109 protein-coding genes, 1 tRNA gene and 2 pseudogenes (1 of these 112 cut by a window edge) are annotated in these 111836 nt (G+C 71.2%); 52 read left to right on the top strand and 60 right to left on the bottom strand.

The window, feature by feature from the left end:
* Positions 1-1504 carry the 3' portion of an erythromycin esterase family protein gene (locus tag FB453_RS11105; RefSeq protein ID WP_145789610.1) on the top strand. The gene continues 92 nt to the left of window position 1, outside the view, so only the last 1504 of its 1596 coding nucleotides appear in the window; the start codon falls outside the window, past its left edge; its stop codon occupies positions 1502-1504.
* Positions 1505-1516: 12 nt separating this feature from the next.
* Here the strand turns inward: FB453_RS11105 and FB453_RS11100 are convergent, their stop codons facing one another.
* A complete protein-coding gene (locus FB453_RS11100; protein ID WP_030488239.1) occupies positions 1517-2053 on the bottom strand; it encodes an HNH endonuclease in 537 nt (178 codons plus the stop codon).
* Positions 2054-2456: 403 nt separating this feature from the next.
* Here FB453_RS11100 and FB453_RS11095 point away from each other — a divergent pair, with 403 nt between their 5' ends.
* The 3 genes from FB453_RS11095 to FB453_RS11085 all read left to right on the top strand — a co-directional run bounded on the left by FB453_RS11095 (position 2457) and on the right by FB453_RS11085 (position 5620).
* Positions 2457-3449, top strand: a complete 993-nt coding sequence (locus tag FB453_RS11095; RefSeq protein WP_482805329.1) for a mechanosensitive ion channel family protein — start codon at positions 2457-2459, stop codon at positions 3447-3449.
* Between the two features lie 233 nt (positions 3450-3682).
* Positions 3683-5068, top strand: coding sequence for an MFS transporter (locus FB453_RS11090; RefSeq protein ID WP_145789608.1), 1386 nt, complete (start codon positions 3683-3685; stop codon positions 5066-5068).
* Positions 5069-5191: 123 nt separating this feature from the next.
* Positions 5192-5620, top strand: coding sequence for a globin (locus FB453_RS11085; RefSeq protein WP_112584129.1), 429 nt, complete (start codon positions 5192-5194; stop codon positions 5618-5620).
* Between the two features lie 21 nt (positions 5621-5641).
* Here FB453_RS11085 and FB453_RS11080 read toward each other — a convergent pair whose 3' ends face one another.
* The 4 genes from FB453_RS11080 to ettA all read right to left on the bottom strand — a co-directional run bounded on the left by FB453_RS11080 (position 5642) and on the right by ettA (position 9227).
* Positions 5642-6226, bottom strand: a complete 585-nt coding sequence (locus FB453_RS11080) for a type III secretion system chaperone family protein (RefSeq protein WP_030333460.1) — start codon at positions 6224-6226, stop codon at positions 5642-5644.
* A gap of 131 nt (positions 6227-6357) precedes the next feature.
* Positions 6358-7095: a DUF8185 domain-containing protein gene (locus tag FB453_RS11075; protein ID WP_145789606.1), complete on the bottom strand. Its 738-nt coding sequence runs from the start codon at positions 7093-7095 to the stop codon at positions 6358-6360.
* Positions 7092-7538, bottom strand: a complete 447-nt coding sequence (locus tag FB453_RS11070; protein WP_112584127.1) for an acyl-CoA thioesterase — start codon at positions 7536-7538, stop codon at positions 7092-7094. Before FB453_RS11070 ends, FB453_RS11075 begins: the two co-directional genes overlap by 4 nt.
* Positions 7539-7550: 12 nt before the next feature.
* Positions 7551-9227, bottom strand: a complete 1677-nt coding sequence (gene ettA / locus FB453_RS11065) for an energy-dependent translational throttle protein EttA (RefSeq protein WP_112584177.1) — start codon at positions 9225-9227, stop codon at positions 7551-7553.
* A 209-nt stretch (positions 9228-9436) separates the two neighbouring features.
* On the opposite strand from ettA, the gene FB453_RS11060 reads away from it, so the two are divergent.
* The 3 genes from FB453_RS11060 to otsB all read left to right on the top strand — a co-directional run bounded on the left by FB453_RS11060 (position 9437) and on the right by otsB (position 14248).
* Complete coding sequence (locus FB453_RS11060) at positions 9437-10099, top strand: hypothetical protein (protein ID WP_145789604.1); 663 nt, start codon at positions 9437-9439, stop codon at positions 10097-10099.
* A 142-nt stretch (positions 10100-10241) separates the two neighbouring features.
* Positions 10242-11642 (top strand): alpha,alpha-trehalose-phosphate synthase (UDP-forming), encoded by a 1401-nt coding sequence (locus FB453_RS11055; RefSeq protein WP_030333449.1) that lies wholly within the window; start codon positions 10242-10244, stop codon positions 11640-11642.
* A 41-nt stretch (positions 11643-11683) separates the two neighbouring features.
* Complete coding sequence (gene otsB / locus FB453_RS11050; protein WP_112584176.1) at positions 11684-14248, top strand: trehalose-phosphatase; 2565 nt, start codon at positions 11684-11686, stop codon at positions 14246-14248.
* Between the two features lie 48 nt (positions 14249-14296).
* Here the strand turns inward: otsB and FB453_RS11045 are convergent, their stop codons facing one another.
* From FB453_RS11045 to cobC, 4 genes are all read right to left on the bottom strand, one after another.
* On the bottom strand, positions 14297-15583 hold the full coding sequence (locus FB453_RS11045) for a cupin domain-containing protein (protein WP_145789602.1): 1287 nt from the start codon (positions 15581-15583) through the stop codon (positions 14297-14299).
* Positions 15584-15742: 159 nt separating this feature from the next.
* Positions 15743-16984, bottom strand: a complete 1242-nt coding sequence (cobA, locus tag FB453_RS11040; protein ID WP_145789600.1) for a uroporphyrinogen-III C-methyltransferase — start codon at positions 16982-16984, stop codon at positions 15743-15745.
* Between the two features lie 40 nt (positions 16985-17024).
* Positions 17025-18128, bottom strand: a complete 1104-nt coding sequence (gene cobT / locus FB453_RS11035) for a nicotinate-nucleotide--dimethylbenzimidazole phosphoribosyltransferase (protein ID WP_145789598.1) — start codon at positions 18126-18128, stop codon at positions 17025-17027.
* Positions 18128-19213: an Rv2231c family histidinol phosphate aminotransferase CobC gene (gene cobC, locus FB453_RS11030; RefSeq protein WP_145789596.1), complete on the bottom strand. Its 1086-nt coding sequence runs from the start codon at positions 19211-19213 to the stop codon at positions 18128-18130. The genes cobT and cobC overlap by 1 nt, the downstream gene beginning before the upstream one ends.
* A 121-nt stretch (positions 19214-19334) precedes the next feature.
* On the opposite strand from cobC, the gene FB453_RS11025 reads away from it, so the two are divergent.
* Entirely contained in the window at positions 19335-21464 is a 2130-nt protein-coding gene (locus tag FB453_RS11025; protein WP_145789594.1) for a transglycosylase domain-containing protein, read from the top strand.
* Between the two features lie 42 nt (positions 21465-21506).
* Here FB453_RS11025 and FB453_RS11020 read toward each other — a convergent pair whose 3' ends face one another.
* Complete coding sequence (locus tag FB453_RS11020; protein WP_091405515.1) at positions 21507-22076, bottom strand: GNAT family N-acetyltransferase; 570 nt, start codon at positions 22074-22076, stop codon at positions 21507-21509.
* The gene (locus FB453_RS11015) at positions 22073-23476 is read right to left on the bottom strand and encodes a cobyrinic acid a,c-diamide synthase CobB (RefSeq protein WP_112601414.1); all 1404 of its coding nucleotides are present in this window, start codon (positions 23474-23476) and stop codon (positions 22073-22075) included. The genes FB453_RS11020 and FB453_RS11015 overlap by 4 nt, the downstream gene beginning before the upstream one ends.
* Before the next feature lie 206 nt (positions 23477-23682).
* On the opposite strand from FB453_RS11015, the gene FB453_RS11010 reads away from it, so the two are divergent.
* Positions 23683-24504 (top strand): SURF1 family cytochrome oxidase biogenesis protein, encoded by an 822-nt coding sequence (locus tag FB453_RS11010; protein ID WP_112584175.1) that lies wholly within the window; start codon positions 23683-23685, stop codon positions 24502-24504.
* Positions 24505-24514: 10 nt separating this feature from the next.
* On the opposite strand, the gene FB453_RS11005 is transcribed toward FB453_RS11010, so the two are convergent.
* From FB453_RS11005 to FB453_RS10985, 5 genes are all read right to left on the bottom strand, one after another.
* Complete coding sequence (locus FB453_RS11005; protein WP_486480229.1) at positions 24515-26107, bottom strand: ATP-dependent DNA ligase; 1593 nt, start codon at positions 26105-26107, stop codon at positions 24515-24517.
* Positions 26108-26192: 85 nt separating this feature from the next.
* A complete protein-coding gene (locus FB453_RS11000) occupies positions 26193-26399 on the bottom strand; it encodes a hypothetical protein (protein WP_030333429.1) in 207 nt (68 codons plus the stop codon).
* A 77-nt stretch (positions 26400-26476) separates the two neighbouring features.
* A complete protein-coding gene (locus tag FB453_RS10995; protein WP_186718220.1) occupies positions 26477-27820 on the bottom strand; it encodes a dipeptidase in 1344 nt (447 codons plus the stop codon).
* Between the two features lie 36 nt (positions 27821-27856).
* Positions 27857-29002, bottom strand: coding sequence for a M48 family metallopeptidase (locus FB453_RS10990; RefSeq protein ID WP_112601440.1), 1146 nt, complete (start codon positions 29000-29002; stop codon positions 27857-27859).
* A gap of 68 nt (positions 29003-29070) precedes the next feature.
* On the bottom strand, positions 29071-29784 hold the full coding sequence (locus FB453_RS10985) for a uridine kinase family protein (protein WP_486480228.1): 714 nt from the start codon (positions 29782-29784) through the stop codon (positions 29071-29073).
* A 201-nt stretch (positions 29785-29985) separates the two neighbouring features.
* Here FB453_RS10985 and FB453_RS10980 point away from each other — a divergent pair, with 201 nt between their 5' ends.
* A complete protein-coding gene (locus FB453_RS10980; RefSeq protein WP_145789692.1) occupies positions 29986-30387 on the top strand; it encodes a rhodanese-like domain-containing protein in 402 nt (133 codons plus the stop codon).
* Between the two features lie 60 nt (positions 30388-30447).
* On the opposite strand, the gene FB453_RS10975 is transcribed toward FB453_RS10980, so the two are convergent.
* The 3 genes from FB453_RS10975 to FB453_RS10965 form a co-directional block, all read right to left on the bottom strand.
* Entirely contained in the window at positions 30448-31986 is a 1539-nt protein-coding gene (locus tag FB453_RS10975; protein WP_145789588.1) for a cobyric acid synthase, read from the bottom strand.
* Complete coding sequence (locus tag FB453_RS10970; RefSeq protein WP_145789586.1) at positions 31983-33041, bottom strand: cobalamin biosynthesis protein; 1059 nt, start codon at positions 33039-33041, stop codon at positions 31983-31985. The genes FB453_RS10975 and FB453_RS10970 overlap by 4 nt, the downstream gene beginning before the upstream one ends.
* Positions 33042-33335: 294 nt before the next feature.
* A complete protein-coding gene (locus FB453_RS10965) occupies positions 33336-34133 on the bottom strand; it encodes a single-stranded DNA-binding protein (protein WP_145789584.1) in 798 nt (265 codons plus the stop codon).
* Positions 34134-34437: 304 nt separating this feature from the next.
* Between FB453_RS10965 and FB453_RS10960 the strand changes: the two genes are divergently transcribed.
* The gene (locus FB453_RS10960) at positions 34438-34857 is read left to right on the top strand and encodes an HPF/RaiA family ribosome-associated protein (protein WP_145789582.1); all 420 of its coding nucleotides are present in this window, start codon (positions 34438-34440) and stop codon (positions 34855-34857) included.
* A 163-nt stretch (positions 34858-35020) separates the two neighbouring features.
* Positions 35021-36031 carry an alpha/beta hydrolase gene (locus FB453_RS10955; RefSeq protein WP_186718204.1) on the top strand — a complete coding sequence of 337 codons (1011 nt, stop codon included), beginning with the start codon at positions 35021-35023 and terminating at the stop codon, positions 36029-36031.
* 21 nt (positions 36032-36052) lie between these two features.
* Here FB453_RS10955 and FB453_RS10950 read toward each other — a convergent pair whose 3' ends face one another.
* On the bottom strand, positions 36053-36748 hold the full coding sequence (locus FB453_RS10950) for a hypothetical protein (protein WP_145789580.1): 696 nt from the start codon (positions 36746-36748) through the stop codon (positions 36053-36055).
* 160 nt (positions 36749-36908) lie between these two features.
* Between FB453_RS10950 and FB453_RS10945 the strand changes: the two genes are divergently transcribed.
* Positions 36909-36984, top strand: a tRNA-Arg gene (locus FB453_RS10945).
* Between the two features lie 13 nt (positions 36985-36997).
* Here the strand turns inward: FB453_RS10945 and FB453_RS34170 are convergent.
* Complete coding sequence (locus tag FB453_RS34170) at positions 36998-37612, bottom strand: tyrosine-type recombinase/integrase (protein ID WP_186718202.1); 615 nt, start codon at positions 37610-37612, stop codon at positions 36998-37000.
* 195 nt (positions 37613-37807) lie between these two features.
* Between FB453_RS34170 and FB453_RS34165 the strand changes: the two genes are divergently transcribed.
* Complete coding sequence (locus FB453_RS34165; protein ID WP_186718200.1) at positions 37808-38419, top strand: hypothetical protein; 612 nt, start codon at positions 37808-37810, stop codon at positions 38417-38419.
* A gap of 500 nt (positions 38420-38919) precedes the next feature.
* Here the strand turns inward: FB453_RS34165 and FB453_RS10935 are convergent, their stop codons facing one another.
* Positions 38920-39108, bottom strand: a complete 189-nt coding sequence (locus tag FB453_RS10935) for a hypothetical protein (RefSeq protein ID WP_145789576.1) — start codon at positions 39106-39108, stop codon at positions 38920-38922.
* 573 nt (positions 39109-39681) lie between these two features.
* Here FB453_RS10935 and FB453_RS10930 point away from each other — a divergent pair.
* Together FB453_RS10930 and FB453_RS10925 are read left to right on the top strand one after the other, a co-directional pair.
* Complete coding sequence (locus tag FB453_RS10930; RefSeq protein ID WP_145789574.1) at positions 39682-40410, top strand: ALF repeat-containing protein; 729 nt, start codon at positions 39682-39684, stop codon at positions 40408-40410.
* Positions 40411-40582: 172 nt separating this feature from the next.
* Positions 40583-40963, top strand: coding sequence for a VOC family protein (locus FB453_RS10925; RefSeq protein WP_486480237.1), 381 nt, complete (start codon positions 40583-40585; stop codon positions 40961-40963).
* 34 nt (positions 40964-40997) lie between these two features.
* On the opposite strand, the gene FB453_RS10920 is transcribed toward FB453_RS10925, so the two are convergent.
* Positions 40998-41300 carry a MerR family transcriptional regulator gene (locus FB453_RS10920; RefSeq protein WP_091405557.1) on the bottom strand — a complete coding sequence of 101 codons (303 nt, stop codon included), beginning with the start codon at positions 41298-41300 and terminating at the stop codon, positions 40998-41000.
* Between the two features lie 819 nt (positions 41301-42119).
* Between FB453_RS10920 and FB453_RS10915 the strand changes: the two genes are divergently transcribed.
* Positions 42120-42617, top strand: coding sequence for a SigE family RNA polymerase sigma factor (locus FB453_RS10915; protein WP_145789569.1), 498 nt, complete (start codon positions 42120-42122; stop codon positions 42615-42617).
* The gene (locus tag FB453_RS10910; RefSeq protein ID WP_145789567.1) at positions 42617-43660 is read left to right on the top strand and encodes a hypothetical protein; all 1044 of its coding nucleotides are present in this window, start codon (positions 42617-42619) and stop codon (positions 43658-43660) included. Before FB453_RS10915 ends, FB453_RS10910 begins: the two co-directional genes overlap by 1 nt.
* Positions 43661-43699: 39 nt before the next feature.
* On the opposite strand, the gene FB453_RS10905 is transcribed toward FB453_RS10910, so the two are convergent.
* Together FB453_RS10905 and FB453_RS10900 are read right to left on the bottom strand one after the other, a co-directional pair.
* A complete protein-coding gene (locus FB453_RS10905) occupies positions 43700-44197 on the bottom strand; it encodes an STAS domain-containing protein (protein WP_186718198.1) in 498 nt (165 codons plus the stop codon).
* 177 nt (positions 44198-44374) lie between these two features.
* Positions 44375-45121, bottom strand: a complete 747-nt coding sequence (locus FB453_RS10900; RefSeq protein ID WP_145789562.1) for a GAF and ANTAR domain-containing protein — start codon at positions 45119-45121, stop codon at positions 44375-44377.
* Positions 45122-45485: 364 nt separating this feature from the next.
* Here FB453_RS10900 and FB453_RS10895 point away from each other — a divergent pair, with 364 nt between their 5' ends.
* Entirely contained in the window at positions 45486-45809 is a 324-nt protein-coding gene (locus FB453_RS10895) for a plasmid stabilization protein (RefSeq protein WP_112584105.1), read from the top strand.
* 35 nt (positions 45810-45844) lie between these two features.
* On the opposite strand, the gene FB453_RS10890 is transcribed toward FB453_RS10895, so the two are convergent.
* On the bottom strand, positions 45845-46843 hold the full coding sequence (locus FB453_RS10890) for a hypothetical protein (RefSeq protein ID WP_145789560.1): 999 nt from the start codon (positions 46841-46843) through the stop codon (positions 45845-45847).
* A 139-nt stretch (positions 46844-46982) separates the two neighbouring features.
* Between FB453_RS10890 and FB453_RS10885 the strand changes: the two genes are divergently transcribed.
* The 5 genes from FB453_RS10885 to FB453_RS10865 all read left to right on the top strand — a co-directional run bounded on the left by FB453_RS10885 (position 46983) and on the right by FB453_RS10865 (position 51355).
* Complete coding sequence (locus FB453_RS10885) at positions 46983-47378, top strand: VOC family protein (protein WP_112698025.1); 396 nt, start codon at positions 46983-46985, stop codon at positions 47376-47378.
* 119 nt (positions 47379-47497) lie between these two features.
* Positions 47498-48676, top strand: coding sequence for a sensor histidine kinase (locus FB453_RS10880; protein ID WP_112584169.1), 1179 nt, complete (start codon positions 47498-47500; stop codon positions 48674-48676).
* The gene (locus tag FB453_RS10875; RefSeq protein ID WP_186718196.1) at positions 48666-49874 is read left to right on the top strand and encodes a hypothetical protein; all 1209 of its coding nucleotides are present in this window, start codon (positions 48666-48668) and stop codon (positions 49872-49874) included. The genes FB453_RS10880 and FB453_RS10875 overlap by 11 nt, the downstream gene beginning before the upstream one ends.
* Positions 49847-50560, top strand: a complete 714-nt coding sequence (locus tag FB453_RS10870) for a response regulator (RefSeq protein WP_091405585.1) — start codon at positions 49847-49849, stop codon at positions 50558-50560. The genes FB453_RS10875 and FB453_RS10870 overlap by 28 nt, the downstream gene beginning before the upstream one ends.
* A gap of 72 nt (positions 50561-50632) precedes the next feature.
* Positions 50633-51355 (top strand): hypothetical protein, encoded by a 723-nt coding sequence (locus tag FB453_RS10865; RefSeq protein ID WP_145789558.1) that lies wholly within the window; start codon positions 50633-50635, stop codon positions 51353-51355.
* Here the strand turns inward: FB453_RS10865 and FB453_RS10860 are convergent.
* The 7 genes from FB453_RS10860 to FB453_RS10830 all read right to left on the bottom strand — a co-directional run bounded on the left by FB453_RS10860 (position 51237) and on the right by FB453_RS10830 (position 57677).
* Positions 51237-52217, bottom strand: a complete 981-nt coding sequence (locus FB453_RS10860) for a DJ-1/PfpI family protein (protein WP_145789555.1) — start codon at positions 52215-52217, stop codon at positions 51237-51239. The genes FB453_RS10865 and FB453_RS10860 overlap by 119 nt on opposite strands.
* A gap of 4 nt (positions 52218-52221) precedes the next feature.
* A complete protein-coding gene (locus FB453_RS10855; protein ID WP_145789553.1) occupies positions 52222-52830 on the bottom strand; it encodes an isochorismatase family protein in 609 nt (202 codons plus the stop codon).
* Between the two features lie 97 nt (positions 52831-52927).
* Positions 52928-53680, bottom strand: a complete 753-nt coding sequence (locus FB453_RS10850) for a lysophospholipid acyltransferase family protein (RefSeq protein ID WP_112584101.1) — start codon at positions 53678-53680, stop codon at positions 52928-52930.
* Positions 53681-53775: 95 nt separating this feature from the next.
* Complete coding sequence (locus FB453_RS10845; RefSeq protein ID WP_145789551.1) at positions 53776-55836, bottom strand: glycogen debranching N-terminal domain-containing protein; 2061 nt, start codon at positions 55834-55836, stop codon at positions 53776-53778.
* A complete protein-coding gene (locus tag FB453_RS10840) occupies positions 55836-56207 on the bottom strand; it encodes an SCP2 sterol-binding domain-containing protein (RefSeq protein WP_145789549.1) in 372 nt (123 codons plus the stop codon). Before FB453_RS10840 ends, FB453_RS10845 begins: the two co-directional genes overlap by 1 nt.
* A gap of 296 nt (positions 56208-56503) precedes the next feature.
* Entirely contained in the window at positions 56504-56920 is a 417-nt protein-coding gene (locus tag FB453_RS10835; protein WP_091405600.1) for a CBS domain-containing protein, read from the bottom strand.
* 73 nt (positions 56921-56993) lie between these two features.
* A complete protein-coding gene (locus FB453_RS10830) occupies positions 56994-57677 on the bottom strand; it encodes a TMEM175 family protein (RefSeq protein WP_145789547.1) in 684 nt (227 codons plus the stop codon).
* 114 nt (positions 57678-57791) lie between these two features.
* Between FB453_RS10830 and FB453_RS10825 the strand changes: the two genes are divergently transcribed.
* The gene (locus tag FB453_RS10825) at positions 57792-58373 is read left to right on the top strand and encodes a nucleotidyltransferase family protein (protein WP_145789544.1); all 582 of its coding nucleotides are present in this window, start codon (positions 57792-57794) and stop codon (positions 58371-58373) included.
* A 15-nt stretch (positions 58374-58388) separates the two neighbouring features.
* On the opposite strand, the gene FB453_RS10820 is transcribed toward FB453_RS10825, so the two are convergent.
* The 4 genes from FB453_RS10820 to FB453_RS10805 form a co-directional block, all read right to left on the bottom strand.
* Positions 58389-58829, bottom strand: coding sequence for a PPOX class F420-dependent oxidoreductase (locus FB453_RS10820; protein WP_145789687.1), 441 nt, complete (start codon positions 58827-58829; stop codon positions 58389-58391).
* Between the two features lie 155 nt (positions 58830-58984).
* A complete protein-coding gene (locus FB453_RS10815) occupies positions 58985-60010 on the bottom strand; it encodes an aspartate-semialdehyde dehydrogenase (RefSeq protein ID WP_112726432.1) in 1026 nt (341 codons plus the stop codon).
* A 176-nt stretch (positions 60011-60186) separates the two neighbouring features.
* On the bottom strand, positions 60187-61524 hold the full coding sequence (locus tag FB453_RS10810) for a M16 family metallopeptidase (RefSeq protein WP_112584094.1): 1338 nt from the start codon (positions 61522-61524) through the stop codon (positions 60187-60189).
* Positions 61521-62810 (bottom strand): M16 family metallopeptidase, encoded by a 1290-nt coding sequence (locus FB453_RS10805; protein WP_145789542.1) that lies wholly within the window; start codon positions 62808-62810, stop codon positions 61521-61523. Before FB453_RS10805 ends, FB453_RS10810 begins: the two co-directional genes overlap by 4 nt.
* A 102-nt stretch (positions 62811-62912) precedes the next feature.
* On the opposite strand from FB453_RS10805, the gene FB453_RS10800 reads away from it, so the two are divergent.
* Entirely contained in the window at positions 62913-63662 is a 750-nt protein-coding gene (locus tag FB453_RS10800) for a phosphodiesterase (protein WP_145789539.1), read from the top strand.
* Here the strand turns inward: FB453_RS10800 and FB453_RS10795 are convergent.
* Complete coding sequence (locus FB453_RS10795; RefSeq protein WP_091405628.1) at positions 63629-63847, bottom strand: hypothetical protein; 219 nt, start codon at positions 63845-63847, stop codon at positions 63629-63631. The two genes, FB453_RS10800 and FB453_RS10795, sit on opposite strands and share 34 nt — an antisense overlap.
* Positions 63848-64120: 273 nt before the next feature.
* Between FB453_RS10795 and FB453_RS10790 the strand changes: the two genes are divergently transcribed.
* The 3 genes from FB453_RS10790 (at position 64121) to FB453_RS10780 (ending at position 65976) form a co-directional block, all read left to right on the top strand.
* Positions 64121-65215 (top strand): 3-deoxy-7-phosphoheptulonate synthase, encoded by a 1095-nt coding sequence (locus tag FB453_RS10790; RefSeq protein WP_091405633.1) that lies wholly within the window; start codon positions 64121-64123, stop codon positions 65213-65215.
* Positions 65216-65498: 283 nt separating this feature from the next.
* The gene (locus tag FB453_RS10785; RefSeq protein WP_238410902.1) at positions 65499-65732 is read left to right on the top strand and encodes a hypothetical protein; all 234 of its coding nucleotides are present in this window, start codon (positions 65499-65501) and stop codon (positions 65730-65732) included.
* Positions 65733-65781: 49 nt separating this feature from the next.
* A complete protein-coding gene (locus FB453_RS10780) occupies positions 65782-65976 on the top strand; it encodes a hypothetical protein (protein ID WP_091405645.1) in 195 nt (64 codons plus the stop codon).
* Between the two features lie 55 nt (positions 65977-66031).
* Here FB453_RS10780 and FB453_RS10775 read toward each other — a convergent pair whose 3' ends face one another.
* The 3 genes from FB453_RS10775 to FB453_RS10765 are packed head-to-tail and all read right to left on the bottom strand — an operon-like array spanning position 66032 to position 67304.
* A complete protein-coding gene (locus FB453_RS10775; RefSeq protein ID WP_112584089.1) occupies positions 66032-66574 on the bottom strand; it encodes a DUF1360 domain-containing protein in 543 nt (180 codons plus the stop codon).
* A 53-nt stretch (positions 66575-66627) separates the two neighbouring features.
* Entirely contained in the window at positions 66628-66966 is a 339-nt protein-coding gene (locus FB453_RS10770) for an SRPBCC family protein (RefSeq protein WP_145789537.1), read from the bottom strand.
* The gene (locus FB453_RS10765) at positions 66966-67304 is read right to left on the bottom strand and encodes a DUF6158 family protein (protein ID WP_373861061.1); all 339 of its coding nucleotides are present in this window, start codon (positions 67302-67304) and stop codon (positions 66966-66968) included. The genes FB453_RS10770 and FB453_RS10765 overlap by 1 nt, the downstream gene beginning before the upstream one ends.
* A 131-nt stretch (positions 67305-67435) precedes the next feature.
* Here FB453_RS10765 and FB453_RS10760 point away from each other — a divergent pair, with 131 nt between their 5' ends.
* Positions 67436-67858, top strand: coding sequence for a hypothetical protein (locus FB453_RS10760; RefSeq protein ID WP_186718194.1), 423 nt, complete (start codon positions 67436-67438; stop codon positions 67856-67858).
* 25 nt (positions 67859-67883) lie between these two features.
* Positions 67884-68213 carry a DUF3817 domain-containing protein gene (locus FB453_RS10755; RefSeq protein WP_091405661.1) on the top strand — a complete coding sequence of 110 codons (330 nt, stop codon included), beginning with the start codon at positions 67884-67886 and terminating at the stop codon, positions 68211-68213.
* 51 nt (positions 68214-68264) lie between these two features.
* Here the strand turns inward: FB453_RS10755 and FB453_RS10750 are convergent, their stop codons facing one another.
* Positions 68265-68786: a DUF6232 family protein gene (locus tag FB453_RS10750; RefSeq protein WP_112584086.1), complete on the bottom strand. Its 522-nt coding sequence runs from the start codon at positions 68784-68786 to the stop codon at positions 68265-68267.
* 501 nt (positions 68787-69287) lie between these two features.
* Here FB453_RS10750 and FB453_RS10745 point away from each other — a divergent pair.
* Positions 69288-70265 carry a C40 family peptidase gene (locus FB453_RS10745; protein WP_145789530.1) on the top strand — a complete coding sequence of 326 codons (978 nt, stop codon included), beginning with the start codon at positions 69288-69290 and terminating at the stop codon, positions 70263-70265.
* Between the two features lie 72 nt (positions 70266-70337).
* On the opposite strand, the gene FB453_RS10740 is transcribed toward FB453_RS10745, so the two are convergent.
* The 4 genes from FB453_RS10740 to FB453_RS10725 form a co-directional block, all read right to left on the bottom strand.
* Positions 70338-71327, bottom strand: a complete 990-nt coding sequence (locus tag FB453_RS10740; protein WP_091405669.1) for a sigma-70 family RNA polymerase sigma factor — start codon at positions 71325-71327, stop codon at positions 70338-70340.
* A 379-nt stretch (positions 71328-71706) separates the two neighbouring features.
* Positions 71707-72648, bottom strand: a complete 942-nt coding sequence (gene murQ, locus FB453_RS10735; RefSeq protein WP_145789528.1) for an N-acetylmuramic acid 6-phosphate etherase — start codon at positions 72646-72648, stop codon at positions 71707-71709.
* On the bottom strand, positions 72645-73559 hold the full coding sequence (locus FB453_RS10730; RefSeq protein WP_091405675.1) for a MurR/RpiR family transcriptional regulator: 915 nt from the start codon (positions 73557-73559) through the stop codon (positions 72645-72647). The genes murQ and FB453_RS10730 overlap by 4 nt, the downstream gene beginning before the upstream one ends.
* Before the next feature lie 75 nt (positions 73560-73634).
* Positions 73635-74651: an NAD-dependent epimerase/dehydratase family protein gene (locus tag FB453_RS10725; RefSeq protein WP_145789526.1), complete on the bottom strand. Its 1017-nt coding sequence runs from the start codon at positions 74649-74651 to the stop codon at positions 73635-73637.
* Between the two features lie 156 nt (positions 74652-74807).
* On the opposite strand from FB453_RS10725, the gene FB453_RS10720 reads away from it, so the two are divergent.
* A complete protein-coding gene (locus tag FB453_RS10720) occupies positions 74808-75500 on the top strand; it encodes an SDR family NAD(P)-dependent oxidoreductase (RefSeq protein WP_145789523.1) in 693 nt (230 codons plus the stop codon).
* Here the strand turns inward: FB453_RS10720 and FB453_RS10715 are convergent.
* Positions 75485-76153 carry a dTMP kinase gene (locus FB453_RS10715; RefSeq protein WP_112584081.1) on the bottom strand — a complete coding sequence of 223 codons (669 nt, stop codon included), beginning with the start codon at positions 76151-76153 and terminating at the stop codon, positions 75485-75487. The genes FB453_RS10720 and FB453_RS10715 overlap by 16 nt on opposite strands.
* Positions 76154-76332: 179 nt before the next feature.
* Here FB453_RS10715 and FB453_RS10710 point away from each other — a divergent pair.
* The 5 genes and pseudogenes from FB453_RS10710 to FB453_RS10695 form a co-directional block, all read left to right on the top strand.
* Positions 76333-76920: pseudogene (locus FB453_RS10710) on the top strand (nucleotidyltransferase family protein); the annotation flags it as partial.
* The gene (locus tag FB453_RS10705) at positions 76917-77192 is read left to right on the top strand and encodes a hypothetical protein (RefSeq protein ID WP_091405686.1); all 276 of its coding nucleotides are present in this window, start codon (positions 76917-76919) and stop codon (positions 77190-77192) included. The pseudogene FB453_RS10710 and the gene FB453_RS10705, both read left to right, overlap by 4 nt.
* 10 nt (positions 77193-77202) lie before the next feature.
* Positions 77203-77979 carry a metallophosphoesterase family protein gene (locus FB453_RS10700; protein WP_091405690.1) on the top strand — a complete coding sequence of 259 codons (777 nt, stop codon included), beginning with the start codon at positions 77203-77205 and terminating at the stop codon, positions 77977-77979.
* Positions 77970-78113, top strand: a complete 144-nt coding sequence (locus FB453_RS34160; protein ID WP_007464364.1) for a GPGG-motif small membrane protein — start codon at positions 77970-77972, stop codon at positions 78111-78113. Before FB453_RS10700 ends, FB453_RS34160 begins: the two co-directional genes overlap by 10 nt.
* A gap of 172 nt (positions 78114-78285) precedes the next feature.
* A complete protein-coding gene (locus FB453_RS10695) occupies positions 78286-78780 on the top strand; it encodes a TspO/MBR family protein (protein ID WP_145789518.1) in 495 nt (164 codons plus the stop codon).
* Positions 78781-78831: 51 nt separating this feature from the next.
* On the opposite strand, the gene FB453_RS10690 is transcribed toward FB453_RS10695, so the two are convergent.
* A complete protein-coding gene (locus FB453_RS10690) occupies positions 78832-79605 on the bottom strand; it encodes a M23 family metallopeptidase (RefSeq protein WP_112601394.1) in 774 nt (257 codons plus the stop codon).
* Between the two features lie 250 nt (positions 79606-79855).
* Between FB453_RS10690 and FB453_RS10685 the strand changes: the two genes are divergently transcribed.
* The 5 genes from FB453_RS10685 (at position 79856) to FB453_RS10665 (ending at position 86110) form a co-directional block, all read left to right on the top strand.
* The gene (locus tag FB453_RS10685; protein WP_112584077.1) at positions 79856-81202 is read left to right on the top strand and encodes an ABC transporter substrate-binding protein; all 1347 of its coding nucleotides are present in this window, start codon (positions 79856-79858) and stop codon (positions 81200-81202) included.
* Between the two features lie 71 nt (positions 81203-81273).
* Entirely contained in the window at positions 81274-82320 is a 1047-nt protein-coding gene (locus tag FB453_RS10680) for a carbohydrate ABC transporter permease (protein WP_112584076.1), read from the top strand.
* Between the two features lies 1 nt (position 82321).
* On the top strand, positions 82322-83290 hold the full coding sequence (locus FB453_RS10675) for a carbohydrate ABC transporter permease (protein ID WP_145789515.1): 969 nt from the start codon (positions 82322-82324) through the stop codon (positions 83288-83290).
* Between the two features lie 69 nt (positions 83291-83359).
* Positions 83360-84406 carry a LacI family DNA-binding transcriptional regulator gene (locus tag FB453_RS10670; protein WP_112584074.1) on the top strand — a complete coding sequence of 349 codons (1047 nt, stop codon included), beginning with the start codon at positions 83360-83362 and terminating at the stop codon, positions 84404-84406.
* A gap of 30 nt (positions 84407-84436) precedes the next feature.
* On the top strand, positions 84437-86110 hold the full coding sequence (locus FB453_RS10665; protein ID WP_145789512.1) for a glycoside hydrolase family 13 protein: 1674 nt from the start codon (positions 84437-84439) through the stop codon (positions 86108-86110).
* 238 nt (positions 86111-86348) lie between these two features.
* On the opposite strand, the gene FB453_RS10660 is transcribed toward FB453_RS10665, so the two are convergent.
* From FB453_RS10660 to xylA, 3 genes are all read right to left on the bottom strand, one after another.
* Positions 86349-87782 carry an MFS transporter gene (locus FB453_RS10660; RefSeq protein WP_145789510.1) on the bottom strand — a complete coding sequence of 478 codons (1434 nt, stop codon included), beginning with the start codon at positions 87780-87782 and terminating at the stop codon, positions 86349-86351.
* Between the two features lie 93 nt (positions 87783-87875).
* Positions 87876-89303 carry a xylulokinase gene (gene xylB / locus FB453_RS10655; RefSeq protein ID WP_145789508.1) on the bottom strand — a complete coding sequence of 476 codons (1428 nt, stop codon included), beginning with the start codon at positions 89301-89303 and terminating at the stop codon, positions 87876-87878.
* Between the two features lie 9 nt (positions 89304-89312).
* Positions 89313-90500 (bottom strand): xylose isomerase, encoded by a 1188-nt coding sequence (xylA, locus tag FB453_RS10650; protein ID WP_091405721.1) that lies wholly within the window; start codon positions 90498-90500, stop codon positions 89313-89315.
* A gap of 78 nt (positions 90501-90578) precedes the next feature.
* On the opposite strand from xylA, the gene FB453_RS10645 reads away from it, so the two are divergent.
* Both FB453_RS10645 and FB453_RS10640 read left to right on the top strand, forming a co-directional pair.
* On the top strand, positions 90579-91817 hold the full coding sequence (locus tag FB453_RS10645; protein ID WP_181518417.1) for an ROK family transcriptional regulator: 1239 nt from the start codon (positions 90579-90581) through the stop codon (positions 91815-91817).
* Between the two features lie 126 nt (positions 91818-91943).
* Positions 91944-93554: a PP2C family protein-serine/threonine phosphatase gene (locus tag FB453_RS10640; RefSeq protein WP_486480227.1), complete on the top strand. Its 1611-nt coding sequence runs from the start codon at positions 91944-91946 to the stop codon at positions 93552-93554.
* 28 nt (positions 93555-93582) lie between these two features.
* Here the strand turns inward: FB453_RS10640 and FB453_RS10635 are convergent, their stop codons facing one another.
* On the bottom strand, positions 93583-94209 hold the full coding sequence (locus FB453_RS10635) for a MarR family transcriptional regulator (RefSeq protein WP_145789505.1): 627 nt from the start codon (positions 94207-94209) through the stop codon (positions 93583-93585).
* A 97-nt stretch (positions 94210-94306) separates the two neighbouring features.
* On the opposite strand from FB453_RS10635, the gene FB453_RS10630 reads away from it, so the two are divergent.
* The gene (locus tag FB453_RS10630; RefSeq protein ID WP_145789503.1) at positions 94307-95437 is read left to right on the top strand and encodes a PP2C family protein-serine/threonine phosphatase; all 1131 of its coding nucleotides are present in this window, start codon (positions 94307-94309) and stop codon (positions 95435-95437) included.
* Between the two features lie 7 nt (positions 95438-95444).
* Here the strand turns inward: FB453_RS10630 and FB453_RS10625 are convergent, their stop codons facing one another.
* The 7 genes from FB453_RS10625 to FB453_RS10595 form a co-directional block, all read right to left on the bottom strand.
* The gene (locus FB453_RS10625; RefSeq protein WP_112584067.1) at positions 95445-96926 is read right to left on the bottom strand and encodes a sugar transferase; all 1482 of its coding nucleotides are present in this window, start codon (positions 96924-96926) and stop codon (positions 95445-95447) included.
* A gap of 216 nt (positions 96927-97142) precedes the next feature.
* Positions 97143-98900, bottom strand: coding sequence for a substrate-binding domain-containing protein (locus tag FB453_RS10620; RefSeq protein WP_112584166.1), 1758 nt, complete (start codon positions 98898-98900; stop codon positions 97143-97145).
* A 157-nt stretch (positions 98901-99057) separates the two neighbouring features.
* On the bottom strand, positions 99058-100095 hold the full coding sequence (locus FB453_RS10615) for a lactonase family protein (RefSeq protein WP_181549280.1): 1038 nt from the start codon (positions 100093-100095) through the stop codon (positions 99058-99060).
* Positions 100096-100182: 87 nt separating this feature from the next.
* On the bottom strand, positions 100183-100785 hold the full coding sequence (locus FB453_RS10610; RefSeq protein ID WP_145789500.1) for an ATP/GTP-binding protein: 603 nt from the start codon (positions 100783-100785) through the stop codon (positions 100183-100185).
* Positions 100766-101155 carry a DUF742 domain-containing protein gene (locus FB453_RS10605; protein WP_112584165.1) on the bottom strand — a complete coding sequence of 130 codons (390 nt, stop codon included), beginning with the start codon at positions 101153-101155 and terminating at the stop codon, positions 100766-100768. Before FB453_RS10605 ends, FB453_RS10610 begins: the two co-directional genes overlap by 20 nt.
* The gene (locus FB453_RS10600) at positions 101145-101567 is read right to left on the bottom strand and encodes a roadblock/LC7 domain-containing protein (RefSeq protein ID WP_112584065.1); all 423 of its coding nucleotides are present in this window, start codon (positions 101565-101567) and stop codon (positions 101145-101147) included. The genes FB453_RS10605 and FB453_RS10600 overlap by 11 nt, the downstream gene beginning before the upstream one ends.
* A complete protein-coding gene (locus FB453_RS10595) occupies positions 101567-103987 on the bottom strand; it encodes a nitrate- and nitrite sensing domain-containing protein (RefSeq protein ID WP_145789498.1) in 2421 nt (806 codons plus the stop codon). Before FB453_RS10595 ends, FB453_RS10600 begins: the two co-directional genes overlap by 1 nt.
* Before the next feature lie 298 nt (positions 103988-104285).
* Here FB453_RS10595 and FB453_RS10590 point away from each other — a divergent pair, with 298 nt between their 5' ends.
* The 5 genes from FB453_RS10590 to FB453_RS10570 all read left to right on the top strand — a co-directional run bounded on the left by FB453_RS10590 (position 104286) and on the right by FB453_RS10570 (position 108622).
* Positions 104286-104879: a hypothetical protein gene (locus tag FB453_RS10590; protein WP_145789496.1), complete on the top strand. Its 594-nt coding sequence runs from the start codon at positions 104286-104288 to the stop codon at positions 104877-104879.
* 11 nt (positions 104880-104890) lie between these two features.
* Entirely contained in the window at positions 104891-105934 is a 1044-nt protein-coding gene (locus FB453_RS10585) for a hypothetical protein (RefSeq protein WP_145789493.1), read from the top strand.
* 198 nt (positions 105935-106132) lie between these two features.
* A complete protein-coding gene (locus FB453_RS10580; RefSeq protein WP_145789491.1) occupies positions 106133-107791 on the top strand; it encodes a sodium:solute symporter family protein in 1659 nt (552 codons plus the stop codon).
* 16 nt (positions 107792-107807) lie between these two features.
* The gene (locus FB453_RS10575; protein ID WP_112584060.1) at positions 107808-108116 is read left to right on the top strand and encodes a hypothetical protein; all 309 of its coding nucleotides are present in this window, start codon (positions 107808-107810) and stop codon (positions 108114-108116) included.
* Positions 108117-108235: 119 nt separating this feature from the next.
* Positions 108236-108622, top strand: coding sequence for a hypothetical protein (locus FB453_RS10570; RefSeq protein WP_091405768.1), 387 nt, complete (start codon positions 108236-108238; stop codon positions 108620-108622).
* A 126-nt stretch (positions 108623-108748) separates the two neighbouring features.
* Here the strand turns inward: FB453_RS10570 and FB453_RS10565 are convergent, their stop codons facing one another.
* Positions 108749-110524: a glycoside hydrolase family 6 protein gene (locus FB453_RS10565; RefSeq protein WP_145789489.1), complete on the bottom strand. Its 1776-nt coding sequence runs from the start codon at positions 110522-110524 to the stop codon at positions 108749-108751.
* A gap of 598 nt (positions 110525-111122) precedes the next feature.
* Here FB453_RS10565 and FB453_RS34155 point away from each other — a divergent pair.
* A pseudogene (locus FB453_RS34155) lies at positions 111123-111836 on the top strand (hypothetical protein); the annotation flags it as partial.

Here is a 111836-nt window from a genome sequence, read left to right as displayed (position 1 = left end):
CAACGAGGCCCTTCTGTCGCTGGCGGAGCACGGCTACCGCTCGATCGCCCTCGAGAGCGACCGGACGGCCGGGCTGATCGCCGACGACTTCGTGCAGGGCGTCGCCGCTGTGACGCTCGACCGGGCCCTCGCCGAAGGGTTCAGCCACGGATTCGGAGCGGCCCCGGCCAACCGCGACCTCCTGCTGCGGATGCGGGAGTGGAACGCCGGACGGCCGGTCGCCGAGCGCCTGACGTTGCACGGCTTCGACGCCCCGGTGGAGCTGGAGAGCGCCCCGAGCCCGCGCCGCCACCTCACCCACGTCTGCCAGTTCCTCGACCTGGACCGGGCTGCCGAGATCGACGACCTGATCGGGGACGAGGTGCTGTGGAGTGACACGGCCGCGATCTGGGAACCCGGCAGATCGGTCGGGCGCTCGATCAACGCCCAGCGACTGCGGGTGCTCGCCGACGACCTGCTGACCGAGCTGTACCTGCGGGCACCGTGGAAGTCAGCGGGCTGGCGGGCCGCGTTCGTGCACGCCACGGCCGCTGTCGCGTTGCTGCGTTACCACGCCGCAGCCGCCGCACCACTGGCCCAGGAGGAACGGTTCGCCCGCCTGGCCGCGGTCCGGGACGCGCTGATGGCCGAGAACCTGCTCGCGATCCGATCGGCCGAGGCACACCGCGGGCCCACACTGGTCTTCGCGCACAACACGCACCTCCAGCGTCACCTGAGCACGATGACGCTGGCCGACACGAAGGTGACATGGGCCGGCGCCGGCGCCATCATCGCGTCGCTGCTGGGTGACCGGTACGCGGTGATCGCCGGCAGCCTCGGCGCGAGCCCGGCACTCGGCATCGGGCCGCCCGCCGCCTCGACCTACGAGGGGCGACTTCAGCAGGAGACCGGCCTTCCCCGGTACCTGCCGACGTCCGACATCGCGGCGGCCGAGAAGCGAACGCACGACTACCGCTACTTTCCGCTGGACCAGGCCACCATCGAACACGCCGACGCGGTCCTGCACGTCCCGACCGGTGTCGACACGGCCGTGCTCGCCGATCGGATCGCCGCACTGCCCGGCGTCGAGCAGGTCGTGGCGACCGAGGAGAACGGATCACCCGAGGCGGCCTGGGGCGACCGGTTCTTCTTCGTCGGCCCGGACCGCCGCCAGCCGTTCGCCACCATCGTCGAGCACGACGTGCCCGGCTTCGACGAGGCCGCACAGCTTGACCGCCCCGGCGTCTTCCGCCTCAACCTGGACCTGGGCCGGGCCGAGTTCGAGCGGCTGTTCGGCTTCCCGCCCAAGGCGTTCGAGGAGCACCGGCACGAGTTCGACTTCGCCCGACTGGACACCCTCGTGCCGCACCCGGGCTACGCACAGTACGGCTTCGCCAGCATCGTCATGCCCGGTCCGCAACTGCTGCCCGAGATCGACCGGCTACTCGCGATCGCGTACAGCCGAGCGGTCGACCGCCACGAACGCGCAGCGCGCCGGGCAGTCCGCCCGCAACCCGGAGCCTGACCACGCCCGTGGTCAGGCGGCTGCCTCGGGCTCCCGCAGGTCCAGCCAGTCGGCCCAGCGGGGGTCCGGGGCGCGGTGGCCCAGCACCCGCCAGGCGGTGCCCTTCGGCGGCGCCGGCAACGCGTGCAACCGCCAACCCATCTCGGCCGGGGTCTTGTCGCCCTTGGTGTGATTGCACCTGGCACACGCGGCGACCACGTTCTCCCAGGCGTGCCGGCCACCGCGGCTGCGCGGAAAAACGTGATCGATGGTCTCGGCCGGGCCCCGGCAGTAGGCGCACCGCCACCCGTCCCGGGCGAAGATCGCCCGGCGGGACAGCCCGACATGCGTTCGGTACGGCACCCGGACGAAGCGCGTCAGCCGGACCACTGATGGCACCGGCAGCGCGTCCCGGGCGCTGTGCAGGATGCCGTCACCGTCGGCGACGCAGACCGCCTTGGCGGAGAGGACGAGGATCGCGGCGCGACGCACCGACACGACACACAGCGGCTCGTAGGTGGCGTTGAGGACCAGCGCGCCGGAGCCCACCGTGGGTCGTATGTCAGGCATCGCGCTCACCCTCCCGGTTCAGCGGCTGCTGGGGACCGCCGCCGACCGGGGCCGGGCACAGGGGCCCACACGGTCGACGCCGGGCCGATCACCGACGTCCGTTGCGCCAATAGTCCCTGATCGGACCCCGGATTGCACGTACTAATCTCTCTTCTGGTAAGCGGATCACCCACGCCGGGACGGGCAACTGCTCCAGCCTGGGCGGACGCTGACGTGTGACACCCCCGCCGCCGGTCTCACCGGTACCGGACCTGCGCCGGCCGCCTGATCGAATCGGCGGCCGCGAGCGCGAGCTGTGGCGTCCGGCCGGTGGGTCGGCGGCGGGCGCTCGGGCCCCTTGCGGTACGAAGACAGAGTGAGTGCCGCCAGTGTGACGCCCCTAGCCCTGCCCGACGCCGTCTCGGTGAGCTGCCAGGGCAGCACCTCCTGCGAGTGGATCTACCGGATCACCGGGTCGGCCTGGTTCGCCGAGGGAAGCTACTGGATCCTGCTCAAACCGCTTCGCGTGCTGCTGATCCTGGCACTGGCGATGGTGGCCCGCTGGGCGCTGCACCGGACGATCAACCGGTTGGTCCGGACGACCACCGACGGTGCGGTGCCGACGATGCTGCGGCCGCTGCGCGAGCGGGTACCCACCGCCGCGGTCGACCCGGCCGAGTTCGTGCCCGAGCGACGGAGGCAGCGGGCCGAGGCGATCGGGTCGGTCCTGCGCAGCCTGACCACCGCGTTCGTCTTCGGCATCGCGCTGCTGATGATCCTGCGCGAGTTCAGCTTCGACCTGGCTCCGTTGCTGGCCAGCGCGGGGATCGCCGGCGTCGCGCTGGGCTTCGGCGCGCAGAGCCTGGTGAAGGACCTGATCGCCGGCCTCTTCATGCTGATCGAGGACCAGTACGGCGTGGGTGACAACGTCGACCTGGGCGAGGCGATGGGCGTGGTCGAGTCGGTCGGCCTGCGGGTCACCACGGTGCGCGACGGCCGCGGTGTGCTCTGGTACATCCGCAACGGCGAGATCATCCGGGTGGGCAACAAGAGCCAGGGTTGGGCACTCGTGGTGGTGGACCTGCCCATCGGTTTCAACAGCACCGAGGAGGCCACGGCGGTGCTCCGGACCGCTGCCGCCTCGATCGCCATGGACCCGGAGCTGTCACCGGAAATCGTGGAGGCGCCCGAGGTGCTGGGTGTCGAGCAGGTGACGGTGGACGGCGCGGTCATCCGCACCGTGGTGAAAACCACAGCGGACGGGCAGTTCGCGGTGGGCCGGGAACTGCGTCGGCGTCTCGCCGAGGCGCTGGAAAATTCGGGGATCACCGCGCAGATCGCTGCGGCCCGCATCTATCCCGGTCTGTCGACCCGTCCGTTGCCCGAGGGTGAGACCGGTCAGGGCGGCGCCACCTGACACCGCCGACACTGTCCGGCAATTCAGGGGTCGCGAGCCGGCCGGCCCCTCGGGTATCGTCCGTTCGTTCAGTCGGGGAGGCGACGAACGACCCGTTCGACCTAGCTAGTTGTCAGACGATCGGGCAGAATCCGGAGCACGCGTTCCCACCAAAGCGTGATCACATCCTCGCTGATCCGTAGATCTGACGAGCGCTTCCGGCCGGGCTGCCACGAGCGGCCGAGCCGGGGCCGATGGAGGCGACGGTGCCTGACGAGCGACCTTCCGCGGAAGGCCCCGCCACATTTCGCGAAGTCTTCGCCCAGCGCGAGTTCCGGGCTGTGTTCGTGGCTGGCGCTCTCTCCTGGGTCGGCGACTATGTCGCGAAGGCCGCCGTAACTCTGCTCGTCTATCAGCAGACCCGGTCCGTCGCGCTCTCCGCGGCTGCCTTCGCGGTCAGCTTCCTGCCCTGGCTGCTCGGCGGTCCCGTGCTCGCCGCACTCGCGGAGCGATACCCGTTCCGACGGGTGATGGTGGCATGCGACATCATCCGCATGGCGCTGATGCTGCTCATCGCCATTCCGGGCCTGCCGTACCAGGCGGTGCTGGTGCTCATTTTCGCCGCCACGCTGGCCAACCCACCGAGCCAGGCGGCGAAGTCCGCGCTGATCCCGCAGTTGCTCACCGGGGACCGACTGGTGCTGGGGCTGTCGCTGAACAGCAGCGTCGGGCAGGCCGCCCAGGTCGTGGGGTACGTCTTCGGCGCCGCTGTCGCCGCGGTCGACCCGGAGGCGGCGCTGCTGTTCAACGCGGTCACGTTCGGTCTCTCGGCGCTGCTGGTTCGCCTCGGTGTGCGTCACCGCCCGGCGGTGATGAACCCGGAGCACCGCAGCCACCTGTTGCAGGAGACCCGGCAGGGGTTCGGCATCGTGTTCCGCACACCGGTGCTGCGGGCCATCGCGGTGCTGGTGTTCAGTTCGATGCTCTTCTCGATCGTTCCCGAGGGTCTGGCCGCAGCCTGGGCCAACGACGAGAGCCGTGGCGCGGTGAGCGCGGGCACCGCACAAGCAGCGATCATGGTGGCAAACCCGGTCGGCTTCATTCTCGGTGGGTTGCTGGTGAGTCGCCTGTTCGGGCCGGCTCGCCGACTGAAGCTGATGCGGCCGCTCGCGGTGATCGCCCCGTTGATGCTCGTACCGGTGCTGCTCGACCCCCCGCCGCTGGTGGTAGCGCTGCTCGCCGCGCTCTGCGGGTTCGCAGTCGCCGGCATGATGCCGATGGCCAACGGGTTGTTCGTCCAGGCGCTGCCCAACGGCTTCCGAGCCCGCGCCTTCGGGGTGATGGCCACCGGCATACAGGTCATCCAGGGCCTCGCGGTGCTGGTCACCGGCATGCTCGCCGAACGGTTCCCCATTCCGGTCGTGGTGGGGGTCTGGAGCGCAGCCGGGGTGGCGCTGATGGCGGTGGCCACGCTGCGTTGGCCAGACCGGCAGACGGTGGACGACGCGATCACCGCCGCCTCGTTGGCCAACGCCGATCCGCGACCCTCCGGGCTCGGCGAGCCGACCAGCGACCGCCCGGTGGAAGGCACGTCCGACCCGCATGCCGGTGATGGCCACCGCCGGCACGCGGTCACCTGACCGTCGAACCGGCCCCCACCCGAGCAGGCCGGGTGCCCCATATTCGGGGTTGTCGACCCGGCGTGATCCGACGCACGCCGTGCGGGTCGGGTCGGCACCGGACGCACCTGGCAGGATGGAACGGTGACTTCCGCAGGTGAATCCGACCGTCCCGGTGCGTCGATGACTCTCTTCGAAGCGGTCGGCGGCGAACCCACCTTCCGCAAGCTGGTCGACGAGTTCTACGCCGGCGTCGCCACCGACCCCCTGCTGCGACCCATGTACCCGGAGGAGGACCTGGGCCCGGCCGCGGACCGGATGACCCTGTTCCTGATGCAGTACTGGGGCGGGCCGAACACGTACTCCGCTCAGCGCGGGCACCCGCGGCTGCGGATGCGCCACGCGCCGTTCCGGATCGGCGCGGCCGAACGGGACGCCTGGCTGCGGAACATGCGCCGCGCCGTGGACCGGCTCGACCTTGAGCCGGAGATCGCCAGCACCCTCTGGGACTACCTGGAGCGGGCCGCGTACTTCATGGTCAACGTCGAGGACGACCCGGCCAACGCCGGCTGACCCACCCCACCCGGAGCGGCGTCAGAGCAGCGCGCCCTCGTCGTGCAGCCAGTCCACGAAGCTGGTGGCGACCGCCGCGCCGCAGTCGAGCATCTCGACCAGGAGCGCGTCGTGGGTGCCGGCACCCAGGGGCACCTGAAGCTCGGCGTAGATCGGTAGCTGACCGCGCTCGGTCGGGTCACCGATGTACGCCTTGCAGAACCGGCGGGTGTGGTTCCACTCGTTGACCACCCGGTACGCCCGGTCGGCCCAGTCCGGCGGGACCGTGGCGTGCGGACGTGCCCGCATGACCAGGATCTCGTCCTCCGGCCCTTCGAGGGTGACCAGCACCGCGTGCCGCTCCCACATCGCCAGCAGGTTGCCGTCGCCGTCGGCCAGGTAACGCACGTCGAGCAGATCGAGCGCGTCACAGACCCGGCGCAGACTCACCGGCTCGACGGTGGCGGGCATCTCGGTCAGCACGGGCCGCTCGTTGGACGGGCAGTCGTCCCCCGGCTGGCGAGGACTGGGCGGCCCGATCCGGACCGCGCTATCGACTGTGATCCCGCTTCGGGTTTCCGGATCGCCGCCGTCGGCGGGACCGGGGCGCCATGACCACCACGGCATCGCTCGCGCACCTCACTCCCCAGCGGATCCAGTCGCCTACGGTGCGTTGGATCCGAGGATGGACGGTACCCGGACAGCCGGGTTGAAGCACCCCCCCAACGACCGCCCCTGACCAGAAGAATGATCCGGGGTCATCCGTTCGGACGAGCGCTCAGGGGTGTCACGGCAAGATCCGTGGCCTTCTGCAACCAAGCCGCTCCGTGCGGTCCCACCAGGCCGACCCAACGACCGGCCACCCGCACCTGAACGGCGTTCCCGCCCTCGTCAGCCGTCGAGCCGTGGGCGGCGCCGAGGAAGCCCATCCGGACCAACCCCTGCACCAGCCGCTGCGGCACCTCGACCGGCGCGGCGGGCGTCCCGTCCGGGGTGATCAGCACCGCCACGTGGTCGAGCAACGCATCACGCAGGGCCCGCTGGCCCACGGCACGGCCGGCCACACCCTGCTCGCTCGCCGTCCGCAGGGTGCCCGCCGCCGCGTCGGCGATCCGTCGCAACTCGGCAACGGGCAGCGCCTCCACCTGGTGGCTCCGCGTCGGCGGCAGCGGCCACCGCCACTGGGCGTCCCGGCGGGTCGGCAGGGTCGTGCCGCCCCGCTCCAGCTCGGCGAGCAGCTCCGCGGCTGCCACAGTGACGTCCTCCGCGACGCCGTCGGCCGGCCCACCGGCAACCGTGCGGACCACCAGGACCTGCCACGGCAGCCGGGCCCACAGGGCGACCCGGCCCGGTGCGCCGGCCGGCCGCAGCCGGACCGGCGCGACCGGATCCAACCGGACCAGCCGGGCCAGGAAGGCGCCCGCGTCCGCCACCCCGGCGACACCGTGGGTAGACGCTGCCGTCCGGCCCGGCTCGGCGGTGCCCGGCCGGGTCACGCCACACCGCCCTGCGGCGCGTACGTGAGCAGGAAGTCCCGTTCCTCGGTGGTGATCCGCCGCGGCACCTGGCGGGTCAGGTCGAACGGCACCAGCACCGAGCGGGCCCGGCTGGCCAGCACCTCACCGTCGTACAGCTCGTAGGCGACGGTGAACCGGGAGGCCCGGATCTCCTCCACCCACAGCTCGATCCGCACTGTGGGTGCCGCCTCCGCGGTGGCCCGGCCGAGCGCGTAGTCGACCGGGCGCAGGTAGTCGACCTCGTGCCGGCGGATCACCACCCCGTCGGCGAACGAGCCGACGCCCCAGGCCCGACCCCCGGCGAACATCAACGCCACCCGCGCCTCCTCGTACAGGGTGAGGAAGCGCGAGTTGTTGACGTGGCCGTACGCGTCCAGGTCGGACCAGCGCAGGGTGCAGTGGTAGACGAAGCGGTCAGACACCTTCTCGGCCGGTCAGTCGCGGGTCAGCTTGCGGTAGGTCACCCGGTGCGGCCGGGCGGCCTCCGCACCGAGGCGGTCGATCTTGTTCTTCTCGTACGCCTCGAAGTTGCCCTCGAACCAGAACCACTTTGACGGGTCCTGGTCGTCGCCCTCCCAGGCCAGGATGTGCGTGGCGACGCGGTCCAGGAACATCCGGTCGTGCGAGATGACCACGGCGCAGCCGGGGAACTCCAGCAGCGCGTTCTCCAGGCTGGACAGCGTCTCCACGTCCAGGTCGTTCGTCGGCTCGTCGAGCAGGATGACGTTGCCGCCGATCTTCAGGGTCAGCGCCAGGTTGAGCCGGTTGCGCTCACCGCCGGAGAGCACCTTCGTGGGCTTCTGCTGGTCCGGGCCCTTGAAACCGAACGCGGCGATGTACGCCCGCGACGGCATCTCGACCTTGCCCACCATCAGGTAGTCCAGCCCGTCGGAGACGACCTCCCAGACGGTCTTGTCGCCGTTGAGGCCCTCACGGTTCTGGTCGACGTACGACAGCGAGACGGTGGGGCCGACCCGGACCTGACCGCCGGTCGGCTCCTCCAGCCCGACGATGGTCTTGAACAGGGTGGTCTTACCGACGCCGTTGGGGCCGATGATGCCGACGATGCCGTTGCGCGGCAGCGAGAACGACAGGTTTTCGATCAGCAGCCGGTCGCCGAAGCCCTTGCTGAGGTCGACCGCCTCGATCACCGTGCTGCCCAGGCGCGGGCCCGGCGGGATCTGGATCTCCTCGAAGTCGAGCTTGCGGGTCTTCTCCGCCTCGTTGGCCATCTCGTCGTACCGGTCCAGGCGGGCCTTGGACTTGGTCTGCCGAGCCTTGGCGTTGGAGCGGACCCACTCCAGCTCCTCGGTGAGGCGCTTCTTCATCTTGGCGTCGCGGCGACCCTCGACGGCCAGCCGGGCGGCCTTCTTCTCCAGGTAGGTGGAGTAGTTGCCCTCGTACCCGATCGCCCGGCCGCGGTCCAGCTCCAGGATCCAGCCGGCCACGTTGTCGAGGAAGTACCGGTCGTGGGTGATCGCCATGACGGTGCCGGCGTACTTCGCCAGGTGCTGCTCCAGCCAGGAGACGCTCTCCGCGTCCAGGTGGTTGGTGGGCTCGTCGAGCAGCAGCAGGTCGGGCGCCTCCAGCAGCAGCTTGCAGAGCGCGACCCGGCGACGCTCACCACCGGAGAGCTGGGTCACGTCGGCGTCCGGCGGCGGGCAGCGCAGCGCGTCCATGGCCAGTTCGAGCTTGGAGTCGACGTCCCAGGCGTCGAGGTGATCAAGCTCCTCCTGGAGCTTGCCCATCTCCTCCATCAGCTCGTCGGAGTAGTCGGTGGCCATCTGCTCGGCGATCTTGTTGAACCGCTCCAGCTTGGCCTTGGTCTCGGCGACCGCCTCCTCGACGTTGCCGAGCACGGTCTTGGCCTCGTTGAGCGGGGGCTCCTGGGCGAGCATGCCGACGGTGTAGCCGGGCATGAGTCGGGCTTCGCCGTTGCTCGGCTTGTCCAGCCCTGCCATGATCTTGAGGAGGCTGGACTTACCGGCGCCGTTCGGACCGAGCACACCGATCTTGGCTCCCGGCAGGAAGCTCAACGTGACGTTGTCGAGCACGACCTTGTCGCCGTGCGCCTTGCGCGCCTTTTCCAGAACGTAGATGTACTGGGCCACGGTGCGGGCTACCTCCGTCGGTTGCTGTCGCTGATCGGCGGCGCGGCGCGGGCTGCGAGGACCGCCCGCCGCCGCCGGCCGGGAGCCGGCCGCGCGCACGCCATCGTCAATCCTGACAGGTACGGCGCGCTTCGCCCACATCACCCCGCCCCAGGAGTACGCAAGCGCGCCGTGTTGCCGCTCGGCAGTCCGCTTTTTATGGTGACTCGATGTCTACCGAGTTCGTCATCGAGCTGCCGGACGAGCTGGCCGACCGGCTAGCCGAGGAACCGGACATCTCGGCCTTTGTGGCGGACTGCGTACGAAAGGACATGGCCGCCGAGCGCATCCTGCGCACACTCCGGCAGGCGGGCTTCGCGCTCTCTCCGGCTCACCTGAAGCGGGCCGGGCGCGTGTTGAACGCGGCGCTGGAGCAGATCACACCCGAACTGGGCGCTCTCGTCGCAGGACCCGGAGCGAGCAGGCCGGATGAACCGGCGGCCACTCCTGGCAGATCGGCATTCGTGTTGGACACTCCGGCGCTGCTGGCCTTCGCCGGTGGCGATGAGGATGTCGCCGCCAGAATCGCGGTGGCCTCTGATCGCCGACTGACGGTGGTCATCCCGGCGGGATGCCTGGCCAGCGCCTACCGACACATTCCTCAGGAGGGGTGGTGGGTGCTGGACCTCCTTGCAGCTCTACGTTCGACGCAGGTCATGGCCCTGACTGCGGACTGCTCGGCTGCGCTGGGCCTATGGCTGAGGAGTGTGCCGGCCGTGGACCTGGCCCAGGCTGCGATGGAGGCGGCTCGGGGGATCACACCGATCATGACGGATCGGCGGGAGTTGCTCGGCGAGGTGCTGCCGAAGGAATGGCCGATCATCGACCTCTGACCCGCGGGCTGTCGACAAGATCACCTCTAGGATTCGGTAGCACCGAGGCGGGTAGGAGACTCCGGCACGGGGCACAAGACGCCGCAGCTACGCTCAGTACGCTCATCGCGGTGGACCCGTCAGTACCCGGAGGTGGCCGATCGTGACCGTCCGTAGCTCCTTTGTCGTAGTGGCGAACCGTCTGCCGGTCGACGAGGTGAGCACACCCGAGGGCCGGCAGTGGCGACGTAGCCCTGGCGGGCTGGTCACCGCGCTGCATCCCGTACTCGCCGAACACAAGGGCACCTGGGTCGGCTGGGCCGGTGGCACCGGCGCCGCCCCCGAGCCGTTCGACCTCGAGGGGATCCGGCTGCACCCGGTCCCGCTCAGCGCCGAGGAGTTGGAGCGCTACTACGAGGGCCAGTCCAACGCGACGATCTGGCCGCTCTACCACGACGCGGTGGAGACGCCGGCCTACAAGCGCCGGTGGCGGGAGGCGTACCGCCTGGTCAACGCCCGGTTCGCGGAGGCCGCAGCCGACGTGGCGGCCGAGGGCGCGACGGTCTGGGTGCAGGACTACCAGCTCCAGTTGGTGCCGGCGATGCTCCGTGAGCTCCGCCCGGACCTGCGGATCGGGTTCTTCCTGCACATCCCGTTCCCGCCGATCGAGCTGTTCATGCAGATGCCGTTCCGTACCGAGATCCTTCGCGGTCTGCTCGGCGCCGACCTGGTCGGTTTCCAGCAGCGGCTGGCCGCGCAGAACTTCGTCCGGCTGGCCCGGCACCTGCTCGGGCTGCGCTACGAGGGGCAGATGATCCAGGTCGACGGTCGGCAGGTGAAGGCGGGCGCCTTCCCCATCTCGATCGACACCCAGGAGATGGAGCGGATGGCCGCCGATCCGGCGATCCAGGCGCGGGCCAAGCAGATCCGCGCCGAGTTGGGCGACCCGAAGACGATAATCCTGGGCGTGGACCGGCTGGATTACACCAAGGGCATCGAGTTGCGACTCAAGGCCTTCCGGGAGCTGCTGGCTGACGGAAAGTTGACAGTTCCCGACGCGGTCATGGTTCAGGTCGCCACACCCAGCCGCGAGCGCGTGGAGCACTACCAGGCACTACGGGTGAAGGTCGAGCGCGAGGTCGGCCGGATCAACGGCGAGTTCGGCAGGGTCGGCGTGCCGGCGGTCCATTACCTCCATCAGTCGTACAGTCGCAGTGAGCTGGCGGCGATGTACGTTGCTGCCGACGTGATGATGGTGACCCCGCTGCGAGACGGAATGAACCTCGTGGCGAAGGAATACGTAGCATCACGTGCCGACCAGGGTGGCGCGCTCGTACTCAGCGAGTTCGCCGGCGCCGCCACCGAGCTTCGCCAGGCATTTTTGTGTAACCCGCACGACCCGGACGCGGTCAAGGACGCCCTCCTCCGGGCAGTGCACGTGGAGAAAACCGAGGCACGCCGCCGGATGCGGACAATGCAACGTCACCTGCGTACCCACGACGTGGGCCACTGGGCCAAGTCTTTCCTCTCGGAGCTCGGAGTTCCCGAGGCGGAGGCCGAGTGAACACGCCCGTCAACGATGGGGCGGCAATCGCCACCGGGGTCATGGACCCTGAGTTGCGTTCCGCCATCGGCCGGATCGCCCGGGTCCCCCAGCTCCTGGTCGCCTGCGACTATGACGGCACGCTGGCGCCGATCGTGGAGGACCCGAGCACAGCCGTTCCGCTGCCCGAGTCGGTGGCCGCGGTCCGCGCGCTCGCCGCGCTGCCGCAGACCACAGTGGCGGTGGTTTCCGGTCGGGCGCTGCGCGACCTGGCCGCGCTCTCGCGGCTGCCCAGCGAGGTGCACCTCGTCGGCAGCCACGGCTCCGAGTTCGACATCGGCTTCGTCGAGCGGCTCTCCCCCGAGCTGGTCGCCGTGCGGACCCAGGTCCGCAACGCGCTGCGTGAGATCGCCGCACAGCACCCGGGTATCCGGCTGGAACGTAAGCCGGCGAGCGTCGCGATGCACACCCGTGGGGTCGACCCGCAGATTGCCGCCGCCGCCATCGAGGCGGTCCGCAACGGTCCGGCCACCTTCGACGGCGTCACGGTGACCCAGGGCAAGGAGGTCATCGAACTCTCCGTGGTGGCCACCCACAAGGGCACCGCACTCGACCAGTTGCGGACCCAGCTGGCCTCCAGCGCGGTGCTGTTCATCGGTGACGACATCACCGACGAGAACGGGTTCGCCCACCTGCACGGTCCCGACCTCGGCATCAAGATCGGCCCTGGCGACACCCAGGCCAGCTACCGGGTGGCCGACCCGCTGGAGGCCGCCCGGGCGCTGGCGCTGCTGCTGGAGACCCGGCGGCACTGGCTGTTCGGTGAGCGGGCGGTGCCGATCGAACGGCACTCCATGCTGGCCAACGGTCGTACCGTCGCTCTGCTCACCCCCGAGGCCAAGGTGAGCTGGCTCTGCCACCCCAAGCCCGATTCGGCGGCGATCTTCGCCGACCTGGTCGGTGGCAGCCCGGCCGGCCACTTCAGCGTCGCCCCGGAACGTGGCGGCATCCCGCTGGGTCAGCGCTACCGCTCCGGCACGATGACAGTGGAGACCCGCTGGTCCGGGCTCACCGTCACCGACTGGCTGGACAAGCCGGCCCGGGAGACCACCCCGGACGACAGCCCGGCGGTCATCACCGGCGACTCGACACTGGTCCGGGTGCTGACCGGCAGTGGCAAGGCCAAGGTGGAGTTCGCGCCGAGGCCGGAGTTCGGCCAGGTGGCCGTCCAGTTGCAGCCGCTCGGCGACGGCCTGCTGGTGCTCGGCTCCAACGAACCGGTCGCGCTCTACGCCCCCGGCGTGGAGTGGGAGGTCGGCAACGACGGAGGGTACGAGACCGCCAAGGCGATCGTCGACCTCTCCGCCGCCGGTGGGCAGGTCGTGCTGGAGCTGCGCTTCGGCACGCACAGCCTGGAGCACCACCGGGTGCCGATCCACGAGCGGCAGGCCGCCGCCGAGCAGCCGTGGAAGGACTGGGTGGCCTCGCTGCGGCTGCCGTCCACCGCCCGGGACCTGGTCGCGCGTAGCGCCCTCACCCTGCGCGGGCTCTGCCACGAGGCCACCGGCTCGATCCTGGCCGCGGCGACCACCTCGCTCCCCGAGGAGCTGGGCGGCGTCCGTAACTGGGACTACCGCTACTGCTGGCTGCGCGACGCCGCGCTGACCGCCCGCGCACTCGTCGACCTGGGCTCCGTCGAGGAGGCCGAGGCGCTGCTGCGCTGGGTCGACGGCTGCATCGAGCGCACCGGCGGGCACCCGGAACGCCTGCACCCGCTCTACACCATCGACGGCTACGAGCTGGGCGCCGAGGCAGTCATTGACACGCTGCCCGGGTACGCCGGCTCCCGGCCGGTCCGGGTCGGCAACCTCGCCAACCACCAGTTGCAGCTGGACGTCTTCGGCCCGATCGCCGACCTGATCGCGGCCGTCGCCGACGCTCGCGGTTCGGTCCGCGACGACGAGTGGCGGGTCCTGGAGAACATGGTCGAGGCGGTCCGCCGCCGCTGGCACGAGCCCGACCACGGCATCTGGGAGGCCCGGCTGCCACCCCGGCACCACGTCTTCTCCAAGGTGATGTGCTGGATGACCGTCGACCGCGCGCTGCACGTGATGCGCGAGCACGGCGGCGAGGACCGGCCCGAGTGGAAGGACCTGCGCGACCGGATCGGCGCCAACGTGCTGGAGCACGGCTGGCACTCCGACGTCGAGGCGTACAGCGTCGCGTACGGGGACGAGGACATGGACGCCTCGTCGCTCTGGATCGGCCTCTCCGGCCTACTCCCGGGTGACGACCCGCGCTTCCTGTCCACCGTCCTGCGGATCGAGGCGGACCTGCGCAGCGGCCCGGTCGTCTACCGCTACCACTGGGACGACGGCCTGCCCGGTCGTGAGGGCGGTTTCCATATCTGCACGGCGTGGCTGATCGAGGCGTACCTGCGCACCGGCCGCCGCACCGACGCCGAGGAGCTGTTCGCGCAGATGGTGCTGACCGCCGGCCCGACCGGGCTGCTCCCCGAGCAGTACGATCCGCTCGCCGAGCGCGGCCTGGGCAACCACCCGCAGGCGTACAGCCACCTCGGTCTGATCCGCTGTGCCCTGCTGCTGGACAACATGCTCAAGCAGTAGTCGACAGCTCGTGTGACGGGGCCGGAGCGCATGCTCCGGCCCCGTTGGTCACTGCGGGTACGGCAGGCTTGGTTGCCACCCGTACAGGTGGGCGTCGAGGTCGGTGGGCACCGTCCAGTGCGCGTACGGCAGCACCGCGCTGCTGCCGGTGTGGATCAGACGCAGTAGTGGGGCGTCGCCGGTGTGGTCGAGCGCGAGCTTCGGTTTACGGGCCGCGCCGACGCCGCCGAGGCCGAACAGGACAACGGAGTCCTGGACCGGAAGCCCCTGTGCCTGTCGGGCGTCACGCCAAGCCCGGTACGCCGCGTCCAGCCGCCAGGGCGCGAGGTCGGCGAGACCGCGGTACAGGTTCGCCACCCAGGTCGGGGTGAGTTCGGCGTCGGAGAGCCGGTACGGCACCCCGGTCAGCAACACGTCGAGCTCCGGATCCGTCTCCACCCCGGCGTTGGTCAGCGCCTCGGACAACGCGCCACGGCGGACGGCCGCGACCGCAGGGGCGGCCTGCTCGACCCGATCGACCTGCCAGCGAAGCCCTGCCGGGGTGTTCGCCGCTCGGCGGTCCCACAGCCAACGGGCGTTGTCCCAGCGGTGCCGCTGGTTGGCCGGGATCAGGTCGTCGATGCCGACGACCAACTCCTCACCCTCGACCCGTGCGGTGAGCCACCGGCCCCGCAGGTGCGACCGCTGCTCGCCGTAGCCGGCCAGTGCGACCACCGCGGACCGCAGGTAGGCGCCGGTGTTCCCGCGCGGGAAGTGCCAGCACAACGAGGACGCATCGAGAGCGTCGAGGTCGGCGGCGGCCTCGTCCGACACCACGCCGACCCGGACCAGTGGCGATGCCGCACTGGCCTGGCGATTGTCGAACTGTCGACGGTCCCGGCGCTGACGCATCTCGGCCCGCTCGACCGACGGGCTGACCGAGTACGCCGCCTTCTTCCCGGCCCACCGCAGCACCTCCGCCCCGGCCGCCTGCGGGTGGCCGAAGAGCCGGAACGCCAGCAGCTCGTGCTCGTCGGACCCGTCGTCCTCGGTCACCTGCAGCTCGTACACCAGGTCGCCGGGCGAGTCCAGGTTGTAGGCGGTGTGCGGGTCACGGCCGAACTCGTTGCCGACGAGCGAGTCGCCCGGCGGTTGGCGATAGCCACGGACCACAGTGACCAGGGCGGCCCAGGAGCCGTCCGCGTCCGCGCACCTCAGCGTCCGGACCGGAGCATCGCGCCATCGCGAGGGAAGGTCCTCGAAGCTGGTGGTCAGGTTGGGACGTCCACATCGCAGCGCGACCGGGGTGAGCAGTTCCGTCCGCCACGTCTCGTGAGGGTCCTTCAGGGTGAGCATGAGCGACATTGTGTCCACAGCGACCGACAACCGCCGCAGCTGGCAATCTTGGACAGTTTCCGTTACGCGCCAACGGAAACTGTCCAAGATCTACCGGGTCAGTGCCCTAAGAAGCCCGGGTCCACCGCCGGACGGGTCGCCGCCGCGTCCGGTCACTTGTCAGCCGTCGAGCGCGCCCACCACATCGCCCACCACGACGACGGCGGGCGGGCGTAGGTCGGCCGCACTCAGGTCGACCGCGACCTCGCCCAGCGTGGACCGCAGGACCCGTTGGGTGCCCGTCGTGGCTTCCTGGACGACGGCGGCCGGCGTCTGGGGCGACCGACCGTGGGCGATCAGGGTGGCCGTGATGGCGGCGAGGTTCTTCAACCCCATCAGGATCACCAGGGTGCCGTGCAGACCGGCGAGGGCGTCCCAGCGCACCAGCGAAGCCGGCGCGTCGGGTGCCAGGTGCCCGGAGACCACAGTGAACTCGTGGGCCACCCCCCGATGGGTGACCGGGATGCCGGCCGCGGCCGGCGCGGCGATGGAGCTGGTCACCCCGGGCACCACTGTCACCGGCACGCCGGCGGCCGCGCAGGCCAGCAGCTCCTCGCCGCCGCGGCCGAAGACGTACGGGTCACCGCCCTTGAGCCGCACCACGAAGGCGCCGGCCAGGGCCCGGTCGACCAGGATCTGGTTGATCTCCTCCTGGGCCCGGGACGGGCCGTAGGGAATCTTCGAGGCGTCCACCAGCTCGACATCCGGGCGCAGCTCGTCGAGGAGCAGCCCGGGCACCAGCCGGTCGGCGACCACCACGTCGGCCTCGGTGAGCAGCCGCCAGCCCTTCACGGTGATCAGCTCCGGGTCCCCCGGCCCCGCCCCGACCAGCGCCACCCGCCCGGCCTGCTGCCCACCGGTCGTCCCGGTGGAAGCGTCGGGCCGGCCAGCGATCCCGTCCGGTGCCAGGCGGACGGCGAGGAGGTCGCGGATCGCGTCGCGAACCGTCATCGCCCGGCGCGGGTCGCCGCCGCCGAGCACCGCCACGGTGACCGGGCCGTGCCGGGTCACCGCCGGGGTCCAGGCGGTGGCGGCCGTCCGGTCGTCGGCCCGGACACAGAAGATCCGCCGCTCGGCGGCGACGGCGCTCACCGAGGCCGCCGCTATCGGGTCGTCGACCGCGACCTGGACCAGCCAGGCGCCGTCCAGGTCCTCGGGCACGAACCGGCGCGGCACCCAGTGCAGCCGGCCCGCGTCGGCCCGGGCACGCAGCGCCGGAGTCAGCTCCGGGGCCACCAGCAGGACGTCCGCACCGGCGTCCAGCAGCGCGGGTACGCGTCGGGTGGCGACCGCGCCGCCACCCACCACGACCACCCGCCGCCCGTGCAGCCGCAAACCCAGGGGGTACGGATTGGAGGTCACGCCGCACCACCGAGGCGGACGGCTCGTTCGCTGCGCGTGCTCACTTTTCGGCCACCCCTGCGGAGTCGAAGGTGGCCACCTCGTGCAGCACCCGGACCGCGCCGGTGACCACGGGCAACGCCAGCAGCGCGCCGGTGCCCTCACCGAGACGCAGCCCCAGGTCGATCAGCGGGTCGAGGCCGAGGTGGCGCAGTGCGACAGTGGCACCGGGCTCGGCCGAGCGGTGGCCGGCGACCATGGCGTCGACCGCCGCCGGGGCGAACGCGGCGGCGGCGAGCGCGGCCGAGACCGCGATCACGCCGTCCAGCAGCACCGGCGTGCGGCGTGCGGCGGCCCCCAGGATCAGCCCGGCCAATGCGGCGTGCTCCAGACCACCGACGGCGGCCAGCACCCCCAGCGGGTCGGCCGGGTCGGGGGTGTGCCGGGCCAGGGCGGCCCGCACGATCGCCACCTTGTGCGCGTACGTCGGGTCGTCGACCCCGGTGCCCCGACCGGTGGTGTCGAGCGGGTCGGCGCCGGTGAACGCGGCGATCAGCACGGCGGCCGGTGTGGTGTTGCCGATGCCCATGTCCCCGGTGAGCAGGATGCCGGCACCGGCGTCGATCAGTTCGTCGGCGATCCGGATGCCGGTCTGCACCGCCGCCAGCGCCTCGTCCCGGGTCAGCGCGGCGGTCACCGTGAGGTCGCGGGTGCCCTGGCGGACGGACGCGACAACCAGCCGGGGCACTGCCGGATCGAGCACGGCCGGATCGAGGGCCGTCGGGTCGAGCACAGCCGGGTCGGTGGGCGGCGGGGTGGCCACGCCGACGTCGACCACTGTGACCGAGGCGCCGGCCTGCCGGGCGAATGCGTTGACCACCGCTCCACCGGCCAGGAAGTTGCCGATCATCTGCGCGGTGACCTCCTGCGGCCAGGGGCTGACCCCCTGGGCGTGCACCCCGTGGTCGCCGGCGAAGATCGCCACCGCGGCCGGCTCGGGCAGCGGTGGTGGGCAGACTCCGGCCAGGCCGGCGAGGCGTACCGAAAGCTCCTCCAGCGCGCCCAGCGATCCCGCCGGCTTGGTCAGCCGGCCCTGCAGCTCCCGGGCGGCGGCCATGGCCGCTTCGTCCGCCGCGCGGATCGCCGCAATCGTGGTCTCCAGCATCATGCCTCCATGGTCTCGCGCAGCACGTCGATGAACGCGTCGGTGGTGTTTCGGTCGCGTACCGCCACCCGCAGCCAGTCCGCGCCGAGGCCGGGGAACGTGTCGCCTCGGCGCACCGCCCAGCCGCGCTCGCGCAGGGCGGCCCGGATCGGTGTCGCGCCCGGTAGGTGCAGCAGGACGAACGCGCTTGCGGGACGGCCGACGACGCGTACACCGGGCAGTTCGGCGAGGCGCGCGACCAGGTGCTCGCGGTCGGCGGCGAGCTCGGCGGCGATCGCGCGTTCGGCCTGGACCGCGACGGCGCTGGCGCAGGCCGACGCGGCCGCCAGCGCGGGCGTGGAGACGGCCCAGAGCGGCTGGACGGCGGCCAGCCGGGACAGCAGCTCCGTGGCGCCGAGCAGGTAGCCGATCCGCAGGCCGGCCAGGCCCCACGTCTTGGTGAGGCTGCGCACCACGAGCAGGCCGGGCAGGTCGCGGCGTTCGGCCAGCGACTCCGGTTCGCCGGGGTGCCCGGGGACGATGGTGGTGTCGGCGAACGCCTCGTCGACAACCAGCACCCGGCCGGGGCGGGCCAGCGCGGCCACCGTCTGGGCGGGGTGCAGCACCGAGGTCGGGTTCGTCGGGTTGCCGATCATCACGAGGTCGGCGTCGGCGGGCACCCGGGACGGGTCGAGCTGGAAGCCGTCGGCGGCGTCGAGCAGCACCCGCTCGACCGGGTGTCCGGCGGCCCTCAGCGCCGCCTCCGGCTCGGTGAACTGCGGGTGCACCACCACGGGGCGGTGCACGCCGCGCAGCGCCTGGGCGATCAACACGAAGCCCTCGGCGGCGCCGGCGGTGAGCAGCACCTCGTTCGGGTGACGGCGGTGTCGGGCGGCGACCGCCGCCCGGGCCGGCGCCGGGTCCGGGTACCGGGCCAGGTCGGTCAGGGTCGCGGCGATCGGGTCGGCCAGCCAGGCGGGAGGACGCGCCCGACGGACGTTGACGGCGAGGTCGATCAGGCCGGCGGTCGCCTCCGCGTCGCCGTGGTGGGCGAGGTCCGGCTCGACCCCGGTGGGTGGGGCGACCGCGCTCGGCTGATCAGACATGTCCGCGATCCTGCCGGGAAGGTGGCCGGTGGGACAGTCGATCTCAGCGTAAGCCGCGTCACCACTCGCCGGTTCAAGAGTTCTTCTCATGTATGAATCGGAAATGTCATAACTTGACCAGGTGAGCAACCGACCCCTTGCTGCCGCTGGTCGTCTCGTCCCTCTCCTCCGCGCCGGACTGATCGCCGGAATCGTGATCGCCGCCGCCGCCTATCCACTGGTCGCCCTCACCGGGCTCGGCGCGAAGGCCACCGCGCACGCCGTGGACCAGAAGACCCGGGTGCTGAAGACCGCCCTGCCCGCCGAGACCTCGTACGTCTACGGCCCGGACGGCAAGACCGTGCTGACCATGTTCTACGAGGAGTACCGGCAGTACACCAAGCTGTCGGACATGTCGCCGAACATCCAGCAGGCGATCGTGGCCGCCGAGGACTCCCGCTTCTACCAGCACCACGGCGTCGACCCGAAGGGTGTGGCCCGGGCCTTCGTCTCCAACGCCCGCTCCGGCGGCTCCCAGGGCGCCTCGACGCTGACCATGCAGTACGTCCGGATGGCCCTGCGGGACAGCGCGACCACGCCCAAGGAGGTCCAGGAAGCGACCCAGCAGACCAGCATTCGCAAGGTCAAGGAGATGCGGATGGCGCTGGACCTGGAGAAGGAGTTGAGCAAGGAACAGATCATGGAGCGCTACCTGAACTCGGCGTACTTCGGGCACCGGGCGTACGGCATCTACGCGGCCAGCGAGATCTTCTTCTCCAAGACCCCGAAGGACCTCACGCCGGTCGAGGCCGCCACCCTCGCCGGACTGGTCAAGTCCCCGTCCGAGTACGACCCGGCCGACTCCGACCAGAAGGAGGCCACCGGGCGGCGCAACTACGTGCTGGACCGGATGAGCCAACTCGGCTACCTCTCCCCCGACTCGGCCGCCGCCGCCAAGTCCGAGCCGATCCGGCTCAGGCTGACCACCCCACCGCACGACTGCGCCGCGGTGGCGGAGAAGTACAACAGCTGGGGCTTCGCCTGCGACTACCTGAAGAACTGGTGGAGCGCGCAGCCCGCGTTCGGGGCGAACCGGCTGGAACGGATGGACAACCTTCGCCGGGGCGGCTACCGCATCGTGCTCAGCCTCGACCCGAAGATCCAGGAGGCTGCGGAGAAGAGCGTGGGCACCAAGGAGGCCACCGGCAGCCCGTTCGCCAACGGCATCGTGGTCTCCGAGCCGGGCACCGGGCGGGTGAAGGCCATGGCGGTGAACCGGACGTACTCGCTGGACCTGGCCGAGAACCCGCAGAGCTCCAACCCCGAGGCCGGGCCGAAGGTGAAAGCCAACTACCCGAACACTGTGGCACCACTGCTCGGCGGCGGTGACCTGGCCGGCTACCAGGCCGGGTCGACGTTCAAGATGTTCCCGATGTTGGCCGCGCTGGACTCGGGGATGACCCTCTCCACCTCGTTCAACGCGCCGTACCGCTACAAGTCGGCAGTGTACGACGGCTGGGCGCCCTCAAACGCCAGCGGCGCCATGACCGGCCAGCAGACCATGTGGTCCGGCTTTGGCAAATCGGTGAACACGTACTTCGTGTGGCTGGAGGAGAAGGTCGGCGCGGACCGGGCGGTCCGGTTGGCCGAACAGCTCGGGCTTCGGTGGCGCACCGACGTCGACCGGGAACAGGCGTCCCCGGCCAAGGCGAAGAAGTGGGGTGCCTTCACCCTGGGCGTCTCCGACGCCACCCCGCTGGAGATGGCGAACGCGTACGCCGCCATCGCGGCCGACGGCCGCTACTGCGAGGCCATCCCCGTGCAAGCGATCATGAACAGGGACGGCACACCCGCCACATACGCCACCCCGGGCGGTCTGCACCGCGAGGTGGCCAAGCCGCGCTGCCGGCAGGTGGTGAGGGCGGACGCCGCGCGGGCGGCCACCGACGCGGCCCGCTGCCCGACCGGAGACACCCCGGCGCGCGGCAGCTGCGGCGGATGGTCCACCGCCGACAGCGTGCGAGGCACCGTCGGACGCCCGGTGGCCGGCAAGACCGGTACGACCGACAGCACCCGATCGGCCTGGTTCGTGGGCTACACCCCGGAGTTGGCCGCGGCGAGCTTCATATCCGACCCGGACAACCCGTTCAACGCGGTCGGTGACGGGCAGTCCCAGATCCCGATCAAGGCGGTTTCGGAGACCCTGCGCGACGGCCTGAAGGGCACCCCGACCCGCCAGTTCACCCCACCGTCGGACGCCATCGTCGGCTGACCGGCGCGAGAGTCAGCGCAGGTCGGCGGGGCTCGGCGCGACTCAGCGCAGGTCGGCGGCGACGAACGACCACAGCTCCAGATCCACCCGGCCGCCGCTGACGAACCCGGCGTTCCGCAGCAGACCCTCGTAGCTGAACCCGGCCTTCTCGGCGACCCGGCGCGAGGCCAGGTTGCCGGGAGCCACCCGCAGTTCGACCCGCTGGAAGCCGTGCTCCAGGATCAGCGCGATGGCCACCGCGTCGACCGCCTCGGCGGCGAAGCCGAACCCCCGCGCGTGCGCCGCCATCGCGTAGGAGATCTCGGTGAGGCGGGCGCCCCAGTCGGTGCGCCGGGTCCACAGCGAGCCCACCACCTGGTCGTCCTCCCGCCGGAGCACCGCGTAGTGGTCGCCCTCCCCGCTGTCGCGCCGCTGCCGGGCCAGATCGGTGCACCAGGCCAACCCGTCGATCGGGCCGGAGTCGTCGGGCAGCGGCAGCCAACGCCGGGTCAGCTTGTCGGCGAAGATCTCCCCGGCCGCCGCCGCGTCGGCCGCCGTGAGCTGACGCACCTCGGTACGCGGGGTGGAGACCGTCAACGCCGGGAAACGGCGCACCGCCACCTGACCGATCACACCGACACCTCGCCCGGCTGCGCGGGTACCACCTCGCTCGTCGGGTCGGCCGCCGCCGCGGCGACCAACCGGGCCGCCGTCGCCGGATGGCTCGCCCAGTGCAGAGCGAGCTGCGAGGCGTGCACGTTGCGCCAGACGAAGCCCTCCGGCGCGCCGCCGTCCCAGCTCCAGGCCGGGCGCTGACCAGCGCGGGGGGTGAGCACCGCACGGTGTGCCTTGTGCCCGACCAGCACCGTGCCGGTGGCGGCGACCACGCTGTCGGTCTGGGCAGTCGCCTCCCGGTAGCCGGCCACCACCCCGTCGCGGCTGACACCGACCGCGTCCAGGACACCGCACATCGGCAACCCGTCCAGTTCCCGGGCCAGCCAGAGCAGCCCGGCGCCCTCGGCGATCACCGGACGCCCGGTCCGCGCCAACTCGGCCACCGCGATGCAGAGCCGCCGGTTGGCCGACAACTGCTCGGCGTACGCCTCGGGCAGCGCGCCGCCGACGACCAGCGCGCGGGTGCCGACCGGCAGCGCCTCGTCGCGCAGCGGGTCGACGACGACGACCTCGGCGCCGGCGGCCCGGAGCAACTCGGTGGTCTCCGGGTGGCTGAAGCTGCCGCCCGGCCCACCGGCCACCGCCACCAGTGGGCGGTTCGCCGGGGGTGTGAACGTGCCGAGGGCCTCCTCGGGAGACCAAGCCGGTGCCGGCAGCGGCGGGGCGGAGCGGGCCAGCCCGAGCAGCCGTTCCAGGTCGACAGTGGCGGCGACGGCCTCGCCCAGCCGGCGGACCGCACGGACGGCGTCGGCCGAGTCGTCGACCACCGGTGCCACCCCGTGCCGCCGCGACGGCAGCACCGCCGGCAGGTCCTGTCGACGCAGCGCGCCGTAGACCGGCACCCCCACGTCGTCCAACGCCTCGCGCAGCATCCCCTCGTGTCGCGACGACGCCACCCGGTTGAGGATCACCCCGCCGAGCCACAACTGCTCGTCGTACGAGCGGAAACCGTGCACCAGGGCCGCCACCGACTGGCCCATCGCGGCCACGTCGACAACGAGCACCACCGGGCTGCGCAGCGCGGCGGCCGCGGCGGCGGTGGACTCCTGCTCGGGACGGCCACCGACCGAGTCGTACAGCCCCATGCTGCCCTGCACCACGGCCAGCCCGGCACCGGCGGCACCGTGCGCCACCAGCGGGGCGAGCCGATCGAGGCCGACCAGTCGGGGGTCGATCACCCGACCCGGCCGACCGGAGGCGAGGCCGAGGTAGGCGGCGTCGACATGGTCCGGCCCGAGCTTGAACCCGGCGACGTCGACCCCTCGCTCGGCCAGGGCGGCGAGCAGCCCGATCGCCAGCGCGTTCTTACCGTGCCCGGAGGACGGCGCGCTGAGCACCAGGCGCGGCACGACGGTCATCATCGACTCCTCGCGAGCGGCGGCGGGTACGCGACGGGACGACCAAGGCCGATCCGTCGGCGTGACGATACCCGCCCGGCTGGAGGCGCGAGCACCGCCAACCGGGGTGGGCGGCCCGGCCCTGGCGGTGCCCCGGGGCGTCGACCCCGGCGCGGTCCGGCCCGGTCCAGGTCAGTGGCGCCGGTCATACGAGTAGCCTCGGTGCCGTGTACCGGTTCCTGCTGAGCCCACGCTGGCTGGGCGCTCTCGCGCTGACCCTGGTCGCGGCCGCCGTCATGGTGTTCCTCGGCAACTGGCAGCTGGACCGCTACCGGGGGCGCACCGAGGTCAACGAGCGGATCGACGCGGGCCAGCGGATGGCTCCCGTGCCGCTCGCCGACGCGCTGCGCGCTCCCGCCGGCGGTGCGGGAACGGCCGGTCCGGCCCCCGCCGAGGACAAGGTCTGGACCCGGGTCACCGTCACCGGCCGGTACGACCCCACGAACACCGTGCTGGTCCGTGGCCGGACGGTGGACAGCCGGGTCGGTTTCGAGGTGCTCACCCCGCTGGTGCTCGCCGACGGCACGGCGCTGCTGGTGGACCGGGGCTGGATCCCGCCGGCGCCCGGTGGGGCGACCGCCCAGCCGTCGGTGCCGGCCGCGCCGACCGGCGACGTGACGGTGGTCGGCCGGGTGCACGAGACCGAGAGCGGCGCCGGCGCGGTGGCCCGACGCGACGGGCTGCTGGAGATCCGGCGGATCGGGGTGTCTCGGCTGGCCGGCGAGCTTCCCTACCCGGTCTACGGTGCGTATCTGCTGCTCGACGAGCAGACCCCGGCAGCCGATCCGGTGTTCAAGGCGGTGCCGGTGGGGCACGCCAACAACTGGCAGAACTTCGGCTACGTCGTGCAGTGGTGGCTGTTCGCGGTTATGGCCCTTTTCGGCTATGGCTGGGTGGCCCGTCGGGAGGCCCGCCGGGCCGCCGGCATCGGCGCCACCTCGGCTCCGCTGGACCGGGCCGCCGAACCGACGCCGACCGCTTCCGCCTGACCTCGCCCGGTCAGCCGCTCACGCGGCCGGCGTGGATGGCACGGACCGCGTCGATGGTGTCCGCCTCCGCGGCGGACTTGTCGTCGCGATAGCGCACCACCCGGGCGAACCGCAGCGCCATCCCACCGGGATAGCGCGAACTCGTCTGCACCCCGTCGAAGGCGATCTCCACCACCTGCTCGGGCCGGACCCGGACCACCCAGTCGCCGCGTTCCACGGCGAGGTCGAGGAACCGCTCGGTCTGCCACCGCAGCAACTCGTCGGTGAGCCCCTTGAACGTCTTGCCGAGCATGACGAAGTCACCTGTGCGCGCGTCACGCGCACCCAGATGCAGGTTGGACAGCCAGCCCTTGCGTCGGCCGCTGCCCCACTCGACGGCGAGCACCACCAGGTCGAGGGTGTGCCGCGGTTTCACCTTGACCCAGGCGGCACCGCGCCGGCCGGCGTCGTAGGGGGCGTCCGGCGCCTTGACCACCACGCCCTCCTGCCCGGCGTCGAGCGCGGCGGCGAACGCGGCGGCGGCCTGCTCCGGGCCGTCGACCTCCATCCGGCCGACCAGCAGCGACGAATCCACCGAACCGGCGAGGGCGGCCCACCGCTCCCGGCCGGGAAGGTCGATCAGATCCTCACCGTCGAGGTGCAGCAGGTCGAAGAAGTACGGGGTGAGCACCGTCGCGCCCGTGCTGGCGGCCGCCGCGAGCACCGCCGGGGCGACCGGTGTGCGCCCGGTGGTGCTGGGGGTGGTGCGTCGGGCGGCCCGGCTCGACGTCTGCTGGAACGGCAGTGGGCGGCCGGTCTCGTCCAGGCCGATCGCCTCGCCGTCGAGGACCAACTCCCGGCCCGGCAGGGCACGGACCGCGGCGACCACCTCGGGCACCCGGGTGGTGATCTCGTCAAGGCTGCGGGTGAACACGGCGATGTCGGCGCCGGAGCGGTGCACCTGGATGCGGATGCCGTCGAGCTTCACGTCGACCACCGCCGGCGTGCCGGTCGCGGCGAGCGCCTCGTCGACCGAGGGGGCGCTCTGCGCGAGCATCGGCGCCAGCGGGCGGCCAACCTGCAGACCGAACCCGGCCAACTCGGCGGCACCTCCGGCCAGCGCGGCCACCGCCACGGCCCGGAGATCACCGGCGAGCAGCAGCGCCCGGCGGACCGCCGCCACCGGCACCTCGGCGGCCCGGGCCACCGCGTCCGCGAGGAGCCCGGCCTGGGCGCCCTGCCGTAGCTCGCCACTGAACAGGCCGGTGAGCAGCCGCTGCTCGTCGGCTGTCGCCGCCGCGTAGAGGGCACCGAGCAGCGCCCGACGCCGAGCCTGCGAGCCCGAGCCGTGCACCGCGGCGATCTGCGCGATGGCCGCGTCCACGGCGGCCACCGTCAACGTCGGCTCGGCGGCCGGCGGTGGCAGATCGCGCAGGCTCGCGTAGCCGACGCCGGTCTGCCGTTGGCGCAGCTCACCGGCGAGATAGCCGGCGCCGGGCTCGACCTCGCCGGGGTCGAGCCGACGCAGCGCGTCAGCGAGCAGCTCCACCTTGGCCCGTCGGCCACTGGTGGCGCCGACGGCGGCCGAGGTGGCTGCCAGATCGAGGAACCGCACGCAGCTCATCCTGCCAGTCACCTCCGACACCGCCCGGGCATTGCCGTGCACGGGCGGTGTCGGCAGGGTGCCGCCCACTCACGCGGGCGACGGTTCAGGCGGAGACGGGTTCCTCGATGCGCAACCCTCGGGCGCGGACCTCGCCGGCGACCCGGGAGAGCACCGAGTCGAGGGCGACCAGTGCGGCGGAGAGCTCACCGAGCTGTTCGTTGAGCGTGTCCTCGGACCACGCGGAGACATCGACATCTCCCAGCGCGCTGACAGCGGCCCCCAACCGGGCCATCACCTCGTTCGTACTCATGTACGAAAGGCTATAACAGCCGACCATCCGACACGCCGTAAACTCCCAGATCAGGCCCAAAGTTGCCGTTCTGACACCTAACCGCCGACCGCCGCCACGTTGCGCAGGAGCAGCGCCTCGGCGAGGCAGACCCGGGCGAACTCCCCCAGGTGCAGACTCTCGTTCGGGCCGTGCGCGCGGGCGTGCGGGTCCTCCACGCCGGTCACCAGGATTGCCGCCTTCGGGAACATCTCCTGGAAGGTGGCGATGAACGGAATCGAGCCGCCGACGCCGATGTCCACCGGGGCGGTGCCGTCCCAGGCGGTCCGGAAGGCCGAACGGGCGGCATCGAACATCGGCCCGGACGCGTCGATCACGCACGGGTCGCCGTCGTGTTCGAAGGTGACCGTCACCTGCGCACCCCACGGCGCGTGCTGCTCCAGGTGCGCGCGCAGCGCCGCGTACGCCCGCTTGGGGTCGTCGCCCGGGGCGAGGCGGACGTTGAGCTTCGCCTTCGCGGCCGGGACCAGGGCGTTCGGCGCCTCGCCGGTGGACGGCGCGTCGACACCGAGGATGGCCAGCGCCGGCTTGGTCCAGAGCCGGTCGGTGATCCGGCCGGTGCCGATGAACTGCACGCCGTCCGCGAGCCCCGCCTCGGCTCGGACCCGGTCCTCCGGGTAGTCGACGGTGGCGCCCTCCCGGCCGACGAGACCGTCCACTGCCACGTCACCGGCGTCGTCGTGCAGCGTCGCCAACAGCCGGACCAGCGCGGTGAGCGCGTCCGGCACGGCGCCGCCGAACATGCCGCTGTGCACCGCGTGGTCCAGCGTCCGCACCTCGACGAAGCAGTTGACGATGCCCCGCAGCGAGGTGGTCAACGCCGGTACGCCGATGTCCCAGTTGCCGGAGTCGGCGATCACGATGACGTCCGAGGTGATCTCGTCGCGGTGCTCGGCCAGGAGTTGCTCCAGCGAGTCGGAGCCGTACTCCTCCTCGCCCTCGATGAAGAGGACCACGCCGACCGGCAGCGCGTCACCGTACGCGCGCAGCGCCGCCACGTGCGCCATGATGCCGGCCTTGTCGTCGGCCGCGCCCCGGGCGTAGAGCCGGCCGTCCCGTTCCACAGGCTCGAACGGGTCGGACTCCCACAGCGACCGGTCGCCGACCGGCTGGACGTCGTGGTGGGCGTAGAGCAGCACGGTTGGCGCGCCGGGCGGGGCGGCCCGACGGCCGATCACCGCCGGCTGGCCGCCGGCTCGCACGATGTCGACGTCCAGGCCACAGCCACGCAGCAGCTCGGCGACCGCCTCGGCGGAGCGTTCCACGTGCGAGTGGTCGAAGCCCTCGAAGGCGATGCCGGGGATGCGGACGAGGCACTCCAGGTCGGCCCGGACGCCGGGCATCTCCCGCTCGACGGCGGCCCGCACCTCGGACTCGGACATGATCGGTGAGGTCATGACCGGCATCGTATGCCGGCCTTACCGGGGCGTGCCGGCGGAGCCCGTACCGTCACCGCTGTCCGCGGGGCCGGCGCCGGCCCGCGCGCCCGGGGCGGCCCGCCCGGCGCGGTGTGCGCGGCCCGCCGCCTCGGTGGCGGCGTCCATCCAGGAACGGGCCCGACCGGCGGTGCCGCCCACCCACTCGCCGACGTCGCTCGCGCCGTCGCCGAGCCGGCGCAGCAACCCGACCAGCGGGTCGGTGGAACGGCTGAACTCCTCCCGGTACGACGCGGCCGCCGCCTTGATCTCCTCCGACACGCTTGTCGAGCTGTCGTCCTCGCGGCGGGGATAGTCCCCGGCCAGCACCTGCCCGTACGCCCCGGAGTCGATCCACTGGCGCAGCGACGCCGCCCGCGCCACCGGCACCGGGTGGGTGCTCCACGCGGTCATCCGGATCTTGTGCAGGCTGTCGCGCAGGTCGCCGCCACCGGAGTACTCGGCGGCCTGCTCCAGGAAGGCGGTGGTGTCGACCTGGGACAGGTCACCACCGCCGGCAAGCTTCATCAGCAGCCGCAGCGCGGCGGCCGGGTCCTGCCCGGCGAGCAGGCCGGCCCGGTCGGCGGAGAGTTCCGCCTTACGCCACCACTCCAGCATCGCCGCGATGATGGCGCGCAGCGCGATCGCGCCGACCGGCAACCAGCTCAGGTTGGCCGCCCACCGGGTGAGGATCATGAGCATGGTCTTGTAGACCGCGTGCCCGCTGCCCACGTGCCCCAACTCATGGCCGAGCAGGCAGCGCAGCTCGTCCTCGTCGAGTTGCTGCACACAGGCGGAGTTCAGCACGATGAACGGCCGCTCCAGCCCGACCGCCTCGGCGCCCAACCAGGGCGACTGGGTCACGTACAGCTCGGGCAGTTCGGCCACGTCGAGCGCCGCCGCGGCCTCGGTGTAGCGCTGCCACACCGCCGGGTACTGCCTGTGGTCGACCCGGATGCCGGAGGCCAGCACGGACAGCCGGAAACCCCGCTCGTTCCACATCCCGAAGAACGCCCGCACCACGTCGTCGAAACCGCGCAGCTCCCGCAGCGCGACCAGGGCACCTCGGTCGGCCGGATGCTCCCAGGCCCGCGAGCTGATGCCGCTGAGGGTGATCCGACGCCGCGCTGGCGCGTCCGCTGCCGTCATGGTGGCTCCCCGTTCGCCGTAGCTCTCCCGCATCGTGCCGCAGTCGGTGGCCCACGTCCATGCCCCGCTCAGCGAAGCCGCACGTAGTACCGGTCCGCGTCGTACGGCAGTGTCGGCGCGCCGTCCACCAACAGGTCGGCGTGGGTCGCGGTCTCGTCGACGGCGAAGTGCGCCCGCTCCCCGTCATGCCAGCGGCGCAGCTCGGGCAGGATCTCCGGCCCGTCCCGGGCGACAGCGCGAGCCAGCCGCAGCGACGTGGGCGCGGTGACGAACACGGCCAGCGTCAGCTCCGGCCGGACGACCGCCCGGGCGGCACTGACCCCCTCGACCACCAGCACCGGAGCCACCGGCACGAGAACCGGCCGGGGCAGAAAACACTGCCGGACCCAGCTGTACCGCCGGTAGGCGCCCGGCTCCCCGTTACGCAGCGGGGCGAGCACCCCCTCGTCGAGCCGGGGCCAGAAGGTGACCTGGTCGTCCCACCCGTCGAGCAGGTCGTCGGTGTGCACCACCGGCGGTCGGCCGCCGAGCGGCCCCGCCAGGGCATCCGCGAGCCGCGCGGCGAACCGGCTCTTACCCGCACCGCTCGGCCCGTCGACAGCGACCAGCCGGGTCCGCCCCAACCGCGCCGGGCCCGCGAGCACCCGACGAGCCAATTCGGCGTACGCCTCGACAACCGCAACGCCCGGTCCGCCAGTTCCGGGGTTCAGCGCAGCCTCCCGTGGTGCATGACCGAAGTATGCCGCCACCGCTGCTGGGCAGAGTGATCGACTCGGGTTCATCGACGTCGCGGTATCCCTGTTGGCCCGTGTCGATCATGCCGGTTGCGGGGTCGGCGTGGGCCGCTCTGACACGTCCGGCTGACCGCCCTGGCCGGTCACCGTCACGTCCGGGGGAATTGGTGCGGCGACGGGTGACGGGCGGCCCGTTCGCCGCCCGGGGTGCCAACGAATCGGCATGATCGGGTGGTGCTCCGAGACGTGATGAGCCCCGGTATAGACGCCCTACTCGAACAGGCCCGCGCCGGGCTGCACCGACTGACTCCGCAGCAGACCGTCGAGGCGGTCCGCGGCGGCGCGTTGCTGGTCGACACCCGTACCGAACTACAACGCCGCGAACAGGGCGACCTGCCGGGCGCTGTCGTCATCGACCGGACCGTACTGGAGTGGCGCCTCGATCCGGCCAGCGCCTGGCGGATCCCGGAGGCCACCGGGTACGACCGGGAGATCATCCTGATGTGCCGACAGGGTTACAGCTCCAGCCTGGCAGCCGCCAGCCTGCAGACCCTCGGCCTGCGCCGGGCCACCGACATGATCGGCGGCGTGGACGCCTGGCTCGCCGCCGGCCTGCCCACCACCGACCGTCCCGCCGACATCCGCCCCTGATATCCCCAGCCTTGCCATGCGCGGTCCCGCCTGCACCCGCCCCAGGGGGCGGTGCGCCGGTCAGGACGGGGCGCCGGGTGGGATGAAGGGCAGGTCGGCGGGTGGACCGGATTCGATGAGACGCCAGAGGGCATCGGTGTCCAGGTGTTCCTCGACCAGGTCGCCGAGCAGGTCGAGTGAGCGCTCGCGGGCGGCGGCGAAGCTGGTGGCCGGCGCGACCCGGAACCCGCTGCGGCCGGCCAGGCGAGCCGCCTCGGTGAGGAACCACCGGCGGAAGTCGTCGGACTCGAACGCCCCGTGCCAGTGCGTGCCGTGCACCACGCCGAGCACCGCACCCTCCCCGACACCGTCGTCGCTGGTCAGCAGCGGGGTCAGGCGCGGGTCGGCGTGTGAGACGTACCCGTGGTGGATCTCGTAGCCCCGCACCGGGAGGCCACCGTGGCCGGTGCCCACCGACTGCCGGACGGTCTTGCGCGGGTCGAAGGTGATGTCGATGGGCAGCAGACCGAGACCCGGGACGCTGCCCTGCCGGCTCTCCACCGGGTCATGGATGGCGCGGCCGAGCATCTGGAAGCCGCCGCAGAGGCCGAGCAGGGGCTTGCCGGCCGCCACATGGGTGGCCACCGCGTCGGCGAGACCGGTTTCGCGCAGCCACCCGAGGTCGGCGACGGTGGACTTGGAGCCGGGCAGGACGACCAGGTCGGCGGCGGCCAGTTCGGCCGGTTCGATGGTGAGGCGTACGCGGACGCCCGGCTCGGTGGCGAGCGCCTCCACGTCGGTGGCGTTGCTGATCCGGGGTAGGCGGACGACGGCCACGTCCAGCCATTCGCTGCCGTGCGGGGCGGCGGGTCGGCCGAGCACCCGGCCGTAGGCGAGTGAGTCCTCCGCGTCGAGCCAGAGGTCCAGTGCCCAGGGCAGCACCCCGTACGTGGGGCGGCCGGTGACCTGACGCAGCATGTCCAGGCCCGGCTGGAGCAGCCCGAGGTCGCCCCGGAACTTGTTGATCACGAATCCGGCGATCAGCGCCTGGTCGGCCGGGTCGAGCAGGGCCACGGTGCCGAACATCGAGGCGAAGACACCGCCCCGGTCGATGTCGCCGACGACGATGGTGGGCAGGTTGGCGTGCCGGGCCAGCCCCATGTTGACGTAGTCACCGGCCCGCAGGTTGATCTCCGCGGGGCTGCCGGCGCCCTCGCAGATCACCACGTCGTACGTCTCGCGCAGCTCGGCCAGTGCGGCGTACGCGGTCTCGGCGAGCCGGGGACGTAGCTGCCGGAAGGTGCCCGCGGTGATCGTGTCGACCGCCTCGCCCAGCAGCACCACCTGACTGGCCAGGTCGCTGCCCGGCTTGAGCAGCACCGGGTTGAACCGCAGGTCGGGTGCGAGCCCGCACGCCGCGGCCTGCATGGCCTGGGCCCGCCCGATCTCGCCGCCGCGCCCGCCCGGCCCGACGACCACCGCCGAGTTGTTCGACATGTTCTGCGCCTTGTACGGCGCCACCTTCACACCCTGCCGGTGCAGCCAACGACAGATGCCGGCGGTGAGCACGCTCTTGCCGGCGTCGGACGTCGTGCCGGCCACCAGCAGCCCGCCGCTCACCGCCCACTCCCCCGCCGCACCCCGAGGCCCCCGGCGACGCCAGCCATCCCGCGCCCTCCGGCCGCATCTGCCGGCCCTCGCCGGCCCACCGCGCCGATCAGTGCACGCCTGCCCACCGCGCCGACCAGCCGGCCGAGCGTCACCGGGTATGCGGCGGCCAACCCGACGGCGGCCAGCCCCACCGCGCCGGAGATCCGGGCGGCCCGCTTCAGGTGCCGCGCCTCCGGGCGGGGACCGTCGCCGAGGAACGGCCGCACCTCGGAGCGCCCGAAGTAGACGTTGCGACCACCGAGGCGGACCCCGAGCGCACCGGCCATCGCCGCCTCGCACTGACCGGCGTTGGGGCTCGGGTGGTCGTTGCGGTCCCGCCGCCACACCTGCCAGGCGCGCTGCCGGTCCCCGTGCGCGACCGGCGCGACGGCGATGGTGAGCAGCCCGGTCAGCCGGGACGGCACGAGATTGAGCACGTCGTCGAGCCGAGCGGCCGGTGTGCCGAACCGCGCGTAGCGCGTCGACCGGTGCCCGACCATCGCGTCGAGGGTGTTCGCCGCGCGGTAGCCCAACAGCCCGGGCAGACCGGCGACCGCGCCCCAGAGCAGCGGAGCGACCACCGCGTCGGAGGTGTTCTCCGCGACCGACTCGACTGTGGCACGGGCCAGCTCCGACTCGCCCAGCGTCGAAGGGTCCCGCCCGCAGAGGTGACCGAGGCGTCGCCGAGCAGCGGGCAGATCACCGTCACGCAGCGTACGACCCATGACGGTCGCCTCGTGCCGTAGCGTGCGACCGCCCAGCACTGTCCACGTGCCGGCCGCCACCAGCACCGCGCGGGTCACCGGCCGGTGCCGGGTAGCCGCCGCGGCGACCGCCCCGAGCAACACCGGCCCGCCCACGGCCAGCGCGGTGAATGCCGCACCCGCCGTTCGGTCAGGGCGGTAGAGGCGGCGCTCCAGCGCGCCAGCGGCCTGCCCGAAGCCGGCCACCGGGTGCCACCGGCGGGGGTCGCCGAGCACCCTGTCCAGCGCGTACCCGGCCAGCAGCCCCACCGCGTTCGCCATTGGCGCTGTCCGTCGCACCCGCACCACCTCCGGCCGGCCAGCCTAGACGAGCACTCCGTGAACCAGCCCAACCCACGGTCCCGCACCGGCAACGAGAACCCGTGGAGCGAACAGGCAGGCCAACCTGCCGACGCCCGGCACGCGGGGTGACGACGCTTGTCGCGCCGCCACCCCGCCCCCGTCGTGCCGCACCGTGCCGTGCCGGGTAGTGCCGTTTTGCCGCAGCACCCGTGACCGAGACGGCGCCTCGGCCAGCTCGACCGCCGCCCAACCCACGACGGCCGAGCCGATCGGTCAGGCTGGCTGCGGGACCCGGCCCCGACCACGCCGCCCCCGACCGGGCTGCGCCGGCTCCGGCTGCCCCTCGTCGGGCACCGGCCCCAACTCAATGTCCAGGTCACCGTCGGAGTTGTCGTCGTCCGCCTCGGGCGGAGGGGCCAACTCGTCGTCGAGGTCCGGCGGAACGTCGGCCTGCCCGGCCTGCCCGCCGCTCGCAAGCGCTCCGCCGTCACCGAAGAACCCGCCGCTCGGGGAGCTGTCGTCGCCCGCCGGGACGTTGCCGAACGGGCTGGTTCGCAGCTCCGCGTAGTCGGGCAGCTCGAAGTCGTCGTCCAGCGGACGGTCGTCGGGCAACACGGGCGCCTGCCCGGCCGGCACCGGCTCGGTGGGCTCGCCGTGCACCCGGCTCTCGGCCTCCGCGTCCTCCACGGTGCTGGTCGCCATGCTCGGCCGGTTGCGCAGGAAGCGGGCGCGCCCCCGGGACAGGTCGTGGCCGACGGCCACCGCCTCCAGCTCGTAGAGCGTGCGGTGGTTACCGCCGTCGTCGGTCCAGTCGCGGGTGTAGAGCCGCCCGCAGACCACCACCGGATCGCCGACCATGACGGAGGCCGCCACCCCCTCGGCGAGCTTGCGCCAACAGTTGACGCGGACGCGGAGCGAATTGCCGTCAACCCACCGGCCGCTGTCCCGATCGAGTCGACGGGCGGTCGAGGCGACCTTGAAGTTGGCCACCAGGGTGTTGCTCTGGGTCGTACGCCGCCACTCGGGCGTAGTCAGCACATTGCCGACGATTGTCACGTAAGTGTCGAACATCGTCCCTCCAGGGGGATCGGGGCCTGCCAGCGCGAGTCGACTCGACACCGAGCATCGACACTGAGGACGCCCTTCGTAAGCACCCATCCCCGACCTGTGGATGACGAACCCACCTGTGGACAACGCCCTGATCACGCCCGAATGTGGTACGCCCGACCCGCCCGACCCGCCGGCCACGGTTTCCCAGGCCACCCGAACTGGGTAAGGACTTGATCAACGCACCACCGACAGCTCCACGTCGACGAGAGGTCAGCGCCATGATGATCACTACCATCGGCTCCGCGAACGCTTCCGAGGCGCAGCGATGAGCGCCGTGGCGAACCCGGCCACCGTGGCTGAGTGCCTGCGGGTGGGCGCCGGGTTCTCCCAGGCCGACCGCAACTGGATCGCCGAGCAGTTCGCCACCCTCGACGCCCGGCTCGCCAGCTTCCACGCTGACGCCACCGAGTTGGAGGTGTCGGTGAAGGACCGGGAGGCGCGTGGTCAGAAGGTCACCCTGGAGTGCTGGATCGCCGGCCGGCAGAAGATCGTCACCACCTCCGCCGAGGAGGACCTGCACGCGGCCCTGAACGACGTCCGTGACGACCTGCGCCGCCGGCTCAACGACGCCAAGACCCGCCAGGAGCCCCGGCACAACAAGCACCTGCGCGACCTCCCGCAGCCGCAGATGGAGGCTGACGAGTCCGAGAACCCGGCCCCGCGCGCCGACGCGGAAACGGTCTGACCCACGCCCCACCCCCGCGATCTTGCGCTTTCGGCTCCCGAACAGCGGCTGTTGCCCCTGATGTCGGGACAGAAAGTGCAAGACCGCGGGGGTGAGTGGGTCGAACGGAGCGAGCGGGACTGCGGGCTACCGCTGAGTAGGTTGGCGGCGTAGCGTCGCATTCGTGGAACCGGACGTGTTGGGGCCGCCCTACGAGCGGCAGACGATCGACCTGGGCACCGACGACGAAGGCCCCGTTGTCGCGACACTGGTCCGGCGGCGGGCCGAGCGCCCCACCGGGCGGGCCGTGCTCTACGTGCACGGCTTCGTCGACTACTTCTTCCAGACGCATCTGGCTGACTTCTTCGCCGAGCGAGGCTGGGATTTCTACGCGCTCGACCTGCGCAAATACGGCCGCAGTCTGCTCCCCGCCCAGACCCCCAACTTCTGCCGCGACATCAGCGACTACTTCCCCGAGCTGGACGCCGCCGCCGAGATCATCCGCAAGGACGACGGGCACGACACGCTGTTGGCGATGGGTCACTCCACCGGCGGTCTGATCATCTCGCTCTGGGCGGACGCCCGCCGCGACACCGGCACCATCGACGGCCTGGTGCTCAACAGCCCCTTCTTCGACCTGAACGCTCCCTGGGCGGTCCGCCGACCCCTCGCGGCCGCCGCGTCCCGGCTGGGCCGCAGGGCGCCGCACCGCATCCTGCCGTTCGGGCTGGGCACCGTGTACGGCGAGAGCATCCACTCCGACCACCGCGGCGAGTGGACCTATGACCTGGCGTGGAAGCCGCTGGCCGGGTTCCCGGTCCGGGCCGGCTGGCTGAACGCGATCCGCACCGGGCAACGCCGGCTGCGCGCCGGGCTGGACATCCAGGTGCCGGTGCTGCTGGCCTGCTCGACCCGGTCCTTCCGAGGCACCAAGTGGCATGACAACGCGACACTGGCCGACGCCGTACTGGACGTCGAGCACATGGTCCGCTACGCGCCCCGCCTCGGTCGCCACGTCACACTGGCCCGCTTCGACGGCGGGTTGCACGATCTCACGCTCTCCGGCCCCGCCGTACGGACAAAGGTCTTCGACGAGGTGGGCCGCTGGGCCGAGGCGTTCCTCGCCGCCGGCCCCACCGCCCCGGCCAACGCGCACACGGCCGACGCGGCGGGGGCGGCGACGCCCGGCGGCTGACCAGGCCGGACGGCACGCGGTTCAGACGTCGCCGGGCGTCGCCGGGAGGACGGCACGGATCCGGTCGAAGGTCGCCACCGGGTGCGCGTCGACACCGGGCAGGACCAGGCCCAGGCAGTACGGGGAGACCTCACCGGTGGGTTCAGCCTGAACGATGAAGACCGGCGCGCCGACGTACCCCGGCGGCAGCTCGGTGGTGATCAGCACGGCGTCCCCGTCGCGGACCACCCGCTCGATCGCGACCTCCAGCGGCCGCGACCCGTCTTCGCGTACCCCATGGGCCAGCACGAAAGCGGAACTGGCGTCGGCGCCGAGGCGGGCCACCACCTCGGGCCCGGCGGCGATCCCCGCCGGCACCGGCTGGACGCGCCACCGCCAGCCGCCGTCGCCGGCGTACCGGTGCAGGCCGGCGGTCGGCAACACCGCGACCCCGTCGCCCGCGAAGCGGGCCCAACCGGGCACGATCTCGGTCTCGGAAATAACGGCCGGGGCCACCCCCGCCGGCTCGGTGACGCTCGCCCGCAGGCTCAACTCACCGCCCGAACCGCTCACCAGGTCGGCCGCCGTCAGCAGCGACTCCCCCACCGGATCGTCGCCGCCCTGGAAGAAGAACGCGGTACCGACGTCGCCCGAGGACCGGTACGGCAGGATGGCGCGACCGACGACCTGGCACAACTCGTAGGCGACGTCGCTCTCGGCATCGGAATCCAGCAACACCAGCCAAAGGTACGGTCCGCGGCCAGGCCGCTTCGCGGTAACCCGGATGCCCGCTACGAGGCGGACGTGAGACTCTGCTCGGCAACGTGGACGCGGGCACCCTTTTCGCCGTCGGGCAGTGGGACGGCGGTACCCTCTGGGCGCAACATGCACGCCACACGCGCCCGTAGCTCAGCGGATAGAGCAGGGGACTTCTAATCCCAAGGCCGCAGGTTCGAATCCTGCCGGGCGCGCCACCGTCACCCCAGGTCAACGGCTTTCCGCTCCCGGTCGAGACGACCACCGCAGCCTCCGTACAGCCATTCGTACAGCCAAGTCAGCCGAAGAGGTGCTTCGCGGTTCGATGTCCGACCAGGCGAGCCCGCGCAGCTCCCCGCGACGAAGCCCGACCGTCAACGCGCAGACGTACAAGGCTTCCAGGCGGTGCCCCCGCAGCACGTCGAGCAGCCGCTTGGCCTCATCCACGCCCAGGGCGCGACGCTCGACCTGCTTCATCGCGGGCGGACGGACAGACTTGGCGGCGTTGCGGTGCACCAGTTCCTCCCGCTCAGCGTCACCGAGTGAGTTCCGGATCAGCCCGTGGATGTGCCTAACCGTCGTTGCCGAGAGACCCGCGTCTGTCTTCTCGGCCAGCAGCCGACGGATGACGGTTGGCGTCAGCTTGTCGAGCGCCAGCCGGCCAAGCGCCGGGCGGACGTGGTTTTCAACGAGCTTCCGGTAGCCCTGCAACGTCGACGGCCGTGTCCCGTCACGCTCCTTCATCCGCAACCACTCGTCCAGCCACTCCCCGACCGTTCGAGGAGCGGCGGCGAGGTTCTGCCCCTGTTCCTGGCGGCGGCGAAGGTCGACCAGCTTGCCGAGCACTGCCCGCTCCGTCTTGCCGTAGACCCACTTCCGCGACCGCTTGCCCTCACCCCAGCCCACATCAAGGCGGCCCGCAAGCGGGCCGCGCCGGCCCGGCCCCGGCCTGCTGGCGACCTCCGGCCGGCATCGGCCGGGCCGGCCGGCCACGCTGACGGACGAAGATACGGCAATCTCGAATCGTGTTGAATGCGGGCCATGTCGCTGATCATCGGACCCGCGTTCACGATCCCCGGCTACAAAGCCATGGCCCCGCCTGACTACACGACCGAGTGCGACGCAACCGTGTATGCGGCAGATGGCGTGGTGCGATACCCCGCCTTCTGGTGGCACTACCTGTCGGGACCTCTGGGTGCCTACCCGGAGTCGAAGGCCGCCTTCGAGGTGCAGGCCGCTGATTACCACGCGATGGGCGCCGTCCTCGACGACCCCGAGCGCTGGCCGGTCATCTCGGTTCGGCTCGACGGAGAAGTGTGGCTGCGGATCGTGTACCGCAACGTCGAGGATGAGGCGGGGATCGACTTCGTGAAGGAGCGGCCGGGCCGGCCAGCAGAGGTGGTCACCTCGGTCGAGGGCCACGGGTTCACGTCCGCGATGACCTGGGTGGAGCTGCTCGCCGCGGCGGCGCTGCCGGATGAACGACTGACCTGGGCGCAGCGGCTCATCCTGATGCTGCCCATGCTGGGTCCGCAGGAACTGTCCGAGGACGCCGAGGAGATTATGCATAGGGCACTGGACGGGATCGGTGCGACAAACCGGTTGGTCGTGGCAGGAGCCCTGCTCGACGCCCTGGACTGGCGTACTCACTAGCCGGAACCTAAGGACCTCGGGGCTCCGCCCCGAACCCCGGCCCTCCTCGGAGATCCGCCGAAGAAACGACGGCCAACTGGTGGGATGAACCTGAAGAGCCAACGCGCCCGTACAGCCATCCGTACAGCCAAGACCACCCGCTGACGCCGACGCTACCCGACATCGACAGACGGGCTGACCAGGGAAGCAGCCACCTGACCAGCCATCCGCGATCTTCTTCTAATCCCAAGGCCGCAGGTTCGAATCCTGCGGGCGCACCCCCATCACCACAGCTCAGCGGCTTGCCGTGCCCGGTCCCGCCGATCACCCCGACGCCCGTACAGCCATGTCACCCGAAGAAGTGCTTCGCAGCCTCGTCACGGCAGCCCGTTCGGTCTCCGACAGGACGTGGGTGTAGGTGTTCATGGTCAGCCCGATCTGGGTGTGACCGCGCACTTTCATCACGGTCCCGGTGAGGCACCGGAGACGAGCAGGAATGTGCCGCGCTCGGTTAACCGCGCTCAGGCAAGTAGCGCCCGAAGCTGCCCTATTGCGTCCAGCACCTCAGCGCGGTGCCTGCCGTTCTTGATCCACGCCGGCAGGCGCTCAACCAGGGTCTGGCTTCCCATGTGCTGGCCGCGTTCCCGCAATCGAGCGAACACGTACGTCTCCAGCAGGTTCAGGTGCTCTGCGTTGTACGCCCAGAGCACACGCCCACGGCACTCTGTCGACAACCAGAGTGGCAGGCCGAAGTAGGGGTCATTCGGACCCGAGAACTCAGGGAAGGCGCGCGCGTTGTTTGCGAGGCGAGGAGCATCCCAGAGGTCCGTATACGCGCACCCGAGACAACTAAGCTGACGACGCAGCCAAACATCATGCCGAGTACCGTCGGCCAGTTCCTCGGGACAAGGAAGGACCGAGGCACATTCTGCACAGCGTGGGCAGCGAACGAAGACCTCACCAGCAGCCAAGCCGCCCAGCCAATGCCTCGGATCGCGGAAGCGCTCGGTGTCCCTCTTCTCAGCCGCCGCCATAGATCAACTGTACCGCCATCGGTACAGCCAAGAACGCCGCCACAGGCCGACACCAACGGACGACGACGGACAGGCTGGTCCTACCAAACAGACTGAGTGACAATCTTTTCGTCCCTTGTGGAGGGATTTGAGTAGCGTTCCCGCTACGGCCTTGCTCAGTGCGTAGTCCGGAACTCCATCCATCCTTGCTTTTGCGGCCACTGACGGTAGTATCTCCGTGTTTTTGCTTGCAACGGGGAGGAAGACCACATGCGATGGAAGTTCCCGGCCAGCGCCCTATTGGCGCTGGCCTTTTTTATTCCGGCGGCACCGGCGGTGGCTCACATCGAATCGCCCGGGCTGAACGAGGCCTGCCAGACGGTCGAGCGCAAGGTGTACAAGGACATTCGCGAGCTTGTCACCATCGATCTGGATACCGCCACCGATCAGGAGGTACGGGTGTTGGCTGCCCAGATCCTGTCCGCGGCGAACGCCGACGAGTTGCCCGTTCTGCCGGGCGCCATCCAGGATGCGCTGAAGGGCACCGAGGATGAACTCCGCGCATTCCTCAAGACGGGCGTGCAGAATGCCTGGTCGGTGGCTCTGCGGATCACTGTGGTTCGGACGTTGACGGACGCCGGCACCAACGTGGAGGCGGCCGCGCAGAAGGTGCTCGGCGAGGCGACCGTCGATGCCTACCTGGCTTACCTGAACGACGGCCTGTACGCCGCCCGCGAGCTTGACTGCGCGTCTCAGCCCACGCCGACGCCGACGGCTCAGCCCACACCGAGCGCTACGCCCAGCGCCACGACCGTTGCACCGACTCCTACCGTCTCCGCCAGCCCGGGTGCCCCCGGCGGCGAGGGTGGCGAGGGCGGTGGGTTGCCCGTGACCGGTGCTGACACCGCGACCGTGGCCGGCATTGGCAGTGTGCTCCTGCTCCTCGGCGGCGCGGGCTACCTGATCGGACGCCGACGCCGTTCCCGCTTCGTGGCGTAGCTCAACTGACGCGCCCGGCTCGATGCTTCGTCGAGCCGGGCGTGTCAACGCCGTTCGTGGCCGTCGCGGATGCAGCGGGGGTCGTCGTACCGACCGAACGCACGCTTGCGGCAGTTTGTCGACCTGCCCGCGTAGCGAGAAGTCAGTGTGTTGATAGCGTCGGACGGTGTCGATGTTCCGCACCCCGCAGGTGATCCTCTTCAGCGAGGACGTCTCCCGCGCCGCCGAGTTCTACGCCGGTCTCGGCTTCACTGAAACCTTCCGGGTGCCGGCCGAGGGCGAGCCGATCCACATCGACCTCGTGCTCGACGGCTACAAGATCGGCATCGCCTCGGTGGCCTCCACCCGTGACGATCACGGGCTCGACCCCGTGTCCCAGGGCCAGCGGGCCGCCGTGATCCTCTGGACCGACGACACCGCCGCCGCGTACGCCGAACTCACGGCGAACGGCGCCCCAACACTGGCCGCACCGCACCGGTGGCTTGATCGCCTGCTGATCGCCTGGACCGCCGACCCGGACGGCAACCCGATCCAGATCGTCCAACAGCTCTGACGGTCTCGTCTGGCAGGCCCGCACGGACGTGTGCTCAGCCCTGCTCGTGGCGCTCATTGCGCCGAAGGGCCTCTTCGAGTTGGTCCTCAAGAATGATGATCCGGCAGGCCGAGGCCATGTCTGTGCCCTGGTCACACAACTCCCGAGCTCGCGCGGCAAGGCGCAGTTGGTAGCGGGAGTAGCGGCGGTGCCCTCCACTGGAGCGCTGCGGGTCGATCAGTTTCGCGTCGCCGAGTCGGCGTAGAAAGTCCTGCGAGCAGCCGAGGATCTCGGCGGCACGGCCCATCGTGTAGGCGGGGTAGTCCTCGTCGTCGAGCATGTCGTCGGGTTGAGCCATGGAACCTCCATCACGAGGGCCCCGGTGCTCGGAAGCACCGGGGCCCAAGGGTTGTGGGTCAGGAACACCATCTACCGACAGAACGTCGGCTTGTCTTGTCCGCACCAGCCGTCAGGGACGGCTTCGGGTGCGAGGATCGCGTAAGCGTGACCGGAGACCACCTCTCGTTCGAGGGAAACTGCGGTGTCCGCGCCCAGCCCGTGAATGCGACTGGTAGCGGGCGATCCAACGGTGTAATGCCCTCCCTTGCCTCTGATTTCCTCTGCCGTACTCCGTGCTGTCCGTCGGTGTCCGAGCCCCACGCGACTTCATGGCCCCAACACGTACGACGAACTCTTCTCACCTCGGGTGAAGCCCTGAACAAGCGTCGGCCCCACCCGCTGTCACACGCCTTCCTACGCACTAGCTAACTGCGGCAAATGTCTGCCGCCGAGCTGAGCAGGCCCTACAGGTTCCCCGGGCCCCACTCCTTCGCCCTCGTGCGGGGCGGCACCGTCAGCGTCTTTGTTTGCTCTGTTCTCGACCACAGGAACGTTAGTTGGCGACGGTCCGAATGTCTAGCGCTTCGCTCATAGATTCTCTCCGAGGACGGAGATAGTCCTGCCACCGACAGGGCCAGCGGGCCGAGGCGATCCTCTGACCGACGACACCGCCAGCGCGTACGCCGAACTCACGGCGATCGACGCCCCAGCACTGGCCGCACCGCACCGCAGCGGGGCACCTACGTCGGCGACAGGTAGGCGCGTCACGACGGCCCTGCTCGGCAGAAAGTGCCCGGCGGGTGTCTACGGACCGGTTGGCCGACGGCGTTAATAGGGCGTGACGTTCGAGGAGTACGCGTTCGCTCGCACTTCGGCGCTGGTGCGGCTCGCCCGGCTGCTGACCGGTGACGAGCACCGAGCCGAGGATCTGGTTCAGGATGTCCTCGCGCGGGCGTACGCCCGGTGGGGCCGCATTTCGCGGACGGACCGTCCCGATGCCTATGTCCGGCGCATGCTCGTCAACACCCACAACTCGTGGTGGCGTCGGCTCAGCAGCCGGGAGATCTCGGTTGCCGCGGTCCTCGATAGGGCGGGCGACGTGGACGAGGCCGCCGGGGTCGCCGAGCGCGACGCACTGTGGCGGTTGGTCTGTGCTCTGCCGACGCGTCAGCGCACCGTGATCGTCCTGCGCTACTACGAGGATCTGGACGACACGTCGATCGCCGAGATCCTCGCCTGCTCGACCGGGACGGTACGCACACACGCGAGGCGGGCCCTGGCGGCGCTGCGTCAGCGTCAGGTTGCCGCAACCCACGCACGGGCAGGAGAGCTCTGATGTTCAGTGACCTTGATGAGCAGCTCGCCACCACGCTCAAGCATCGGGCGGGTGGCGACATCGATCCGACTCCGGTCGTGCAACGGGCCCGGCATCGCGGCCGGCGGTTGCGATGGCGGCGACGGGGACTGATCGCCGGTGGCGTGGCAGCGGCGTGTGCCGCTCTCACCTCGGTGGTGCTGGCGATCCCGGGCGTTCGGAGCACCGATGACCCGATTGTGCCGGTCGCGGCGTTGATGCTGCCGGAGGCACAGAGCGATGGGACCGTACGCCCCGAGGAGGTCGGTGCCGATCCCGCGACTGTGCACTTCTCGACCGACACGCTGGTCAGCGACGCCAATTTCGCGTCGTGGCGCACCGGGCGCGGCATCGAGAGCGTCGAGTTTCGGGGCCCGACCGGTCAGGCCCGTTTCGTGTTGGCGCGCACCGAAGGGTTGCTGGACGGGCTCCAGCAGACGTTGTCCTCGCAGGGGCGACCGCAGGGGCGGACCGAGGTACGGGTCGGCGACCGCCCGGGGGTCGCCTGGTTCGATCCGTCCGGCGACCGGAAGCTGTGGTTCGTCCGCTGGCAACCCGCTGACGGGCTCTGGGCCCAGGTGGACGTGTACGCGACCACCAGGGAAGAGGCGGCCGGCACGGCGAGCCGGGTCCGGTTCGACGGTGCCCACCGCTGCGTCGTGCCGTTCCGCCTGGAGTCGCTGCCGCCCGACGGACGGCTGCTGGAGTGCTCGGTCACGCTCGGCCGGTCGACGCGGGACTCCTTCGTCGAGGGCTCTCTGGTGGTCGGTGACGCATCCGGCCGTTGGCTGACTGTTCGGGCGCAACCCGCCCCGGCCGGCGACGACGCCCGGCGCGGAGATCTTGTCGCCGGGCCCTACCGGGCCCGCCGGCAAGGCAGTGACGTGCTGGAGATGGTGGTCAAGCCCTGCCACGTCGAGGCGTTCCGCAAGGGTTGGGGGAACGGGTACACCGAGGCGGAGGGCTTGGCGATCCTTGGCGGGTACCAGCCGGCCCGCGACCTCGATCGCCCGGACACCTGGTGACGCCACCGCATGGCGAGGGTGTGGTTTATGAGCTGCGGATCAGCCGAGCCGCACGGTTGGGCCGGTGTCTTGTTCGGGGCCCAGGAGCAGGCGCTCCACGCCGGTGATCCGCAGCACCCGCTGGGTGATTCCCTCGGCGCCTCGGATCGAGAAGCGGGAGCCGACCCGCTCGGCCCGGTCCCGCGCCAGCAGGAGTACGCGCACACCCGCGGCGCTGAAAAAGCCGACGCCGGTCAGGTCGCAGCAGACTTCGGGATGGCTGTCGATCGCGTTGATCAGGGCCGTGGCCAGGCGTGGTGCGGTGTCCATGTCGACGTACCCCACCGGGGCGACGACCATCCGGTCGGCCGAGAGGGTCGCGGACAGGTTCGTGGCCTCGGTGTAGCGGGTCACCTGGAACGACGGCCCGGAGGAGTCGAGGTCGAAACGCCCATCCGGCTGGTTGCCGGCGAGCGCCGCTGACGTGACCTGACCGAGGGTGACTGCCGTCGGGAATCTGTCGAAGTGGCTCTGGAAGAACCAGGAACGTTCAGTCATAGGAGCACACGCCTCCTGTTGAAATCCGTAACAGGATTGGCGCATGGCTTGACCAACCTCGACGATAACCGCCTGGGCAGTCGGCCGCCACTCGGCGCGTCAGCTCCCGGCCGACCTCAGTCGGCGCTGCGTTGGCGGGTCGCCACCTTCCGGCAACAGCAGCCGGTTGGCGAACGCCTACGCTAGGTTGCCGGACGTACCGCGATCACGCTTGGGACCCGGCGGTCGGGTGGTCCGTTCCACAAGGGCGGCAGCGACCTCCCGCAGCTTGCGGTTGGAGTCCTGGGAAACCTTCGCGAGGACGGCGAACGCCTCGTCGGGGGTGCAGCGGCGTTCGCCCATGATGATGCCCTTGGCCTGCTCGATCACGGCCCGGCTCCGCATGGCCAACTGCATCTGCGCGGCCATGGTGGCGGTGGTGTCGTAGAGGTGGGCGTTGGCGAGGGCGACAGCGGCGTACCCCGCGAACGTCTCTGCGAGGGCGACCGCGTCGTCGTCGAAGGCACCCGCCTCGGCCCCGTAGATGTTCAGCGCACCGAGCACGGACTCCTGGATCGGGAACCCGATCGACAGTGAGCTGTGAGCTCCACCCTGCACGGCTTCGGTCGCCCACTGCGGCCAGCGGACCTCCTCGGACATGTCGGGGACGGACACGACGGCGGAGTCTCTGGCCGCCTCCAGACACGGACCCTCACCATGCTCGTACTGCAGTTCGTCGAGTCGTAGCGCCATCTCCCCGCTGAACGCGGCGGTGTGCGCACCCTCCTGCTTCAGCAACGTCACCGACACCTCCTCGGCGCCCGGGATCGTTCGCCGTGCCAGCTCGGAGACCTGGGTCAACACTCCAGACAGGTCGGTCTCGCCGAGCTTGATCTGGCCGAGTTCGGAGATCGCCGCATTGGGATCAATGGGCTGCTGTGCCATGACTTCAAGGTCCTCGTGCCCGGGGCGCGTACCGGTTGCAGGAAGGCGACGGCAGCGCGCGTGGTGATGGCGCACCCGCGAGCACGGGGCGCCGCACGGACTCGCCAACCGAGCCCGGGCGCCCGCTGCTGGACGCTGACTGACCGACGCCCAGGCGTCGGCTGCGGCGACAACTATACGACGCGGAGTGGAACGTACCCGAGGCAGCCGGATCGGCTCGGGCGCTCTTGTTTGGCCCTGCGGACGGCGGGGCATCGTGCTCAGACAGCGTGAACACCACGCCCGGCTCGGAACGTGCCGATGTCAGCTCAGAAGCGTGCGAGCCGGGCCTCGACCGCACCGACAGCGGAGGTGGGAGGCACCGATGCCAGCAGGATCGAGCCCGAAGAGAGAACGACAGTACGAGCACATCAAGGAGAGCGCGCAAGAGCGGGGCGCCTCCGCCGGGCGGGCCAAGGAGATCGCGGCCCGCACTGTCAACAAGGAACGGGCCCGCTCGGGTGAGTCCCGAACGGCGAGCCGGTCCTCCCGGAACGACGTGTCGTCCGGGCACCGTGGCGGTAAGCGCTCCCACAGCGGCGCCCAGGGTCGCACCAAGGAGCAGCTGTACAACGAGGCGAAGCAACGCGGCATCAAGGGCCGCTCGTCGATGTCGAAGAGCGAGCTGGAGCGGGCCCTGTCGAAGTAGCGACCGGTCGGGCGTCGTGGACTCGCCGAGCCAGCTCAGACGGGCCCCAGTAGGGCGACAAGCGCGTCGTCGCCCTGGCCGAGCTGCGCAGCGCCCGTCGCTGGCGCGACCAGGAACCGGCGGCAGCCGTCGAGTTCCACGTACCGGTCGGGGCCTGCACCTTCGAGCGGGCGTAGCACCGCGAAGCGGGTCGCCGGAGTGGCACAGTCGACCACCGCCCGGCGATTGGACAGCGCCCGGAGCACGCCCGCCTGACGCTCGATTGGCAGCGGACCGCCGTACACGAAGTCGCCCGCGGGTTTCTCGCCTTCCTGAAGCGACGCGGGCACCTGGTAGACGCAGAGGCGCAGCGGCCCGGCTGCCGGCGGTAGCCCGGGCCCTGCCGGCCCGGGGTTACCGTTCCGGGTCTCCACCCACACCATGTCCGTCCACTGCTGCGCGCATCCGGCGGCCGCGGCGGCCGCGGATTCGATCTGTCGGAGGGTACGGGTGTCCACAGTGGTCCACTGCGGCCCGGCCAGCGCGGCGATCACCTCGGCGCGAGGCTTGCCGCAGGAGTCCGTCGGGATCTGGGGCCGCAGCCAGCGTCCCCGGTCGTCCACCAGGGCCAACCACGGCGGGATGACCATCTCGAGGGTGCAGGCGACCTCCCCGCCGGTCTGCTCGCTGGGCAGGCGCAGCGCGGTGAGCAGCGGTGCGATCTGCTCGGCGCGTCGCTCGGTGGCGATCTGTTCCTGACCGCCGTTGGGGCCCGGCCGAATCTCGCGCCCGCAGATCACGGCCGCGACCGGGGTGAACGCCGGGTCGATGCGACCGATCGTCGGCTCCTTCACGGCCGGCGGCGACGTCTCCGTGGTCGGCCCCGTGATCACCTCGCCCGCCCGGGGTGCCGCCTTGGCACAGGAGGTCCACCCATCGACGATCTGGGCCGGAGCGGGCTCGTCGGCCCGGCCCGGCCCGATGTCCGTGCCACCGCAGCCACCCAACGCCATGCCGATCAGTGCCACCACCAGTACGGTCCGGGACGAACGCATCCGGCTCACCACCTTCCACCCGGGGATGGGACGGACACCAGACGCGTCTGGTTCCGGCCGACCGGGCCGCGGCGTGACGCGGGTGACCGGTGGGGACGTCGCCGGCTGGGCCCGGGGCATCCGCCGGCAGAATGGCCGAATGGCACATCTGGGACTTGTCGCGCTGCTGGTCAGGGAGTACGACGAGGCGATCGACTTCTACGTCGGCGACCTCGGTTTCGAGCTGGTGGAGGACACCGCCCGACCGGACGGTTCACGCTGGGTGGTGGTCCGCCCGGCGGGGGCCCGGGAGACGGCAGTGCTGCTGGCCCGGCCGAGCAGCGCCGAGCAGCAGGCTCGGATCGGCGACCAGACCGGCGGCCGGGTCGGGCTGTTCCTCTACACCGAGGATTTCGCCCGGGACCATGCCCGGATGGTGACGGCCGGGGTGCGTTTTCTGGAGGAACCGCGGCACGAGGCGTACGGTTCGGTAGCAGTGTTCGTCGATATCTATGGCAACCGCTGGGACCTCCTCCAGCCCCGCAGCACAGAGTGACACATTAGCGACACTCCGCATACAAAGGATCACCCCGTCACGGTCCGCCATGCTATTGTCCGATGTCGATCTACGCCGCGTGGACCCGGACCGGGTCGTTGTCGGAAGGACACTTCCCGATGCCGGCCGTTGCCACCCCAACCGTGCCGCCGCCCACGCTGGACAACCCGGCCGGCGGGGCCCTGGGCCTCATCTTCACCACGTTGCCAGCGCTGCTGCGGCTGAGCTGCGGGCTGTTCGGCGCGGCGGTGGCCGTGTCGGTGCAGACCCCACCGGTGGAGCAGGCGGTGTTGCTGCCTGCTGTGGCAGTGCTGACCGGCTGGTCCCTCTGGTACGCGCACCGCGCGTTGCGCCACGGCATCGGCCCCGGCCTCGTCGCCGGTGACGTGGCGGTCACCGCGCTGACCTGCCTGCTCATCCCGGTGTTGGTGGCGCCCGAGGTGCTGCCCGGCGAGGGCAGTTGGATCGCCGTGCTGGCCAGCACCACGGTGATCAACACACAGGCCACGACCTCCGCACGCTGGTCGATCCCGGCCGGGCTACTCGTGATAGCCACCTACGTGACCGGGGCGCAGGCCGCCGGCAACCCCACCGAAGCTCGGGCGCACGCGGCCACGCTACTGGCGCAGACCGCCTGCACGGCGATGATGGCGGCGGTCATGCGCCGACGCATCGGCCGGGCGGACCGCGCCTTCGTCGAACACCAGCGGATGACCCGGGAGGCGTTGGTCGCGCGCGCCGCCCGCGAGGCCGAACGCCAGCAGAACCGCGACTTGCACGACACCGTGCTCGGGACGCTGACCATGGTGGGGCTGGGCGCGGTGGCGGGGCCCTCGGTCGCCTTCCGGGACCGGTGCGCGGCGGACCTGCGTACCCTCGTCTCGCTCACCGACGCCGGCCCGGTGGCCGGCGACGGCCCGGTGCCGCTCGACGGGCGGTTGCGGTTGGTGGTCGGCCGGCTGCCCGAGCTTGCGGTACGGCTGGACCTGGCGTCCTGCGCCGTCCCGGTCGGGGTGGCCGACGCGATCAGCGAGAGCGCCTACGCGGCACTGTCCAACGTGGTCCGCCACGCGCCAGGCGCCGGGGCCACGCTGCGGCTGAGCCGCGACGCGATCGGCGTCGTGGTCGAGGTCGCCGACGACGGCCCCGGCTTCGACCTGGCCACCGTCCCACCGCACCGGTACGGCTTGCGCGAGTCGATCCGGGGCCGGATGGCGACGGTCGGTGGTCGGGCCGTCGTGCACTCGGCCGTCGGCACGGGCACCCGGATTCGACTGGAGTGGCCCGGTGTCGGCTGACCTGAACGCCCCGGCGCACCCCACCGACGCGTCGGAGGCACCGAACCGCGCCAGTGTCCCGACGCCCAGAGAGCCGGACTCCCCCGCAGCGCTCGCCGCGCCGGCCGCCGTGGCGCACGCGTCCGACCGGGGTGCCCGGATCGCCGCCGTCGCCATCGCGTTGGCCTGGCACGTCGCGATCGCGCTGCCGGCGGTGCTGTCCGCCCGCGCGGAGTTCGCCGCGCCAGCGGTGGTGCTCGGCGCCTGGATCCTGGTCGCCGTGACCGGCGCGGTGGCCGGGGTACGGCTGCTGCAAGGCTCGCCACTGCCGCCGTGGCCGCTGGCCGGGCTGCTGCTGGTCGTCGACGCGGCCGTCTTCGCCGCGGCCGGTGAGCGGCAGTTGTTCACCGCCGCCAACTGGGTGTGGGGCACGCTCGGCTGGTTCTTCGTGCTGGCGGTGTGGGGTCGGCGCGTCGTGGGGCTGATCGCGCTCCTCAGCACGCACGCGTTGATCGCCCTGGTCGCCGTGCTCGTGCACGGCCCCGATCCGGCCGACGTGGCCCGCTACGTGATGTACGTCTACGGCACGTTCTCCCTGCCGGTGGCGGTCTTCGTGGGCAGCACGGTCATCGTCGGCCTGGCTCGGGAACGGGCCGCCGTCTCGGCCGCCGGTCACGCGATGGCCGCGGAGCGGGATGCCGCCGAGCGGGGCCTTCGGGAACGCCGGGACCGGCTCGCTCTGGTCAGCTCGGCGGCCGGGCGGGTCCTCGGGGACCTGGCCGGCGGCCAGGCCGACCCGGACGACCCGGAGGTGCAGCGCCGGTGCATGCTGGCCGCCGCCCGGCTGCGCCGGCTGATCGCCGAGTCCGACGATGTGCCCGACCCGCTGTTGCACGAGTTGCGAGCCGCCGCCGACCTGGCGGAACGCAACGGCCTACCGATCGACCTGGTCACCATCGGCACCCCGCCGCCGCTGCCGGTGGAGGTTCGCCGCCGGCTGGCCGACCCGCTCACCGGCACCCTCGCCGACGCCCGGGGATGGGCGCGTCTGACAGTGGTCTCCGGACCGGACGAGGTGGTGGTCAGCCTGGTCACCCCGGACCGGGAGGGACCGGAGTCGACCGGCCCGCCCCCCGGGGAGCACGACGACGGGCCGGTGCAGTACCTCTACGAACGGGACGGGAACATCAGATGGGCGCAGACCCGGTGGCGGCGGTGACCGGCGATCGGCCGGTCGGGGTGGCGATCGTCGATGACCATCCGGTGGTGGTCGAGGGGGTCCGCGCCTGGCTCGCCACCGAGCCTCGTCTGACGGTGCTCGCCACCGGCGACGACCCGGACGCGGTGTTGCGGGCGGCGCCGCACGCCGATGTGATCCTGCTCGACCTGCGGCTGCACGGGCGGATGGCGTTGGACAAGTTGGCCGAGCTGAGCGCCGCCGGGCGGCGGGTGGTGGTCTATTCGGAGCACACCGACCCGCAGACGATGCTGGCCGCGCTGGACGCCGGGGCGGTGGCGTTCCTGGCCAAGCACGAGGGCCGGGAACACTGCGTGGAAACGGTGCTGGCCGCCGCGAGCGACCGCCCGTACGTGCCGCCGGCGCTGGCCGGTGCGATGGTCGGCGACCCGCGGCCGGACCGGCCGATGTTGTCCGACAAGGAGCGTGAGGCGCTGCTGCTCTGGTTCCAGTCGATGTCCAAGGCGTCGGTGGCTCGGCGGATGCAGATCAGCGAGCACACGGTGAAGCAGTACGTCGACCGGGCGCGGATCAAGTACACCCGGGCGGGGCGACCAGCCGCCACAAAGGCGGCACTGCTCGCCCGTGCGATCGAGGACGGTCTCGTCCGCCCGGAGGAGATCGGCATCTACCGGTCACAGGCGACACACGACCGGCCGACCCCCTAACAGGCGTCATGACAGGGGCGCTCCGGTCCGGAAGGCTTCAGTACACAGCCAGCTGACCGGAAGGTCGTGACGATGCACGCCGACGCGTCCCCCTTCTTCATCGGTCCCCACCGGTTCGACGCCCCCGACGACGACGTGGGCCCGACCCTGGACCGCCGCTACAACCTGCGACCGATGCCCGGCGAACGGTTGCTCGGGCGACACCGGCTGTTGGTCGCGGGCTACCTGCTCGGGCCGAGCGAGGTGCGACGCCGTTGGCAGTTGCCCGAGCCGGTCGCGGTGACCGTCACCGACCAGCGGATCTGCTGGGTGGGCAGTGGCTCGCAGCTGTCGCTGGTCGCCGACGGCACGCACCGGGCCCGACCGCCGGCTCGACTGAACGGCCTGATGAGCGGTCAGATCCGCTGGCAGTGGCCGTCCCGGTTGGAGCTGCCGACGAGCGCGCCGGACGCCCCGGCGCAGTTGCTGATCGTCTGCGACGCGCTGCGCACCATTCAGCAGCCGGCGTTGGCCCTCAGCGGAACGACCGCCGAGGTCGTGGCGCTGGCGCGGCAGGTTCGCCGGGCGGTGGCCATGTTCCGGCTCAACCGTCCACAACTGGTCGACCTTTCGGCCCAGGAGCGCGACGTGCTGCTGCTGCGGGCCGGCCCCGGTCTGCTCGCCGGCGACACCCGGGTCACGCTGCCCGGCTCGTTGCCGGTGGAGTTCCACTCCCGGGACGACTACTACCGTTCGCGACCGGATCCGACCTCGTGGGGCGGGCTCGCAGGCGGCGCAGCATCCGGGCATCGGTGAAGCCGACAGCCCGCGCGGCGGCTTCCACTGTGGCGCCGTGCCCGATCAGGTGCTCGGCCCGTTCCACCCGGAGCAGCTGCTGGTAGCCGAGCGGAGTGAGGCCGGTGCTCGCACGGAAGAGTCGGGTCAGGGTTCGTTCGGCCACACCGCCAGCGGCGGCCAGTTCGGCCAGCGGCAGGGGCTCGGCGTACCGGCTGTCGATCAGATCCTGCACCCGGTGCACCGAATCAGACAGGTGTGAGCGGTGCCGCATCAACGCGCTGGCCTGCGGCTCGTGCCCGTTGCGGCGGGCGTAGACGACCAGCGTGCGGGCGATCTTCGCGGCGGTGGCCGGGCCGTGCCGGGTCGCCACCAGGTGCAGCGCCACGTCGATGCCACTGGCGATGCCCGCCGAGGTGACCACCCGGTCGTCCACCACGTACAGCACGTCGCGGACGACCTGGGCCGCCGGGTGCCGGCGGGCCAGGTCGTCCTGCACCTCGTGGTGGGTGGTGCAGCGTCGGCCGTCGAGCAGCCCGGCCCGCCCGAGCGCGTACGCCCCGGCGCAGACACTGGCCACCGTGCCACCGGCCGCGTGGTGCTCGGCGAGCCGCCGCAGATCGCCGGGCGACACCGGCCCCTGCGGCCCGTGCGCCGCCGGCCGCCAACCGGGCACGATCACCAGGTCGTCCGGGGCCAGCAGGGGCCACCGGGTGTCGGCGACCAGCGGTACGCCCTGCACTGTGGGCACCTGCTCGCGCTCCGCGACGTAGTGCAGTTGATAGTCGTACCCGAGGTCGGCGGCGCTGGAGAAGACCTGAGCCGGCCCGGCGAGGTCCAGCAGGTGCAGCTGCGGGACCAGCAGGAAGACGACCCGGGTCACGACGTCAGCCCCGGCTGCCGGCGAGGGTCGCGCCGATGACCTCGTCCACGGTGCGGATGGTCGCGAAGCGGCCAGCCAGCGCGTACTCGGTGCGGGTCACGATCTCGTCGTTCGTCAGGGTGCGCGGGTCAGCGAGGATCTCCGCGACCGTGGCGGTCTCCGGCAGGTCCCGGTGTGGGATGGGGAAGGTCAGCGTGGCGTCGGTGACGAAGGTCATCCGGTAGCCGAGGTCCGCGCCGACCCGGGTGGTCGTCTCCACGCACTGCTCGGTGCGGATGCCGCAGACGGTGATGTCGGTGATGCCCGCCTGGGTGAGCAGTTGCTGGAGGTTCGTGGTGGTGAACGCGTTGTGCGCGGTCTTGACCAGCGTCGGCTCACCCTCGGCGGGGACCAACCCGTCGATCAGCCGGACGTAGGAGAGGGCGGGGTCGAACAACCCGCCCGTGCCGGGCTCCGAGTGCAGGACCCAGACCACCAGGTCGCCGCGCTGCCGGGCGGCAGCCACCAGCCGGTCGACCTGGCGGATCATGTCGGGGTTGGAGCCGTACGCCCAGATCGGGCGCTGACGGAAGGACTCTTGCACGTCGATCACGACGAGTGCTGCTCTGCTCATGACGTCGATCCTGGTGGGACGGCGTTCGCGCCGGCAGACACCATTCTGTCCGGGTGCGGAACGATCCGGCCAACTAGGCGTGTCGAGGCCCTTGGCGTCAGGCGCTGGGGGCGCGGTGCTCGGCGGCAGCGTCCAGAGCGGCGGCCTCCTCCGGTGTAGGCGCGCTGCCGCCCAGGTGCGCGGGCTGCCACCAGGTGTCGTCCGGGCCGGCGGGGGTGTCCGGATAATCCCGCTGCGCCCGGTCGACGAGGGCGCTGAGGCGGGTGGTCAGCTCGGCGGCCAGCACGTTCGGGTCCGGGAAGTCCGCCGGGTCGATCGGCTCGCCGATCAGGATGGTGATCGGCGTGTGCCGACGGGTCAGAGTGCGCGGGCGGCCCTTGGTCCAGAGGCGCTGGGTGCCCCACAACGCGACCGGCAGCACCGGCACCTTCGCCGAGCGGGCCATCCGGACCGTGCCGCTCTTGAGCTCCTTCACTGTGAACGACCGGCTGATCGTCGCCTCGGGGAAGACGCCGACGACCTCGCCCTGCTTGAGAGCGCCCACGGCGGCGCGGAACGAGGCCGCGCCTGCCTGCCGGTCCACCGGAATGTGCCGCATCCCGCGCATCAGCGGGCCGGAGATCTTGTGCGTGAAGACCGAATCCTTGGCCATGAAGCGGACCAGCCGGCCCGACGCGTTCGCGCCCAGACCGGCGAAGATGAAGTCGAGGTAGCTGACGTGGTTGCTGGCCAGCACCGCCCCGCCCGTGCGGGGTACGTGGTGGGCGCCCTCGATGGTGATCTTCAGGTCGAGGACCCGGAACAGCGTCTTGGCGGCGGCGATAACGGGCGGGTACACGAGCTCCGGCATTCGCAGAATCTACCCTGACCGGCTGGGGATCGGCTGGGTGGAGAACCGGCGGCGACGCGGGTGGCGCGCCACCGCCGGTTCGGCGGTCCCGTCGGTCAGTCGCCGAGGTTGTTCAGGTCCAGCCGGCCCCGGGCGAAGGCGTCCACCCGACCCCACCGACCGGGGATGTCCAGCACCTCGATGCGACCCATCCCCACCGGCAGCCGTGGCTCGACCGCCAGGTGACCCTCGTGCGGCTCCAGACCGAGCATGGTGCGCAGCAGCAACAGCGGCGTACCGGTCGACCAGGCCTGCGGACTGCACGCCGTCGGATACTCCACCGGGAACTTGGTCAGCTCCCGCGGATAGCCGCCGAAAGCCTCCGGCAACCGGCCGTCGAAGTACGTGGCCGCGTCCAGGATGCCGTTGGCGATGGTCGCGGCCTCCTCTGCAAAGCCGTAACGGCGCAGGCCCCAGGCGATGAACGAGTTGTCGAACGGCCAGATCGTGCCGTTGTGGTAGCCGATGGGGTTGTAGCGGGCCTCCCCCTCGGCGAGGGTGCGCACCCCCCAGCCGGAGAAGAGCCGCGGTCCGACCAGGTGCGCGGCGAGCTTCTCTGCCCGCTCGGGTTCGACGATCCCGCTCCACAGCAGGTGGCCGATGTTGGAGCTGAGGATGTCGCACTGCCGGCCGTCCGGGTCCAGGGCCAGGGCGAAGTACTCGCCGTCGTCCACCCACCAGTCCCGGTTGAACCGCTCCTTCAGCTCTGCCGCCTCCCGCTCCAACTGGTCGGCGAACTCCGGGTCACCCCAGAACTCCCGCGCCAACCGGGCCGCGCGGACCTTCGCGTCGTACGCGTACCCCTGCACCTCGCAGGTGGCCCGTGGGAACGGTGGCAGCGTGCCGTCGGAGTAGGAGATCGAGTCCCAGGAGTCCTTCCAGCACTGGTTCTCCAGACCGGTGTCGGTGTTGCGTCGCTCGTACCAGATGTAGCCGGTGCCGACCAGGTCGGCGTAGTTGTCGATCCACCTCAGCGCGGCCCGGGACTCCTGCTCCAACTCCTTGACCAGCGCGACGTCCCCGCTCCACCGCTCGTACTCGTCGAGCAGCACGATGAACAGCGGCGTCGCGTCGACCGAGCCGTAGTACGGCGAGTGTGGCTGCTCCTCGAAGGCCGCGGTCTCGCCGTAGCGCATCTCGTGCAGGATGCGCCCCGGGTCCTCGTCCCGGAAGTCGTCGAACCGGCTGCCCTGCAGGGACGCCAGGATGCGCAGCGTCGTCTTCGACAGCTGCGGGGTGAACGGCAGTGTCTGCAGGCAGGTGAGGATGCTGTCCCGGCCGAACATGGTCATGAACCAGGGCAGACCGGCGGCGGGCAGGGTGGCGCCGCCCAGCGACAGCGGCGAGAAGCGCAGCGCCGCCAGGTCGATCAGACTGCGCCGGTACGTGCTGGCCACCCGGCCATGCTCACTGTTGACCTTGGGTGCGTCGGCGATCCACTTCTCCAGGTCGTGCTGGAGAGCGAGCCGCTCGGTGCCGTGCTGGCGCAGCCCGAACCGCAGATCCCGGCCGCCGGGCCCGACCGCGTGGGTCTGGACGTCGATCGAGGCGTCCCACTGCTCGTTGGGCTCCAAGTGCACGGTGTACGCGAAGCCCTTGTTGTCGTACCGGGCCGACATCGACGACGAGATGATCGTCTCCCGCCGGAAGTTCCCCCGCCGGTACCCGAGCCGCAGCCGGTCCGACTCCACCTCGGTGTAGATCTCGCCCTTCTTGTTCAGGATCTCGTCCTTGACCTGGAACAGGTCGGCGAAGTCCGACGCCGCGTCCATCCGGACTTCCAGGTCGACCGGCTTCTCGTCGTGGTTGAGGATGGTCAGCTGCTCACAGAAGCTGCCGCCCACCGTGCGCTCCCGGATGATCGACAGCTTCGCGTCCACGTAGTGCGTGGCCATCCCCGGGACCAGGAAGAATCGCGACTCGAAGTACTGCAGGTCGTCGTAGGAGAGCGAGTTGAGTCGCTCACCGTTGACGGTCAGCACCCAGGTCGACAGGAACCGGGTGTCGATGGAGAAGAGTCCGGTGGGCTCGCTCGGCGTCGCCTCGATGTCACCGGTGTCCTCGCAGACGACGAACGTGTTGCCGTCCAGGATCCTGATCGTGTTGCTCTGCCCCATCAGTGCACCTCCCCGACGAATCGCCGACGCGGCCCACGGGCGTCCGGGGAACCCGGGAAGATTCGCTCCACCTGTACGACGAGACGCGCGTTGCCCGACACCGTCATGTCCCCCCGCAACAGCGCGGCCAGGCCGTGCTCGCGCCCCGAGGCGATGTCGTCGAAGAGGACCGGGCTCGCGCCGATCACCGTGTCGGCCTCCTGGTCCTCCTGACTGACGTTCAGCCGGCCGTGGTCGATCCTCAGCAGCCAGTGCCGGGTCTGCGCCCCCTCGTGCAGGTCGATCCGCAGCGTCCCGGAGGTCTTGGCCAGCAGGGGTTCGTACCCCCGCCGGTCCAGGTCCTCGAAGAACCTCGTGGTCGCGTCCACCATCGGGTCCACTCCTCCCAGTTGCCGGGCCGGGGATCCCACCCACCGCGCTCGCGTCGCACGGACGGCCGGCGTTGCACGTCCCCGCACGGGTCCCCGCCACTCCCCCGGTCAACCTCGCCCAATTCGGGTGACCCCGCCCTGTCCCACCCCTGCCCCGCCCTGCGCCGGTGATCAAGAGCTTTGCGTCATCGCTTCCGGCGTGTCGTGACGCGAAGCTCTTGATCACCGAAGGGGTGGAGACGCCACAGCGCCGGCCCTCCCGGATGGGAGAGCCGGCGCGTGCCGCGGCGGACGGGTCAGTTGTTCGGGTCGTCGGCGCTGATGTCGGCCAGGACCGACTGCGGTTCGCGCTCGACCGCGAGGTCACCCATCGACACCAGGCCGATCAGGCGCCCGTCGTCGATCACCGGAAGTCGGCGTACGGCGTACGTCCGCATCAGGTCCGCGGCGGCCACGGCATCGTCGTACTGACTCACCGTGATCACGTCACGAGTGGTGATCTGGCTCAACCGGGTCGAGCCCGGGTCCATGTTCTCCGCGACACCTCGGACCGTGATGTCCCGGTCCGTGACGATGCCGACCACACTGTCGCCGTCGGTCACCACCACATCGCCGATCGCACTGTCACGCATCTCCTGCGCGGCGGCGATGAGCGTGTCGTTGCCGTCCATCGTCACCAACCGGGTCGTCATGAACTCTCCGACCGTTGTCATGGTGCTCCCCTCTCGGTGTCGGCACGGCCCGTCTACCCGCCGCCAGGGAGGGGGTAACGCATACGGCCCCGGCCTATCGACGCGGGTGCCACAGGCGTCGCAGTTCGTAGAGGCCGCTGCTGGTCAGGCTGTAGAACGCCGGCAGCAACAGGAAGATCACCAGCGCGAACAGCGGACCGGTGAGGAATCCGACCAGGATCGCCAGCGCGTAGCCCAGGAGGCCGATCGCGGCCCGGGCCCGTTCCGCCGGGAAGAACCGAAGCGGCACCGTCTGATCCAGCAGATCGTGATGCCGGGCGAGGTAGTGGTACAGCCCCAGCCAGCTCACCGAGACCAGCATGCCGACCAGACCGTAGACGACCACGCCGGTCCGCTGGTCCGCCTGGTCGCCGTCCCGCATGGCCTGCGAGACGACCGAGGTGGCGAACGGCAGCAGCGCGGTGCTGAACAGCACCCCGAGGTTGTACCACTGGAGGGCCTTTCCGCTGTTCTCCACCCGGTTGAAGGCGGCTCGGTGGTTCAGCCAGCCCACCGCCACGTACACGTACGACGTGACATAGGCGAGGTACGCCGGCCACTGCTCGACCAGCGCGTGCAGAAGCTGACCGCGGCCGACCCGAGGCGGCTGGAGGTCGAGCACCAGCAGCGTGATGACGATGGCGAAGACCCCGTCGCTGAACGACAGCAGCCGGGAGGTTTCCCGCCGCAGGGTCGGGCCCGCGGGGCCGGTCTCGTCGCTTCTCGTGCCGGCGCCCATCGCCCACCCCCTCCCCGACGTCCCGCGACGGCAAAGCAGGGCGGTATACCCGGCGACGGGCGGCACACCCACCTACCGGCGGCGCGCGCCGGCTCCGCTGCCTACCGTGGGCGGATGATGACGGGCGAGGAGGAGCTGCGGGAACTGGTTTCCGGCAGCGATTGGCTGACCCGGGCGCTGACAGTGGTGCGTGATTCCGGGCTGCCGGACGCCTGGATCGGCGCGGGCGCCCTGCGCGACCTGGTGTGGGGCGAGCGGTACGGCGACGGGTTCGACCCGGCGCGGGTCCGCGACGTGGACGTGGTCTTCTTCGACCCGGCGAGGCTGACCCGCGCCGACGACGACCGGGCCACCGCCCGGCTGGCGGGGATGTGGCCGCAGCCGCCGTGGCAGGCGCGCAACCAGGCGGCGGTGCACACCTGGTACGCGGCCAAGTTCGGCGGCGACCCGATCGAGCCGTACCGAAGCGTGGCCGAGGCGGTCGCCACCTGGCCGGAGTACGCGACAGCGGTGGCCGTCCGACTGGACCCGGCCGGCCGGCTCAAGGTCTGCGCCCCGTACGGCCTGACGGACCTGCTGGCCGGGGTGTGGCGGCACAACCCGGCCCGGGTGGACGTGGCCCGGTCGCGGCAGCGGTTGGCACGGCACCGGCCGGCGCAGCGTTGGCCCGGCGTGACAGTGATCGAGCCGGGCTGATCGGCTGTGGGCGGGTCAGCCTCGGGGCGGCATCCCGTAGAGCCGCTCGACGTGCAGGCGTAGCACGATCCGCCCCTCGTCGACCATGGCCTGGCGGTACTCGTCCCAGTCGGGGTGTTCGCCGCTCAGCCCCCGGTAGAGCGCCACCAACTCCTCGACAGTCTCGTCGCCGAGTTGGGTGGCCGGCGGGGTCAGTTCGGCGCGACCCTCGACCACCGCGTACGCCCAGCCGTCCTCGCTGCTGACGTGGAAGCTGGCACGCGGGTCGCGGCGCAGGTTGGCGGTCTTGGCCCGGCCGTCGGTGACCGAGACCCGGATCAGGCCCGCGTTTCGGTCGAAGGAGTAGAGCACCGTGGACAGCTGCGGACGCCCGTCCCGCTTGATGGTGGCGAGCACGCCCATCGAGCGGCCGGCCACCAGATCGGTCAACGCCTGCTGGGTGCGGTCATCCGGCATGGTGTCCTCCAGGTTGGACGATCGTCTCCGACCCATCCAAGCACGACCTTCCGGCCGCCGCGGGCGACCACCCGGAACGGCAGGCGACCACCCGGATCGGCACCGAGCCCTCGCCGACGGACGGCGAGGGCTCGGTGAGAATTCGACAGTGCCGGTCAGCGGCGCTCGGCGGCGACCAACTCGGCGAGTTGCACCGCGTTGAGCGCGGCGCCCTTGCGCAGGTTGTCGTTGGAGCAGAACAGCGCCAGCCCGTACTCGACGGTCTCGTCGGCGCGGATTCGACCCACGTAGGTCGGGTCCTGGCCGGCGGCCTGCAACGGCGTCGGGACGTCGGTCAGTGCGACCCCGGGCGCGTCGGCCAGCAGTTCGTGGGCGCGCTGCGGGGTGAGCGGCCGGGCGAACCGGGCGTTGATCTGGAGCGAGTGCCCGGTGAAGACCGGCACCCGGACACAGGTGCCGGAGACCTTCAAGTCGGGGATCTCCAGGATCTTGCGGCTCTCGTTGCGGAGCTTCTGCTCCTCGTCGGTCTCGAACGAGCCGTCGTCGACGATTGAACCGGCCAGCGGGAGGACGTTGAAGGCGATCGGCTGGGTGAACGAGCGGGGCGCGGGGAACTCCACGGCCGACCCGTCGAAGGCCAGCCCGGCGGCGTGCTCGGCCACCTTGCGGACCTGCTCGTCCAGCTCGGCGACGCCGGCCAGCCCGGCGCCGGAAACCGCCTGGTAGGTGGATACGACCAGGCCGACCAGGCCGGCTTCGGCGTGCAGCGGACGCAGCACCGGCATCGCGGCCATCGTGGTGCAGTTGGGGTTGGCGATGATGCCCTTGGGCCGGTCCAGGGCGGCGTGCGGGTTGACCTCGGCGACCACCAGCGGCACCTGCGGGTCCATCCGGAACGCCGACGAGTTGTCGATCACCACGGCGCCGGCCTCGGCGACCCGTGGCGCCAACTCCCGGGCCGTGCCCTTACCGGCCGAGAAGAGCACGATGTCCAGCTCGGAATAGTCCGCGGTCGCGGCGTCCTCGACTGTCACCTCACCGTCGCGCCACGGCAGCGTACGCCCGGCGGACCGCGCCGAGGCGAACAACCGCACCTGCTCCGCTGGGAACTCCCGCTCCGCCAGCACCTGCCGCATCACGCCACCGACCTGGCCGGTGGCCCCCACAATGCCGATCCTCATGCCCGCGAGGCTACCGACCCCACCCCGGAAACCGGGACCCCTTTCCCACCCCCCGGGTCCCACCTCACACTGCACCCCCCGACCCCGACTCCCCCGACCCCCCTCCCGTCGATCATGAAGTTATTGCCGGGACACGCCGTGGCGAGTGACAACAACTTCATGATCAACGGCGCGGGTTAGGGGAGGAGATCTCCCAGGGCGGTGGCCTCCAGGTCGTCGCGGATCACTGCGGCGTCGCCCTCGATGACCAGGGTCAGGGCTTCCGGGTGCAGGTGGGTGGCTGCCGCCGCGGAGACCTGGTCCACGTCGGCGGAGAGCAGCGACTCGCGCAACCGCGCGTGGTAGTCGTCCGGCAGGTCGTGCACCACCAGGGTGGTCAGCGCGGAGGCGATCGCCCGAGGGCTCTGCAACTCGACCGAGAGCTGCCCGGCCCGCCAGGAGCGGGCCACCTCCAGCTCCTCCTCGGTCACCCCGGTGGCCTGGGTACGGGTGATCTCGCCCACCGCCTCGACCAGGGCCGGCGCGGTGACCGCCGTCTGCACGCCGGAACTGACCGCGAAACGACCGAACCGCCGCGACGCGGCGAAATCGCCCCGGATGCCGTAGGTGTAGCCGTGCACCTCCCGCAGCAGGTGGTTGAGTCGGGAGGTGAACGCCCCGCCGAGCACCGTGCCGGCGAGCGTCATCGGCACGTAATCGGGGTGCGCCCGGTGTGGCGACGGGTGGCCCAGCCTCAGCGTGGACTGCACCGAACCGGGCCGGTCCACCAGGATGATCCGGCGACCGCTGTGCAGCGGCACCTCGATGGGGCCACCCCGCTCGGCGGGGCCACCACCGGTGCCGGCGAACGCCGCGGCGGCCAGCGCGTCCAGGTCGATCCGGTCCAGGTCACCGGCGACGATCAGGGTGCCGGGGCGCAGGAACCACTCCGAGTGGAAGACCGTCACGTCCTCCACGTCCAACCCGGCGACCGACTCCGGGTCGCCGTGCATCGGCCGTCCCCAGCGGTTCTGCGCGCCGAACAGGTCGGCGCGCAACGCGGCGTCGGCCCGCGGGCCGGGGTTGGCCCAGTCCATCCGGAGCGCGGTCGCCTCGTCGTCGCGGACCCGGCGTACGTCGGCGGGGTCGAGCCTGGGCGTCCGGACCGCCTCGGCGAGCAGTTCCACGGCCGCGCTCAGCCGGTCCACCGGGATCACCACGCTGGCCTGGAACGAGTCCCAGTCCAGACCGGTCGACAGAGCGGTGCCGAGCCCTTCGACGGCGAGCGCGTACGCGGCGGCGTCCCGCTGCGCGGTCCCCTCCTCCAACGCCTTGGCCAGCACGCCGGACAGACCCTCCTTGCCGACCGGCTCCTGGCCCGCGCCCACGTCGAGCAGCAGCAGGGCCACGGCGAGGTTCTGCCCCGGCAGGTGCGCGGCGACGACCTGACCACCGGCCGCGGCGCGGCGGACCACCGGCGGGAACCGGTACGGGCGGGCGGCACCCGGGCCGGGACGGTCGGCGATCAGCGTCATGAGGTCTCCTCGGGCAGGTAGGTCAGGGTCACCCGGTCGGTGGCGAGCACGTCGGCGGCTGCCTCGGCGATCTGCTCGGCGGTGACCGCGAGCAGGGCCGGCAACTGCTCGGCGATGCGGGCCGGGTCACCGAACTGCGTGGTGTACCGGCCGAGCAGGTCCGCGCGGCCGTCGACGGTGGACAGCTGACGCCACCACCCGGTGCTGAGCAACGCCTTGGCCCGATCCAGCTCGACGGCGGTGACCGGCACGGTGGCCAGCTCGTCGACGACCTCGGCCAGCCCCTCGGCCAACCGCTCGGCGCTCACGCCGGGGCGGGCGGTGGCGGTGGCGATCAGCGGTGCCGGGGCGTGGGCGAGGTCCACCCCGTACGCCCCGACCAGGTCCGGTTGCGCGATCCGCTCACCGTCGGCGAGGCGCTGGTAGAGCCGGCTGCCCCGGCCGCTGCCCAGGATGGTGGCGAGCACGGTGATCACGTTGTATCCCGGGCTGCCGAACGGGTAGCTGCGGTGGGCGATGTAGACCCGTGGCGCGGGCACGTCGGCGCTCACCGACTCGACGGCCGTCTGCCCGGTGGCGGGGACGCTGCGGCCGTCCGGTGCCGGCGGGATGTCGTCGCGGGCGGGCAGCGCGCCGAAGTACTTGTCGGCGAGCGCGAACACGTCGGAGGCGGTGGCGTCGCCGACGACGGTGAGCACCGCGTTGTTCGGCGCGTAGTAGGTCTGGTGGAACGCCTGGAAGGTGGCCAGGTCGGCGGCGTTCAGGTCGGCCATCGAGCCGATCGTCGCGTGGTGGTAGGGGTGCCCCGGCGGGTAGAGCAGCGGCAGCAACCGCAGCCAGGCGTCGCCGTACGGCACGTTCTCGTAGCGCTGCCGGCGCTCGTTCTTCACCACGTCCCGCTGGTTGTCCAGCGTCTCCTGCGTGAGGGCGGGGACCAGGCCACCCATCCGGTCGGCCTCCAACCAGAGCGCCAGCTCCAGGTGCTCGGCCGGGACCGTCTCGAAGTAGTTGGTCCGGTCCGGGTTGGTGGTGGCGTTGAGCGAGCCGCCGGAGCCCTGGATCAGCTTCATGTGCTCGGTCTTCGCCACGTTCACCGAGCCCTCGAACATCAGGTGCTCGAAGAGGTGGGCGAAACCGGTCTGCCCGGCCGGCTCGTGCCGGGAGCCGACGTCGTACCAGAGGTTGACGGCCACGGCGGGCGCGGTGCGATCCTCACTCACCACCACGCGCAGGCCGTTGTCCAGTCGGGACGTCTGAATGGGCCAGGGGTAACCGCTGTCGGGCATGCCCCGACGCTATCCGATCTCGGAGGCGGAAAGGTGACGTGCTGTCGGTCGGCGAGCCGACCCGGGCGGCATCGGAGCCGCCGCGTGGGGTACCGGAGAGCAATGACCGTCACCCCACCTCCGTCCCGGTCCACCGGCCGGGCCGCCACCGCCGTCGTACGCGCCAGCACCGCACTCGGCCGGCTGCGCCGCGGCCGGTTGCTGCATCCGGCCGGTCGCTCGTTCGTCGGCGAGACGGTGATCTGGGGTACGCCCGGACCGCCCACCGGGGTCGCTCTGCTGGACCACCCCGGCCGGTACCGGACCACCATCCGGCTCTCCAAGGGGACGCCCACGCCCGGCAGTTGGCCCGATGTCCTGGGTCTCGCGCTGCGCCTGCACCGCGACGGCGGCCGGCCGTTCGACCTGCTGGTCAGCTCCAGCGGCGCGGCCCCGGTGCTGCGGAACCTGCCGCTGCCCCGACGTCGCTTCACCGGCACGTACAGCACGATCACGTACTACCGCGCGGGTCGGCGCCGCCTCTGGCTGGCCGCCCTGGCCGACCCCGACTCGGCCGACCTCGGTCGCAGCCTGGCCACGGCGGCCGCCGCGACCCGGATGGACACCCCGCGCCTGGTGCTCGCGGTCGCGTCGGCGGTGGGGCCGTGGCGGCTGGTCGGGCAGGTCAGCCTCGGCGCCCAGCTCAGCGCCGCGGAGGACGCGGCGCTCGCGTTCGACCCGGTGCGCAACCTGCCACCCGAACTGCGGGTGGCAGGTCCGCTGGCCTGGCTGCGGGACCAGACCTACCGGGGGTCGCGCCGGGCCCGCGGAGCGACCGCTCAGTCCGGCGGTTCGACCGCCACCACTGTCTGATCCGAGGTACGACGCTCCAGCACCGTGTCCGGTGCGGCGTTCTGGTCCGCTTCGCGGATGTCCGAATCGGCGAGGATGGCCTCCGCCTGCGCCTCCGGGTCGTCGCTGCCCACCGCCTCCTCCTCGGGCAGGAGGTGGTGCGCGCGGGACTCCACCCGCTCCTGATCGCTCTGCTCGTGTGTCATGGCACCCCTGTTACCCCGACCGCGCCCCCGGCACGCGAACTCCGCTCCGCATCTTGGGACGACAGGACGGGTGACCGCGTCCGGTCGGGTACGCTGGCCCGGTGACGCGTTCCTATCGATGGTTTAGGCAGCCGGCTCGCACGCCGGTGACTTCACCATGAACTGACGTCACCACGGACCGAGCCGGCTGGGCAGGAGCTGTCGTTCCTGCCCTTTTGCGTACGAGCAGCCGGCTCGTCCCGGGCACCGGCCCCGGGCACGGTCGGCGGAAGGATGCCCACCGTGACGACCCCGGAGACCGATCGGGTCAGTGATCAGCGGATCGACCGTGTCGTGCCGCTGACCACGCCCGCCCTGCTGCACCACGAGTTACCCCTGGACGCTCCGCTCGCGTCGGCCGTGTTGACCGGCCGCCGCGCGGTCGGTCGCGTGCTGGACCGCGAGGACGACCGCCTGCTGGTGGTGGTCGGTCCCTGCTCGGTGCATGACCCGGCCGCCGCCCTGGACTACGCGCAGCGTCTTCGAACGGCAGCCGACCGGCTCGCCGACGACCTGCTGATCGTCATGCGGGTCTACTTCGAGAAGCCGCGCTCCACCGTCGGTTGGAAGGGCCTGATCAACGACCCCGGCCTGGACGGCAGCGGGGACGTCAACACCGGTCTGCGGCTGGCCCGGGCGCTGCTGCTCGACGTGCTCCGCCTCGGTCTGCCGGTGGGTTGCGAGTTCCTCGACCCGATCACCCCGCAGTACATCGCGGACACGGTGGCCTGGGGCGCGATCGGTGCCCGCACCGTGGAGAGCCAGGTGCACCGCCAGCTCGCCTCCGGCCTGTCCATGCCGATCGGCATGAAGAACCGCCCGGACGGCAGCATCGGCACGGCCGTGGACGCGATCCGCGCCGCCGGTGTGCCGCACGTCTTCCCCGGCATCGACTTCTCCGGAACTCCGGCGATCATGCACACCCGGGGCAACACCGACGGGCACCTGGTGTTGCGCGGTGGGGGCGGCCGACCGAACTACGACGCCGAGTCGGTCGCCGGGGCACTCGACCTGCTCCGCGCCGCCGACCTGCCGGAGCGGCTGGTGATCGACGCCAGTCACGCCAACAGCGGCAAGGACCACCGCAACCAGCCGCTGGTCGCCGCGGACGTGGCCGCCCAACTGGCCGCCGGCCAGCGGGGGATCACCGGCGTGATGCTGGAGTCGTTCCTGCTGCCCGGTCGGCAGGAGCTCGACCCGACCCGGGAGCTGGAGTACGGCCGGTCGGTCACCGACGCCTGCCTGGGCTGGGACGACACCGCCGAGGTGCTCGACCACCTCGCCTCGGCCGTGCGGGCCCGTCGGGCCACCCTGCCGACGACGGTGTGACCGCCGACACCACGACCTGCGGAACACGAGCGGGGGTCGGCTCGTTGACTGGGGTGTCGGTGTGTCCAGTGTCCCCGGGCCTCACCTAAATAGCCTTCGCGGAATACCGTCCGGCTGGAGCCGCGTAGTGCCACTCGCCGAGAGGCGACCTGCACACCGACACCAGCGCCGCCCCCGGCCCACAAGGCCGGGGGCGGCGCTGTCTGTATTCGGCGAACCCCACGGACCCGACCGAGAGTGCAGGCCGCCCGGGGTGACGTTTGACCGATTCCGCCCCGGGTAGCTGATCGACGTGACCGACGACGCATCCGTGGCCGACGAGCCGGACACCCAGGCCCTCGACGACCTGCTCGACGACATCTTCCGGGCGCAGGAGCGGGTCACCCAGGCGGAGATCTATCGCCGGGCGGTGGCCGCCGAGCTTCCACCGGACCTGCTCGCCCGCATCGACGCGCTTCCCGAGGGCGAGTACGCGGTGGACGAGGCCAGCGACCTGCTGGGCGGTTCCATCGGCTGAGCGACCTGGGCGGCACCATCGCGTGAATGACCGCAGGAGGGACACCGACATGACGCACCACGAGGACCACGACGAGAAGGTGCCGGCGCTGGGTCAGCCCCCGAAGGGCAGGGACACCACTCCCGAGCCGGACTTCGCCAACGAGCACGACCGCACGGCGGTGGACCGGGACATCATCACCGGGGCGGACGAGGACGAACGGGAGCCGGAGTCGCCGCACGGTTGGTCCGGCATGCAACGTTGAGGCGTACGCGAAAGGGGGGCCGGTGTCTACCGGCCCCCCTTTCGCGTCCTGCTCGTCAGTCGTCGTCCTGGTGCCCACCCTCGGCGGCCTGCTGCGCCGTCGCGTACGCCATCTGGAGGAAGTCGGACGCGGCGACCGCCGTCAGCGCGGTGGCCACCAGGCGGGTGAGCCGGGGCGCGAGCACCAGGCCACCGGTCAGCCCGGTGGCCACCCAGACCGCCAGGCAGAACGGGCAGCTCAGCAGCTCGCCGATGGCGTGCCGGGTGGGGCTGCCCGAGTCGCGGACCTGCTCCATCACCTCGCCGCTGCCGATCGGATGGTCGTATCGGGTGAACGGCGCCCGCAACGGGCTGGTCACCGCGTCCTTGGACAGCAACCGGCTCAGCTTGTGCGTGGCGATGGAGAGCAGCACCACGTCGGACGGCGCGGGACGCTCCGGCACCGGTCGGCCGGTCGCCTTGACCAGGCCGGCGAGAGCTCCGGTCACCCCGGCGTAGGCGCCCATCGCCACCAGGTAGCCACCGAGCGGCCGGTGCTCGTGCGGCGCGTACGCCCGGCGCAGCCGGGCCGCCTTCTGTCGCAGGCCAGTGTCGCTCACCCGATCTCCTCACGTGTCGTGGTGGTGCGGGAACGGCGTCCCGCGCGGCCGGCTCAGCCGGCCTGGAGGTTGTCGGCGACCTCGCGTACCAGGTTGGTGAGCGCTTCGTCGGCCAGCTCGTCCGGACCGGGCCCGCCGGACCCGTCGGCCAGGTCGAGCTGAATCCGGGCGCCACCGGAATCTGCCGGCTCCACCCGGATCTCGGCGGACCAGTCGTCGGTGTCGCCGTCGCCCCAGCGGGCGCGCAGCTCCTCACCGCTGATCTCCGCGGCGGGGCTGCCGTCGCCGCGCAGCGGCTCGGGCAGCCAGGCCGAGGCGCGGTCGGGGTCGGTGGCCGTGCTGAAGACCACCTCGGGTGGCGCGGACATGCCGCGCACGGCGCGCGCCGGCATCAGGCGTCCCGCAGACGGCTGGGATCGACCTCGCGACCCGGGTGCCGGGCCAGGTACTCGGTCTCCAGCTCCGCGGTGCGCCGCAGGTGGTTCGCGAGTGCGGAGTCTGCCGCGTGCCGCAGGGTGTCCAGGCGGGTTCGGTGCAGGCTGTGCATCTCGCGGATCAGGTCCTCGTCGGTCAGCTCCGTCGGGTCGATGCCGAGGTCGCCGTCGAGGCCGGGAGCACCGGCCGGGTCGGCGAGCTGATCGCCGCCCCACTCGGGCACCCGCTGCTCCGGGCTCATATCCGCACTGCCGTTGGACGCGAAGCCGTCCTCACGTACCGATCCGGTCATGATCGCCCCCCTTGATCTCGTTTGGGCTGGCGTCTAGACGATTGCCCAGGCGTGGTGATGCCAAACCAAGCCGGCGAGGCGACGACTACGACACGGTGTCGGAGACCGGTAGCGCCCCCGGTACCCTCAATGTCATGAGGCGGCTCTGGACCCCGGCGTGGATCGCACGCCACGTGGCCATGGTCGTGCTGGTCGTGGGCTTCCTCGGGCTGGGCTGGTGGCAGATCAGCCGGGCCACCGCCGGCAACAGCCTGAGCTGGGGGTATGCGGTCGAGTGGCCGATCTTCGCCGGCTTCGTGGTCTACGTCTGGTGGCGTGAGGTGAAGCTGGCCCGCCGCAAGGCGGCGGAGGCCGACGCGCCGCCTGCGGATCCGGCCGTCGAGCCGGCGCCGGCGGTCACCGCCGGGTCCCGACCGGCGGTACGCCGACCGGTACGGGTGTCCCGGATGCCGGCCACTGGCGATGTCGTCGAGGACACCGACCTGGCCGCCTACAACCACTACCTGTCATGGTTGAACGCCAATCCGGGCGCCCGGCCCGGTGACTATCCCGGCTGAGCCGGGCTCGGAAGGACGGACGAAGGTGGGCGCTGCCCTTACCCGGTACCGCGTGATCGCCTGGATCGTGGGCGTGGTGCTGATCCTGCTGGTCGTGATCGGCATGCCACTGAAGTACGCGTTCGACAACCCGGTCGTCGTGGAGACGATCGGGCCGGCGCACGGCTTCCTCTACATGATCTACCTGGTGGCCGCGTTCGACCTGAGCCGCCGAGCCGACTGGCCGCTGAAGCGGATGCTGCTGGTGATGCTGGCCGGCACGGTGCCGTTCGTCTCGTTCTACGCCGAGCGCCGGGTCAGCGCCTGGGTGGCCGCACCGCAGCAGGAACGGGCTCCGGAGCCGGTCGCCCGCTGAGCTTGCTGACCGGCCGGTGGGCCGACGCGGCTCCGGCCCACCGCCGCCGGGTCAACGGTTGGGCCGCCACGGGTCCGCTTCCGCGAGCGGGTCGACCCAACTGCCGTAGCGGTTGACCTCCCGGGCCCGCAGCAGCGACCGGGTGACCTGGCCGAACTGCCGTTCGTCGTCGGCGCTGAAGAGCAGCACCTCCGAGCCCTGGTACCACCCCCACAGTTCGTGCGGCGGTGGGCGCCAGCGATCGCCGACCAGTGCGAGAGCGGCCGGGAGCAGGAACACCGCGCCGAGGATCAGGTACGCCTCGGCGGTGAGGCGTTGCAGACCGCCGGTGAAGCCGAGGAGCACCCCGACACCGCTGAGCATGCTGGCGGTGATGACCACGGCCCGGACGGCGATCCGGTCGTGCGGACCCCGGGTGGTACGCAGATGGGTCAGGTCGGCGACCCGGTAACTGTTCCGACCGACCGTGAACCGGTCGACGGTCACGATGATGCCGGGCCGCGCGTACAGCAGGGTCGACCGGGCGCCCGGCACCGTTCGCGGCGGTCGCGTCTTTGCGCCTTCACGATTCACGGTTCCTCCCGAAGGGGACGGTTGGCCGAGTGGACCTGCTGGCGACAGTCATCGCTGCCTGTCGACGGGATTCCCGGCTCCGGACTTCATTGTGTTGCGGCACCGCCAGTCGACCTGGGCATTTACCGGGTCCCGACAGCTCGTCACGACCGGGTGACATCGCCGAGAAACAGCATCCATTTCAGGTTTTATCGGTTATGGCGGCTAGGAATCCGGCGGCATACGCCGGGAACGACGAAAGTCGTATATCAGTCAGTAGGCCGCTAAAAGGGCGATGTTCCCTCGTTCGCAGGTGTCATCAGCCACGATGGCGCCACCCAGCCCAGGGGTCCGAGCCGTAACTCTCCCAACTTTCGCCCCTGCTTCAACTGCGAGCGACATCCGTCCCGGGTTAGGTTGGGCGAGCCGGTCCGGCCCAGTGCCGTCCGCCCGGATGGCCCCGGCCGGTGTCGTCGAGGGCGTCAGCAGCCCCGGCGGCCGTGGGAGAGGGGCCTTCCGCTCTTGTCATCCCTGAGAAATCTGCTGCGCACCGTGGCGCTGGTCGGCATGTCGGCCGCGCTGATCGCCCCGACGGCGGTGGCCCAGGCCGAGCCGTCCCCCGCCGACCTGACCCGCCGGATCGAGACGTCCTCGGCCGAGTTGGAGCGGGTCGTCGAGTCGTACAACAAACTGCGTGAGGAGATCAAGACAAACGAGGCCGCCGTGGCCCGATTACAGACCCGCATCGGCCCGCTCGAACAGCAGGTCGAGCAGAGCCGGGCCGACGTGGCGGAGCTCGCCTCCACCGCGTACAAGAGTGGCGGCCTGCGCACCGCGGACGCCCTGCTGCGCCCGGGCGGCTCGGCCGCGCTGCTGGATCGGCTCGGCACGATCGAGCAGTTGACCCGCCAGCGGCAGGAGCGCGTCTCCGGTTTCACTGCCGACCAGCAGCGGCTGCTCGACGAGAAGGCCCGCCTGGGCGCGACCTTGACCCGGCAGGCCGCACAGGCGCGTCAGCTCGCCGCGGGTAAGAAGCAGATCGAGCAGGACCTGGCCAAGCTGTACGAGCTGCGCCGGCAGGCGTACGGGGCCGCCACCGAGCGACCCGAGCCCAAGGCGGCGACGACCGAGGCAAAGAACGTGCCGGCCGTGTCCGGCGCTGCCGGCACCGCGGTGCGTTACGCCTTCGGCGCGATCGGCAAGCCATACGTCTGGGCGGCCGACGGGCCGAACGGCTACGACTGTTCCGGCCTGACCTCGGCGGCCTGGCGGGCGGCCGGGAAATCCCTTCCGCACAACACCCGGATGCAGTGGAGCGCGGTCGCCCATATCGGGCGGGGCGAACTACGCCCCGGCGACCTGGTCTTCTACAGCGGGCTCGGGCACGTCGCCCTCTACGTGGGCGACGGTCAGGTGATCGACGCGCCCAGCGCCGGTCGGAACGTACTCAAGCGTGGCATGAACATGATGTCCATCCAGGGTTACGGCCGGGTCCGCTAACCACGATCGGAAACGGCGAAAGGCCGGCGTCCCCCTATCGGACGCCGGCCTTTCGCCGTCATTACTACCAGCTCAGGCTGCTTGCAGCCCCTCCGCCCGAGCCAGCTCGCGGAGCCGGCCGAGGGCCTGGATCTCCAGCTGCCGGATCCGCTCGCGGGACAGCGAGAACCGGGACGCGACCTCGGTGAGCGAGTGCTCCCGGCCGTCCTCCAGCCCGTAGCGGGCCCGCATGATGCCGGCGGACCTGTCGTCGAGGTGGTTGAGCAGCCCCTCGATGCGCTGCCGCTCCAGGCCGCTGAGGACGATGTCCTCCGGCGACGGCGCGTCACTGTCGGCGACCAGGTCACCGAGGTTCGTGTCGCCGTCGTCGCCCACCGGGGTGTCCAGCGAAACGGTGTCCTGTGACCAGCGGCGCAGCTCGTTCACCCGCTCGACGGTGACGCCGAGGGCGTTGGCGATCTGCTCCGGCTCCGGGTCGCTGCCCAGCTCGCGGGTCAGCTGCCGGGCCACGTTGCGCATCCGGTTGACGTCCTCCACCAGGTGCACCGGTAGACGGACGGTGCGCTCCTGCTGGGCGATCGCCCGGCTGATCGCCTGCCGAATCCACCAGGTGGCGTAGGTGGAGAACTTGTAGCCGCGCTCGTAGTCGAACTTCTCGACCGCCCGGACGAGGCCGGTGTTGCCCTCCTGGATCAGGTCCAGCATGGGCATCCCCGAGCGCACGTAGCGCCGGGCGATCGACACGACCAGTCGGAGGTTGGCGCGGATGAAGAGGTCCTTCGCCCGCTCCCCCTCGACGACCAGCCACTCCAGGTCGGCCCGGTCGACACCGGCGGGAACGGCTTCCTCACCGAGCAGGTGCTCGGCGTAGAGGCCGGCCTCGATCGCCTTGGAGAGATCGACCTCCTTGGCGGCGTCCAGCAGTGGCGTCCGGGAGATCTCGTGCAGGTAGACGCCGACCAGGTCGCGCTCCTCGGCAACCTCGTCGGTTCGCATGCCGATGTTCTTGTCCACGTTGCCCACGGTCCCCTCGCTCGCGCCGGTTGCCCGGTTCCTTGCCATTCCCCACACCTGTCAGCCCCTGGTAACTTCTGCTGTGCCGATCGGTGCTGACACCTACACAACAGATGAGACGTGTCGGGGATTCCTCGTCGTGAGTCGAAAGTGTCACGAATGCCTGAGTAGTAGCTGAGAGCACGGTCCATGTTTGCTGTCAGCACCCCATCGGGGGTGGCTCGCCACTGGGCACCACGTACGGGTTACCGCACCATGGCAACACCGCCCGCCGTGGGGGCACAGCGACCCGGGTCACCACCGCGATGCGATCCTGGTCACTGCCAGATACGCACCCGTGGACCGGTTGGTTCATTCACGGGGGTGTTATTACCCCCCGGCCAGATGAACAATCCGAGGGTCTGTTCGCTTCCCGGCCGGGGTGGCGCTAGGAGGCGAGCAGGGCGAGGGCGCCGCGCACCTGGTCGGCCGAGCGGGCCAGCGCGGCCCGGGCGGCGTCGATCTCGGCACCCGAGACGAGGGCGACGAGCGCCGTCTTCAGGTCACCGTCGGCCTCGGTGAGGGCCTGCCGGGAGAGTTCCTCCGAGCAACCGGTGGCCTCGACCAGAATCGAGATCATTCGTCCGCGGAGTTTCGCGTTGGTGGCCACCATATCGATCATGAGGTTCGAGTAGACCCGCCCCAGGCGCACCATGACGGCGGTCGAGAACGTGTTGAGCACCAACTTCTGCGCTGTGCCCGCCTTCATCCGGGTCGACCCCGTGACCACCTCGGGTCCGGTGTCCACCCCGATGAACACGTCGACCGACCGGGCGGCCTCCGCCTCCGGATTGGCGCAGAGCAGCACCGTCGAGGCGCCCTTGGCGCGGGCCGAGGCAAGCGCCCCGAGGACGTACGGGGTGCGTCCGCTGGCCGCCAGACCAACCACCAGGTCCCCGGCCCGTACACAACTGGCCGCTTCGACCGCGCCGCCCCGGTCGTCGTCCTCGGCGTCCTCGACGGCCCGCCACATGGCGTCCGGGCCTCCCGCGAGGTGCGCGCAGAACCAGTGTCGGGGCGAGTTGAAGGTGGGGGCCAGTTCGGCCGCGTCGAGCACACCCAGTCGGCCGGAGGTGCCGGCCCCGAAGTAGTGCACCCGGTGGCCGCCGCGAAGCGCCGCGACCGCCAGGTCGACGGTGGTGGCGATCTCGTCGAGCACCGCGGCGACCGCCGCGGGCACCCGCCGGTCCGCCTCGTTGATCACGGTGAGCACGTCCCGGGTCGACATCAGGTCCAGGTCGACGCTGAGCGGGTTACGCCGTTCGGTGGGGGCACCCACCCGGACCGTGGGGCGAGCGGGTCGTGCCGGCATCTCCGCACCGGCCGTCATGCCCGCCTCCGGTTGGCACCCACCCGGTGCGACTGGACCGCCTCAGCGGTCGCCTCCAGGGCCTTGCGGGCCCGGGCCCGGTTGCGGGCGGCCACCCCGACGAAAAGGCAGTCGACCACGGTGAGCTGGGCCAGCCGGCTGGCCGTCGCGCCGGAGCGGTAGGTGGTCTCCCGGGCCGCCGTGGTCAACACGAAGTCCGCCACGTCGGTGATCGGCGAGCGCGGGAAGTTGGTCAGCGCCACTGTCGCGGCACCGCGGGTACGGGCCTGCTCCAGCACCTCGATCACGTCGGAGGTGGTGCCGGTGTGCGAGATGCCGATTGCCACGTCTCCCCGGCCCAGGAGAGCGGCCGAGGTCAGCGCGGTGTGCACGTCCGGGAAGTAGAAGGCGATCCGGCCGATGCGGTGCAGCTTCTGCTGGAAGTCCGAGGCGACGAACCCACTGGCGCCGGCACCGTAGATGTCGATCCGACCGGCACCGCTGATCGCCTCGACCACCTGCTCGCAGACGGCGGGGTCGAGTTGCTCGGCGGTCTCCTCGACGGCGCGGGCGTCGTTGAACGCGATGGTGGCGATGATCTGGGCGAGGTCGGCGCCGGGCGGGATGTCACCGCCGACCACTCGGGCGTCCGGTGGCTCGATCCGGCGGGCGGCCTCGGCGGCGAGGCGGATGCGCAGTTGGGGGTAACCGTCCATGCCGACCGAACGGCAGAACCGAATGACGGTTGCCTCGGATGTCTCGGCTGCGGTGGCGAGGTCGGTGATTGTCCGACGGGCGGCGGCCGCCGGGTCGGAGACCACCAACCGGGCGACCCGCTGCTCGGCGGGCGACAGCGATGGCAACAGCCCACTGATGTGGACGATCAGCCCACCGGGCTCGTGACTCGCAGAAATCTTCGCACTCTTCGCCACGGATGAAACTTACTTTCACCAGGCGTGAGCGTCAACTATGACTGTCCGAGGTGGGGGAAACTTCGATCGCCGGGATCACCGGTCCCGCACAGCCTGCCACTTCCCCAGGATCGCCGCCTCATCCGCCGGGTCGAGTCCACCCTGCCGGACGGCCGCCGGGTGCGCGGTCATCCAGGACGCTGTCGCCCGAACGGTATCGGCCAGCGGACGGACCGTCAGACCGGCGTCCAGGGCCGGCCGGACGTCCCGGTCCATCAGGCCGGCGGTCTCCGGCAGCCGCACCCAGAGTGGCAGCGCCCGCTCCCCCGACCACTCGCGTACGTCGTTGGACAGCAGGAACTCCTGGTCGACCCAGGTGAAGGCCGGCTCGGCGATGCCCAGCCCGGCGGCCACCCCGGCCAACAGCTCGGCCCGGGACATCGCCGGACCGCTGCCGTCGTACGTGCCGCCGAGGCGGGTGCCGGCGGCGTGCAACAGCCAACCGGCCAGATCGGCGACGTCCACGAACTGCACCCGATCGGTCGGGTGCCCGGGGGCCAGCACCTCGCCACCGGCCGACAGCCGCCGCACCCAGTACGGGAAACGATCGCTCGGATCCTCGGCCCCGACGATCAGCCCCGCCCGGCAGATGAACGAACGGTCCACGCCCATCCGCTCCCGGACCAGCTCCTCGATGCTCACCTTGCACTCGCCGTACCAGCGGTGGTCCGGGCCGACCGGACCGTCCACGTCCGGCGGGGCCGGCGCCAGGATCGGCGCGTCCGCAGCGGTCTGGCCCGGGGTGGTGTGGTCCGCGTACACCGAGATCGTCGACACGAGCGACCAGTGGCCGACGTGGTCGGCGAGCGCGGACAGCGCATGCCGGGCGTGGCTGATCTGGCGGGTCACGTCGACCACGGCGTCGAAGCCCGCGGCGGCGAGCGGGACGAGCGACTCGGGATCATCGCGGTCGGCCGCCACGAACTGCACCCCGGCCGGCACCGCCCCGGACACGCCCCGGGCCGCGCAGGTCACCTCGTGCCCCTGTTCGACGGCGAGCCGTGCCGTCGCCCGACCGAGGAACCGGGTGCCACCGAGAATGAGGATCCGCATCCGCCGATCCTGCGCCCCCAAGGTCCGAACATCCCAACCAATCTGCCCACGGCAGACCGCGATCATGAAGTTGTTGCCAGCCAGCTCGGCGTGTCACGGCAACAACTTCATGATCGACGGAGGGGCTCGAAGGGGCGGGGCACTAGCGTGGGGCGTATGGGACAGGGCAGCGTATTGGTTACCGGGGGTTCCGGCGGGCTCGGCGGGGCGGTCGTGACCGCGTTCGTCGAGGCGGGCTGGCGGGTGGTCGTACCGGAGCGGAAAGCCCGGCCCGGGTCGGAGCCGGCGGCGGCCGGACTGGTCCGGGTGGTCGCGGACCTGGGCGAGCCGGCGGGTGCGGCGCAGGCGGTCGAGGCCGCGGCCGGCGAACCGGCGGCGCCACTGGGCGCGGTGGTAAACCTCGTCGGGGGGTACGCCAGCGGCGGGTTGGTGCACGAGACCCCGGTCGAGGAGTTCGAGCGGATGCTCACCGTCAACCTGCGGCCGACCTACCTGGTCACCCAGGCCGCGCTCCCGCACCTGGTGGCGTCCGGCGGCGGCGCGGTGGTCTGCGTCTCGGCCCGCGCGGCGGTCACCCCGTTCCGCGGCGCGGCCGGCTACTCGACGGCCAAGGCGGCAGTTCTGGCCTTCGCCAACGCGGTCGCGGTGGAGTACCGGTCGCAGAACGTGCGCTGCAACACCGTGCTGCCCAGCGTCATCGACACCCCGGCGAACCGGGCGGCCCAGCCCGACGCCGACCATTCCCGCTGGGTTACCCCGGCCGAGATCGCGCCGGTGATCCGGTTCCTCGCATCGGCCGATTCCGCCCCGACCAGTGGCGCCACAGTGCCGGTCTACGGGCGAGCCTGAACCACCACCGGGCCGACGTCCTCTCCGCCCGAGGCGGACGACGGTAGCCAGGTCTCCAGGTGCGCCTGAATCTGCTCGGTCACCTCCTCGGCCGGGCGGCCCGCGTCCACCAGCACGAAGCTGGGGTACTCGGGCAGTGCCCGGTAGGCGGTGTCGGCGGCCGTCAGCCACCCCATCGTCTCGTGGTCGGTGCCGCGTTCCTCGATGCGCCGGTACGCCTCTGCCGGGTCGACGGCGAGCAGGAAGGTCACCTGCGGCGTCGGGAACAGCCGGTAGCCGGCCCGGGCGAGCCGCTCCCAGCGCTGCCCGCCGTGCGCCCGGATGCTCGCGTACTGGCAGGCCGAGTAGCGGTCCATCACTGCCGTCCGGCCGGTGAGCAGACAGCTGAGCAGGGCGATGGCGATGGCCAGCCAGCGCAGCACCGACTCCACGGCCAGCACGCCGTCACGACCGACGAGCCGTTGGGCGTCCGGCCGGCCGAGGCGTTGGGCGAGCCGGCCGAGCCAGCGGCGGCCACTGGCGTTGCGGCGATAGGTGGCGGGGCGTCCGGCGGCGGTCAGCGCGTCGGCCAGCCGGTGTGCCTGCGTGGTCTTGCCCGAACCGTCGATCCCGATCAGGGCGACGGTGCGCAATCGGGCCTTGCGTCGTCGCATCCCCGATGATCTGGCCACTCTCCACAGGTTATCCGACCCACGCACCTGGTCCGCGCGGTTTGTGGTGGTTCATCCCTGTTGACGCCCGACCGAGACGCCAGCAGGTGTGGACGACCGGAATGCCGGGTACCGGAGTTTGAAATCCAACCGCCGGTCCACCAACACGACGACGGAGGAACCAGATGGCTGAGCGCGGAGACGAGAGTCTTGTGCACACCCTCAAGAAGGTCGCCGCCGTGCTCAAGCAGTCCGAGATTCCGTTCGCCCTGGGCGGCAGCTTCGCGGTCTACGCCCACGGGGGCCACTCCAGTGATCACGACGTCGACTTCCTGATCCGGGAGGCCGACGTGGAAGAGGCACTGGAGGCACTGGTGGCGGCCGGCTTCATCGCCGAGCGTCCACCGGAGGACTGGCTGGTGAAGGTCTTCGACGACGGCCGGATGGTGGACCTGATCCACCGGCCGATCGAGACTCCGGTGACCGAGGAGACGTTCGCCGACACGGTCATCCGACCGGTGGACGCGATTCACATGCCGGTGCTGTCCGCGACCCAGCTGATGGTGCACAAACTGCTCAGCTTCTCCCAGCACTACTGCGACTTCGCCCGCGGTCTGCCGCTGGCCCGCTCGCTGCGGGAGCAGATCGACTGGGAACGGGTACGCAAGGAGACGCAGCACTCGCCGTACGCCGAGGCCTTCCTGGTGCTGCTGGACCGGCTGGAGGTGGTGCCGGCCGCCGGCGCCCAGCCAGGAGAGGGGACATCGTGACCCACCATCGCGACATCGGCGCCGGGCCACCGGACGAGTACGTCGAGGCGGAGATCCAACGGTTGCTCGTCGAGGACCCCGCCGTCGCCGAACAGGGGATCACAGTGGTTCGACGGGAACGCGCCCTCGTGCTCTACGGCGAGGTGGAGAGTCCGCACCGGCGGGAGGAGATCCTGCGTCGGGTGTCCGAGCGCTTCCCCGACGTGCCGATCACCAGCGACATCGGGGTGATCCGCGCCCAGGCGCCCACGGAGATCGAGCAACTGCCCTGAGGGAGGTTCCATGGTGATCCGGATTGCCGCTGTGGGCGACGTGCATCTGGACGAGGACGTGGTCGGCCGGTTCCGACCGGCGCTGGAGGAGCTGCCGGAGTGCGCCGATGTGCTGCTGCTGGCCGGGGACCTGACCCGGCACGGCACCGAGGCCGAGGCGCGCTGCGTGGCAGAGGAGTTCGGTGGGTTGGCCGTACCGGTGGTGACCGTGCTGGGCAACCACGACCACCAGTGTGACCAGGTGCCACAGGTGGTCAAGGTGCTGGAGGACGCGGGCATCACAGTGCTGGAGGGCAACGGGGTCGTGCTGGACTGCGCGGGTGGCCGGCTCGGCATCGCCGGCGTCAAGGGCTTCGGCGGCGGGTTCGCCGGGCGGTGCGCCAGTGACTTCGGCGAGCCGGAGATGAAGGCCTTCGTGCGGACCACCACCGACAGCGCGGACCGTCTCGGTGCGGCCCTGCGCTCACTGGACTGCGACATGCTGGTCGCGCTCACCCACTACTCGCCGGTGCCGGACACGCTGGCCGGCGAGCCGTTGGAGATTTACCCGTTCCTGGGGTCGTACCAGTTGGGGCAGGCGATCGACTCGGCGCCCACGGCGCTCGCCGTGCACGGGCACGCGCACGCCGGCACCGAGCGCGGCACGACTCCCGGCGGGGTACGCGTCCGCAACGTCGCGCACCCGGTGATCAAGCAGGCGTACAGCGTCTTTCACGTTGGCGATCAACTCGACACCGACCAGGTTTCCCCGATCGGCCAGTCGGGTAGTCAGAGGTCATGGAGCTGATTCTCTGGATTCTCGCAGTCGTACTCGTGGTCGCCGGCATCCTCGCGCTGTTCCGCCGGCAGATCCTGTGGGGCATCGTCCTCATCGTCGTCGGGCTGTTGGTCGGCCCGGGTGGTGTCAGCATCTTCAATTAGCGCTCATACGCCTTAAAACCGGGACCCGCCGGGGTCGCCGCTACCGAAGCTTCGTCCTCCCGACAGAAGCATCGGCCGTGGCGATCCCGGCGCTTTTTCGTGGCTGGCCGGCCTCGTGAACCGCCCTCCCGCTCGGCGGTTTGAGCCGACCCCGAGGGGAAATATCTCGACGATGGAGATATCTCAGGACGCGCCGGCGACCTCCGGGCGGCGAGCGTGGTGGGCCCTCGCCGGTTTCGCGGCCGCGGTCTTCGTCGCCGCCGCGATCGGCGGGCTGGGCGTGCAGGGCACCACCGCGGAGTACGCGAGCCTGCGGCAGCCGAGCTGGGCCCCGCCCTCGTGGCTGTTCGGCCCGGTCTGGTCGCTGCTCTACGCGCTGATCGCGGTGGCCGGCTGGCTGGTCTGGCGCCGGGTCGGCTTCTCCCACGCCCTCTGGGCGTGGACCGCCCAACTGGTGCTCAACGCGATCTGGACCCCGCTGTTCTTCGGCGCGGGGCAGTACGGGCTGGCGTTCGCCGAGATCGTGCTGATGTGGCTGGCGATCGGCCTGACCGTGGTGCTGTTCGCCCGGGTGTCCCGGGTGGCGACGGCACTCATGCTGCCGTACTGGGCCTGGGTCACCTTCGCCGCCGCGTTGAACCTGTCGATCTGGCAGCTGAACAACTGACCGCACGGTCCCCGGCGGCGGCGTCCGCCGGGGACCGTGGCCGTCACCAGGTCAGCAGCGAGGCACGCCGGGGATGTACCCGTCGGAGCCGGTGTACACGTACGCGTCCGCGATGTAGCGGCCGGAGCCGATCCGGTCCCAGATCGAGCTGGTGCCGTACGTGCCGGTGACCGTGGTGCCGCTGGTCTGGCAGGCGATGGTCACCCGGGTGCCGTCGGCGACGGTGCCCACCGAGGCGTACCCGGTGCCGGGGCCGGAGCGGACGGTCAGCGGCGTGCCACTGGTGTCGACAGTGCCGTTGCCGCTGCCCGAAGCGCACCCGTTGTTACTGGTGTAGCTCTTGGTGCCCCAGTACAGCGCGAGGGTGCCGTTGAAGCGCACCTGGATGTCGGCGCCGTTGAGGCGCTGCTCGTAGTGCAGGTGGGGGCCGGTCGAGCCGCCGGTGCTGCCGACCCAACCCAGCACCTTGCCGTACCCGACCGTCTGCCCGACCGAGACGTTGAAGCCGTTGAGGTGCGCGTAGTAGGTGCTGTAACCGCCGCCGTGGTTGATCCGGACGTATTTGCCGTAGCTGGTGCCACCGAGGTCGGTAACCCGGTCGACAGTGCCGGGGGCGCTGGCGACCACCGGGTCGCCGAGGTCGTCGGTGCGGTTGAAGTCGACCGCGTACGCCGGGCTGTGGTCCGACCGGGTCTGCCCGGACCAGGACTGGCCGCACGGGAACGGCACCTTGAAGGTCGGCGCGGCCAGGGCCGGGGTCGCCGGCACCAACGCTCCCCCGACGAAGAGACCCGTCACCAGCAGGCTGATCCACCGCTTTCGCATACAGCTCCTCCTATGTCGAAAACCTTCGATCCGAGGGGGCTAGCCTGACAGATATCGTCAATCTTCGAAAGAGTCCCCAGCTTGTCCCGGGAGCGCGCCCACCAGGCAGACCGCAGGTTTCCGGATTGTTACTCGCTCGTGTCTGACAGGGGGTGGACCGGGCCGGATGCAAGCGCTTACATGTGTGCACGCCCAATCGGACCGGCGACAGGTCACCAGCACGACCGCGCCGGCTAGGAAGGAGGACGGCATGGCGGTCTTTACCAGACCACGCCAGGCCTTCGTGATCGCCGGTGTACTCGGGCTGGCGCTCAGCGCCACCGCCTGCGGTACCGGCGACGACAAGAAGAGCAGCAAAGCGGGCTCCGCGGAGTGCGCCGCATACGAGAAGTACCAGGGTCACGACGGCAAGAAGGTCTCCATCTACGCGTCCATCCGTGACGCCGAGGCCGACCTGCTGGAGCGGTCGTGGTCGCAGTTCACCGACTGCACCGGCATCGAGATCGACTACGAGGGCAGCGGCGAGTTCGAGGCGCAGCTCCCCGTTCGGGTCGACGGTGGCAACGCCCCCGACATCGCCTTCGTGCCGCAGCCGGGCCTGGTGAAGCGTTTCGCGGACGCCGGCAAGCTGAAGTCCCTCGGCGCCGACACCAAGGCCCTCGCCGAGCAGAACATGCCGGCCGACTGGCTGAAGTACGGCACCGTGAACGGGACGCTCTACGGCGTGCCCCTCGGCGCCAACGTGAAGTCCTTCGTCTGGTACTCGCCGAAGACGTTCAAGGAGAAGGGCTGGGAGGTCCCGACCACCTGGGACCAGCTCATCGCCCTGAGCGACAAGATCGCCGCCAGCGGCATCAAGCCGTGGTGCGCGGGCGTCGAGTCCGGTGACGCCACCGGCTGGCCGGCCACCGACTGGATCGAGGACGTGGTCCTGCGTACGCAGGGTCCCGAGGTCTACGACCAGTGGACCACCCACACCATCCCGTTCAACGACCCGAAGATCGTCGACGCGGTCGACCGCGCCGGCAGCATCCTCAAGAACGAGAAGTACGTCAACGGCGGCTTCGGCGGCGTCAAGAGCATCACCACCACCGCCTTCCAGGAGGCGGGCCTGCCGGTGACCACCGGCAAGTGCGCGATGCACCGACAGGCGTCGTTCTACGCCAACCAGTTCCCCGAGGGCACCAAGGTGGCCGAGGACGGCGACGCGTTCGCCTTCTACTTCCCGACCATCGACCCGTCCAAGGGCAAGCCGGTGCTGGGCGCAGGCGAGTTCGTCGTCGGCTACGCCGACCGTCCCGAGGTCCAGGCCGTGCAGACCTACCTCGTCTCGGCGGAGTACGTGAACAGCCGCGCGAAGCTCGGCAACTGGGTCACGGCGAACAACAAGCTGGACATCGCCAACGTCGCCAGCCCGATCGACAAGCTCTCCGTCCAGATCCTCCAGGACAAGACGGGCACCTTCCGCTTCGACGGATCCGACCTGATGCCGGCCGGCGTCGGCGCGGGAACGTTCTGGAAGGGCATGGTCGAGTGGCTGAACGGCAAGGCGACCGCCCCGGTGCTCCAGGGCATCGAGAGCAGCTGGCCTAAGTGATCCCCGGCGGTGGCCCGGTCCGTTGACGCGGGCCGGGCCACCGGCCGAGGTGGACCCGGAAGGGAGGGTTGATGGAGTTCGACTTCGCCGATCAGCAGCCGAAGCTCCTCATGCTGATGTACGGACTGGTCGCCTTCGTGCTGGTGGTGGGTGGTCTCCTACTGCTGCTCGACGTGGTGCCGGCCTGGTTCGCCCGGCGACGGGAGGCGCAGCTCGTCGCCGCCTCGGTGGGTGGTGCTCCACTTCCCCGTCGGCCCAAGCAGCGGGAGGGGATTTTCGCGCTCTTCTTTCTGCTGCCGACGCTGTTGCTGCTCACCATCGGTCTGGTCGTGCCGGCCATCCGCACCGTGCTGCTCTCCCTGATGAACAGGACGAGCACGGAGTGGGTTGGGTTGGACAACTTCGGCTGGATGTTCTCTGACGACGCGATCGTCCGGGTCCTGGTCAACACCCTGGTCTGGGTGCTCCTGGTCCCGCTGGTGGCGACCGGCTTCGGCCTGATCTACGCCGTACTGGTGGACAAGGCCCGGTTCGAGGCCGTGGCCAAGTCACTGATCTTCCTGCCGATGGCCATCTCCTTCGTCGGCGCCAGCATCATCTGGAAGTTCGTCTACGCCTACCGAGGTGAGGGCGACCAGATCGGTCTGCTCAACCAGATCGTGGTCAGCCTGGGCGGTGAGCCCAAGCAGTGGCTGCTCGAATCGCCACTGAACACGCTGCTGCTCATCGTCATCATGGTCTGGATCCAGGCCGGCTTCGCCATGGTGGTGCTCTCCGCCGCGATCAAGGCGATCCCCGGTGACATCGTCGAGGCCGCCCGGCTCGACGGGGTCAGCCCGTGGCAGATGTTCTGGCAGATCACCATGCCGAGCATCCGACCGGCGTTGATCGTCGTGATGGTGACTCTCACGATCGCCACGCTCAAGGTCTTCGACATCGTCCGGACCTCGACGAACGGCAACTACGACACCAGCGTGATCGCCAACGAGATGTACAACCAGGCGTTCCGGTACAGCGAGAACGGGCGGGGTTCCGCGCTCGCGGTCTTCCTCTTCATCCTGGTCATCCCGGTCGTGATCTACCAGATCCGTAACCTCCGTCAACAGCGGGAGGGCTGAGATGACCACCGCAACGCCCACCGTCGCCGCCGGCACCCAGAAGACCGACGGCACCCTGACCACCACGGCCGGCCGGGTCCGCAAGCGGTTGAACAGCCGCACCGCGACGCTCGTCTCGATCGTCATCGCGGTGGTCTGGACCATCCCGACCTTCGGCCTGCTCGTCTCCTCCCTCCGCCCGGAGGACGAGATCAAGACCACCGGCTGGTGGACCTCGTTCACCAACCCGCAGTTCACCTTCGAGAACTACGAGCAGGTCCTGTTCGGGCGGTCGGCTTCCTCCGGGCAGCTCGCCGGTTCCTTCATCAACTCCCTGGCGATCACCATCCCGTCGGTGCTCTTCCCGCTCGCCTTCGCGTGCCTCGCCGCGTACGCGCTCGCGTGGATCAACTTCCGCGGCCGGGACTGGGTCTACATCGCGATCTTCGCGTTGCAGATCGTGCCGTTGCAGATGGCCCTGGTGCCGCTGCTGAGGTTCTTCTCCACCGGGGTCACCCTCGGCGGCGTCACGCTGATGCCGGCCTGGGACCTGGTCGACGAGCAGAAGTTCGCCCAGGTGTGGTTCGCCCACACCTGCTTCGCGCTTCCGTTCGCCGTCTTCCTGCTGCACAACTTCATCTCGCAACTGCCGGGGGACCTGATGGAGGCGGCCCGGGTCGACGGGGCCACCCACCCGAAGATCTTCCGCACCATCGTGCTGCCGCTGATCACCCCGGCGCTGGCGGCGTTCGGCATCTTCCAGTTCCTCTGGGTCTGGAACGACCTGCTGGTCGCGCTGATCTTCGCGGGCGGCAGCGACGAGACCGCTCCGCTCACCGTCCGGCTCGCCGAAATGGCCGGCACCCGGGGCAACGAGTGGCAGCGCCTGACGGCCGGTGCGTTCGTCAGCATCGTCATACCGCTCATCGTGTTCCTGTCCCTGCAGCGCTTCTTCGTGCGAGGTCTGCTCGCCGGCAGCGTCAAGGGCTGACCCCCGCGTCCGCCGCCGCCTGACCCCTTGGGCGGCAGCGGACGCTCCGGGCACCGAGCGGGGGAAACCGTGACGAGGATCGATGATGTGGCCCGGCTGGCCGGAGTGTCCACGGCCACCGTCTCGCGGGCGCTGCGCGGACTGCCGACGGTCTCGGCCGCCACCCGGCGCCGGGTACTCGCCGCCGCCGAGCAACTCGACTACGAGGTCTCGCCGAGCGCGTCCCGGCTCGCCGGCGGCCGGACCGGCACGGTAGCGGTGGTGGTCCCCCGGATCACCCGCTGGTTCTTCAGCACCGTCGTCGAGGCGGTCGAGGAGTACCTCCACCAGTCCGGCTACGACCTGCTGCTCTACAACCTGGGCGGCCGGGAGCAGGTCCGCCAGCGGGTTCTGCGTACGGCCAACCTGCACAAGCGGGTGGACGCCATGATGCTGGTCGCCACGCCCCTGCGCCCGGCCGACCTGACCGCGCTGGCCACCCTGGAACTGCCCGGAGTCACCATCAGCTCGGGCAGCAGGGTGCCCAACTGGCCGTGCGTACGGATCGACGACGTGGCGGCCGCGCGGGTCGCGACCAAGCATCTGATCGACCTCGGCCATCACCGGATCGCCCACATCTCCGGCGACCCGGACGACGAGTTGGCGTTCACCACCCACCTCGACCGGCGCCGGGGTTACCAGGCGGCGCTCCGCTCCGCCGGCCTGCGACCCGACCCCACCCTGGACATCGAGTCCACCTTCACCATCGACGGCGGCAACCGGGCCACCGCCGAGCTGCTGGCCCGCGGCGAGCCACCGACCGCGATCGTCGCCGCCTGCGACGAGATGGCGATGGGCGCGATGACCGCCCTGCGCGACGTCGGACTGCGGGTACCGCAGGACGTCAGCGTGGTCGGCATCGACGACCACGACCTGGCCGGTGTGCTCGGGCTCAGCACCGTCGCCCAGCCCGCCGCCGAGCAGGGCCGGCTGGCCGCCCAGATGCTGCTCGACCCGCTCGGGGCCCGACCGCCGGCCCCCATCGTCAGTCAACGGGGTGCCGGTTGCGACACTCCGGTGGTCCTGCCCACTCGGTTGGTGGTCCGGGACTCGACCGCACCGCCCCGGGCACACTGAAATCCAAACACCGCAACACGGGAGACGACCCTGAACACCGACCCGACGCAGCAGACCCCCTCCGATCAACCGGCCACCGGCTGGTGGACCGAGGCCGCCATCTACCAGATCTACCCCCGCTCGTTCGCCGACTCGGACGGGGACGGAATCGGTGACCTGCCCGGCATCACCGCCCGCCTCGACCACCTGGTCGAGCTGGGCGTGGACGCGGTGTGGCTCTCCCCGTTCTACCCCTCGCCGCAGGCCGACGCGGGCTACGACGTGGCCGACTACCGCGACATCGACCCGCTGTTCGGCACCCTCGCCGACGCGGACAAGCTGATCGCCGAGGCCCGGTCCCGCAACCTGCGGGTGATCGTCGACCTGGTCCCGAACCACACCTCCTCGGCGCATCGCTGGTTCCAGGCCGCGCTGCCGGCCGCGCCGGGCAGCGCGGAACGGTCCCGCTACATCTTCCGGGACGGCCGCGGCCCGGCCGGCGACCAGCCGCCGAACGACTGGCAGAGCGTCTTCGGTGGTCCGGCCTGGACCCGGACGGTCGACGCCGACGGGCAGCCCGGCCAGTGGTACCTGCACCTGTTCGACACCGGGCAGCCCGACCTCAACTGGGACAACCCGGAGGTGCACGCGGAGTTCCTGGACGTGCTGCGCTTCTGGCTGGACCGCGGCGTGGACGGCTTCCGGGTCGACGTGGCGCACGGCCTCATCAAGCAGGCCGACCTGGCCGACTGGCAGGAGCCGCAGGAGATCCTCTCCGGCAACGAGATCGACAAGCCCCGCCCGCCGATGTGGGACCAGGAGGGCGTGCACGAGATCTACCGGCAGTGGCGGCAGGTGCTGGACAGCTACCCCGGCGAGCGGGTGCTGGTCGCCGAGGCCTGGGTGGAACCGGCCGAGCGGCTGGCCCGCTACGTCCGCCCGGACGAGATGCACCAGGCGTTCAACTTCGAGTACCTGCTCGCCGCGTGGAGCGCACCGGCCCAGTACGCGGTGATCACCCGTTCGTTGGAGGCAACCGACTCGGTCGGCGCGCCGACCACCTGGGTGCTGTCCAACCACGACGTGGTGCGGCACGCCTCCCGGCTCGGCCTGCCGGTCGGCACCGTACGCCCCAACGGCATCGGCATCGGCGACCCGCAACCGGACGCCGCACTCGGTCTGCGCCGGGCCCGGGCGGCCACCCTGCTGATGCTGGCGCTGCCCGGCTCGGCCTACCTCTACCAGGGTGAGGAGCTGGGGCTGCCCGAGCACACCACGCTGCCCGACGAGGCCCGGCAGGACCCGACCTGGGTCCGCAGCGGGCACACCCAGCGCGGCCGGGACGGCTGCCGGGTGCCGATCCCGTGGGAGGCCGACGCCCCGTCGTACGGCTTCGGGCCCACCGACGCGAGCTGGTTGCCCCAGCCCGCGCTCTGGGCGGAGTACGCGCTGGACCGCCAACGCGACGTGCCCGGTTCGACGTACGAGCTGTACCGCGCGGCGTTGCGGTTGCGGCGTGCCCACGGGCTGGGTCGCGGCACCCTGGAGTGGTTGTCCTCCGGCGACGAGGTGCTGAGCTTCCGCAATGGTGAGCTGACCGTGCTGACCAACTTCGGTGCCGCCCCGGTGCCGCTGCCGGCCGGCGCCGAGGTGCTCGCCGCCAGCGCACCCCTGGACGACGACGGCGCGGTCCCGGCCGACGTGACCGTCTGGCTGCGAGGCTGATCTTGCGCCGACCGGCCCGCCCCGCCGAGCGGTACTCGCGGGCGGGCCGGTTGGGGCGGACCAGCCCGCTGTGGAGCTGATGTCGTAAACGATTCACGCCCCCGCCCGCAGGCGGTGCCCGCACCGCCCGCACCCTCAAGATCGCGCTATTTCCAGGATGTAGTGGCCTCGGCCCGCCGGAAGGCAACGAGAACCAGGAAGTAGCGCGATCTTGAGAGGCGCGAGGGGCGCGGCCGGGTCAGAGGCGGTCGGCTCGGGTGTGCAGCAGGTCGTGCACGTTGTCGATGTCCGCCGGTGAGGTTCGCGAGGCGAGCCAGTACATGACGCCGGTCGGGATGAAGAAGAGCTGGAACGCGGCCAGCCCGACGGCGAAGTTCAGCGGTGGCGGGAATGCCGCTCGCAGCCCCTGGAAGGCCACCCCGACCAGCCCGTTGCCGGCCGCGCGACCGACCCCGTTGACCAGGTTGCCCAGGCTGTAGACAGTGCCCCGGTGCTCCGGTGGGTTGACGTCGGCGATCAACGCGAACCAGTTCGGCGAGTTTGCCGAGGTCAACGCGAGCGCCACGATCGCGGTGAGCAGGCTCAGCCCGACCGACGGCTCGGTGAACACACTGGCCAGTACCGCACCCACCACCGCGCCGCCACCCGCGCCGTCCGGCACGTCGATGGTCACCGGAACGAAGAACAACACCAGGTAGAACGGCAGCGCGGCGAGGATGCCGATCGAGGCGACGAGGGCCCGCCCTCGCGGGGTACGGCGTTGCACGGCGTCACCGATCAGCCCACCCACGATGGACAGCACCCCGCCGAGCTGGAACAGGGTGGCGAAGACGCTGCCCACCACCACCGCGGTCGACGTGGAGTAGCCCTGAGCCTCGGCCCGTTCGGCGAAGAGCACCGGCAGCCAGACCAGCGAGCCGAACGCGGCCTGCGCGGTCAGACCCTGCAGGATCAGCCACCGGTTGGTCCGCCGGGCCAGGATGCGCGGCAGGTCGGCGCGGCTGATCCGGTAGTCGTACTCGGCGCCGGCGTCCAACCTGCCGGCCAGTTCCGGCTCGCTCTGGCCACGCCGGATGTCGTAGGTGAACAGGTAGGCCAGCGTGGCGACCAGGCCGACGCCGGTCAACAGCAGGAACGGCCGCCGCCAGTCGGCCGCGCCGAGCAGCCCGCCGACGAGCGTGCCCGCGAGGGTGCCGACCCCCTGGGAGAGCCCCCAGAAACTCATCACCAGCCCGCGCCGGGTCGGTGAGATCAGGTCGGTGACCACGGAGAAGCCCACCGAGCCGACCGCGCCGAGGCCGACCGCCGCGACCAGTTGCGCGGCCAGGAACGTCAGGTAGCCGCCGGCGAGCGCGCTTCCGCCGGTGCCCGCCGCCCAGAGCAGTGTGCCCACCATGAGCAGCGGTTTGCGGTTGGTGCGGTCCCCGACGTACGCCCAACCGACCGCCGCTACCGCGCTGACCAGGAAACTGACCGCGGTGACCACGCCGAGCAGCCGCCCGGACACGTCGAACGCGTCGGAGATCGGGCCGTACAGCGGGGGGACCAGCCCGATCGCCACGTTGTCCAGTGAGGCGAGCAGCACGAACACCACGACGCTGTACAACCGGTGCGCCGGCCCACCGCCCCGACCGTGCGGGCGCAGGCCGGACCCGCCACTGGTCACCGTCATGACCGGCAGCCAACCAGACCGCGTGAAGGAGGTCGTCACGCGGGTGGGTGCCGGTCACCGTCGACCGGCACCCACCCGCGTCGATCCCGACGGTCAGCGCCGGTCGAGCACCAACCCGCGCGCCGCGGCGTACTGGGCGCGCACCGAGGGGACGGCCGCCGCCGCGTACTCCTCGGTGCCCTCGACCGCCCAGAGCGGCGGCTCGGCGCCGCCCAGGGCTACCCAGGCGGCCTGCCGGGCGGCGCCGTCGGCGACGTACTCCCCGGCTGGCGGGACAACGACCGGGCAGCCGAAGACCTGCGGCGCGATCTGACGCACCGCGGCCGACCGGGCCCCTCCGCCGACCAGGATGACCCGGCGGGCGGTGGCACCCTGCGCGGTCAACGCGTCCAGCCCGTCGGCGAGCGCGCAGAGCATGCCCTCCACGGCGGCCCGCGCCAGGTGCGCGGGGGTCGACGTGCGCAGAGTCAGGCCGTGCACCGCGCCGGTGGCGAGCGGTCGGTTCGGCGTCCGCTCACCCTCCAGATAGGGCACCATGACCAGCCCGTCCGCCCCGGCTGGCGCGGAGAGCGCCAACTCGGCCAGCTCGTCCAGGTTGACGCCGAGCATCGCGGCGGCGGCGTCCAGCACCCGGGCCGCGTTGAGCGTGCAGACCAGGGGCAGGAAACGGCCGGACGCGTCGGCGAAGCCCGCGACGGTGCCGCTCTCGTCGGCGGCCGGCACGTCGGCGACGCTGAACACGGTGCCGGAGGTGCCGATCGAGACGACCACGTCGCCCGGGCCTGCGCCGACGCCCAGCGCGGCGGCGGCGTTGTCCCCGGTGCCCGCGCCGAGCAGCGCTCCGCCCGGCCCGCCGAGGCCGTCGGCGAGCTTGCCCGCCGACTCGGCCGGACCGAGCACCTCGGGCACCACCAACCGCCGACCGAAGCCGCGCTCCAGCAGGTCCAGTCGGTAGTCGCCGGTAGCCGGCGACCAGTAACCGGTGCCGCTGGCGTCGCCCCGGTCGGTGCGCAGCGCGCCCAACCCCGGTGCGCCGGCCAGCCGCCAGGTCAGCCAGTCGTGTGGCAGGCAGACGGCGGCCACCCGGGCGGCCAGCTCGGGTTCGTGCCTGGCCAGCCATCGCAGTTTGGTGATGGTGAAGCTGGCCACCGGCACGCTGCCGGTGGCCTCGGCCCAGAACCGACTCCCGGCCGAGCCGCCGCCGGCCTCCTCAATGAGGTCGGCGGCGGCGTCGGCGGATCGGGTGTCGTTCCACAGCAGCGCCGGGCGGACCACCCGGCCGTCCTCGTCGAGACACACCATGCCGTGCTGCTGGCCGGCGACGGAGATCGCCGCCACGTCGGCCAACCCGCCGGCCTGGTCGGCGGCGCTACGTAGCGCCTGCCACCAGGCTTCCGGGTCAACCTCCGTGCCGTCCGGGTGCGGTGCCCGGCCCTGCCGGAGCAGGGCGCCGGTCTCCGCGTCCCGGATCACCACCTTGCAGGACTGGGTGGACGAGTCAACGCCTGCGACCAACGGCATGGCGGGGCCTCAGCGGGCGCCGAGCAGGTGCTCGACGGCGAGCTGGTTGAGCCGGACGAAGGCGAAGCCCCGGGCGGCCACCGCGTCCACGTCGACGTCCTCGAACGCGGAGCGGTCGGCCAGGAGCTCCTCGTAGCCCTCGCCGTCGCCGAGCGTCGGCGTGCTCAGCTCGCCGACCTTGCTGGCGGCGAGCGCCTCGACCACCTCGGGGTCGGCACGGAACGCCGCTGCCCGCTCCTTGAGCAGCAGGTAGGTGCTCATGTTGGCCGCCGCGGAGGCCCACACCCCCTCCATGTCCTCGGTGCGGGACGGCTTGTAGTCGAAGTGCCGGGGGCCGTCGTAGGCCGGCCCGCCGTTGGGGCCGCCGTTCTCCAGGAGGTCCACCAGGGCGAACGCGTTCATCAGGTCACCGTGGCCGAAGACCAGGTCCTGGTCGTACTTGATGCCGCGCTGGCCGTTGAGGTCCAGGTGGAACAGCTTGCCCTGCCAGAGCGCCTGGGCGATGCCGTGGGCGTAGTTGAGCCCGGCCATCTGCTCGTGGCCGACCTCCGGGTTGAGGCCGACCAGCTCCGGGTGGGCCAGCTGGGAGATGAAACCGAGCGCGTGCCCGATGGTCGGCAGCAGGATGTCGCCGCGCGGCTCGTTGGGCTTGGGCTCCAGGGCGAACCGCAGGTTGTAGCCCTTGTCGATCGAGTACTGGGTGAGCAGGTCCACGGCCTCGCGGTAGCGGTCCAGGGCGGCCCGGACGTCCTTGGCGAGGTCGTACTCGGAGCCCTCGCGACCACCCCACATGACGAAGGTGCTGGCACCCAGCTCGGCGGCCAGGTCGACCTGACGAAGCACCTTGCGCAGCGCGTAGCGGCGGACGTCGCGGTCGTTGCTGGTGAAGCCGCCGTCCTTGAAGATCGGGTGGGTGAAGAGGTTGGTGGTGACCATCGGCACCACCAGGCCGGTCTCGTCGAGGGCCTTGCGGAACCGGGCGATGTGCTGGTCACGGGTGGCCGCGTCGACGCCGAACGGGATCAGGTCGTCGTCGTGGAAGGTGATGCCGTACGCGCCCAGCTCGGCGAGCCGGTGCACTGCCTCGACCGCGTCGAGCTCGGGACGGGTGGCGTCACCGAACGGGTCGCGGGCCTGCCAGCCCACGGTCCAGAGCCCGAAGGAGAACTTGTCGGCGGGGGTGGGACGGGGTGCCATGAGCAACCTCCGGGGTGGTGTTGTCCGCTATTTGTTCAGCGATTGAATTATTTGCCCACCCTATGGCACTGTCAAGGGGTGAGCCTCACCCACGCCCCGGCCGGCGCAGTCCGTCAGGGCAGCCTGCGCGAGCTCAACCTCGCCCTGGTCCTCGGCCGGATCGCCACGGCCGACCGACCTCCCTCCCGCGCCGACCTGGCGACCGCGACCGGCCTGACCAGAGCCACCGTGTCCGCGGTGGTCGAGGACCTGCTCGCCGGCCGGCTGGTCAGCGAGTCCGACCCCGCGCCCCGCTCGGGCGCCGGCCGACCGGCGCGCGGGCTGGTCCTGGCCGATCAGGGGCCGGCCGGGCTCGGCCTGGAGGTCAACGTGGACTACCTGGCGGTCTGCGTGGTGGACCTCGCCGGCCAGGTCCGGCACCGCACGGTGCACCGGGCCGACCTGCGCCCGGTGGCCCCCGCCGACGCCCTGGCCCGCCTGGTCGAGATGGCCGGGGCAGCCCGCGAGGACGCTGCCCGGCACGGCCTCACCCTGGTCGGGGCCGCGCTCGCGGTGCCCGGCCTGGTGGACGACGCCGGGCTGGTCCGGCTCGCGCCGAACCTCGGCTGGCGTGACGTGCCGGTGCCCGCGCTGCTCGCCGAGCACCCCCCGCTGATCGAGCAGGTGCCCGGCGTACCCGCACTGGTCGTGGACAACGAGGCCAACCTCGCCGCGCTCGGCGAGCTGCACTCGCAGCCACCCGGCCCGTCCAGCTTCCTGCACATCTCCGGAGAGGTGGGCATCGGCGCCGGCATCGTGCTGGACGGCGCGCTGTTTCGCGGCGTACGCGGGTGGAGCGGCGAGATCGGGCACCTTCCGGTGCACCCCGAGGGCCGTCCGTGCCGCTGCGGCGGGCAGGGCTGCCTGGAGCAGTACGCCGGCCAGGAGGCGATCGTGACCGCCGCCGGGCTGGCCCGGGCGGAGCTTCCCGCGGACACCGCGACGGCCCGGTTGGCCGAGTTGGCCGAGGCCGGCGACGCCGACGCGCTGCGGGCGCTGCACGACGCCGGGACGGCGCTCGGCGTCGCGGTGGCCGGCGTCGTCAACCTGCTCGACCTGGACACCGTGGTGCTCGGTGGCGGTTACGCGGCGCTCGCGCCCTGGCTGTGCCCCCCGGTCCTCGCCGAGATCGGTGCCCGGGTGCTCACCGCGGCCTGGTCACCGGTCACGGTCCGCCCGTCGACGCTCGGCGCGGAGGCCGCCGCGGTAGGCGCCGCCGGCTCGGTGGTACGCAGGATCGTCGCCCAGCCCGCCGGCTGGCTGGCCCGCGCCGGCTGATCGCCACCCCGCGCCGCGCGCCGCTGTCGGAGAGAATCGGTACCCTTGCTCTCAGGCAACGATCCCCGGTGAGGAGTCGAGAAGCAGCATGCGCACACGTCGTCAGACGCGAGCCGGCGTCCGGCGGTGACCACGACCCAGCAACCCGGCGGCACCCCGTTGTCAGCCGACGAACGGTTGGCCCGGGAGCTGCTCGACGGGCTCGCCGAGGCCGTGCTGACAACGGACGGAAGCGGTCGGGTCACCCTGGTCAACGCCATGGCGGCCGAGCTGATCCCGGAGATCGACGCCGGCACCGAGCTGGCCGGTTGCTCGGTGCCAGCCCTGGCCCGGGCGGTCGCCGACGGCGCTGACCGCTTCGACGCCGACCACCACGGCCGGCGACTGCGCGGCGTCCGACGGCAACTCGCCGGCTTCCGGTGGGCGTGGTATGTCCGCGACGTCACCGAGGAGCACGCCCGCGCCGACGCCCTGCTCGCCGAACGCTCCCGCACCGCGTTCCTCGCCCAGGCCGGCAGTCGGTTGGCGCTGGCCCTGCACCGGGACCAGGTCCTCCTGGCCACCACCACGCTCGCCGTTCCCTACCTGGCCGACGTCGCCGTGGCACTGCCCCGACCGACCGTGCCGGCCGAGCCGCACCCCCGATGGATCCGGTACGCCGACGGCGAGCCCGCCCCGATCACCGGTCTGGCCAGCCCCGCACTGACCAGCTCCGTGCCCGGGCTGGCCGAAGCGCTGGCCGGCGGCCGGGCCGAGCCGGGCCCCTGGCCGGACGCCCCGCTCACCGACCTGGCCGACCTGCTGCCGCCCGAGTTCGGCCCCCCGGGCATGGCGCTGGTCAGCCCGCTGCTCAGCGCCAGCGGGTCGGCCGGCGCGCTGCTGCTCATCCGTCGGTCCGGGCGGGCCGGCTTCGACCCGCGCGACGTGGAGCTGGCCCGGGAGTTCGCCGCCCGCGCGGGCGCGGCGCTGGCCACGGCCGACCTGCACGGTGAGCAGGCCCACCTGGCCCGGGTCCTGCAAACCAGTCTGCTCCCGCCCGAGCTGCCCGTCGTGCCCGGCGTGAGCATGGCCGGCGGTTACCGGGCAGCGGGCGACAGCCTGCGCATCGGCGGCGACTTCTACGAGGTGTTCCCGCACCCGCGCGGCACCCTGTTCGCGCTCGGCGACGTGTGCGGTAAGGGCGTGGGCGCAGCGGTGCTGACCGGCCGGGTCCGCCAGTCGTTGCAGACGCTGAGGCTCGTCGAGCAACGCCCGCTGGAGCTGATCCAGCTGCTCAACCAGGCGCTGTTCGACGCGCCGGACGCGGCACGGCGCAACCAGTTCACCACCCTGTTGCTCGGTTCCCTGGACCGGGGGCCGGCCGGGCTGGACGTCGGCATCGCCGGCGGGGGTCACCCCGCGCCACTGCTGGTCACCGCCGACGGCACTGTCACCCCGGTCCCGGTCGGGGGCATGCCGGTGGGGGCGCTGACGGCCGCACGGTTCGCCGAGACCCGGGTGCACCTCGATCCGGGCGATCTGCTGCTCGCGTACACCGATGGGGTGACCGAGGCTCGCGGGCCGCGCGACGCGGCGATGTTCGGCGAGGCCCGGCTGCGGGCCGCGCTCGCGTCGGCGGCCGGGCAACCGCCGGCGGCGCTGATCGACCGGGTGCTCCGCGCGGTCGACGACTGGCTGGGCGGGCAGGCCCACGACGACATCGCGATGCTGGCCGTGGGCGCGTCGGCGTCGGCATGACCGGCGGGTGCCGGCCCCGCCGGCTTGATCAGGCGGTACGGGCCACCGGTGGGTCGCCGGCCGGCCATTCCCGGGTGGTGCCGACCGATCGTTCCGGACCGCCCGACGAACCCGTCCACCCCTTTCGGGTCTGCCGACCCGCATCGTCCGACCAGTCCCCCGACCGCCCACTGGGCCGGTCCGGGTCGTCCGGCCAGTCCCCCTGGCCCGTCGACTCATCCGGCGTCGGCGCGTTCTGCGTCTGCTGGCGGCGGGCGGTCTCGTCGAACTCCCGCATCCCGCTCAGCAGCGCGTCGCGGCCCTCCCGGCTCATCCCGGCCAACACGGCGGCGAGTTGGGCCTGGCGGTCGGTCCGCAGCTGGGCGAGGAGCCGGCGGGCCTCCGGGGTGAGGTGCAGCGAGATCTCCCGCCGGTCGAAGCGGCCCGGCTCGCGCTCCAGCATGCCGGCGGCGACCAGCCGATCGCAGAGGCGACTGGCGGAGCTGAGCAGCATGTCGAGTCGGGTGGCGAGCCGACGCAGGTTGATCCCGTCGTACTGCTCCACCACCATCACCGCCCGCAACTGGGCACCGGACACGCGGTTGGCGGTCCCCTCCCGGGCAGACTCCCAGATGCCCAGCAGGGCAGCGGCTGCTGCATCCAGCGCGGCAGCCATACTCGTCTCAGGGTCCGTCGGACGGTTCAGTTCGGCCATGGTGGCCCGAGAGTACTCCGAACCTCCTGGTGGTCGAGCTTTCAGTGAAGGACTGACGATGAGCGAACCGGTCAATCGGGCACGGCGTGCCCTGAACGAGACACCAGCTGACCGGCTCGTCGGTGGGATCGGGGACGTGCTCGCCCAGTCGTACGGGATCACCGACGTCGAGCTCTATCAGGTCGACTACCGACTCGCGGAGCTACTGCCTCTCACCGACGGTGACTCGATCACGAACCCCGGGCACCCGGCCTGGCGCGCCTTCGACCACCAGTCGCCGATACTGACCGACGGCACCGCCTGGTTCCCGGTCACCATGCGTGGCGAGCGTCGAGGGGTGCTGTGCCTGTCGCCCGTTCCGGACGACCGGGACGTCGTCGCCGACCTGGCCGACATCGCCACCGCGCTCGCCCACGAGGTGGCGGCGGTCTCCGCCGGCACCGACGTCTATCTGGCGGCCCGGCGCACCCAACGCCTCACCCTGGCCGCCGAGATGCAGTGGGACCTGCTCCCCGGCCGCAGCCGGATCCGTCCCTCGTTCAGCCTGGCCGGGCAGTTGGAGCCGGCGTACGCGGTGCGCGGCGACAGCTTCGACTGGTCCGACGACGGCGAACGGGTCTGGTTGTCCACCATCAACGGCACCGGTGAGGGGGTGGCCGCCTCCCTGCTCACCTCGCTGGCCACCCACGCGCTGCGCAACGCGCGTCGGGCCGGGCTGAGCCTGGCCGACCAGGCCGCCCTCGCCGATCAGGCCATCTACGACCTGTACCGGGGCGAGCAGCACCTCTCCGCGTTGCTGATGGAGTTGGACCTGCGCTCCGGGATGATGACAGTGGTGGACGCCGGGTCACCCCGACTGGTCCTGCTCCGCGACGGGGACGTCACCGAGCAGCCGCTGGAGGCTCAGTTCCCGCTGGGCATGTTCGAGGCGACCGACTACCACGAGCAGAAGTTCCCGCTGCAGCGCGGCGACCGGGTGTTCGTGGTCAGCGACGGGGTTGTGGAGGCCACCGGTCAGGACGTGCGCTACGGCGAGACGGCGCTGGACCGGTTCCTGCGGCGGACCGGACCGATGGCCCCCCTGGACGCCGTCCGGTCGCTGATCGGTGATCTGCGCGCGTTCGTGGCCGGTGACCTGGTCGACGACGCGGTGGTCGTCTGCCTGGACTGGACCGGCCCGCAGCCGTGAGCGGTGGTCAGTACGCGCCGCGGCCGTTCAGCACCGCGCCGAAGGTCTTCCAGAGGATGGTGAGGTCGGCGGCGAGGGACCAGTTCTCCACGTAGTAGAGGTCGAGCCGGATGCCGTCCTCCCAGCTCAGGTCGGAGCGGCCACTGACCTGCCACAGGCCGGTCATACCAGGCTTGACCAGCAGCCGCCGGGCCACGTCGCCGTCGTAGCGGGCCACCTCCGAGGGCAGCGGCGGGCGGGGCCCGACGAGGCTCATCTGACCCAGCAGCACGTTGACCAGTTGCGGCAGCTCGTCCAGTGACCATTTGCGCAGCAGCCGCCCAACACGGGTAACCCGGGGGTCGTGGCGCATCTTGAACATCAGGCCGTCGGTCTCGTTGCGCGCGGTCAACTCGGCGAGCAGCGCATCCGCGTTCACCACCATGGTGCGGAACTTGAACACGCCGAACTCCTGCCCGCCCCGGCCGACCCGTACCTGCCGGAACAGCACCGGGCCCCGGCTGTCCAGTTTGATGGCCAGCGCGATGAACGCGATCAGCGGCAGCAGCACCGCCAGCGCCAGCGACGAGACGGACCGGTCGACGAAACCTTTCACCAGCTTGCGGACCCCGCGGAACTCGGGCGCCTCGACGTGGATCAGCGGCAGGCCGGCGACCGGGCGGGTGTGGATGCGCGGGCCGGCGACGTCGGTCAGCGCGGGTGCCACGACCAGGTCGATGCCGGTCCCCTCCAACTGCCAGCCGAGGCGGCGCAGCCGGGTCGCGGTCAGCTCACCGGATGCGGTCACCGCGACCGTGTCCGCGCCGATCGCGGTGGCGGCCTCCGGGATGCCCCGGAACGACCCCACCACCGGCACGTCACCCAGCCGCTGCGCCACCGGCGCGAGCAGCGCGTCCGGGATGCAGGCACCCACCACCTGGTAACCGGCGTACGGCTCACGGCGCAGCGTGTGGACCAACTCCAACACGTGGGCGGTGTCGCCGACCACCAGCACCTTGCGGGACCAGCCGGCGCCCAGCGAGCGGGCCCGGTGGAGTCGCTTGCGGGCGGCGAACCGCGCCACCTCCAGCCCGACGGTGCCCACCGCGAAGGAGATGCCCAGGAAGCCCCGGGAGACGCCGACGTCGGCGATGTAGCCGATGATGGCGATCGCCCCGGCCAGGCGCAGGCTGGCTGAGCTGACCCGCCGGTACTCGTCTGCCCCGTAGCCGATCACCCGGTCGTCGTAGCAGCCGAGCGCCTTGAGCGAGATCAGCCAGGCCAGCACCAACCCGGGGGCGACCAGCACGTACGGAATCTCCGAGCCGGTCGGCTCGTCGTCACCGAAACGGGCGACGTACCCGATCAGCAACGCGATGATGAGGATTGTGGTGTCCAGCACCACCAGGACCCGGACGTAGGATCGTTCGTCGGCGCGCGCCACCAACCCGGCGCGTCGACCGTCCGGCTCCGCCGACGTGGCGGGGGTCAACAGTGTCGCCACGCTCACCGGCCCTCCCACTCTGTACAGGATGGCCCCGGCCGACGTGTCGGGCCGGAGGCGGACCGACTATGCCGGAACAGTCGACATCTTGCCTTGACAACTATGACTGCCGATTGCTTCCGACGTATTGCCGTCACTTTTCTTCAACAACCTGATGGCCGAAAAGGGGCCTGCCACACCGAATCGACGGTACGGCAGGCCCCTGGACGTCTGAGTGTCAGCTCAGCGCGGCGCTGGCGGACGCCGTGCGATGGCGCTGAGGAAGATGCTGCCGATCTCGCTCGGGTCCTTGGTGACGAAGACGTCGCCACCGGTGACCTTGGTGATCGACTCCAGCTCTGCCTTGCTGACGCCCTCGCCGATACCGATCATGATGACCTGGACCGGCCGCTCCGGGTCGGCGAGCTGCTTGAGCTTGGCAAGCAGCTGCTGCTGGTTGAGGCCGTTGTTGTCCTCGTTCTTGCCGTCGGTGAACAGCACGATCGAGTTGACCCGGCCGGGCTGCCAGTTCTCCTGGACCGCCTGGTACGCGGCCAGCATTGTGTCGTAGAGGCCGGTGTCGCCGCTGGAAGGCTTGACGGTGGCGAGCGCCCCCTCCAACTGGGCCCGCTGGCCGGAGAGCGGCCCGATCGGGACCAGCTCCCGGTAGTCCCGGTTGCCGACGAGCTGGGTGGAGAAGGTCCACAGACCGATCGACCAGGAGTCGTCGAAGAGGCCGAGGCCGCGGCGGGCCGCGTCGACTGTGACCTCCTCCCGGCTGCGGTTGTTGGCGCTGGGCACGGGGTCCTTCATCGAGCCGGAGACGTCGATGACGGCGAGCATCCGTCCGGACTGGGTGGCGATCGACCAACTGGAGACGACCCGCTGGATGGCGGCCGGGTCGAGGCCACCCGCCGCGGTGCCGCCGTTCGCCGGTGCGGTCGGCGCGCCGCCGGACGGGCTCGGAGCACCCTGCGGCGCCTTGAAACCCTCGCCCCAGTTGCCGTCCGGCGCGCGCAGCGACTGCGCAGCGAGCCGGTCACGGAAGGTCGGGCTGGTGAGCAGCTCGAACAGCACCTTGGCGGCCGACGCCTTGCTCGGCTCGATGCCGGGCAGCACCGCGTACGGGTAGTCCAGCGGCATCGGCGCCGGCTCCATGTAGAGCGCGGCGAGCGGCACCGGCGGCTTCTTGCTGTTGTACGCCATCACGTCTTCTTCGGACAGCGCCGCCGCGCCGAGACCACTGGCGATGGACGTCGCGTCGTTGGCCGTCGGGAAGCGGGCCAGCAGGTCGTTGCGGAGCGAGGAGCGCCCGGTGGCCAGTGCGCGGAGCGCGCCGACGGTGTTGCGCTGGGCGTCGCCGCCGGCGCCGTTGGCGGCGGCGGTCAGCGAGAGCAGACCGGACAGGCCCGCGGCGTCGCGGGTCGGCTCGACGATCCCGGTCCGCAGTGGCGCGCCGGTGTTGGTGACCTGCTTGAGCAGGTCGGTCCAGGTGAACTTCTTGTCCGGCCAGCCCAGCCGGGTGGCGATCGGCTCGGGCATCGCGACGACGATCGGGCTGCGCGCGATGGAGGCGCCGTTGGTCGGGGCGAACGCTGTCGCGTCCTTCTTCAACCGCAGCAGCCAGGTGGAGGAGTCGGGCACCCAGACGTCCGGGCTGACGGCGGTGCCACTGGCCTGCCCCACACCGGCCAGCACAGCGCCGTGCTTGGCCGCCACCACTGCCGCCACGTCAACCGGGTCGGACGCGGACACGTCGACGCGGATGCAGGTCGGGCCCACCGCGGCGCCATCCTTGACCCACTGGGACGCGGCGGCGTCCACCGCTGGCGCGAGTTCGGAGGCGACCGCCACGGCGAGTCGGATCTCTCCCGAGCAGCTGGGCTGAATCAACTCCTGATAGCCGAACCACGCGCCCGTCGTCACGACGAGCACCCCCGCCGTTGCGGCGGCGGCGGCTAGGTGGAGTTTCGAACGCATGCGATGGCGGCCTGCTGACACGGTGACCATCTTGCGTACTAGGTGCCGTCTCTGCCACATCCGTTCGGACTAAAGTTACGGAGGAGAAACAGTTGACCACCTTTTTGCAACACAGAGTGACGTGGCAGCCCCGTGGCGTTGCCAAATCAGTGCAGCACTCGCGTCTCTAAACCATCGTTCAGGGCAGTACGCACGTCGGGCTCGGCACCGGCACCGGCTCGCCGACCGCCTCCGGGACGCCGGTGTCGGTGTCGCGCCGGAACACCCGCACCATGTCCGCCCGCTCGTCGGCGACGTAGAGGTGCTCCCCGATGAGGGCGAAGTGCCGAGGCCACTCCCCGCCGGTGTCCACTTCGGCCACCAGCTCGGGCAGTTCCCCGGCCACTGTGAAGACGGCCACGGTCCCCACCCCACGATTGGCGACGTAGAGGAAGCGGCCGTCCGGGGTGACCGCGACCTCCGACGGCTGGACGTGACCGGCGCGCTCGCTCGCCTCGACCCGCCCGCGCTGGTGCAACGCGCCGTCGTCGGTCAGCTCGTAGGCGGTGACCGAGGCGTCCAGCTCCCCGACGAGGTAGCAGCGCCGTCCGTCGGGGTGCCGGGCCAGGTGCCGGGGGCCGGTGCCGGGCTTCGTACGCATCCGGGGCGCACGCGGCACCAGTCGTCCGGTCGCCTCGTCCAGGTCGTACCGGTAGACCGAGTCGGTGCCGAGATCCACGCCGAAGATCGGCCCCTGGCCCACCCCGGGCGAGACCATGTGGGCGTGGGCGTGGTCCTGGCGCTCCGGGTCGGGGCCGTGCCCCTCGTGCACCACCAGGTCGGTGCGCTCGCCGGGCACGCCCTGCGGATCGAGTGGGAAGACCGCGATGCTGCCGCTGCCGTAGTTGGCCGCCAACAGGTGACCCCCGCCGGGCAGCACCGCCAGGTGGCAGGGCTCGGCGCCGCCGGTCGACCGACTGCCGAGCGGGTCCAGCGCGCCGTCCGCCCCGACCTGCCAGGCGCTGATCTCGCCGTCCGTCAGCTCGTTGACCGCGTAGAGCACCGGCTGGCTGGGGTGCCGCACCAGGAAGGAGGGGGACGGGGTGGCTGCCACCGTGCCGAGCGGGGTCAGCGCCCCGGTCCTCGGGTCGCGGCGAGCGGCGACGATGCCGCTGCCCCGCCCGCCGCTCTGCGCGGTGTAACCCCCGATGTGGACGACCTCACCCTGACCGCTCACGCCCAACTCCTCCGCCGGCATCCTTGGTTGATCCAACCAGAGGCTGCCCGCGTTGCCCGCCCGTTAACCGGCTTTCCGGCCCGGATCTCAGGCCGCTGGCACCGGCTCGCCGCGCTGTCGCGCGACGTGCTCCACCAGAGAGATCAACACCATCTTTCCGGACTGCCGGTCCCGGGCGTCGCAGAGCACCATCGGCACGTCCGGGTCCAGGTCGAGCGCTCGGCGTACGGTCTCCAGGTTGAACCGGCGGGAGTCGTCGAAACAGTTCACGCCCACCACGAACGGGATTCCCCGCTGCTCGAAGTAGTCGATGGAGGGGAAGCAGTCGGCCAACCGCCGGGTGTCGGCGAGCACCACGGCGCCGAGCGCTCCGAAGGCCAGCTCGTCCCAGAGGAACCAGAACCGGTCCTGGCCCGGCGTGCCGAACAGGTAGACCTGAAGGTCCTCGTTGATGGTTATTCGGCCGAAGTCCATCGCCACGGTGGTGGTGGATTTGCCCTCCACGCCGGAGATGTCGTCGGTGCCGATCCCGGCACCGGTGAGCACCTCTTCGGTCTGCAACGGACGGACCTCGCTCAGGGCACTCACCAAGGTCGTCTTGCCAGCCCCGAAGCCTCCCGCGATGAGGATCTTCAGTGCCAGCGGGATGGTGGTGCTGGTGCCCACCTGGTCATAGCGCACGGAGTCCACTGACCACCGCCTTGAGGATGTCGTCGTCGGGAAGGATGCCGGCGGCCGGCGGCTCGTGCACCGCGACCAGGCCCTCGGCGAGGAGATCACCGAGCAGTACCCGGACCACGCCGACCGCGAGGTCCAGTTCGGCTGCCAGTTCGGCCACCGACACCGGCCGGTGGGCCAACGTGACCAGCCGTCGATGCTCAGGCAGCAGATGCGAATGGCTTGTCGCGTCGACGTCCGAACCGGCCAACACGAACGCGACCAGGTTGAAATCGTCGACGGCGGAGCGTACCCGGCCTCCGGTGAGCGTGTACGGGCGCATCACCGGGCCGGCTTCACCGTCCAGCCACTCGTGCTGCGGCCCGGGCGGCTCAGTCCGCATCTCCGGCACCCGCTGCCGATCGGGCCGGCGCGGCGAGGCTCTCTCCCACCCGGATCACCAGCATCGCCATCTCGTACGCGACCAGCCCGATGTCCGCGTCGGCGTCGCTCACCACGGCCAGGCAGGCACCCTGCCCGGCGGCCGTGACGAAGAGGTACGCCGCCTCCATCTCCACCACTGTCTGCCGGACCGGGCCGCCGTCCACGTGCCGGCTGGCGCCTCGGGCGAGGCTGGAGAAGCCGGCGGCGAGCGCACAGAGGTGTTCGGCGTCGGAGCGCTCCAGCTCGGCCGAACAGCCGAGCAGCAGGCCGTCGGCGGAGAGCACCACCGCCTCGCGGGCGGCTGGTACCCGTTGCACCAGTTCGTCGAGCAACCAGTCCAGGCCGGCGCTCTGCTTCGTCGAATGCCGCACTAGGCGTCCCTCTCAGTCACGGTCGGGGGTTCGGGGGTCGTCGGCGGGTCGGTGGGTGCCGCCGGGACCGCCGGACCGGTTGGCGCCGCCGGACCGGTTGGCGCCGCCGGGCCAGTTGGCGCCGCCGGGCCAGTTGGCGCCGTCGAGGTGATGGCGGTGGCGCGTCCGCGCGCCGTGCCGGCCTGGAGGGCCGCCATCACCTGGCGGACCTCCTCGGGCGAGCGGGGCGACGGCGTGTCGGTGACGGTGGACCGAGGCTGGACGGCGGGGGTACGACGTCGCACCCGGCGGGGCAGGCCATCCAGCTCATCGTCCGGCTCGTCAGGGGTCGCCGAGTCCTCGTCGCGCCCATTGGCAGGCGGGATGGCCGAGGTCGGTGCTCCGGTGGGTGGGGCGGGCGGGGCGGTGCTGGCGGACGGGGCCGTCGGCGGGCGGGTCCGGGGACGGGTCACGGCGCCCCGGCGCGCCGTCCGAGCCAGTCGCCGGCTCGGGTCGGCCGATGCGGTGCCGAGCGTGGCGGGGTCGGGGCCGGCCGGCGGCTCGGTGGTGACCAGGTCGCCGGGGACCAGCACCACGGCTGTCACGCCACCCTCCCCGGATGGGCGCAACCGCACCCGTACGCCGTGCCGGGCCGCCAGCCGGGCCACCACGAACAGACCGAGTCGGGCGCTCTGCGCCGGGTCGAACTCGGGCGAGCTGGCCAGCCGGGTGTTGGCGGTCTCCAGTGCCGCGTCGGACATGCCCAGCCCCTGATCGGTGATCTCCAGGGCGTACCCGTTGGCCACCTGCGCCCCGGTGACGGTGACCCGGGTGTCCGGCGGGGAGAAGGCGGTGGCATTCTCGACCAGCTCGGCGAGCAGGTGGATGATGTCGCCGACCGCCCGCCCCAGCACGCCGGCCGGCTGCACGGCCTTGACGTCCACCCGTTCGTACGCCTCGACCTCGGAGATCGCGCCGCGGATCAGGTCGACCATCGCGACCGGGTTCCGCCAACCCCGGCCAGGCGCGGAGCCGGCGAGGATGACCAGATCCTCGGCATGCCGGCGCAGCCGGGTGGCCAGGTGGTCGACCTGGAACAGCTCGGCCAGCTCGTCCGGGTCCTCGCTACGCCGCTCCATCCGGTCCAGCAGATGCAGCTGGCGGTGCACCAGGCTCTGGCTCCGTCGGGCGATGTTGAGGAAGACCTCGTTGAGCCCGCGACGCAGGGTGACCTCGTCCACCGCGGCCTGGACGGCGGTGCGCTGCACCTCGGTGAAGGCGCGCCCGACCTCGCCGATCTCGTCGTGGCCGTACTCCAGCGGCGGCGCCTCCCGGGCGACGTCGACCTGCTCGCCCCGGCGCAGCCGGGCCACCACGTCGGGCAGCCGGTGCTCGGCCAGCTCCAGCGCCGCGGTGCGGACGCCGCTGAGCCGACGGACCAGGGTGCGGCCGACCCGCAGCGCCACCAGCACCGAGACGACCACCGCGACGAGCCCGAGTACGCCGGCAGCGGCCAGCCGCACCAGGATGCGGACCGCCATCGGCACCGAACGGTCGGTGAGAGCGTCGGCCTCGGACAGTTCGAAGTCCCGCAACTGCTGCTGCACCGCGTCCTGGCTGGCCTGCCAGGACGCCGCGTCGACAGTCGGCCGGCCGGACCGGTTGGGTACGACCAGCGCGTCCTGCATGCTGCGCAGCCGGGTGAACGCCTCGCTCTCGGTCAACCGTTGGTACGCGACCCGGCTGCTCTGGGGCAGGTCGGCCACGGCGCTCTCGGTGAGCCACCGTTGGTTGCCGATGGCCTGTACGAGCTGGGTGTGCTCCCCCTCGGCGAACCGTCCGGCGGTCAGTGCGCCGGCCAGCAGCGCGTCGCTCTGCCCGAGCAGTTCCCGGGAGCGACCCAGCGCGGTGAGCGCCAAGGCCTGCCGGTTGATGTCCGGGTCGGTCAGGGTCGCCATGCCGGCGAACGCCTGGAAGGCCGCGGAGACCATGCCGCTGTAGAGGCCGATCGCGCCGGCCCGGTCCACCTTGCGCTCGTCGATGAACTTCCGCCCGTCGGGTAGCGCCGCCAGTGCGTTGACCAGCTGGTCGACCCGGGTTTCCAGCAGGTCGTCGGCGGCGTCGCGCAGCGGTTCCCCGTCCACCCGGCGGCGCAGCTCGGCGACCGCCCGATCGGTGCGCCCGCGCTGCTCAGCGAGTGCGGGCAGCTCGGTACTGCCGGCGAGCTGCACCGCCGAGAGTCGGCGTTCCCGTTGCAGCTCGGTGACCACTGTCTCGCCGGGGCGACCCAGGTCGTACAACAGGGTGCGGGCGGAGAGCAGGTTCAGGGCGGGACCGAAGGTCAGCGTGGTCGCGAAGATCCACAGCGCCAGGAGTGCGGTCACCGGCGCGACGACCAACGCGGTCAGCTTCGAGCGAATCGGCCAGTCGCGGGTTTTCATCAGACCTCGCCCGTACAGGGTGGCAGGAGGGGTGCCGGCACCGCCGGGCACCGCGCCTGCCGGCTGCGCGCCCGGCCGCGTCGCCGGGCACCGGCGCGGGCGCCTTGGGCAGGATACGTAATCGGAGGCTGTTTCACTACCGCCCGTGTCTTCACCGTGTCTTCACCGCCCAAGCGCCTCTTCTGGGACGAATCAGGTTTTGGCCGGTGAGTAGTTGGGCCCCTCGTCAGGAAAGTACCTCGGATCGGGATTGGCGATCACTGCGCGGAGGGAATAGCAGATGACGAAGGAGGAGCCCATGTCGCCCACGCAGATAGTCGTCATCGTGCTCGTCGTGCTGGTGATCGTCGCGGTGCTGGCCGTGGCCGCCCGCTCGCTCAACAACCGCCGGGCCCTGCGCAACCGGTTCGGTCCGGAGTACGACCGGGTGGTGGCGGAACAGGACAGCCGGTCCGCCGCGGAGCGCGAACTGCGCGACCGGGAACGCCGGCATGCCGAGCTCACGCTCACCCCACTCACCCCGGAATCCCGGGCCCGGTACGCCGCCGCCTGGGAGGAACTCCAGGTCCGCTTCATCGACTCCCCGGGCGAGACCGTGGGCGACGCAGACGTTCTGGTCACCCGCCTCATCGAGGAGCAGGGCTATCCGACCGGTGACTTCTCCGACCAGATCGCCCACCTTTCCGTCGAGCACGCCCGCACGCTGACCAACTACCGGGACGCGCACGAGATCCACCTGCGCAACTCCCGGGGCGAGGCCAGCACCGAGGAGCTGCGGCAGGCGGTCGTGCACTACCGCGCACTCTTCGCCGACCTGCTGGGCGAGGAGCCGGTCGGCCACCACACGCCCGAACAGCGCCACCACCCGGACCACGACGCCACGAGCCGCTGAGGAGGCCACCGATGCGCCAGGAAGAGCAGCAGGTGAGCAACGACCACCCGGAGGCCGTCCGGTCCGCGCCCGTGCCGGTACCCCCGGCCGGCGACCGGGCCGGTCGCTCCGACGTCCCGGAGGACGCCCTCGACGACCGGGGCACCTTCGACGACCAGGCCGCCGTCCATGAGCGGGCCGACGACACCGATCGGGACGCCGCGTACGACCCGGCCGACGACGAGCTGACCGACGACTCCGACCCGCGCCACCGGCGCGACGACCGGTCCACCGATGAGGGCGGTTTCCACGAGCCGGGGCCGCTGCCGACGACGTTCGGCGCCACCACGGTGGCCGACGCGGTGGCCGCCTCCGCGCTGGCCAGCCCGCACCCACAGGATCAGCCGGACCCGAGGGCCGAGCGGACCGCCCAGCCGGGCGACGGTGCCGAGGACGGTGAGCGGGAGGGTCTGCGCGCCGACCCCACCGCGGAGCTGCACCGCCGCGACGCGTACGTCGACGACAGCGCGGACGTCGACGACCCCACCGACCTGGACGACCGCGCCGACGCGGACACCTCCGCGCGGACCGTCGTCCCGCCAGGGAGCACGAACGGTGGCCCGGAGCGGCGCGGCGATCTGACCGGCGACCGGGATGCCGCGGCAGCGGGCGCGGCCGGCTACGGCAGCGCGACGCCGGAGATGGTCGACCCGGACGCGGACGGCGAACCGGTCCCCGGCGACGACACCAGCCCCACGCTGGAGTCCGCCGGAACATCCCGACCCGCCGGGTCGACGGTCGCGGCCGAGCCGGCCACGCTCCTCGACACGGACACCGCGCAGGGCTTCCGGGACCGCTGGCGGGACGTGCAGCTGCGTTTCGTCGACGACCCGCAGGCGGCTGCCGGCGAGGCGCAGTCGCTGGTGGAGGAGGCCATCCAGGCCCTCTCCTCGGCGCTGGCCGCCCAGAAGAACACGTTGGGCGGTTGGCAGGACGCCGGCTCGGCCGACACCGAGCAACTGCGGATGGCGGTCCGCAACTACCGGGACTTCCTGGACCGCGTACTCGGTCGCTGAGTCACCAGACGAACACTGGCGCCCCGGCCGAAAACGGCCGGGGCGCCCTCCTGCGTGCCGATCGGCGCGGAGCACGCCAGATCGCCCGAAGGGCCCGAACACGGCGGGTTCCTACCTCCGGGAGTGAAACCGCGCGGACGGGGTAATAGGGCGCCCGCGCACCAACGAGCGCGGACGTCGGGACGAGGGGTGGACGGGATGGACGGCGACGGTCTTCGGCTCAACATGAACGGCCTGGACTACCTGATCCTGGCGCTGTACTTCGTCACCGTCCTCGGGGTCGGCTTCGCCGCGCGCCGGGCCATCCGGACCAGCGTCGACTTCTTCCTCTCCGGCCGCTCCCTGCCGGCCTGGGTGACCGGTCTCGCCTTCGTCTCGGCGAATCTGGGCGCGTTGGAGATCATCGGGATGGCCGCCAACGGGGCCCAGTACGGCGTGATGACGGTCCACTACTACTGGATCGGCGCAGTCCCGGCGATGGTCTTCCTGGGCATCGTGATGATGCCCTTCTACTACGGCTCCAAGGTCCGCAGCGTGCCCGAGTACCTGCGGCTGCGGTTCAACCGCCCCACCCACCTGCTCAACGCGATCAGCTTCGCCGTCGCCCAGGTGCTGATCGCCGGCGTGAACCTGTACGCGCTGGCCCTCGTCATGCAGGCGCTGCTCGGCTGGCCGCTCTGGACGGCGATCGTGGTCGGCGCGGCGATCGTGCTGGCGTACATCACCATCGGCGGCCTGTCCGGGGCGATCTACAACGAGGTGCTCCAGTTCTTCGTCATCCTGGCCGGCCTCATCCCGGTCACCGTGATCGGCCTGGTCAAGGTCGGCGGGTGGAACGGCCTGATGGACGCGGTCCGCGACACCAAACTCGGCGAGGCTGGCCTGCACGCGTGGCAGGACACCGGCAGCACGGCCAACCCGCTGGGCGCGCACTGGATCGGCATCGTCTTCGGCCTCGGCTTCGTGCTGTCGTTCGGCTACTGGACGACGAACTTCGCCGAGGTGCAGCGGGCCCTCTCGGCGAAGAACATGAGCGCCGCCCGGCGTACGCCGATCATCGCCGCGTACCCGAAGCTGTTCATTCCCCTGGTCACCGTCATCCCCGGCCTGGTGGCCTTGGTGACGGTGAAGGGCCTCGGCGCGGAGAGCGGCGACCTCCAGTACAACAACGCCATCCCGCTGCTGATGCGCGACCTGCTCCCCAACGGCGTCCTCGGGGTGGCGGTCACCGGCCTGCTCGCCTCGTTCATGGCCGGCATGGCGGCCAACGTGAGCGGCTTCAACACCGTCTTCACCTACGACATCTGGCAGGCGTACATCCGCCGCGACCGGTCGGACGAGTACTACCTGCGGGTCGGCCGGTGGGCGACGGTCGCCGCCGTGGTGATCGGGATCGGCACCGCGTTCATCGCGGCCGGGTTCAGCAACATCATGAACTACATCCAGGCGCTCTTCTCCGTCTTCAACGCGCCGCTGTTCGCCACCTTCATCATCGGCATGTTCTGGAAGCGGATGAGCGCGCTGGCCGGCTTCTGGTCGCTGCTGCTGGGCACCCTGGTGTCGCTGAGCCTCTACCTGCTCTACAAGGGCGGGGTGGTCGATTTCAACTCCGACCTGGAGGAGAGCTTCTGGGGTGCCGGTCTGGCGTTCGTCACGGCGGTGGTGGTCGCCGCGATCGTCACTCCGCTCACCTCACCCAAGCGGGACGAGGAGCTGCGCGGGTTGGTGTACGGCATGGGCGGCGTCGACCTGAAGGGCGACGTGCTCGCCGGGGACGCCGCCTGGTACCGCTCCCCGGTGCTGCTCGGTCTGATCGCGGTCGCGCTGGCCGCCCTCTTCTACATCCCGGTCTTCTAAGGAAAGGGGTCGGCAGATGAGCAACGATGGCCAGCCGGCACAGGACCCGCTGATCGACGAGGCGCAGGCGGAGCAGCGGCGCTCCGCAGCGGCCCGGCTGTTCGACATCCGCCGGGTGATCGGTGGCCTCTTCGTCGCGTACGGGGTCATCGTGACGCTGATCGGCGTCTTCGACAGCCGGGCCGAGATCGACAAGGCCGAAGGCGTACGGATCAACCTGTGGGCCGGGCTGACGATGCTCGTGTTCGGTCTGCTCATGCTGCTCTGGCAGTGGTGGCGCCCAGCGGAAGCGCCGGCTCCGAACGAGCAGCAGCCCGACGCCTGACCACCTGACGCACGGCGTGAGCACGGCCCGGCCGGACCGCCGGGCCGTGCGGCATGAGCGCGGCACGAAGGGGTACGTGGGGGAAATCAGGCACCGTGTCGGACACAGGAGGCAGCACCATGACCGATCGCGATCGCCAACCGCCGCTGGAGGACAGCCCCGAGGTGGCCTCGGCGGTGGACGATGACGCCACCGTGCCGCAGTTGCGGACCGGAGGTGGCCCGGACCGGGACACACCGGGCTTCGCCGAGCCTCGCAGTCGACCGGACGACCTCGCACCGGACACCGACGAGCTGATCGGTGACCCGTACGCCGCCGGCACCGGGGCGACCGGGACGGGCACCGGCGCTGGCGGGGACAACATCCGCACCGGGGGCGAACAGCCCTGGGAGCCGGAGGACCTGGTGATGGCCCGGGGGCAGGATCTGACGCCGGAGAACCTGGAGAAGGCCCGCCGTGACCTGGCCGAGCAGGGCCGGGCGGCAATCGAACGCACAGTGCCCTGATGATCGGGGCCGGAAAGGGGGGTCCCCGGCCCGACCTGTGACGGTCGAGCCGGGGACCCGGGGGGAACCTGCTGCCAACAGTGCCTCACCAACCACCGGCAGCGGGTTGGTGCGTGAGCTACCCGATCAGAGCGCCGGGTAGGCGTTGCGCATGAGCTCCTGGAACTGGGCGGAGAACCAGGCACCGGAGATCGGTGCGTTGGCCAGCGCCCCGGACGGGTTGTTGCCGTTGCGGGCGTTGCCGCCGTACGTCGGGTCGCACATCCGGTCGAAGCCCTTGCCCTCGTTGTTCGGGATCTCCTTGCTGGAGCCGTCCGACTCACCCGGCGGCTTCACCCAGACGTAGGCGTCGATGCCCGTCGCCGGGGTGGCCCGGGGCCGCTCACCGAGACCGGCACCAGCCTGGTTGCACCAGTTGCCGAGGTGGGCCCGGCGGTCGATGCGGCCGCCGTTGACGTACGTGTCGACGCTGGTCGTCGCGCCCGGACCGGTGGGCCGGGCGGAGCCGCCCCAGCCGTTACGGGAGGTGTCAATCAGCATGCCGATGTTGGAGTTGAAGCCGACCGAGACCAGCTGGTTGCGGAACGCCTGGGCGAAGGACAACTCGTCGACGTAGAAGTTCCAGTCGACCCACTTGGACTGCCGCACCGACTGACCGTTGACGTTGTCGGTGACCTTGAAGTACGGCTCCTGCAGCGCCGAGTAGTTCGCGGTGTTGGTGATGAACCCGTGCACGTTGTTGACAGTGCTGCCGGAGGCGACCGCGGCGGTCTTCAGGATGTTGGAGGTCGGGACGAAGTTGGAGTCCCAGCCGAGCCAGCCGTGGTGGCCGGCGTCGATGTAGTTGTAGACGTTGCCGATCGCGCCCAGCTTGGCGAGGGCGTAGCCAACACCGTTGACGTAGGCGCCGTTGGCCTTGACCGTGTCGCACATGACAGTGCCGCCGGCCTGATCGGACGTGTTGGTGACCAGGTTCGGCAGCGAGTCGATCTCGATGATGTTGATGATCCGCAGGCTGCTGTACTTCGACTCACCCTGGATCGCGGCGATCGGGTCGATGTACTGGGCCTTGTACTTCGGCAGCTCGTCCGGGCCCAGCTCACCGTTGGAGGCGAGCGCGGAGCAGTCCCGGCCGGGCAGGTTGTAGATCACGAACTGGATGTAGCCGGCGCCCTGGCGCAGCGCCTCGTCCAGGTGCTGCCGCACCCCGAAGGCCCCGTTGGAGCTGCTGTCCGGCGTACCGTTGATCGCGGCGATCCGGTCCAGCCAGACGGCGGTGGGGTTGTTGGAGATCCGGCTTCCGCCAGTCTCGGCGTCCGCCTTGGCCTTCCACTCCGGGTTCACGTAACCGCGCACCCCGACGTACGGGTTGTCGACCTTGGTGCCGGGCGGCGGCGTGGTGGGCGGCGGGTCGGTGGGCGGAGGCGTGGTGGGCGGCGGGTCGGTCGGCGGGGGCGTGGTCGGCGGGGTGGTGCCACCGTTGCAGACGACACCGTTCAGTGTGAACGAGGTCGGCTTCGGGTTGCTGCCGCTCCACGCGCCGTTGAAGCCGATGCTCGTCGACGCGCCGGTGGCCAGGGTGCCGTTGTAGGACAGGCTCCGGGCCGTGACCTGGCTGCCGGACTGGGTGAACGTGGCCGACCAGCCCTGCTGCACCCGCTGGCCGGAGTTGGGGAAGGTCCAGCCCAGCGTCCAGCCGTTCAGCGGGTCACCGACGTTCTTGATGGTGACGCTCGCGGTGAAACCACCGGGCCATTCGTTGCTCGTGTACGCGATGTCGCACTGCGTCGCGGCCTGCGCCGCGGTAACCGGAATCGTTACGAGCCCACCGGCGACCAGGGCACCCGCGCCGGCGAGCGCGAGGGCCCGGCGTGGGCCGGATAGCCTTCTCCACACATTCATGCCACTGATCTCCTTGGGCGAGACCGGGCCCACGTACAGCCCGGCGGGACGGCCCGATGGGCGTCCTGCACGGACGGCCGTCGGCGCCACGGGATTCTTTGGGGGCGCCCGACCCGGACGGGCGATGGTGGTGGTGGTGCCCGGCCGATGCGTCGGCCGGTCGATCGGCGGCGGGTGCGTCGCCCGGTGACCCGGGTGCCCTCGACTCCCCTGCCTGCACGGTATGGCTCACTTGAACCGCGTTCGCCGATTCTTACATGGGAGCGCTTCCATGGCAATGGCTCGATGCGTTGCCGGGGCCGTTTCGGACGATACCTCCGAGCGCGCCCGACTGACACGGGTGGTCCGGACCCGCCGCAACCCGATGGGCGGGCAGGTCGGGCGCAGGGGGCGCGGAACACCGTGCGGCACCCACAAGGTCCCGTGACGCCCGAGACGACGCTGGGCGCGGCGAAAGCCGCGTAGCACCCCTTCGCCTCTTACTTGGATCAAAGGTAAAACGCGAATCTTTCACTTCATAAGTCATGAAACGGTCTAACGTCGGTCTTAGCTCGGTTGTCGCCGAGCTCAGGACAACAGGGATGGAGTGACGCAGGTCATGGCTAAGAAGATGCTCGGGAAGGTCGTTGCGGGCGCCGCGCTCGGCGGCGCGTCGCTCCTGGTGTTCGCACCGGGGATCGCGTTCGCCGACGGCCACGACGACGGCAAGGTCTACGCCAAGCCGCATGTCGTCAAGGCTGGTGACGAGGTCAAGCTCCTCGAGATCTGCCCGGATCGGCAGGAGCACGCGTACGTGTGGTCCAAGGTCACCGGCAAGGTCAAGCTCAAGCCGGCGCATGAAGACCGGGGCGAGGACCGCGAGTGGCGCGAGGAGGAGAACTCCTCCGACCACGACAAGGGCAAGGACGAGCACGGCAAGGACGAGAACGGCAAGGACGAGCACGGCAAGGACGAGCACGGCAAGGACGACAACGGCAAGGACCACGAGGGCAAGGACGAGCACGGCAAGGACGACAACGGCAAGGACGACAACGGCAAGGACGACAACGGCAAGGACGAGCACGGCAAGGACGACAACGGCAAGGACCACGAGGGCAAGGACGAGAACGGCAAGGGTGGCCAGGGTGGCGGCGCTGCCGCCGACGCCTATGGCGACGAGGGCAGCAAGGACTGGAAGGGCGAGGAGCACGGCCAGGACGCCGAAGAGGGCCGTGACAAGAAGGACTGGGACTCCAAGGACGAAGACAAGAAGGACTGGGAGTCCAAGGACGAGCACGACTCCGAGTACGGCTCGGACGAGCGCGGCAGCTAC

It is taken from the genome of Micromonospora sp. CNZ322 (assembly GCF_007827755.1).
This window is presented reverse-complemented; position numbering and strand designations above follow the sequence as displayed.

What these genes read in the sequence shown, in the direction of transcription:
- FB453_RS10890 (WP_145789560.1), bottom strand. Translation starts at nt 46,843, where the DNA reads ATGCGTTCGTCCCGGACCGTACTGGTGGTGGCACTGATCGGCATGGCG.
- FB453_RS10880 (WP_112584169.1), top strand. Translation starts at nt 47,498, where the DNA reads ATGCCGGCCGTTGCCACCCCAACCGTGCCGCCGCCCACGCTGGACAAC.
- FB453_RS34165 (WP_186718200.1), top strand. Translation starts at nt 37,808, where the DNA reads ATGTCGCTGATCATCGGACCCGCGTTCACGATCCCCGGCTACAAAGCC.
- FB453_RS10985 (WP_486480228.1), bottom strand. Translation starts at nt 29,784, where the DNA reads ATGAACCCGAGTCGATCACTCTGCCCAGCAGCGGTGGCGGCATACTTC.
- FB453_RS10930 (WP_145789574.1), top strand. Translation starts at nt 39,682, where the DNA reads ATGCGATGGAAGTTCCCGGCCAGCGCCCTATTGGCGCTGGCCTTTTTT.
- FB453_RS10790 (WP_091405633.1), top strand. Translation starts at nt 64,121, where the DNA reads ATGCCCACCGTGACGACCCCGGAGACCGATCGGGTCAGTGATCAGCGG.
- FB453_RS10970 (WP_145789586.1), bottom strand. Translation starts at nt 33,041, where the DNA reads ATGGCGAACGCGGTGGGGCTGCTGGCCGGGTACGCGCTGGACAGGGTG.
- FB453_RS10920 (WP_091405557.1), bottom strand. Translation starts at nt 41,300, where the DNA reads ATGGCTCAACCCGACGACATGCTCGACGACGAGGACTACCCCGCCTAC.
- FB453_RS10810 (WP_112584094.1), bottom strand. Translation starts at nt 61,524, where the DNA reads ATGACGCTGATCGCCGACCGTCCCGGCCCGGGTGCCGCCCGCCCGTAC.
- FB453_RS11080 (WP_030333460.1), bottom strand. Translation starts at nt 6,226, where the DNA reads ATGCCGTGGTGGTCATGGCGCCCCGGTCCCGCCGACGGCGGCGATCCG.
- FB453_RS10815 (WP_112726432.1), bottom strand. Translation starts at nt 60,010, where the DNA reads ATGAGGATCGGCATTGTGGGGGCCACCGGCCAGGTCGGTGGCGTGATG.
- FB453_RS10760 (WP_186718194.1), top strand. Translation starts at nt 67,436, where the DNA reads ATGAGGCGGCTCTGGACCCCGGCGTGGATCGCACGCCACGTGGCCATG.
- FB453_RS11090 (WP_145789608.1), top strand. Translation starts at nt 3,683, where the DNA reads ATGGAGGCGACGGTGCCTGACGAGCGACCTTCCGCGGAAGGCCCCGCC.
- FB453_RS10990 (WP_112601440.1), bottom strand. Translation starts at nt 29,002, where the DNA reads ATGACGGCAGCGGACGCGCCAGCGCGGCGTCGGATCACCCTCAGCGGC.
- FB453_RS10695 (WP_145789518.1), top strand. Translation starts at nt 78,286, where the DNA reads ATGGAGATATCTCAGGACGCGCCGGCGACCTCCGGGCGGCGAGCGTGG.
- FB453_RS10700 (WP_091405690.1), top strand. Translation starts at nt 77,203, where the DNA reads ATGGTGATCCGGATTGCCGCTGTGGGCGACGTGCATCTGGACGAGGAC.
- FB453_RS10685 (WP_112584077.1), top strand. Translation starts at nt 79,856, where the DNA reads ATGGCGGTCTTTACCAGACCACGCCAGGCCTTCGTGATCGCCGGTGTA.
- FB453_RS10925 (WP_486480237.1), top strand. Translation starts at nt 40,583, where the DNA reads ATGTTCCGCACCCCGCAGGTGATCCTCTTCAGCGAGGACGTCTCCCGC.
- FB453_RS10740 (WP_091405669.1), bottom strand. Translation starts at nt 71,327, where the DNA reads ATGGCAAGGAACCGGGCAACCGGCGCGAGCGAGGGGACCGTGGGCAAC.
- FB453_RS10565 (WP_145789489.1), bottom strand. Translation starts at nt 110,524, where the DNA reads ATGAATGTGTGGAGAAGGCTATCCGGCCCACGCCGGGCCCTCGCGCTC.
- FB453_RS10715 (WP_112584081.1), bottom strand. Translation starts at nt 76,153, where the DNA reads ATGCGACGACGCAAGGCCCGATTGCGCACCGTCGCCCTGATCGGGATC.
- FB453_RS11015 (WP_112601414.1), bottom strand. Translation starts at nt 23,476, where the DNA reads ATGACCGTCGTGCCGCGCCTGGTGCTCAGCGCGCCGTCCTCCGGGCAC.
- FB453_RS10835 (WP_091405600.1), bottom strand. Translation starts at nt 56,920, where the DNA reads ATGACAACGGTCGGAGAGTTCATGACGACCCGGTTGGTGACGATGGAC.
- FB453_RS10825 (WP_145789544.1), top strand. Translation starts at nt 57,792, where the DNA reads ATGATGACGGGCGAGGAGGAGCTGCGGGAACTGGTTTCCGGCAGCGAT.
- FB453_RS10900 (WP_145789562.1), bottom strand. Translation starts at nt 45,121, where the DNA reads ATGGCACAGCAGCCCATTGATCCCAATGCGGCGATCTCCGAACTCGGC.
- FB453_RS10720 (WP_145789523.1), top strand. Translation starts at nt 74,808, where the DNA reads ATGGGACAGGGCAGCGTATTGGTTACCGGGGGTTCCGGCGGGCTCGGC.
- FB453_RS10865 (WP_145789558.1), top strand. Translation starts at nt 50,633, where the DNA reads ATGCACGCCGACGCGTCCCCCTTCTTCATCGGTCCCCACCGGTTCGAC.
- FB453_RS10850 (WP_112584101.1), bottom strand. Translation starts at nt 53,680, where the DNA reads ATGCCGGAGCTCGTGTACCCGCCCGTTATCGCCGCCGCCAAGACGCTG.
- FB453_RS10580 (WP_145789491.1), top strand. Translation starts at nt 106,133, where the DNA reads ATGGACGGCGACGGTCTTCGGCTCAACATGAACGGCCTGGACTACCTG.
- FB453_RS10820 (WP_145789687.1), bottom strand. Translation starts at nt 58,829, where the DNA reads ATGCCGGATGACCGCACCCAGCAGGCGTTGACCGATCTGGTGGCCGGC.
- FB453_RS10590 (WP_145789496.1), top strand. Translation starts at nt 104,286, where the DNA reads ATGTCGCCCACGCAGATAGTCGTCATCGTGCTCGTCGTGCTGGTGATC.
- FB453_RS10895 (WP_112584105.1), top strand. Translation starts at nt 45,486, where the DNA reads ATGCCAGCAGGATCGAGCCCGAAGAGAGAACGACAGTACGAGCACATC.
- xylB (WP_145789508.1), bottom strand. Translation starts at nt 89,303, where the DNA reads ATGCCGTTGGTCGCAGGCGTTGACTCGTCCACCCAGTCCTGCAAGGTG.
- FB453_RS10660 (WP_145789510.1), bottom strand. Translation starts at nt 87,782, where the DNA reads ATGACGGTGACCAGTGGCGGGTCCGGCCTGCGCCCGCACGGTCGGGGC.
- FB453_RS10575 (WP_112584060.1), top strand. Translation starts at nt 107,808, where the DNA reads ATGAGCAACGATGGCCAGCCGGCACAGGACCCGCTGATCGACGAGGCG.
- FB453_RS10675 (WP_145789515.1), top strand. Translation starts at nt 82,322, where the DNA reads ATGACCACCGCAACGCCCACCGTCGCCGCCGGCACCCAGAAGACCGAC.
- FB453_RS10830 (WP_145789547.1), bottom strand. Translation starts at nt 57,677, where the DNA reads ATGGGCGCCGGCACGAGAAGCGACGAGACCGGCCCCGCGGGCCCGACC.
- FB453_RS10980 (WP_145789692.1), top strand. Translation starts at nt 29,986, where the DNA reads ATGAGCCCCGGTATAGACGCCCTACTCGAACAGGCCCGCGCCGGGCTG.
- FB453_RS10605 (WP_112584165.1), bottom strand. Translation starts at nt 101,155, where the DNA reads ATGCGGACTGAGCCGCCCGGGCCGCAGCACGAGTGGCTGGACGGTGAA.
- FB453_RS10845 (WP_145789551.1), bottom strand. Translation starts at nt 55,836, where the DNA reads ATGGGGCAGAGCAACACGATCAGGATCCTGGACGGCAACACGTTCGTC.
- FB453_RS11005 (WP_486480229.1), bottom strand. Translation starts at nt 26,107, where the DNA reads ATGAGCTGCGTGCGGTTCCTCGATCTGGCAGCCACCTCGGCCGCCGTC.
- FB453_RS10570 (WP_091405768.1), top strand. Translation starts at nt 108,236, where the DNA reads ATGACCGATCGCGATCGCCAACCGCCGCTGGAGGACAGCCCCGAGGTG.
- xylA (WP_091405721.1), bottom strand. Translation starts at nt 90,500, where the DNA reads ATGGCACCCCGTCCCACCCCCGCCGACAAGTTCTCCTTCGGGCTCTGG.
- FB453_RS10965 (WP_145789584.1), bottom strand. Translation starts at nt 34,133, where the DNA reads ATGTTCGACACTTACGTGACAATCGTCGGCAATGTGCTGACTACGCCC.
- FB453_RS10885 (WP_112698025.1), top strand. Translation starts at nt 46,983, where the DNA reads ATGGCACATCTGGGACTTGTCGCGCTGCTGGTCAGGGAGTACGACGAG.
- FB453_RS10635 (WP_145789505.1), bottom strand. Translation starts at nt 94,209, where the DNA reads ATGGCTGCCGCGCTGGATGCAGCAGCCGCTGCCCTGCTGGGCATCTGG.
- otsB (WP_112584176.1), top strand. Translation starts at nt 11,684, where the DNA reads ATGGACCCTGAGTTGCGTTCCGCCATCGGCCGGATCGCCCGGGTCCCC.
- FB453_RS11000 (WP_030333429.1), bottom strand. Translation starts at nt 26,399, where the DNA reads ATGAGTACGAACGAGGTGATGGCCCGGTTGGGGGCCGCTGTCAGCGCG.
- cobT (WP_145789598.1), bottom strand. Translation starts at nt 18,128, where the DNA reads ATGCTGGAGACCACGATTGCGGCGATCCGCGCGGCGGACGAAGCGGCC.
- FB453_RS10725 (WP_145789526.1), bottom strand. Translation starts at nt 74,651, where the DNA reads ATGCGGATCCTCATTCTCGGTGGCACCCGGTTCCTCGGTCGGGCGACG.
- FB453_RS11045 (WP_145789602.1), bottom strand. Translation starts at nt 15,583, where the DNA reads ATGCTCACCCTGAAGGACCCTCACGAGACGTGGCGGACGGAACTGCTC.
- FB453_RS10690 (WP_112601394.1), bottom strand. Translation starts at nt 79,605, where the DNA reads ATGCGAAAGCGGTGGATCAGCCTGCTGGTGACGGGTCTCTTCGTCGGG.
- FB453_RS10995 (WP_186718220.1), bottom strand. Translation starts at nt 27,820, where the DNA reads ATGTCCGAGTCCGAGGTGCGGGCCGCCGTCGAGCGGGAGATGCCCGGC.
- FB453_RS10840 (WP_145789549.1), bottom strand. Translation starts at nt 56,207, where the DNA reads ATGGTGGACGCGACCACGAGGTTCTTCGAGGACCTGGACCGGCGGGGG.
- FB453_RS10595 (WP_145789498.1), bottom strand. Translation starts at nt 103,987, where the DNA reads ATGAAAACCCGCGACTGGCCGATTCGCTCGAAGCTGACCGCGTTGGTC.
- FB453_RS10910 (WP_145789567.1), top strand. Translation starts at nt 42,617, where the DNA reads ATGTTCAGTGACCTTGATGAGCAGCTCGCCACCACGCTCAAGCATCGG.
- FB453_RS10585 (WP_145789493.1), top strand. Translation starts at nt 104,891, where the DNA reads ATGCGCCAGGAAGAGCAGCAGGTGAGCAACGACCACCCGGAGGCCGTC.
- FB453_RS10680 (WP_112584076.1), top strand. Translation starts at nt 81,274, where the DNA reads ATGGAGTTCGACTTCGCCGATCAGCAGCCGAAGCTCCTCATGCTGATG.
- FB453_RS10780 (WP_091405645.1), top strand. Translation starts at nt 65,782, where the DNA reads ATGACGCACCACGAGGACCACGACGAGAAGGTGCCGGCGCTGGGTCAG.
- FB453_RS10870 (WP_091405585.1), top strand. Translation starts at nt 49,847, where the DNA reads ATGGGCGCAGACCCGGTGGCGGCGGTGACCGGCGATCGGCCGGTCGGG.
- FB453_RS11100 (WP_030488239.1), bottom strand. Translation starts at nt 2,053, where the DNA reads ATGCCTGACATACGACCCACGGTGGGCTCCGGCGCGCTGGTCCTCAAC.
- FB453_RS10960 (WP_145789582.1), top strand. Translation starts at nt 34,438, where the DNA reads ATGAGCGCCGTGGCGAACCCGGCCACCGTGGCTGAGTGCCTGCGGGTG.
- FB453_RS10905 (WP_186718198.1), bottom strand. Translation starts at nt 44,197, where the DNA reads ATGACTGAACGTTCCTGGTTCTTCCAGAGCCACTTCGACAGATTCCCG.
- FB453_RS11060 (WP_145789604.1), top strand. Translation starts at nt 9,437, where the DNA reads ATGTCTACCGAGTTCGTCATCGAGCTGCCGGACGAGCTGGCCGACCGG.
- FB453_RS10795 (WP_091405628.1), bottom strand. Translation starts at nt 63,847, where the DNA reads ATGACACACGAGCAGAGCGATCAGGAGCGGGTGGAGTCCCGCGCGCAC.
- FB453_RS10855 (WP_145789553.1), bottom strand. Translation starts at nt 52,830, where the DNA reads ATGAGCAGAGCAGCACTCGTCGTGATCGACGTGCAAGAGTCCTTCCGT.
- FB453_RS10630 (WP_145789503.1), top strand. Translation starts at nt 94,307, where the DNA reads ATGAGCGAACCGGTCAATCGGGCACGGCGTGCCCTGAACGAGACACCA.
- FB453_RS10770 (WP_145789537.1), bottom strand. Translation starts at nt 66,966, where the DNA reads ATGCCGGCGCGCGCCGTGCGCGGCATGTCCGCGCCACCCGAGGTGGTC.
- FB453_RS10805 (WP_145789542.1), bottom strand. Translation starts at nt 62,810, where the DNA reads ATGCCCGACAGCGGTTACCCCTGGCCCATTCAGACGTCCCGACTGGAC.
- FB453_RS10800 (WP_145789539.1), top strand. Translation starts at nt 62,913, where the DNA reads ATGACCGTCACCCCACCTCCGTCCCGGTCCACCGGCCGGGCCGCCACC.
- cobC (WP_145789596.1), bottom strand. Translation starts at nt 19,213, where the DNA reads ATGTCTGATCAGCCGAGCGCGGTCGCCCCACCCACCGGGGTCGAGCCG.
- FB453_RS34160 (WP_007464364.1), top strand. Translation starts at nt 77,970, where the DNA reads ATGGAGCTGATTCTCTGGATTCTCGCAGTCGTACTCGTGGTCGCCGGC.
- murQ (WP_145789528.1), bottom strand. Translation starts at nt 72,648, where the DNA reads ATGACGGCCGGTGCGGAGATGCCGGCACGACCCGCTCGCCCCACGGTC.